Raw genomic sequence first — 93,694 nt, 5'->3', positions numbered from 1 at the left:
CGACGCTGGCGATCGCGGTCGGCTATCCGGACTTCCTTGCGGTCATGAACACCATCATCAGCAAGTCCAGCCATTCGATCGAGGGGGTCTTCATCATCCTCGGCGTCTATCTCGCCCTCAACCTGAGCCTGTCGAGCGCGGCCAATTGGTACAACCGTCGCATCGCCATCGTGGAGCGCTGAACCATGAAGGCCGTGTCTCTTCCCCTTCCGGCCGAGCCAATGCCAGGACAGATCCGCTTCGGCGCCTTGCGGCGGTCCGCCAAGCTCCTGTTCGGCACGCCGCTCAATGCCGCCCTGACGCTGTTGTTCGGCGTTCTGCTCGTCGCCACGGTACCGCCGATGCTGCGCTGGCTGGTAATCGACGCCGTGCTGTTCGATCCCAATCCAAGCGCCTGCCGGGTGACCACCGGAGCCTGCTGGAGCTTCATCTACGCCAAGTCCGGGCAGTTGCTGTTCGGCATCTATCCGCTCGACGAACGCTGGCGCCCCGCCATCGTCTGCGTGCTTATCCTGGCGCTGCTTGCCTGGTCGGTGCGGCCCGCCAGCTGGGCGCCGCGGCTGGCAGCGCTCTGGATGGCGGCGCTCGTGTTGATCTTCTGGCTGATGGCCGGCGGTTTCGGCCTAGTCGAGGTTCCGACCTCGTCCTGGGGCGGCCTGCCGGTGACACTCATCCTCACTGTCGTTGCCATCGGCGTCGCCTTCCCCGTCGGCATCCTCCTGGCGCTGGCCAGGCGCTCGACCATGCCCATGATACGCATCGGCGCTGTGGTCCTGATAGAATCGGTGCGCGGACTACCGCTCTTGTCCATCCTGTTCGTGGCATCGATCATGATGCCGCTGTTCCTGCCCGAGGCCCTCTTGCCCGACAAGTTCGTGCGTGCGCTGGTCGCCCTCACCATCTTCGCCGCGGCCTATCTCGCCGAGGTGATCCGCGGCGGCCTGCAGGCCATCCCGAATGGCCAATACGAGGCCGCGGCGGCGCTCGGCCTGCCCTTCTGGCGCACGCAATATCTCGTCATCCTGCCGCAGGCGATCCAGGTGGCGATCCCGGCGCTGGCCAACACGATCATCGTCATGATCAAGAACACCAGCCTGGTCCTGGTGGTCGGCCTGTTCGACCTGATCAGCTCCGGTAAAGCGGCGCTGGCCGACCCGGACTGGCCATCGCCAGCGGCCGAGACCTTCCTGTTTATCGGGGCGATCTTCTTCGCACTCTCCTTCTCATTCGCCCGCTTCGCCGACTTCCTGGAGCGGCGCGGCCCGACCGCTCACTAGGAAATGCCTTGATGTTATCGTCCGCCCCAACGCGCGTTCCGCCCATGACCGATCCCAGTGATCCGCCGGCAATCGAGAAGAAACTTACTTGAGTTGGGCGCGGGCATGGTCCATCGAAAGCGGCCAAGTTCGCGCGATCTATAGCTTCCCCTTGCCACCGGCACACGTTCGCGATCATCGGCGCCGATCGAAATGTCGAGCTGAGAATTCAAAGGCTGAAAACGATCGGCCCGGCGCAATCCACTGTCAGCCAGGTGCTTGCGTTCCGTGCAACGCGTCAATCTACCGGAAAACAGCCTATTCTATTGCCTCCCGGCCCGAAATTTCTTCTACGAGAATCCGGAAGAAAACGTGCGGTGTGCTGTCTGACACGGGAGGTGTGATCGGCCTGAGCGCGCCAGGCTCCCACCAGTCCGTGTGCTTGCTCAACACTGCCCATGCATGACCGCGTTGAAACTCGTGGCCGGTCCGGTCACTCAGTTCTTCAAAGCGGCCGTCGACAATGACGCTTCTCCATCCGCGTCCTTGGCCGTGTTCCTCGACCTGGGCGCACACCAAGGGATTGGCTCTCATCCACTCGATCTTCTTGCCTAGCAAGGAAAACGCGTAGAGGTGAGTGTCAGCGTAGGCGTAGTTGAAACACACGACGTAGGGTTGCCCGTCCTTCGCGCATGCCAAGTGGCCAATACGATTGGCCGCTAGCAACTTCGTACATTCCAGTGAAGACAGCGTGCGGATCAGCATCGATGCGATCTCCTGTTTTTTGTATTTCACATCCTGGCAGCCGCACTCGCAATGACGTGGATCAAACTGCTGCGTCCGCTCGGTCGGCAGGGCTCGACCGCGCCTCGGAATGTGCGCGCGCCAATGGCAGCGGCAGCTTCAGGCTTGCAATCGCGGCGAGGCCCATTGCTGCGGCAGCGGCGAAGAAGGCGGCGCCTTCCAGCCCGGGGAACCCCGAACAGCAGGCCGGCGGCCGCGGAGCCCACTAACGCCCGAGGCTGACCGCTGCCGACTCGATGCCGAGTTCCATACCTTGGCGTCGTGCACTGATGCGCGACACCCAGTAGGCGCGCAGCGGGCTGATCACGCCGGCCGAAGCCGAAACAACGGAAACCGCAAACAGCATTTCCGTGAGCCCGGCAAGTATCGGCACAACCGCCAGACCCATCGCCATCACCAGGAGGGCAGGAGCCACAAGCAGCCTCGCCGCTGCCGGGTTGACGAGCGGCGAGAAGACAAGTCCCTGGACCGCGAACATGACAACGCTACATGTTGCGAACATGAGGCCGAGCGCGGCGGGACCCATTGCGAGTTCGGCGTTTCGCAGGGTGAGCGCGACCTCGAATGCGCCAAGCCCTGCCGCAGCCACGGCGGCAAGAGCGAGCAGCCGTAACTCTCCGGGTGCGAACATTGATGACCCGGGTTTGCTCGCCTCAACACGGGGGCCGGGCAGCAGGTTTCCAGGCAGCACAGACCACACACCAAGCGCTGCCGCTACAGCGAGGCCGGACGCTAGAAGGAAGGGAACGGTCTGTGGCGGGACAGCCCGACGCCCAAATCAAGCTTCAGTCCCACCGCGAGCCTGCCAAGTGTGGGCCCGACCACGAAGCCTGCGATCGATGCCATGCTCATCCGGCCGAACGCCCTCGTGCGGCGATCGTCCCCTCCTTGGGTATCGGCAATGAACGCAAGAGCCGTTGGCCCCACGGCAGCCGCGAAGCCGCCATTCAATATCCGACCGACATAAAGAACGAGCAGACTTGCGGCCAGCGCAGAAGCGGCCAAGGTGATGGCAAAGCCGATCAGCAGATCTGCGCCCGATCAAACAAGACCACTTCCCCGAGAGGAAAGCGGCGCCCACCGGCGCGGCGATATAGGCAGCAGTCAGGAAGCCAATCTGCCGCGCATTGAATGTCGGATCTGTCGCACCGGCAAGCCGCTCGACCATCATCGGCAGGACCGGCAAGACGATTCCGTAGCCGAGCGCAACGACAAAGGCCGAGGCGAGCAGTGCGCTCAGGGTCCATTGCGACGTCGGCGGGCGAGCCTTTGCTGACCGGCACTTCGCAAAGCCGTGCCAATTCTCACGTTCGCCCACCTTTGCATTCGTGCGAAAGGGGAGTTTTGCTGTTCCGGTTGAAGACGATCGTGCCAAAGCGCCCGCTCACCGACCCTGCGCATTTGTTCGAACCATTTCGCCCGCGTCGTATCGGTGGCATCCGCGACCATGCCGAACAAGGTTTCGCGCACCGGGCTCACGCCGGCGAAACGCAGAATGCTCCGCCGCATGCCGGCAATGCCGTGACTGAGGAACCATAGCCGGTAAAGAACGGCCGGCATGCCCATCGTGACCACGACGCGAGCGGAGCGGCCGCGGAGCAGTTTCCTGGGCAAGCCGCCACCCTTGTCCGGGTAGGTAAAGGCAGTTCCCGGCCGCAGCACCTGTTCCAGAAAGGCCTTGAGCAGAGCCGGCACGGTCCCGAGCCACAGCGGAAAGACAAATACAATGTGCTCCGCCCAGACTATCGCTTCAGCGGCGTCCTTTAGGCTGTCGGGAATCGCGCCGTGCTCGAACTCCTGCACCGTCCGAAGCATTGGAAAATCGAGTGCCGCGAGGTCGACCCAGCGGACGACATGCCCCGCCAGTTCCGCTCCCTCGGCATAGGCCTTGGCGAGACTACGGCAGAGCCGGTGCGGCGATGGATCGGGATGGCCGACAACAATCAAGATACGCCGCGGCATGGGTTACCTCCGGGGCGGCTTGGCACCAACCGGACGTGCCGGAATTTCGGGGTGAGACCCTTCAAGCTGATCATGGCGTACTCCTTCGCGGAGTTTCATAAAACGGCTGTCCGGCTTGGCCCTTGATCGGCATCAAAAGAGGCCGGTTCTCGGCGCTATCAGAAGGTCGATGGCAGCAACATCGTGCCGTAGCCGGCTATTGCGGCGACGAGGGTTGCACCTGCGAGCGGCAACCAGAACCTGATTGGGCCGGCAAATGCGGCCAGCGACAGGCGGCAGATCGCGTTTGCTGCCAGTGCCGCGAGCACCGCCTGGCCAATGGTCTCGACAGGGACCGAATGCTTGACCAGGCGCAAGGCACTGAGAACCGAGACATCGACATCGAACATGCCTGCAAACGCCGAACTCGCCAGCAAGCCGCGTCCGCCGAATTGAGCAGCCAATGCAGCGCTCGCGGTCGCGACGATCGCAAACAGCAGGGCAAAGAGCAGCAACGGGCCTAGGTCGAATGGATTGCGCGCGACCGCGGGACCCTCGTGATCCCCGCTGTCCCGAGCCAGCAGCAATGCTCCGCAAGCAGCGAAGGAGAGCGCCGCGACAATTGCGGGAATGCCAACCGAAGCGAACACGATTGGCTCGACGATCAGAACCACGGCGCAGACGCGTAGCAAGGAAACCATTGCGGCCAGCGACGCCGCGCCAGCGAGCGGCAGAGGATTGCTTCCCGACACGGCGTTGCGGGCCAGCGCCACGGTTACGGCGGTGGAAGAGACGATGGCGCCGGCGAGCGAGCTGACGAGCAGGCCGCGGGTGGTCCCCAGGACGCGAACGGCGACATAGCCGGCGAACGATATCGACGCCATCAGCACCGTGAGGAACCAGACTTCCCATGGATTGAAGCCGCCCCATGGATCCATCGTCCGGTTTGGCAGCAAGGGCAGGATGATCGCGCTCATCACAGCCAGGATCAGCGCGGAACGAAGCTCGATCCAGGTCAGCCGCTTCAGGAGGCCGTGCAGGATTTCTCGACTGGCAAGGATGGCCGCGAGTGCTGTTCCTCCTGCAGAAGCGGCGCGGTGATCGCCTGCGACGGACAATGCACCGAGCGCGAACACGCAAAGGGCTGCTACTACCGCCGTAACACTGAAATCCTCATCATGGGCTGCCTCACGCGCCTTGTACCAGGCGAAGATTGCCGCAAAGGCGATGAAACCACCGACCAGCACGGACACTGCGTCGAGAGCATCGGCCAGAGCTGCGAGAATGCCGCCGAGCAGACCGGATATGCCGTAGGTTCGAATTCCGGCCGTCCGGCTACGATCGGGCGCGTCCCGCTCTCGCCAGCCGCGCTCCAGTCCGACGAGCAGGCCTATAGTCAGTGCAAGTCCGAGTCGGGCGATGAGCGGATCCACGATTAGGCGCCGGCCACAGGCAGGTGGTCGCGGATCCACCTGACGATCTGCCCCGCCGTCATTGCACCGGAAGTGCGCGCAACCTCATGTCCGCCATGGAACAGGATCATGGTCGGGATGCCGCGAATGCCGAGCCTGGCTGAAACGGCCTGCTCATTATCGGAGTTGAGCTTGATCAGCCGAACATGCGGTTCCAGTTCGTTTGCTGCGGCTTCATATGCGGGCGCCATCATCTTGCAGGGCCCGCACCATGGCGCCCAGACATCCACGACAACGGGAAGGGTGCCTCGCTTGAGCTGACGATCGAACGTTCGTGCATCGACGTCCTCGGGGTGGCCTGAGAACAGCTTTTTCCCGCACTTTCCGCATTTTGCGTTTTTGGCATCGCGCGCTGGCGGCAGTCGATTGATTCCGCCGCATTTGCTGCACACCACCAGATTTTCCTGCGCCATCGCCCTTCACCACTGGTATACATGCGCCACAGAGTGCCTATCCCCAAGCTGGCTCGGACTTCCAATGTTTTTTTGCGCGATGGACGAATTGGCGTGAAAACGGATTGCACGGCACAATCCACAGCGGCTGTGCGCCCGCGCTGTTCGGAACGGGAAGCACGCTATTCCTTTGCTTCCCGACCCGATGCCTGCTTGATAACGATCCTGAAGAAAACATGCGGAGTGCTGTCCGAAACAGGAGGCGTAACCGGCTTCAGAGCGCCAGGCTCCCACCAGTCGACGTGCTTGCTCAACACCGACCACGCATGGTCGCGCTGAACTTTGTAGCCGATCCGATCAGGCAGTTCTTCATAGACACCATCGACAACCACGCTTCTCCATGCCCGCCCTTGGCCGCGTTCGTCGACCTGGACGCACACCAGCGGATTGGCACGCATCCAGTCGACCTTTTTGCCCGACATGGAAAATGCATAGAGGTGATTGTCGGCGTGCGCATAGTAGAATGGCACGACGTAGGGATGTCCATCCTTAGCGCATGCCAAGTGGCCGACCCGGTTGGCCGTCAGCAATTTTGTACATTCCAAAGCAGAAAGCGTGCGGATCAGCATCGGCGCGATCTCCTGTTTTTCGTGACAGCACGGTGTCGCCGGTGCTCCATCGACTCTGATATTCGGCATCGCGGATCGTAGCCCTGCCGCCAGGGAGGTCATTGATCACGATCAAGGAGTCGGTCGGCCGACAGATGAATCGACAACCATGGCTAGGCCCGCCGGTGACTCGCATGGCGGCCCATGTCAGTGTCAGCGTCCATACCGGAGTGGGGATTTGGAAAATGATCCAGATCAAGGCGGGGCCTGCTGCTCCCACCCATCATAGGGGATGATGTGGAAGCCGATCTCAAGCGCTCCGTTCGATCGTGAGCTGGAACTGGCCGTCCTCGACGAGGACGGCGAACATGCGCTTGTCTTTCCTTGCATCAAGGAGCAGGAAGGCTGGAAGAACGCCGCCACCCGCGCACGCATCGACGTTCACCCGACCCACTGGCGAGACTGGGTGCCGGATGCGATCCCGGCAAACAACCACAGGTCCCTTACTGACTCGCTTTAACGTTTGGACTCCACAACCAAAGCCATGCGCACGAGATGCGACAGACTGCTCGCGGCCATCTTGCTCATGACATTGGCGCGATGGATCTCGACCGTGCGCGGGCTGATGCCGAGGTCATAGGCAATCGTCTTGTTCGGCAGGCCGGACACAAGGCCGTCCAGCACTTGTCGCTCCCGCTCCGACAGGGCCGACAGACGACCACGGATTTCCACGCCTTGTGGGTGTGTCGCCTCCGTCCGATTGCGACTGTCCAATGCGGAGCGGATCGCTTCGATCAGCACCTCGTCGTCAAACGGCTTTTCGATGAAGTCGGCGGCACCTTCCTTCATCGCCTGAACAGCGAGGGCCACATCGGCATGACCCGTCATGACGATGACCGGAAGCGTATGCCCGCGGCTCCGGAGCTGTCGCAGGAACTCGATGCCGTCAATGCCCGGCATGCGCACATCGGTCACAATGCAGCCGTCGAGATTGCCCGTGGCCGTAGCCAGAAAAGCTGTCGCCGATTCGTACAGGCGCACGGCGAAATCAGCCGTCGCCAAGAGAAAACCAAGCGATTTGCGAACGTCGACGTCGTCGTCGACCACGTGCACCAGATGGTTACCGGTCATCGGCGACCTCTTCCTTCTCCACGATGCGCAAGGTGAACCGGAACGCGGTTCCTCCAGTCGGTATTGCCTCGGCCCAGATGTGGCCACCATGCGACTCAACGATGGTACGGCAAATAGAGAGGCCGACGCCCATGCCCTGTTTCTTGGTGGTGACAAATGGCTGGAAAAGCTGGGCGGAGACTTCCGGCGCGAGACCAGTGCCGGTGTCGATCACGCTTACCTCTGCCATGCCGTCGTCACGGGCCGCGGTTATGACTTGCAACTCGCGGCGTGGCACGCCTTGCATGGCTTCTATCGCGTTGCGCATCAAGTTGAGCAGAACCTGCTGAATCTGGATGCGGTCGGTCAAGACCAGTTCGGCGGCGGGATCAAGGTTGTAGCTGACGCGGACATCTATTTCTCTTGCGCCGACCAGGGCCAGTGACGAGGCTTCCTTGATAATCGCCGGCAGCCGTTCGACCTGGCGCTCGCTCTCGCCTCTTGCGACGAAGTCTCGAAGGTGGCGAATGACGTCTCCGGCCCTCAAGGCCTGTTCCGCTGCCTTTTCGACGGCCTCCCTCAGCATCGGCGCGTTATCTTCCATGCTTTTTTCGAGAAGCCGCCGGCTGCCTTTAAGGTAGTTCGTAATGGCGGTGAGCGGCTGGTTGATCTCGTGGGCAAGTGTCGAGGCCATTTCGCCGAGCGCAGTAAACCGCGCCATGTGGAGAAGCTCCAGCTGCTGCTCCTGTATTCTTGCCTCCGCCCGGTGGCGTTCGGTCAAGTCGCGGCAGAAGCCGGTAAAGAAGCGCCCGGTTCCCGGATGCATCTCGCCGACAGAGAGTTCCATCGGAAAGGTCGAGCCGTCCTTGCGCATTCCAGTGACGATGCGACCGAGCCCGATGATCCGGCGCTCCCCTGTCGCCAAATAGCGGTGAAGATAGGCATCATGCTCTTCGCGGTAGGGCGACGGCATCAGCAGATTGACATTCTGGCCGATGACTTCGCTGGACTGGTAGCCGAACAGCGTTTCGGCAGCCGTGCTAAAGGATTGAATACGGCCTTGTTCGTCGATGACCACCATTGCATCGGGCACTGTCGCCAGGATCGAACGCAAATGATCTTCGCGCAGTCGAAGTGCGGCGTTTGCATAGGAGAGTTCGCTGACGTCGGTGCCTTCGACGAAGATCGCAGTGATGCGACCATCGTCAGCCTTGATGGGCTGATATACGAAATCGAGGATGCGTTCATCGACCGGCTCGCCGTCCTTGTTGCGAAGGGCGACCTTCACGCCTTGACCTCTGTAGGGCTTGCCCGTTTCGTATACTTGGTCCAGCAGTTCATAGAATCCTTGGCCTTCGAGCTCGGGCAGGGCCTCGCGTACCGACCTTCCTATCACTTGCCTCTGGCCAATCAGACGTTGATAGGCGGCATTGGTCAGCTCGAAGACATGACCCGGCTCACGCATCAAGGTCATGAAACCAGGGGCCTGCTCGAACATCTGGGAGAGCCGGTCGTGTTCGGCCGCGACCCGCCCTTCGGCGCGAACGCCGGTCGACAGGTCACGTGTTTGTTTGTCGTCCAAATCAAGTCCTTTGATCAGGGAACCCGCAACGCAGTCTAACTATCATTCATCGCTCTTTCTGCACACGCAAAAACCGGCGTAGTCAGAGGTTCGGGATCCGGTGAGTAGTGTCATTTGACACGCATCAAGGCGTCGAGTGCCGGCGGATGCACTTCATCATAGATCCAAACGCTCCAGCGAAAGCCGACCACAAATGTGCTACAAGTCAATTATTTAAATCTTGCCGTAGATGCACCTCCTGCAGCCATGGTGAAGTTGGGGATCGAGCCTGCGGAACGGTTCGGGGCTCACCTTATCGGCCTGGCGGCTGCAGACGTCCCGCAGCTCATCGCGGCCGGCGACGGCATGGTTGGTCCATGAAGGTGAAATCATGCAGTTTCAGCGAACGGAAATTGGAAAGCGGCTCGCCGAACTGGGTGCCGAATTCGACACTCGGCACCGGCCGGCCAGTCCTGGTCACCGCAAGCAATGTCGAACATGTCATTGCAAAAACCGTGCTGGCTGCCTGGAAAGACACCGGCAGCGCGGCGAGCGATAGCCGATGCATTCCCTTTTCTGGCCAAGGCCAAATGAAGTCCTGTCGCTACAATCGGTACTAAACGCGACGAAAGCATCTATGACAGCCTCGCGGACGTCCCCGTCTTTCTCGAGCACCACGGCATCACGCATGCGGTCATAGCCGCCTGCGGGAATAGGCGTTCGGCGGCGTCACGCGTACGCTGATCGAAGAGAGCAGCATCAACCGCTTCATGTTGTATTAGCCGCCGGTCGCATCAGGACCTTCACGCCCGTCGCTTGAGTCACGCACGATATCGCCACGAGGGAGACGCCTGTTGACCGAGATCAACGCAGCGGTCGCCGATATCGCAATGATCTGCCAGAAAACGGGAGCGAAACGACATGAGTTTTCTCGACTACTTGATTTCAGTTGACGCCAGGACCGCCTTGATGAGCCGCATGATGCAGAAGCTCGGCGTCGACAAATATTTGAAGATCGTTCCGGACCATATTGCCGTCACCAATCGAGCGGTCGACCGGTGTCGCTCCTGCGGGCACCAGGATGAATGCTCGACTTGGCTTGATGAACACCAGCAAGCTGATGATCCGCCAGACTATTGCCGTAACCGCGACCTGATCGCACGGCTGCAGCACGCAGCCGGCCAACGATAGAGCGGTCGTGCAGGCATACCGCAGATCGCGTCACCAAGGCCGCGTGCTGCAGCTCCTCGATTTCCTGGGCGGTCATTGCTCGCCCAATGTTTCGCACCTGCTGGCTGATGGCGTTCCGGCGGACACCGCCCGCGAATGCCTGCAACTCCGCTCTCATTAAACAGCCGACCGGCCCTCTAGCCACGAGCTGCCCGCCAATAAGATATATTGACAATGTTTCTTTAAGGTGCGATTCCGACCCATACCGACGAAGGTCTCCTTTGCATCAATCGTCATCGTGGACGCGACTTCACTCGGTGCGTTGCGGAGCTGTTTGAGTGGGGGAATTATTTTGAGGTCTTTGGGTCTTCGAAAACTAAGAGCATGCACATGATTGCGAATGGTCGGAGCAACAAAACGATCGTCATCGGTGGTGCCCCGTTGCCAGACGTGCTTGACCCATGATCCGTCTTGTGGTTGACGGCTTTTATGATGAGATTCGCCGCGACGACCTTCTCGGCCCCATCTTTCATAACGCTATCCATCCTGAGGCTTGGCCGCGCCATCTGGCTAAGATGTGCGACTTCTGGTCCGCTACGCTGCTCCGGTCGTCCCGTTATGAAGGCCGTCCATTACCGCCACACCTGGCGATCTCCGGCCTTGGAGTGGCGCATTTCCGGCGTTGGCTAAAGCTGTTTCGCGCAACGGTGCGCCGTGTTTGCCCACCCGAGGTTGCGGCGCTGTTCATGGACCGCGCACTGCGCATAGCTCACAGCTTCCGTCTCGCGGTCGCCTTCAGCCGTGGCGAGACTACGATGGGCATAGAACCGATCGTCGAGAAGGACCTGTGATGCGGGGTTGGATTGTAAGTGGCTCCTGTACCAGAATTGCGAAGAGGAACCGTTAGTGCGGTTGACCAATTTCTCGGACTACGCCTTGAGGATGCTAATGTACGCGGCCTCTGCCGGTGATCGCCTGATCACGATCGAGGAGGTGGCACGCACGTTCAAGGTATCCAAAACGCACCTCAACAAGGTCGCCAACACCCTGACTCGCGGCGGTTACTTGAAAGCGGTCCGCGGTCGCTCCGGTGGGCTAGCCCTCGGGCGGAGCCCCGAGATGATCCGGATCGGCGACGTGGTACGGCTGACGGAGCCAGATTTCGCGCTTGTGGAGTGCTTCGGGACCGGAAATCAGTGCGTGCTCACCGGCCGCTGCAAACTTTCAGGAATGTTCGGCGACGCGATGGCCTCCTTCCAGAACACCCTTGATCGTTACACGCTGGCCGACGTCGCATTGATGCCCCAGGACTTTGTCGGCGGGCTGCCTGCATCCGAAGCTTCGGCGTACGATAAGCATGGGTAAGGCCTCGATCGACAATTCAGCCGCAACGCCGCGCGGTTCGCGTCTGCCGGCCCGTGGAGACAAGCATGACTGACCCAGACAAAAATGACACACCGGTGGCCAACCAATTCGAGTCGGGCGTCGACCTGAACAACACGCTGCTCCCTATGCTGATCGGCGGGCTTGTTCTGATTGTCATCGGTGCAATTATGGTCATGACGTTTGTCTAGCTTTTCCTAGCCAAACGGCAATGCTCATCAAAGTTGCGAAAGCGCAAAGAAGGCGGCCTGAGAGGAATCTATTAAGACGCTTCGCAATGGCGGAGACTTCATCGTGAAGGAGCTCAGTTCGTTCAATTCCGACATGGTCGTCGACGAGATCATGAGAAAATGGCCGGCAACGGTGGCTGTCGTGCTGAGATACAGAATGCTTTGCGTCGGTTGTCCAATCGGTACCTTCCATACGGTCGCTGAGGCGTGCCGAGAGCATCAGATCAATGAGACCGCCTTCCTGGTGGATTTGGAATCGGCTGTTCGAGCGCGCAGGTGATAAATCAGCGCTTGGTTCGACTCCCTGAGAGGACCACAAGCCGGTGCGCGTCCTTGACAGTGACTTTCTGGCGTCCACTGGCAATTATCCCATTCTCTTCCCATTTGCTGAGCAGCCGGCTGACCGTGTGCAGTGTCGTCCCCGTCATTTCGGCAATGTCCTGCCTCGAAATCGGAAAATCGATTTCGATGCCGCTGTCGGTCTTCCGACCAGTCTGATTTGCCAGTCGCAGCAGCGCGTGAGCAACGCGCTGCTCCACCTGTTCAGTGGACATCTCCACAACCCGCGTCTGGGTTTCTTGCAGCCTGTTTCCGACCGTCCGGTAAGTGGTCGCCCCAAACACAGGAAACCGCTTCGCCAGTTCCGGCCATAGCGCGTTGGGCCAGGCCAACACCACGCAGTCCACCGCCGCGACTGCGCTGGCGGGGTAAGTCGTCCGGCCAAGGGCTGCGGCGACGCCAAAGATCTCGCCTTCGCTGATGTATCTAGCGATGACCTGCTGTCCATCCGGCGTGGTGCGAACCACGCGGATGTGCCCGGCGATCAGCACGAAGAAGGAATGGGCATCGGCTTCCTGCGCGAAGATCGTCGTCTCCTTGGCATAGCGAGACGACCGCGCATCTCGCAGGATCTCGCTCTGCTCGTCGGGCGTCAGTCCTTGAAAGAGCGGCAGCCGCGATATCAGCGATCGGTCCAACGCAGCCAAGCGGATTCCTCACGATCCTGTAGTTTCGCATCAGTCATGCGGAAGACCTTTCTACTCCGAGTTTGCGCCAGCGCAAATTCTGCCGGGGGTTGTCAGGCTAAAAGGCATGGAACGGCCAAATGCCGTGACGAGGAAACAAAAGGACGAACCGATGAAACTCACCATTCTCGCCGCCGCAATCTCCATCCTCGCGCTGGCCGGCGGCGCAAGCGCGGAAGAGCATGTGGTGCAAATGCTCAACAAGGGCGAAAAGGGCGCCATGGTTTTCCAGCCGGCCTTCGTCAAGGCAGCACCCGGCGACACCGTGAAGTTCGTGCCGACCGACAAGAGCCATGACGCAGAGTCGATCAAGGGCATGCTTCCGGATGGCGCTGAGCCTTTCAAGGGAAAGCCCAACGAGGAGATCACCGTCACACTGACCCAGGAGGGCGTCTACGGCGTCAAGTGCGCGCCGCACTACGGCATGGGCATGGTCGCGCTGATCGTTGTCGGCAAGCCGGTCAATCTCGATGCCGCCAAGGCGGTTAAGCATGCGGGGAAGGCAAAGACAGTGTTTGCCGACCTGTTCACCCAGATCCCGGCCAACTGACCGGCAATCGATACAGCCATGCCTGCCGCACAAGGGGCGGGCGCGGGCCGGACGAACCGAGGGCGGCGGTTCATCCGGCCCTGTTCATTGGAGACGCAGATCATGGGAATTCCACGCCAGCGGGGCTACACCGGGCCCGCATTTCTTTCCTACGGATTCAGACCTTTCTTCTTCCTAGGGTCGCTGTATGCGGCGCTCTCCATTCTGCTTTGGCTGCCGATGTATGCCGGCGAACTCAATGCCCACAGTGCGTTCGTTCCCGTCAACTGGCATATTCACGAGATGCTGTTCGGCTATCTGTCGGCGATCGTTACCGGGTTCTTGCTGACCGCCATTCCCAACTGGACCGGCCGGCTGCCTGTGCAAGGCCTGCCGCTGCTGGCGCTGGTGGTCCTGTGGCTTGCCGGCCGTGTCGCTGTCTTTGTCTCGGCGGATATCGGCTGGGAAGCAGCCGCCGTGATCGATGGCTCATTTCTGCTTGCGGTTGCTGCCGCGGCGGCCCGCGAGATCGTCGCAGGACGGAACTGGCGCAACCTGAAAGTACTGCTGCCGCTTGCCGTCCTGGCTGGCGCCAACGGCACGTTCCACATCGAGGCGCATCTTCAAGGCACATCCAACATCAGCCGCAGGCTCGGCATGGCCGCGGCGATCATGCTCATCTCGTTGATCGGCGGGCGCATCATTCCGAGCTTCACCCGCAACTGGCTCGTCCGCGAAAATCCTGGCCGGCTGCCTGCTCCGTTCGACCGTTTTGACATCGCATCGATAGCCATCTCAGCCATCGCGCTGGGAGCATGGACGTTCGCGCCCGACAACAGCGCCTCAGGAATGCTCCTGGCGGCCGCTGCAATCAGCCAGGCGTGGCGCTTGTCGCGGTGGGCCGGCGAGCGCACCTTGCGGGATCCGCTGGTGCTCGTACTCCATCTCGCATATGCCTTCGTGCCGGTCGGTCTCGCCCTTGTCTCGGTGTCGATCTTCTTCCCCGATGCCGTGCCGGCGGCGGCGGGACTCCACGCACTCGGAACTGGCGCGGTCGGCGCGATGACGCTTGCCGTGATGACCCGCGCAACGCTCGGTCACACCGGGCGAGATCTTAAGGCTGGAAAAGGCGCCTCGTTCATTTTTGGAGCCGTCCTCCTCGCAGGATCATTGAGAATCCTGGCCGCCTTCGTCCCCTATGACGTGTTGATCGATATTGCCGGCGCGGCCTGGGTGGCGGCATTTGCCGGCTTCCTCCTGGTTTACGGAATCGCATTGGTGACGCCAAAGGCGCGTTGAGGCGGCAAGCAGCCAACCGTCGAAAACGCAAATGGAGCAGCCGCGTCTGATTGTCAGGCAATGCCGAGATAGCCGACGATACGGTTCGCCCACCCCCGATGGTCCCGGACCAGCCTGAAACCCAGATTGTCGGGAGGCGTGCCAACGGCACAGCCGCCGCTTTTTCCGTCGCTGACGAAGCTCGAAATATAGGCTCTGTGAAGCCCTTCAAGGACGTGGACGCCGCAATTGTCGACCGAACTCACAACACCGCTTCCATCCGCAGCCAATGTGGTGCGGACATAACAGGTCGACGTCCACTCCCAGACGTTGCCGGAAAAGTCGGCGAGGCCCAGGGAATTGAAACCAAAAGAGCCACGGCTCTTGGGCAACGGGTCCGGTTTGCGATTGAGGTCCACCTCGGCCTTGTAGCTGGTGAGCCAACGTCTGGCGGGGTTGTTGGCGTCGTTTTCGACACCCTCAAATTCCCCTGCGAACCGCTCCGCCGCGGCAAACGCCCATTCTTCGTCGGATGGCAGGCGCCATTGGTCGCCCGTCACTTGCGAATACCACCGGGCGTAGGCATTGGCATCGAGATAGCTCACTCCAGTTACGGGAGCGTTGCTTGGGATCGCGCGCGTCTCCTGTGCCGGCTGACAGCTTCCTGCCGACACACAGTCCGCATAGTCGGCCGCGCTGATCTGGTAGGCCATGATTTCGAGAGGTCTGTTGAGTTGCCGCTTGAGGCGGGGATTGGCTTGCGGGCGTCCCTCCATCAGGAACTCCCCTGGCGTCGGATAGGTGATCGAACCCGAAAGCAAGGTAACCGTCATAGCGATGGGGTGAGGTTGTCGATCCCCGAAGACCGTCTGTATCGAGAGCCCTGCCGGAACGGCAGCGGCGACCAGGGCGACCGGAAGAACCTTGAGGATCAATGGAGACATCGCTTTGTCCATGCCCGGACAGCATCGCTGTCCGGGCAAATTGGAGTGCCGTCAGTTGGTGGCGAGGGGTGTCGGCGCCTCGACCTGCGTCATCAGGTCGTCATTCCATTCGCCCTCGACCATGAAGTGAGCGGTCGCACCGAGTTCCACGGCCTCGATCAGATTGTGATTGACATAAGCGTAGACGCCGGGCTGCAGGAACGTGTAGAGCGCCGACCCCGCGGAGCCGCCACGGATGAACCAGGTTTCCAGATCCTTGGCCGGCGGATTGGCGAATTTGCCCTGTTCCCAGACATAGTCGCCGTGGCCACCGATCAGATGCGGTCGCGTATCGCGGTTGGCCTGCGAATGGACGATCAACACGGTCTCGCCGACCTTCGCCTTCATCGCATTGTCGCCGGTCAGCGAACCGACCTTGCCATTGAACACCACATGCGTCGGGATCAGCCCGCGCATGACCTTGACGATGTCGTCGTAACCGTCGCCGGCCGATTCGTAGGTCTTGAAGTTGCCCTTCTCGTCGCGCGGAATATAGAAGTCGTTCTCGCCGATGTAGAAGATCTTGTCGTACTTTACCGGTTCGCCCTTGTCGTTCCTGAGCCCATCGCGCGGCAGGATCATGATGGCGCCGCTCATGCCGGAGACGACATGCCATGGGATCATCGCGCCACCGGGTGCGCAGTGATAGACGAACGTACCCGTTCGGGTTGCCTTGAAGCGCAAGGTCACCTGCTCGCCGGGATTGATCAGCGTCAGGGCGCCGCCGCCCAGCGCGCCGGTTGCGGCGTGGAAATCGATGTTGTGAGCGAGTGAGTTGGTGTCGGGATTGATGAGCGTCAGTTCGACATAGTCGTCCTGATGCACGACCATCAGAGGGCCAGGAATCGAGCCGTTATAGGTCATCGCATTGAGCGTCGTGCCGTCGGCATCGATGACGACGGGCTTTTCCTCGATGGTCATGGTGAACTCGACGATTTTCGGTCCACCCGTGGCGATCTGATCGTGCGGATGCACAAAGGGCGGTGCCACGAGCTCGATCTTTTCGCGGGCGAGCCCTCGAATGTCCGTCTTTGTCACCGTTGCCGAAAATGCCGGCAGTGCCGCCACGGTGGCAGCGCCAATCGCTGCTCCGAAAAGGGCGTCGCGTCGCGTGATCATGTCAGTCTCCTATCTCTCAACCGTTGCGGATGAGCAGAAGGTATCTGGCCTGACGCAGCGTTTCTTTGCGCTGGCGCAAATTGGTGGCGTTCAGTGTTAGGCAGCAACAACCCCGGAAACAGCAATCGTGCGCGGCATAGTCGCAGTGGGGAAGGGGGTGGGAGCGGTTGGCTGCACCGGCGCTGTTTGTCAGCCCTCGGCCCTGGATCAGCGCTCCAGTCTGTCTTCCCGATCGATAAGGATCCGCTCGGCAGCTCCGTCAAGATCTTCGTACTGGCCACTCCTCAAGGCCCACAGGAAGCCCCCCAGGCCAAGCGCACCAAGGAAGAGGGCGACAGGGATGAGGTAGGCAAGGGTGGTCATGAGGATTGGGCCAGTTTGCTGCTGTCGGACAGCCTGTCGCGCCGGACATCTTTCGCCGGCGAATCTGGCATAGAACCTCGCAGACGCAGCGCATTTCCGATGACAAGCAGGGAAGACGCGGACATCGCGATCGCAGCGATAAGAGGGGTGACGTGCCCCAGGATCGCGATCGGCACGGCGACGGCATTGTAGACGATGGCGATCGTGATGTTCTGGCGAATCAAGCTTCCCGCCTTGCGCGAGACGTCCAGCGCGAGGGGGATTGCCAGAAGGCTTTCGCGCAGGAATACGAAATCCGCCGCATTGCGGCCAATGTCGGCGGCCGTGGCCGGCGCGAACGAAACATGCGCCGCGCTCAGCGCAGGCGTGTCGTTCAAGCCGTCGCCAACCATCAGAACCCGGTGTCCCTCTTTCGCCAGGGTTTCGATGCATTCGACCTTGCCGGACGGCAGCAGGCACGGAACGAAATCGCCGATACCCAGCATTTTCGAGATTTCGCTGCAGGCGCCCGCGCTATCGCCCGACAGCATCTGAACCGACATCCCGGCATCGTTCAATCGCTCGATCGCCGCCCTGGCGTCGGCACGCAACGCATCCTCGAAATTGAAGGTCGCGACAACGATCCCGTCTTTCGTCAGGACCGTCCCGCCATAGCCATGTTTGCCTTCGCCGCCGGTGCGGGCCTTCCATCCAGCCCATCCGCGTCTGCCCAGCCGCCAGATACTTCCGACGTCAGTTGCTTCGATACCGAACCCCGGATGCTCGGTGACGGCATCGAATTTGTCCTGCCCGCCGCCAGCGGCAAGACCGGCCATGGCCTTTGAAAAGGGATGACGCGAATGCGCGGCCATGTCGGCCGCAATCGTCAGCATGGCAGGATCGATCGAGGCCGCATTGACGAGACGGGGCTGGCCGAGCGTGAGCGTGCCGGTCTTGTCGAACACCGCTGCATCAATCGTTGCCAGGCGCTCCATGGCCGAACCATCCTTGACCATGATGCCGTTCTCGAACAGCCGCCGCGCGGCGACCACCTGGACGATCGGCACGGCGAGCCCGAGCGCGCACGGACATGTGATGATCAAAACGGCGATGGCGATGGTTATCGCCCGATGCCAGTCGCCGGTTGCCGCCATCCAGCCAAGGAATGTCACGAAGGCGGTGAGATGAACAACTGGAGCATAGAGTGCTGAAACGCGATCGGCGATGCGGCGATAATGTGCGCGACCGCCCTCGGCGGCTTCCATCAGCCGAACCATTTCCGCCAGGAACGAATCCTTCGCGGCGGCTGTCGCCTCGATGGTCAGCGGGCCGGTAAGGTTGAGCACGCCGGCCTGGACGGCATCGTTTGGCGCCACGCATGTGGGCGTGCTCTCGCCCGAAACCAGCGAGCAGTCGACGTCCGATGTCCCACGCGTGATCTTGCCGTCGACGGGGATCCTTTCGCCGGCCGCTATCAGCAACAGCATGCCCGGTTCGATCTCGCCAACCGGCAGATAGTCGCGTGCGCTATCGTCGCGCAGCACCATGGCGCCACGCGCGGCCAGTTGTGACAGGCCTTTCACGGCGGTGCGGGCGCGTTCGCGCATCACGTGATCCAGCGTGCGGCCGATCAACAGGAAGAACAGCAGAGACACCGACGCGTCGAAATAGGCGTGGTCGCCATGGGTGATCGTCTCATAGAGGCTCATCGCATAGGCCAGCGACACGCCGACCGCGATCGGCACGTCCATGTTCATGCGGCCGTGACGCAAGGCATTCCAGGCCGACTTGAAGAAGATGCCGCCGGCGAAGGCGAGTGCGGGGATGGCGATCAGTGCCGAGACCCAGTGGAACAGGTCGCGGGTCGCGCCCTCGGCACCGGACCAGACCGAAACCGACAGCAGCATGATGTTGCCCGCCGCAAATCCGGCGACAGCGACGGCGCGGATAAGCTCCGAAAGCGTTTTGTCCTTTTCACCAATCTCGGGTTCGAACAAATGCGCCTGGTAACCCAGCCGCCCCAGCAAGGCGACGAATGGTGGGGCCTCGTCCCCGCGCCACCGGACCGAGACCCGCTTCGTTGACAGGTTGACGCGAGCGGCCTCGACGTGATCGAGTTTTGCCATCGCCGTCTCGATTGTCTGCATGCAGGCTGCGCAATGAACCGTCGGAACTGAAAGATCGGTCTGGCTAAGGCCATCGCCAAGCGACCGGCTCGCCAGCTTGATCTCTTCGCTTGACGGCAGGACGGATGTAGCGTTGCCCAGATCCAGCGCCATTTCCGCGCCCGGTGCACAGCAGCTCATTTCAGCGCTCCATCGGAGATCATGATCCTGCGCACGTCGCGGAAAGGCCTTGCCAGACCGGCATCGGCGTCGATTTCGACGATCCACACACCGTCCCTTGGCATGTGCTGCACTGCAAACTCCTGGCCCGAGGCGGCGGCGAGCGTGATGGACTCATCTTCTTTCTCGTAAGCGGGATGGCGAAACAGCACTTTGACGCCATGCAAGGGAACCGCCTTGCCGGCGTCGTCGGTGACGCCATAGCGGACTTCGCCCCATGCAATGGTCAACTTGCCGGTCCAGCCGAGGGCTGCCTGCGCGCGCCCTTCCTCGGCCTTCCTGTTGAATTGCTGGCTCGCCACATAGGTGTTTTCGACGACAAGGCCGGTCCAGCTTGTGTTGGCGAGCGTCGCCATGGTCAGGTTGACCGTGATCACCACGCCGAAAAAGGCAAGGATGATAGCCAACATGTGCCTGCCGGTGAATTCGCGGGATTTTCGCGTGGTGGCGCTCATCTGGCGGTCTCCGGTGCGTTGAAGGTGGCGGTGTATTCGCTGGACTCGAAACTCGCGTTGTCCTCGACCCGGAGTGTGAAGGTCTGCGCTACGCCATGGATCTGATCAGCAGGCAGGCGCACGAAAACCTTCAACATCTTCAGCCGGTCGGGTTCGACCGGGATCGCAAAAGAGCGATCGGCGGGGAGGTCGACACCGACGATGCTCATCTCTGCGCCTGGCAAGCCTCCAATGGTGACGATAATCGTTCTTGGTTCGGGGATCATGTTCAGCAGCTTGACGGTATAGCCATTGCGGATCGAGCCGTCGGACAGCGTCACGAATTGTGGATTGCGGTCGTGCAAAACATTGATCTCGAGCCGGTCGCGCGTCAGCAGCGAAAAGAGCAGACCCAGGCCGATCAGCGACCACATGGCCATGTAGACATAGGTGCGTGGCCGAAAGATCTTGCGGACATGGAAATGCGCCACCCTGTCCGAAAACAGGCCGTCAGCGGTCCTGACCGATGACGGATTGACCGAACAGGCGCCGCCCGCGGTCGCCAGCATCATGTTGGCATTGTAGTCGGAGAGTGTCGCGTAGGAGATCAAGCCGCGCTCCTTGCCGAGCTTGTCCATGACGCCGTCGCAGGCGTCGATGCAGAGCGCACAGGTGATGCATTCGAGCTGCTGGCCATCGCGAATGTCGATCCCCATCGGGCAGACAGCCACGCAGGCGTTACAGTCGACGCAATCGCCGACTGACTGTCCGGCGGCCTGGACCTTCTTGGTGTGACGCGTGCGCGGTTCGCCGCGCCAGTCATTGTACGTGACGGTGAGCGAACTTTCGTCGAGCATGGCCGCCTGGATGCGCGGCCATGGGCACATATAGGTGCAGACCTGCTCGCGCATCAGCCCGCCGAACGTATAGGTCGTCGCTGTGAGCACAGCGACGGTGATGTAGGCGACAGGCGCTGCCGTGCCGGTGAAGAGTTCGACGAGCAAGGTCGGCGCATCGGCGAAATAGAAGATCCAGGCGCCGCCGGTCGCTGCACCTATGATCAGCCAGATGGCGTGTTTCGACATTCTCAGCGCGAGCTTGCGGGCGGTCCAAGGCCCGGCATCGAGCTTCATGCGCGCGTTGCGGTCGCCCTCGATAGCTCGCTCGACGACTAGGAACAGATCGACCCACACGGTCTGCGGACACGTATAGCCGCACCAGGCACGACCGACAGTCGACGTAACCAGGAAAAGACCGACGCCGGCCATGACCAGAAGGCCGGCCACATAGTAGAATTCCTGCGGCCATATCTCGATGAAGAAGAAGTAGAAACGCCGGTTGGCGACATCGAGCAGCACGGCCTGGTCAGGGGCAAACGGGCCGCGGTCCCACCGCAGCCAAGGTGTCAGATAGTAGATACCAAGCGTGACCGCCATTGCCAGCCATTTGAATCGGCGAAAGCTGCCCGAGGCCCGCTTCGGGAAGATCTTCTTGCGCGCGGCATACATCGGCTGTCGCACTTTGGCCGAGTTGACCGCCTCGGCTTCGAGCCGTTCTACCTGCGTATTGTCCAGCACTGGTTTCTCCCGTCGCGCAGCTTTGATTTCGCCGGGCAAATGTCCTGACTGGATGCAGGCAGGTCAGCGAAATACAGCGTCGAGCGGATTTTGCTGCCGACTGGATGGCGCCGCGTTGATGCAGGTCAATCGCCTGGCCCACGGAAAACAAATCGAGCCCCGGCAGAGCCGGGCCTCGTCGCTTCGGCGGTGAGGGCCGGAGAACAGACCCCCGTTCCTATTCTCCACCGCCTAGCGAATGCACGTAGACCGCCAGCTCCTTGATCCTGGTTTCGCCCAGACGAGCGTCCCAGGCCGGCATCACGCCTTGTTTCGGCGCTGTGACCTGGGCGGCAATGGCCGTTTCGCCCGATCCGTAGAGCCAGATGGCATCGGTCAGATCAGGAGCGCCGAGCTCCTTGTTGCCCTTTGCGTTGTCGCCGTGACAAGCAACGCAGTTTTCCGCAAAAACCTTGGCACCGGGCGCCACCAAAGATTCGTCGCTGACGGTTTCGGACAGGCCGGCAATATAGGCGCTGACCTGTTTGATCTGGTCGGCAGTGATAATGCCGCCAAAGGCTGGCATTTCCGAAAGCCGCGTATCCGGATCGGATGCGAAGCGGATACCATGCGTGACCGTCTGCTGGATCTGATCCGCCTTGCCGCCCCACAGCCAGTCATCGTCATTGAGGTTGGGGAAGCCCTTGGAGCCCTGGGCGCCGGAGCCATGACATTGCACGCAATTGACCTTGAACGCGGCGCCACCAGCGGCGATCGCGAATTCGCGCAAACCATCGTCCGCCGCGATCTCCGAAACACTCTTCGATTCTATCGCCGCGACATATTTGCCCTTCGCCGCTTCAGCCGCCGATAGCTCGTTCTTGACTTCGTTGCGGCTCGAATAGCCGAGCACGCCCGTTGTTGCCGAATGCAGCAAAGGCCATGCCGGATAGGCGATGGTGTATCCGATTGCCCAGACAATGGTGGCGTAGAAGGTTACGACCCACCAGCGCGGAAGCGGGTTGTTCAGCTCCCGAATGCCATCCCATTCGTGGCCGGTGGTCGAAACGCCAGAGATTTCATCGATGTGCTCGTCGCTCATGATCACTCGTCCTCAAGGGGAATCCGGGCAGCTTCGTCGGCCAACTTGCGGCTGCCGGGGCGCAGGGCGAAGGCAATTGCGCCGACAAAGAAAAGCGCCATGGCGACCAGACCCCAGCTGTCGGCAAACTCCCGCATCACACTGTAATCCATAAATAAAACTCCTCAGCGGTAGCCGGCGGCTTCGTCGTAGTTCTTGAAATCGACCAGCGTGCCGAGCATCTGCAAATAGGCGACGAGGGCGTCCATTTCGGTGACCTGTTGCGGGTTGCCGTCGAAGTCGCCGATCTTGGCTTTGGGGTAGCGGGCTTCGAGGCCGGATGTGTCGGCGTTGGGATCAGCCTGCGCCATCAAGTCGGCGCTGGCGTGTGCGATCATGTCGTCGCCGTAGGGGACACCGACACGGCTGTTGGCGACCAGATGCGTCGAGAAATCCTTCACCTCGATCGGCGTGTCTTTCAGGAACGCATAGCTCGGCATGATTGATTCAGGCACCACCGAACGAGGATCCGTAAGGTGCTCGACATGCCATTGATTGGAATAGCGGTCGCCAACCCTGGCGAGGTCCGGTCCGGTGCGCTTCGATCCCCATTGGAAAGGATGATCGTACATCGACTCGGCCGCCAGACTGTAGTGACCATAGCGCTCGACCTCGTCGCGGAACGGTCTGATCATCTGGCTATGGCAGAGGTAGCAACCCTCGCGCACATAGATGTTGCGCCCGACAAGTTCGAGCGGCGAGTAAGGGCGCATGCCCTCGACCTTCTCGATCGTGTTGTCGAGATAGAAGAGCGGTGCGATCTCGACGATGCCGCCGACAGTCACCACAAGAAGAGAGCCGATGAGCAGAAGCGTGGCGTTCTTCTCGATCAGTGCGTGTTTGTCCATCAAGCCCATTGTCTGGCTCCTTATTCGGCAGGCTGCAGGGCGGGCAGGGAGCCCGGCATCGGCTCTTCCTCGCGCTGGTAGCCGAGGATGGTCATGGCGATGTTCCAGGCCATGATCAGGGCGCCGGAGAGGTACATGGCCCCGCCGATGGCGCGCATGACATAGTAGGGGTGCATGGCGGCCACGGTTTCGGCAAAGGAGTAGACCAGGAAGCCCTGCTCGTCGTATTCGCGCCACATCAGGCCCTGCATGATGCCGGACACCCACATGACGGCCGCGTAGACGACGATGCCGAGCGTCGCCAGCCAGAAGTGCCAGGTGACGAGCCGCAGCGAATAGAGACGTTGGCGGTTCCAAAGCTTCGGCACCATGTAATAGATCGCGCCGAACGAGATCATCCCAACCCAGCCGAGCGCACCGGAGTGCACGTGACCTATGGTCCAGTCGGTATAGTGCGACAGCGAATTGACCGTCTTGACCGACATCATGGGACCTTCGAAGGTCGACATGCCGTAGAAGGCGATGGCCATCACCATCATGCGGATAATCGGATCGGTGCGCAGCTTGTCCCAGGCGCCCGACAGCGTCATCAGGCCGTTGATCATGCCGCCCCATGACGGCATCCACAGCATGATCGAGAACACCATGCCGAGTGTCTGCGCCCAATCGGGCAGGGCGGTGTAGTGCAGGTGATGGGGGCCGGCCCAGATGTATAGAAAGATGATCGCCCAAAAATGGACGATCGACAGGCGGTAGGAATAGACCGGCCGGTTCGCCTGCTTGGGCACGAAGTAATACATCATGCCGAGGAAGCCGGCGGTGAGGAAAAAGCCGACGGCGTTGTGGCCGTACCACCATTGCGTCAGGGCGTCCTGGACGCCGGAAAAGGCGGAGTAGCTCTTGGAACCCAGGAATGAGGCCGGCATCGACAGGTTGTTGACCACATGCAGCATCGCGATGGTGACGATGAAGGACAGGTAAAACCAGTTGGCGACGTAGATATGCGGCTCCTTGCGCTTCAGGATCGTGCCGAGGAACAGGATGAGATAGGCGACCCAGACGATGGTCAGCCAGATGTCCACATACCATTCGGGTTCGGCGTATTCGCGGCTCTCGGTGATGCCGAGCAGGTAGCCGGTCGCGGCCATGACGATGAAGAGCTGGTAGCCCCAAAACACGAACCAACCGAGATCGCCGCCGAACAGCCGAGCGCGGCAGGTGCGCTGGACGACATACAGGGACGTGCAGAGCAGCGCATTGCCGCCGAAGGCGAAGACGACGCCCGACGTATGCAATGGCCGTAAACGGCCGAAGTTAAACCAGGGCTGAATGTTGAGATCGGGGTAGGCAAGCTGCAGCGCAATGACGACGCCGACCAGCATACCGACGACACCCCAGAACATGGTGGCGATGGCGCCATAGCGGATTGGCCCATCCATATAGGCGGACGGGTCGATCGGAGCAGCCACTTCGAAATTCGTGTTGCGGATGAGGATGGCGACAAAGCCGAGCAGCACAAAAAACAGTACCCACATATGCTGCCGGAATGGCTCGTCCACACCGAACCCGGCTGCCACAAGGGCCGCAAATGTGAACAGGCCCAAGGCGAAGATTTGCGTGCCGAACTTCATGACCTGTCCCCGACCTCGGATTGGGATGCGCGGATACCAATCCGCTTGACACCAATTCAGCAGTCGCGTCGTCGCTGCCTTGATCCATGTCAAAGCCATTTGCTTTTGGATTGGGCAGCTTCGAACTCGCAAACGATCAGGAGGCTTTCATTGGACGGGGAGAACGAGCGGAAATCGTCGCTGTTTGAAGCCCGCCGCGAGATTTCCATGCCGGTCGGACGGTTCGATCGAGAGTTCCTCCCTGGCGCTGTGATGAAACGTGCCCATGGGGAAAAGCTGCGGCTTTGTGACGCCTTGGAAAAGATCGCCGATACGTTGCCGGCCGCAGATCGCCTGAAGTGTATTGGCGTGGCCAACGCGATCGTTCCGCTGTTGCGCAACATTCACCAATACGAGGAGACGGTTATCTTTCCGGCCTACGAGGCTGCTTTGACTGGCAGCGATTCCAACCTTGCTTCAACTCGTCGATTGCGCGCAGAACACGTCGAGGACGAATGCTTTGCCGGCGAGGTGACTGAAATCCTGCTGGCGATCGGCCATGGCGAGACAGTCGAGAATGGCGAGGCTGTCGGCTTCATGCTGCGCGGCTTATTCGAAAGCTTGCGCCGGCATATCGCCTTCGAACGCGAGCACGTCTTGCCGATGATCGGGGTCGTCGATGCCGGTTAGGCGCCGGACCGTCGCTGCAGCCGGCTCATGTTCTCCACCGTCACGTGCCGGTTGTTGTCGATCCGGATTACGCTGTCTGTTCTCAGCCTGGTCAGTTGGCGGCTGACCGTCTCGATCGTCAAGCCGAGAAAATCGGCGATGTCGGCGCGCGTCAGCGGTAGGTCAAAGCTTGTCGACTGGGCCGCCGGGGCAAGCGTGGGATCGATGTTCCTGGCGATCATCAGGAGAAAGCTCGCCACCTTTTCCGCAGCACTCTTGCGCCCCAGCGTCACCATCCAGTCTCGTGCTTCGTCTAGTTCATTGAGCGTCTGCTTGAAGAGACGATGCTCTAGCTGTGGCGATTCCTTCATCATGCGTTCGATGGCGGCTTTTGGAAACGAACACAGGGAAACGGTCGTTGCGGCTTCGGCGTTGATCGCGCTTTCCAGCTTGAAGGGCCTGCCCAGGAAATCGGGGGCGAACTGGAGGCCGACAATCTGCTGGCGTCCGTCCGACAGGCTCTTTGTGAGCTTCACCACGCCGGAAAGCACGTTCGAATAACGGTCGACGGTCTCGGTGTCACCAATAGTTCTGCGCCCGGTTCAACGGTATGCTTCGATGAGGTCTTGGCGAGGCCCACCAGTTGATCGGGATCGAGCGCGCCGCAGACGCCATGGTGGCGCGCTTCGCATGATCGGCAAAGCACTGGAATGCCGGCGCTGTGAATATCCTGACGCACTGTCATCATGATCGTCCGAGGACCCAAAGTGCCGGCAAGATAGCATCGGCGGCAGGAAAATCCTTGCGGCAGTTTGTCCACCGCGGACTTTGACCGAAATCAAGGCTGCCGGCCAGTAATGTGGTCAACGTCGGGCCATGCAAAGTGGAGCGGATAGAGACGTGCGGCCAGAATTAGTTGCCAGACTTGGTGAGAACGTGCCGCGCTATACGAGCTACCCGACAGCGCCGCATTTCAATGCAAGCGTCGATGCTGCCGTTTGTCGGGGCTGGCTGCAGGCGCTCGACGAGGGCCACGAGATATCGCTCTATCTGCACATCCCGTACTGCGACAAGCTTTGCTGGTTCTGTGCCTGCCATACCAAGCAGACACGCCACTACGAACCGGTGACCACATATCTTCGCTCACTGCATGCCGAGATCGCCACCGTCGCCGGTCTTGTCGCAGGCAAGGGCCGCGTGCGTGCCGTCCATTTCGGCGGCGGTTCGCCAACGATGCTCAAACCGGAGGATCTGGTGGCGCTGGGAACCGCCCTGCGCAACAGCTTCACGTTTCTCCCCGGTGCAAAGATCAGCGTTGAGATCGAACCCAACGATATGGACGATGCCCGCCTCGACGCACTCGCCGAAATCGGCATGACCCGTGCGAGCCTCGGCGTCCAGGATTTCGACCCGAAGGTGCAGAAGGCGATCAACCGCGAGCAGAGCTTTCTGCAGACCAAGACGGTTGTTGATGGCGTTCGTTCGCGCGGCGTGGAATCCGTCAATCTCGATCTGCTCTACGGCCTGCCGCATCAGACCAGGGAGAGCGTCGCCTCCACGGTTGCACAGGCACTGACCCTGGAACCGGATCGGATCGCGCTTTTTGGCTACGCCCATGTGCCGTGGTTCAAGAAACATCAGACGATGATCGACGAGGCGTGGCTGCCAGGGCCAGAGGAGCGATTTGATCAATCGCAATTGGCGGCGCGGGCGATCGTGGACCAGGGATACGAAGCAATCGGCCTCGACCATTTCGCCAAACCGGGCGATGCGCTGGCGCTTGCGGCCCGCGCCGGGACTTTGCACCGGAACTTCCAAGGCTACACCGAGGACCGCTGCGAGACATTGATCGGCCTCGGCCCATCGTCCATCAGCCAGTTTCGCCAGGGCTATGCACAGAATATGCCTTCGACCGCCGAGTATGGACGCATGGTTGCTGATGGCGGGCTGGCCGCTGTTCGGGGTATCGCGCTTTCTGACGACGACCGTGTTCGCGGCTGGATCATCGAGCGATTGATGTGTGACTTCGCCTTCTCGGCGATTGAGCTGGTGGAGCGCTTTGGCGAAGCCGGCCAAAGACTTCTCCTCGAGGCGAGTTCCACGGCTCTTCATGGTCCTGCGCGGTTGCTTGAACTTGATGGTGACCGCTTCGTCGTGCCTGCGGAAAGCCGGCCCTTTGTCAGAAGCATCGCGGCGAAGTTCGACAAATATTTCGAAACCGGTACAGCCAGGCATTCCGTAGCGGTCTGAACGATCGCCCGTTCAGAAATGCTCGCCGGCCTTGAATGGGCCAATGCGGGTGCCGGCCGCGATCAGATAGGCGGTCGACCAGCCAATCAGAAGAAATCCGTTCACGCCCTCTAGAGCCGCGAGGACGCGCCATGCGTGAGCGGGCACAATGTCGCCGTAGCCGACGGTCGAGAAGGTGATGGTGGAAAAGTACAGCGCGGTTTCGAAGTCAGCAAAGATATCGAGCAGCCGGTATAGTCCTGCCCAGAGCCACACCTCTGCGGTCATGATGGCAAAGAGCCCCATCACCACGCTGATCATCGCAACGATGCGGCTGCGGCGCCCGTGCATGCGAAACCGGGCGACCAGGTGACCCATCACATGTGTGACCACGATCAGACCAAAGGTGTGAACCAAGACCGTAAGGCTAATGACGACGGTGCCGATGAGCAGATTGAGGATCATCTTCGGAAGGTAGAGATTGCTGCGGTGCCTTCCTTGCTCGAAATCAAACCGGCAGGTTTCGCCTATGCGGTGCAGATTGTCGACCGGGTCAGGAACCGCTTCTCCCGTCCGTTATCCAGCGAGAACATGCCACCGCGACCCGGCACCACGTCGATGATGAGATCGGTATGTTTCCAAGCCTCGAATTGCGACGCACCGATGTAGAACGGCGCGTCGCCGATGTGGCCGAGCAACACATCCTGATCGCCGACGATGAAGCCAGCACGCGGATAGCACATCGGCGAAGAGCCGTCGCAGCAGCCGCCGGATTGATGGAACAGCACCGGACCGTGCTCGGCGACAATCTCGGCGATCAGTTCAAGGGCTGCCGGTGTCGCTGTGACCTTCGCTCGCATCATGTTTTCCGATTTCCAGCCTTTGGCGCGGCCCCTCGCGGAGCCGCGCCTGTGGGTCAAAGCGGCGATCAGAAGAAGCCGAGCTTTTTCGGGCTGTAGCTGACCAGCATGTTTTTGGTCTGCTGGTAGTGGTCGAGCATCATCTTGTGCGTCTCGCGGCCGATGCCGGACTGCTTGTAGCCGCCGAAGGCCGCATGCGCGGGATAGGCGTGGTAGCAGTTGGTCCAGACGCGGCCCGCCTGGATCGCGCGGCCGAACCGGTAGGCGCGGTTGCTGTCGCGTGTCCAGATACCGGCGCCGAGGCCGTAGAGCGTATCGTTGGCTATGCTGAGCGCTTCGTCGTCGTCCTTGAAGGTCGTGACCGAGACCACCGGTCCGAAGATCTCTTCCTGGAAGATGCGCATCTTGTTGTGGCCCTTGAACACCGTCGGCTTCACGTAGTAGCCGCCGGCGAGATCGCCGGGCAGGACGTTGCGCTCGCCACCGGTCAGCAACTCGGCCCCTTCCTGGCGGCCGATGTCGATGTAGGACAGGATCTTTTCCAACTGCTCGGATGATGCCTGGGCACCGATCATCGTTGCCGGGTCGAGCGGATCGCCCTGCACGATCGCCTCGACACGCTTCAGCGCACGTTCCATGAACCTGTCGTAGATCGATTCATGAATGAGCGCGCGGCTCGGGCAGGTGCAGACTTCGCCCTGATTCAGCGCGAACATGACGAAGCCTTCGATCGCCTTGTCGAAGAAATCGTCGTCTTCGGCGACAACGTCCTTGAAGAAGATGTTGGGCGACTTGCCGCCCAGTTCCAGGGTGACGGGGATCAGGTTCTGGCTGGCATACTGCATGATCAGCCGGCCGGTCGTGGTTTCTCCGGTAAAGGCGATTTTGGCAATGCGCGGCGACGACGCGAGCGGCTTACCGGCTTCGAGGCCGAAGCCGTTGACAATGTTGAGCACACCGGGCGGCAGCAGATCGCCGATAAGATCGGCCCACAGCAAGATGGCAGCCGGGGTCTGCTCGGCAGGCTTCAGCACGACGCAGTTTCCGGCGGCAAGCGCGGGAGCAAGTTTCCAGCAGGCCATCAGCAGCGGGAAGTTCCACGGGATGATCTGGCCAACCACCCCGAGCGGCTCATGGAAATGATAGGCGACGGTATCGTCGTCGATCTGCGAAAGGCTGCCTTCCTGGCCACGCAAGGCGCCAGCGAAATAGCGGAAATGGTCGATGGCCAAAGGCAGGTCGGCGGCGGTCGTTTCGCGGATCGGTTTGCCGTTGTCCCAGGTTTCGGCGCATGCGAGGAGATCGAGTTTTTCCTCCATGCGATCGGCGATGCGATTGAGGATGAGTGAGCGCGCGGCCACGCTGGTGCGCCCCCAGGCGTCCTTGGCGGCATGGGCAGCGTCTAAAGCCGCCTCGATGTCCTGGGCATCCGAGCGCGCCACCTCGCAGAGCAGCTGACCATTTATCGGCGAGAAGTTCTCGAAGTAACGGCCCGAACGCGGTTCGGCCCATTTGCCGCCGATGAAATTGCCGTAACGCTTATCGAAGGGCGCCTTGACCGGGCGTGAGAATTCAACCTTATTCAAGTGTCTTCCTCCCAAAGCTGGCGCCGCGGAATGCGACGCTTCGGAAAGAGACTTGCGATCTCCCACCGCTATTGCCAATGCGCCGAGGACAGTGGGCGGGCGGGTGTGTCGCAGAATTGCGACAGTCATGCGACGTTTCAATAGTCAGTGGGACCTGTGGACGTCCAGGCGGTTGAGCTTGCGGTGAAGCGTGGCGCGACTGATGCCGAGCGCATGGGCCGCGGCCGAGACATTTCCGTCTGCCCGCGCCAGGGCCCGCTGCAGAACGCCGCGCTCCGCCTCGGCGAGGAGTTCGGGGCGGCTCTCGGCCCAACCGAGCAGATCGGCCGCAGGCATCGGCTTGTCGAGACACTGTTGCGTAATTCCAAGCGCCAGGCGAGCCGAACGGGTCGCGCCGACCACAAGGTCGTCCGCATCAACCGCGATCAACGCGCCGGAACCCCTGTCGGGCACCGGCGCCAGCAGAATGCGCGCCTTGGGGAATGCCATTTTGAAGTTCTCGGCCTCGATCCGACGCGCCGCGTCGACGACGGCCATGGAAATAAGGTTGGAGAAGACCTCGGTCAGATCAGCCCGGCAGGAAGACACGTCAAGGGCAGCCGCAAGGTCTCCACGGTGATCATAAATCGGAGCCGTGGTGCAGCTCAGCCCGGTGTTGCGCGTGTGAAAATGCTGATCACGGTGGATCGTCAGGACGCGCTGTTCCACCAGGCAGGTGCCGATACCGTTGGTGCCCTCGCTCTCCTCGTTCCAGACGGACCCTGTCCATAACCCCCAGGAACGAAACGTCTCGTCGTCCACAGGCGCGCCGCGCCGTTCGACCGGCACGCCGTCGCGATCGGCGAGCAGGACGCAGCATCCAACGCCGCCCACCGCAAGATAGAGCCGGTCCAGGCTTGATTGAGCAACCCGGACGAGCGGCCCGATGCGTTGCCGGGCCTCTCCCAATTCCGCCTCTGTCAGATAGCGTGGGGGGCTGCAATCGGCCGGATCGAGCCGGTGCAGACTGGAAGACCGTCGCCAGGAAGCGACCAGCGCGGACTTCGCCGCCGCGTCCGAAGCGATCGCGGCCTGAACGCGGTCGGCGTGATGACCGGATAGATCCTCACCCATGCTTGTCCTCCCAGAACCCCAGCTCTCTTCCTGTCGGCTACTAGACCACGGCTGCTTCAAGGCAAGCTAACGCTGGTGTCCTGCCAAGTTCCGCTTTCGATCACCGCACTGTCAATTCGACAGAAGAACCAGACATCCGCTATGTTTTCCTGTCAGTCAGTGACGTTGGCCAATGGGTAGTCGTCCTCGCCTGTGCCCCCACACACTCTCTCTCTCTCTCTCTCTCTCTCTCTCTCTCTCTCTCTTCCAGGCAACTGTTCGGCTGATCCCCGCAAGCCTACCGGTATGAACTGGGCATTCATTGATCCATAGCAAAGACGGCTGACCATAATCAGCTGCGGGATCGTGCGGAACAATACGGGAAGCTTTCTGATTGTGGCCTCCAAAAACCCAACAAATCAACCTTTCGGCACATCCCCCGGGCCCACCAAATTATTACATATCTATCGGCTCATCGTCCACGGGTGGCCATCGACAGCCGTTCGTTGACAGCGTACGAGCGAACGCCGATGTCGGCGATACCGAAACAGTTCAGGTGCGCGGAATGTTTCTCGGTATACGCTTGCGCGTGCTCGACGCTGTCGAACAAATAGACCCGCCCGCGACATCTCGATCGGGCGCCTCGGTCCACACTTCCAGATTAGCCCGGGCTCATTGATTCTCTGACGGCTGGTTGAAGGCGACAGTATGCTTGCATTCAGCTCAAGGCGTGGCCGGCCAATCCATAGACCCAAGGCCCATTGTCTTGCCGGTTCAGGAAGCGGCGCCCTTTGGACATGGTCGTAACGGTCTCGGCAATGCCGAGGCCGCTCTGCTGGAGAAACGCGGCAAACACGCCATCCTTCTCGCGGGTGTCGACGCGGGCGAATCGTCCTGCCAGTTCCTTCAGATGCAGGGCTGTAAGATGGACCGCGTCGAGATCGTTTCGCGCGACCATGGGGCCGATCACGTGACCACGACCGAACTCGCGACACATGGAATAGCCGACGATTTCGCCGCCGCGGCTCAAAGTGCAGATTGAGGCATCCACTGCGAGCAACGCGAGCAGCCTCTCGCGGTTTATCCCTAACGCGCGCGTATCCAGCGGCGTGATGTCCTTAAGCCTGTCGCTCGACAGCGCCTGCAATTCACCGTTCAAGGCCGGCATAGCCGGGAGTGTTTGTGGGACCTCCCCCTGGCGCTGGTATACGATCGCCTCGGTCGTGAAGCCGAGTGAAACATAGAGGGGGTAGGCAGCATGGGTCGCGTTGAGTGCCAAATTGCGATCGCCGCACTGCTCAAGGACTAGGTCCATGAGCCATCGGCCGCCTCCTTGCGTTTGTGTGCGCGGCGTTGTGATCACCAGGCCAATGGTGGCAAAGTCGTCCCCGTGGGGAAACCACATCGCGCTCCCGAAAACGCGTCCAATACCATCAACGGCAACAATGCCGCGTCCGGCACGGCGCAGAAAGTCCCAATCCTTCGGCCGGTGAGGCCAGCGGACTGAGATCGACAGCGCGTGCAGTAGCTTGACGTCGACATCATCAATGTCCCGCGCGACCAGTTCGAAGGATTTCAGGCGTACTGATCTCTGCATCTCAATCGATCCGCTCCTTCAACGAATGCGCAAGGCACGCGGTGTTGATCCTGTCATCGATCGCCATGTCGCGACATACCTCTTTTGCCGCAGCATTATACGGGAAAGCCAGCAGGTTTCGCTGGTTCGAGGTGCTTTTTCGCAATCTTCGGCCAAAGCACGACGCAATTCGGCAGGGAACACTGCTGCCTGCGGATAGGCTGGTTGCACCCGGTGATAGTGTGCAAGCAGAGCGGACCGCCATGAACGTGGAAGAAATCCTCGCGACCCTGGTTGCATTTCCCTCTGTTGTGGGCTCGCCAAACGGCGCGATCGTCGATTGGATCCGCGACTACTGTCAGGCAGCCGGAGCCGAGGTGACGGTTCTCCCCGGTCCCGAGGGCGACCGGTCCAACCTTTTCCTCACGATCGGCCGGCGCCAGGGTCGGGGCTATATCATCTCCGGGCATATGGATGTCGTCCCGGCCGGCGAGCCGGAATGGAGCTCGGACCCGTTCGTTCTGCGCCGCGAGGGCGGCAGGCTTTACGGCCGCGGCACCTCCGACATGAAGGGCTTCCTCGCCTGCGCATTGGCGGCGCTCCCAGGACTTGCGGCGATGAACCTGCGGCAGCCAGTTCATCTCGCATTCTCATATGACGAAGAGGCGGGGTGCCGTGGTGTGCCGCATCTCCTAGCCGCGTTGCCGAGCTTATGCGAGAGGCCGCTTGGCGCGATTGTCGGCGAGCCGAGCGGGATGCAGCCTGTGCGCGCGCACAAGGGGAAGGCCGCCGCGCGGCTCGAGGTGATCGGGCGATCCGGCCATTCCTCACGCCCCGATCTCGGACTCAACGCCGTGCACGCCATGGCCGGCGTCATCGCGCACGCCGTGGCCTACGGCCAATCCCTCGCCGACGGGCCGCTCGATCAAAATTTCGAGCCCCCGTATTCTTCGTTGCAGGTGGGCGTCATCGCCGGTGGACAGGCGGTCAACATCACCCCTGGCCACTGCACAGCCGATATCGAGGCGCGTGCCGTGCCCGGCGTTTCTCCAGCCTCCCTGCTTGAGCCGGTCAAGGCCCGGCTTTTCGCTCTGCGAGACAGCGGCTTCGATGTGGCGTGGCATGAGTTGAGCACCTATCCCGCCCTTGCGCCCGCCAACGGGAGCGCGCTAGCGGCCGTTCTGACGGAGCTGACGGGGCAGGAGCCGCTGACAGCTGTGAGTTACGGCACGGAGGCCGGACTTTATCAGCAGGCCGGCATCGATGCGGTCGTTTGCGGACCTGGCGACATCGGCCGTGCCCATCGTCCCGACGAATATATCGAGATTGGTGAACTCGCCGCTTGCCGGAAGATGATCGAGGGGCTCGGCGCGCGTCTTGCGGCCTGAAGGAAGGGCGGTCACCATGGCGTTTCTTTTCAATTCCGATGCGGCGCGTGCTGCGGTCTTCCGCGAGATCTTTGCGCGCCAGCTCCCAGATCTGGAATTCGTCCATTCCGGGGACGAGATGGAGCCGGAGAAGGTGCGCTATCTCATCACCTGGACGGTGCCGGACGAGATCTCGCGCTACCGCAATCTGGAAGTGCTGTTTTCCATCGGAGCGGGCGTCGACCAGTTCAAGCAGGACGTGGTGCCAAGCCATGTGAAGCTTGTGCGCATGGTCGAGGACGGCATCATACGGATGATGCAGGAATACGTCGCGCTCGGCGTGTTGGCGCTCCACCGGGAGATGCCCGCCTATCTCGAGCAGCAGAAAAGATGCCTCTGGCAACCGATTGCCGCTCGACAGGCGGCCGAACGCGGGGTTGGCTTCCTCGGCCTTGGCATGCTGGCGCAGGCGGCGATCGAGCGCTTGAAGCCCTTCCAGTTTCCGCTTGCCGGGTGGAGCCGCAGCGAAAAGCGGATAGAGGACGTCGCCTGTTTTCACGGCACGGACCAACTCGCGGGCTTTCTGAAGCAAACGGATATTCTCGTCTGCCTGCTTCCGCTCACGGAACAAACGCACGGCATGCTCGATGCAGAGTTCTTCGACTTACTGCCCGTCGGGGCGCAGTTGCTGCATGTCGGCAGGGGTCCGCAACTGGACCAGGCCGCGCTGATCAACGCGCTCGACACCGGTCACGTATCTGCGGCGATGCTTGATGTCACCGATCCAGAACCGCTCCCGGAAGACCATCCGCTGTGGTCGCATCCGAAGGTGATGATAACGCCGCACATCGCCTCGGTGACGCAACCGCATACGGCGGCACAATCCGTCGTTGACAACATCCGGCGCCACCGCGCCGGAGAAGAACTGATCGGCCTCGTCGATCGGACACTCGGCTACTAACCAGGAAACATCACATGTCACTTCTGATCACGATCGACACAGTTCCAGACTTCGCGCCGAAGGAGGCACTACCGGCTCCGGAGCGGCTCATTTCCGGCAATCCATCCTTCAAGACCTGGGCGCAGGATGCCTCGAAGGGCGAAAAGGTGCTCACCGGTGTCTGGGAGGCGACGCCCGGCGAGACGCATTCGATCAAGGGCACTATCTACGAGTTCTGCCACATAGTTTCGGGTCTCGTCGAAATCGAGGAGAAGGGCGGTGAGACCAAGACCTACCGCGCCGGCGACAGTTTCGTGATGAAGCCTGGTTTCGTCGGCGTCTGGCGCACTATCGAGACCGTGCGCAAGATCTACGTCTGCGTTTATGACTGAGTTCAGCGCTCAAAGTCCCGCCGAATAGCGCGCGGAGGCTTCAGAACAATCGGCTTTTCAAGTTCCGCCTGACGCGATTCGACGCCGTCACACGGCTCATCCTCGACGGAAAATGCGGCAGGCGGTCGACTATTCTTCCGATGACGTTAGTGCGAATGAGGACCTCCATCAATGAAGACCTACAAGATAGCGCTCATCCCCGGCGACGGCATCGGCAAGGACGTCACGCAGGCGGCATGGCAGGTGCTGCAGGCGGCGGCTAAGCGGGGCGGTTTCGCCCTTGATGACACAAGATTCCCGTGGTCGTGCGCCTACTACCTGGAGACCGGTGCAATGATGCCGTCAGACGGCATCGAGACACTTCGAAAATTCGATGCGATCTATCTCGGCGCTGTGGGTTGGTCCGCGAAAGTGCCCGACTCGGTATCGCTTCACGGACTGCTCCTGCCGATCCGGAAAGGGTTCACGCAGTACGCCAACATACGACCGCACCGGCTGTTGCCGGGCGTTCAGGGGCCCCTCCGCTCCGATGGTTTCGATATCCTGTGCATCCGCGAGAATACGGAAGGCGAATATTCCGGCGCCGGTGGGCGCGTTCATTCCGGCACGGCCGATGAGGTCGCGGTAGAGACCGCGATTTTCACGCGTACGGGTGTCGAACGGATCATCCGTTTCGGTTTCGAACAGGCGCGGGCGCGTCGCAGGAAGCTCGCATCTGTCACCAAATCCAACGCGCAGAAACACACCATGGTTTTCTGGGATGAGGTCACGCGCGAGTTGGCAAAAGACTATGCCGATGTGGAGGTCTCGCACTACCACATCGACGCCATTGCCGCCCGTATGGTCCTGGCGCCGGAAAGCCTCGACGTAATCGTCGCATCGAACCTTTTCGGCGACATCCTCACCGATATTGGAGCGGCCATTCAGGGCGGGCTGGGTTACGCCGCCTCCGCCAATATCAATCCCGATCGCAGCGCGCCTTCCATGTTCGAGCCGGTCCATGGCTCGGCGCCCGACATCGCGCATCTCGGTGTCGCCAATCCGATCGCTGCGATCTGGTCCGGTGCGATGATGCTCGAGCATCTGGGCGAGGGGCAGGCTGCGGCAGAAGCCATGTCGGCAATCGAGTCCGCAACCGCGCGGGGGATTGGCACGATCGCAGGCAAGGACAGGACTGAAACAATCACGCAGGCCGTGCTGGCAGGATTGAGCTGAAAGAGCAGAGGAAAGACCATGAATGTGATGACGAAGATTGGTATGTTCAACGATTCCGACCTTTTCCGCCAGCAGGCGCTGATTGGCGGTGTCTGGCGGGATGGCGAAACGAAGCGCGTGGTCGATGTCATTGACCCTGCCAGCCAAAGTGTTCTCGGCACCGTTCCCGCAATGGGCGAGAACGAGACGAGAGCGGCAATCGCTGCCGCGGCTGAGGCCTTCAAAAGCTGGAAGAAGAAGACCCATGCCGAGCGTGCAGGACTTCTGGAACGCTGGCACGACCTCATCCGCCAGCACGAACAGGATCTCGCGTTCCTGCTGACGCTGGAACAAGGCAAGCCACTTGCCGAGGCGGTGGCGGAAATCCGCTACGGCGCATCTTTTGTGAAATGGTTTGCGGAGGAGGCGCGCCGGATCGGTGGCTCGACCATTCCGTCACCCACGGCCGATCGCCGCATTCTGGTGCTGAAAGAACCTGTCGGCGTCTGCGCCATCATCACGCCGTGGAATTTTCCCAACGCGATGATCGCACGCAAAGTGGCACCGGCGCTGGCCGCAGGTTGTACGGTTGTCATCAAGCCGTCGGAATTTACGCCATTCTCGGCGCTGGCGCTCGGCGTTCTGGCGGAACGGGCAGGTATCCCTGCCGGCGTGATCAATATTGTGACCGGCATGCCCATCGAAATCGGCAACGAACTGATGGCCAACGAGACGGTGCGCAAGATCTCGTTCACCGGTTCGACCCGCGTCGGTGCGCTGCTCATGCGTGGCGCGGCCGATAGCATCAAGCGGCTGAGCCTGGAGCTTGGCGGCAACGCACCCTTTATCGTCTTTGACGACGCCGATCTGGATAAGGCAGTTGAAGGGGTGATCGCATCCAAGTTCCGCAATGGCGGTCAAACCTGCGTCTGCGCGAACCGGATTCTCGTGCAGGAAGGCGTTTACGATGCTTTCGCCGAAAAGCTGAGCCAGCGCGTCACACGGATGAAGGTTGGCGCGGGGACCGACGAGGGCACTGAGATCGGCCCGATGATCAACGCGGCCGCGATCGACAAGATCGAGCGTCACATCGCGGATGCACAGGCGAAAGGTGCGCAGATCATCGCTCAAAGCGAGACGGTGCCCGAGGGTAAGCAATATGCACGGCCCGTCGTGCTGGGAGGGGCTACTACCGGGATGCTCCTGGCATCGGAAGAGACGTTCGGTCCGGTGGCGCCGCTTTTTCGCTTCGAGACGGAGGAAGAGGCCATCGCCCTCGCGAACGGTACGCCGTTCGGCCTTGCCGCCTACTTCTACACCGACAACTTCAAGCGCTCATGGCGTGTTGCCGAGGCGCTGGAGTTCGGTATGGTCGGGCTCAACACAGGCATGATCTCGACCGAGGTTGCGCCTTTCGGCGGTGTCAAGCAGTCGGGAGTGGGGCGCGAAGGATCGCAGCTCGGCATCGAGGAATATCTCGAGGTCAAGGCGCTTCATGTTGGCGGGCTTAACTAGTTATCTTGCACGCAGGTGGAAACACTTGCAGCCCTAAAGCGTTGGAACCACAAGAAAGGGGCGGTGAAAACCGCCCCTTTCTCCATTGCGACCAGTGAGGCATTAACGTTTTGGGAGCGCCTCAGTCTGGTGTGACTGCGCCAGCAAACAGACGTTCAGGCGAATTCCCGAACGGGCTCCAGGCCGACGGCGCCGGCCAGACTGCCGATATCCTTGATTTCGGTATATTCGTAGAAGGGGTTCGCAGGCTCGTGACCGCGGTTCACCCAGACCTTGCTCTTGATACCGAGATCATAGGCGGTCATGAGATCATAGCGAAATGAGGACGACACGTGCGTAATGTCCTCCGGGCCGCAGCCGAGCTTCTCGAACATATATTCGAAGCCCTTCATCTGCGGCTTGTAGGCGCCGGTCTCCTCCGCCGTGATGACCATGTGGAACGGTGCGCCGAGTTTCTCCACGTTCGACATGATTAGGCTCTTCATGGAGTTCGACAGGATCACCAGCGGGATTTCCTTGGCGACCTTGGCCAGGCCCGCCGGGACATCCGGATGCGGACCCCATGTCGGCACTTCCGCATAGATGCGCTGGGCATCCTCGGGCCGGAATGCGACGCCGTTGCGCTTGCAGGCACGTTCCACGGAATTGTGCACGACCTCGCTGTACGGCTTCCAGGCGCCAAGAACCTCATCGAGGCGATAGGCCGAGAAATCCTTGCTGAACTGCGCCATCCCAGCTGGGGAGAGCTGCGCACCATATACGCGTCTCGCCGCGCCGGCCATGTCGAAGTTGGTCAGTGTACCGTAGCAGTCAAAGGTGATGTATTTCGGTCTGAACTGGGTCATGAGCGTCGATCCTTCCAATCCTGTCGGCACTGCGTGCCTTTAACAGCAAGGATCATATGAGGACCGGAGAAGACTAGTCGCCGCATTCGATGCGCCCTGAAGCAGATTGTTTTGTATTGCGTGAGAGCTTTGGCAGAGAGTTGCGCCTGAGTTCGTTTCGAGCTTCGGCGGGCGCGTGATCTCTCAGCCGTGCGTGGCATAAGATGCGGCGCCGGCGGCAAAGGAAAGTCAAAACGCCTATCGCTCAGGTTCTGGTCGGGAGGAACTGCTGCCCGCGGCAGCCTATCTTGGACCTAGAGAATTCAGGCCCGAATGAACATGACCGCGCAACAGATCACGCTGGAAAACGAGCTGAAGGACGAAACCACACCACACCGGACTTATGCTCTCGTCAGTCAGGCACTGCGCTGAATCGGAGGAAGAAATGCTGGCAAACTCACTGATCGAACTCGATCGCGCACATCTGGTTCACCCGTTTTCATGCTATCGGAGCCACGAGGACACGGGCGTGCGGGTGCTCAAATCCGCCAAAGGCGCAACCGTGACCGATGCAAGCGGGAAAACCCTGCTGGACGGATTCGCCGGTCTATGGTGTGTCAACATCGGATACGGCCAGGAAAGCGTCGTTGAGGCGGCCGCAAAGCAGCTAAGAGAGCTTCCCTATGCGACGGGATATTTCGGGCTGGGATGCGAGCCTGCCATTCGCCTTGCCGCCAGGCTTGCCGAACTGGCGCCAGGCGATTTGAACCATGTCTATTTCACGCTTGGCGGCTCCGACGCAGTCGACAGTACGATCCGCTTTATTCGCTATTACTACCATGCCAAGGGTACGCCGCAAAAAGACCAGTTCATCTCGGTTGAGTATGGCTACCATGGATCCTCGACGGCAGGGTCAGGTCTGACAGCGATCCCGGCCTTCCATGCGGGTTTCGGCGTGCCTTACGACTGGCAGCACAAGATTCCCTCGCACTACGCCTATCGCAATCCGGTCGGTTCTGACCCGCAGTCGATCATCGATGCATCGGTCGCGGCGCTGCGGTCCAAAATCGCGGAACTCGGCGCGGGCCGCGTTGCGGCCTTCTACGCCGAACCCATCCAGGGTTCGGGCGGTGTCCTCGTTCCACCGACAGGTTGGCTGAAGGCTCTGCACGCCGTGTGCAAGGAACACGACATTCTGTTCGTTGCCGACGAAGTCATCACTGCCTTTGGTCGTACCGGCCCGCTCTTCGCGTGTGAGGAAGACGAGGTCGTGCCGGATTTCATGACCACGGCGAAGGGACTGACCTCGGGCTACGTGCCGATGGGCGCCGTTTTTATGTCGGACCACGTGTACCATACGATCGCGGACGGAGCCGGCAAAGCGGCTGTCGGCCATGGCTATACTTATTCGGCCCATCCCGTGAGCGCAGCGGTCGGGCTCGAATGCCTGCGTCTCTATGAAGATGGCTTGCTCGAGAATGGGCGGAAAATGGGGAAGCGCTTGATGGAAGGCCTTCGCTCGCTCGCCGACCACCCGCTGGTTGGCGACATTCGCGGTCGCGGCATGCTCGCAGCAATCGAGTTGGTCACCGACAAGGCACGCAAGACGCCGCTGCCGGCGGCGGCCGATCCGGGGCGCCGCATCTTCGAGCGCGCGTGGGCGAACGGCCTTGTCATCCGTGCCTTCAACAGCGGCATCCTCGGCTATGCGCCGCCGCTCTGCTGCACAGACGACGATATTGATGGAATCCTCGAACGCACGCGGATGACGCTGGACCAAACCCTCCAAGATAAGGATGTGCGGGCAGCGATGAAGGGATGATCAGCGGGCGCATTGCATCGACCAGGGCCTTTTGGGACTAGCTTGGCGATCGGCTCGGCGTCACCGAGGCTTCACGTCCAATACTTGCCAAACCTGGTCAGCGGCGATTTCGCATCCCACTGATCGACTTTTGCCCTGTCACCCATCGCGCAGCAAAGATGATGGTCCGGCGATTTGTCTCCACGAATCGTCGACCTCGCATCGCCCATTCTGAAGCTCAGCGAGGTCGATCGTGACTCGTTGCACGGCGAGTTCGGGTCTCTTCGGCCTGGAGCCCGTCATTGAGACAATTCCCGCCCGCTCTAGGGCCGCCAAGGAGCGGGATACGTTCGGCTGCGGACGCGCCGCCAACCTGCACAGTTCCGTGATGCTTTGCGGTCGATACCGATGGATCAGCGCCACCAGCCGACAATTCTCAGGGGTCAACGCCCGCAGAATCTCTTCCGGCGCGCACGACTGGGCCATTGGTTCAGGGACCACCAGATGCCCCGCCGCCTGAGCCGTCGCCGCCGCCATCACTGTCGTGCGTGTTTTCCTCAGTAAGGGTGCTTTCCAAGTAAACAATGGCCTCGACGAAAGACGGAAATGCCTCTTTTACCCTGTCGAGGCTTTCCTGCACCTTGTCTGTTTTCAGGTCAAAACCGTACCGATGCCTCACCAGGTGACGGAATCCCTTTAACTCACTCAAGGACTGATAAAGCTCGGGGTCGAGCACAGCCGGCCGGATGCCTGCAATTTCCGCCGACATCTGATCGAGCACGTCCTGGTGCATCGTAGGCCCTTGGGGAACAAGGCCGTCTATGTCGTTGGAGAGGCTGAGCAGGATGTCCTCGATGCCGTTGTAGACATTGTGAACTCCCAGCGAAACTGCTGCGACCGCGCCCCATTCGCCGCGTGACAGCTCACTCCGATGAGCCGCCAGATATTCCTCGATTTGCTGCAGTTCCTTCGCAGCGCGGTCGATTTTTGGCGACAGTTTTGCGAATGCCGGATGCTTAAACGCTGTCATTAAGCAATTCCTGCACTCGTTCGGACGAAACGTCTGAGGCAAAGATCAGGTCATAAGGAATGTTCGTTCCCCGAAGCTGGTCTGCGACCAAACGCTCTACCATGGCCCGGCGCGCGGGATCAGTGCGTCCGTGCACCAGCAGATCTACGTCCGAGTGGACGCGGAAACGGTTTTTCGCGAGGGATCCGACAACAGAGATATCGACGCCGCGGGCTTTGGCGTTCCGGAGAATACGCGATACACAGGCTTGCGCGGTCTTCCGGCGATCGTCAGCTCTTCGGTGGATCAAAGTGTTAATCTTGTTCATCTTTTCGCCTGCTGCCTTGGTCCAACTGTGACTCGAGGCGAGATTGTCGCAACTCCGCAAGCTGTGCGTGCTACCTGCCTATATATCATTGCATGATATATATTCAAGCCATTTGACGAGGACAAGGCGAAAACAGGCGTTCGCTGGAAATGTCCAGATGCAGTCGAAGTTTTAGGCTAAGCGCCGTTCAGGCGAGTGGCAATGACGGCCTCCGCCGAATCGTGACACCGTCATTCGACAAATGCCGCGCGCGCAACAAGATGGAGCTTGGCACGAGCGCGGCCGCTTGAGGACCGAGCCGGAGCAGCTTTCTCATTTGTCGAAAATGATGTCGAGAGGCAAATGGGATTTCACGATCGGTGACTTCAGCACGACGAAGCTGAAATATTTGTCGATTCCGATATCCAATTCGATCATGCGCTCCATGATCGTCTGGTACTCGCTGATGCCCGCTGTGACAAACTTCACAAGATAGTCGTAGCCGCCTGAAACTAGATGGCATTCGATGACAGAATCGACTTTCTGAATTGCGGTGAGAAATCTCGCGAAGTCGTTCTGTTGATGGTGCTTGAGCGTGACTTCAGTGAAGATCGTTAGAGTCTGTCCGAGCTTGGACACATCGATCTGGGCGGAATAGCCGGTGATGAAGCCTTCCGCCTGAAGCTTCTTCACCCGCATCAGGCAAGGGCTCGGCGAAAGGTTGACCAGGTCGGCAAGCTCGACATTGGTGACCCGCCCGTTCTTTTGCAGTTGGGATAAGATCTTGATGTCGATCCTGTCGAGCTTCACTGGAAACCTGTCACACGTTCGAACCGCGGATCGCCCGACAGACGGCGTCCGTCACCTCCTGCGTGGTCGCTGTCCCTCCTAAGTCCGGCGTCAGCACGCCTTCACTCGTCACCGCTTCCACAGCGCTCATCAACCGCACGGCCGCTGCGCTCTCGCCCAGATGTTCGAGCATCTGGGCAGCGGTCCAGAAGGTGGCGACCGGGTTGGCAATACCTTTGCCGGCGATGTCGAATGCCGAGCCGTGAATTGGCTCGAACATCGAGGGATAGCGCCGCTCGGGATCAATGTTGGCGGTCGGTGCAACGCCGAGACTGCCCGCGAGCGCGCCTGCAAGGTCCGACAATATGTCGGCGTGAAGATTGGTGGCGACGATTGTATCGAGGCTCCGAGGTTTCAACGTCATACGCACTGTCATAGCATCGACTAGCATCTTGTCCCACGCGACGTCCGGGAATTCCTGCGCCACCTCGGCTGCGATTTCGTCCCACATTACCATGCCGTGACGCTGCGCGTTGGATTTCGTAACAACTGTCAGGAGCTTTCGCGGCCGTGACTGCGCCAGCCGGAATGCATAGCGCATGATGCGGGTGACGCCGACGCGCGTGAAGATCGCGACCTCGGTTCCGACCTCCTCGGGGAGTCCGCGATGGGCGCGGCCGCCGTGGCCCGAATACTCGCCCTCGGAATTCTCCCGCACGATCACCCAATCCAGATCGCCAGGGCCAACGCCCGCCAGCGGCGAAACAATCCCGGGCAATATCCTGGTCGGCCGCACGTTGGCGTACTGATCAAAGCCTTGGCAGATCGGCAGCCGGAGGCCCCAGAGCGTGATGTCGTCAGGCAGATCGGGGGCGCCCACCGCGCCAAAGAAGATGGCGTCGAAGCGCTTCAGTTGCGCCACCCCATCTTCGGGCATCATCCGACCATGGGCCTTGTAATAGTCTGAGCCCCAGTCGAAGTGCTGGACGCGGAGCTTGAAGTCGCCGCAGCGCTGCTGCAGCGCCTCAAGCGCCTGGAGACCTGCGGCAATCACCTCTGGGCCGATCCCGTCGGCAGGAATGGCGGCAATCTCATATTCGCGCATCGTCACTTCCCTGTTTTTTGGTGCTGGCCGCCTCGTGACCTCAATCTCGTGTGCGATCGATTGTATGTTGGCAAGACGGTCTTCTCAGAATTCAGCGACCTTGCCCCACGCAGCAGTCTTCAGGCGCTCGGGCCTATAAGGACGCGGATCGACGATCGGCTCGCTGCCTGTAATGATGTCGGCGATCATATGCCCCGCGCCGGGGCCAATCCCGAAGCCGTGACCGCTGAATCCGGCCGCCAGGATGAAACCCGGAATCCCCTCCACTTCGCCGACTGCGGGAATGCCATCGGGTGTACTGTCGATATAACCCGCCCACATATCGGAGATCGCGACGCGTTGGAGTTCGGGGATCAATTCGCAGGCTCTTCGATATGTCAGCCGAATCTGTCCCATGTCGGGCTTCGGGTCGAGAATGCGGTTCCGTTCCATTGGCGTGATGTCGTCGAGGGTCCATTTGCGCAGGCTTTCATGGCCCTGACGCCAGCCGTCGAAGGCGCCCGGGGCGAGATTGCGCCAGCGGCGGGCGAACATAGGTACAAACTCGCGGCTGAACCTGAACTGCTGCGGCGTTGGATCGACACGCGCCCGCCCGCTGATCGCCAGCGCGTATCCACCGTTGCTACGCCGCGTCAGAGAGACGCGCGTGGTATGCAGGGCATCCGGCAGGCTGTTTGCGCCGGGTGCCACGGCCAGAATGGACGAACGCACGGCAGCTTGCGGGAAACGCACACCAAGCTGGTTGCAGAAGGAAGAAGCCCACGCGCCCCCGGCCATGACAACGGTCTTTGTCTGGATGGTGCCGGCTTCGGTAACCACAGCGCTCACCCGGCCGGCGCTCAACTCCAGCCCGCGCGCCGCGCAGTGCTGATGTACGGTGCCGCCCGCCGCCATGATGCCGCGCGCGGCAACCGGCACTGCCTTGGAAGGGTCCGCCGTTCCGTCAGTTGGCGAGAACACGCCACCTTTCCATTTGCGGCCCGTCGCTTTGCCCCGTTCGGTGGCTTCTTCCGCGCTCAGCATGTGCGTGGTGACCCCGACCGTTCTCGCAAAATCGCGCCACTTTGCCCAGCCTGCCAGCTCATTTTCGTCCTGTGAGAGATAGAGGAGCCCGCAGCGGCGGAAGCCGGTGTCTTGGCCGGTCTCCTGTGCCACCTTCTCCCAGAGGTCGAGACTCTTGGTCGCCATCGGCAGCTCGCGCGCATCGCGGTTCTGCTGGCGGCACCAGCCCCAGTTGCGGCTGGACTGCTCGGCCGCGATGCGCCCCTTCTCGACCAGGGCGACCTTGAGGCCGCGGCGCGCCAGATAGTATGCGCTGAACACGCCCACCACGCCGCCGCCGATGACGACGACGTCCGCCTCGCGAGGGAGGGAAGGGCTGCAGTCGATGTGCATGAGCGGCGCGGGCATGGATGGGACTCCGGTAATTTGAAGCATCCTAACCTGCCGCCCGCAAATGCAGGCTGCGGAGTTTGTGCCTGGACGGAATTTCCTGCGTTTAGCAGCCCCCAGGACAGGCAATTATTGCGCGAAAAGCTCGCTGCGCGGAGCAAGCGGGAGTAAACTTCATGCAGTCGCGTCATCTGCGGCATGGGCGGCACACGGCGCAGTCGTCGACCTTGATCGGCAGCGCCTTGGCCGACATTGTGATGGGCCGCACGGTCACCAATCCGCTCGGCGGCATGGCCTGCACATGTGCCGATGTACACCGGAAAGCCTTGGTCCTATCCCTCATGGGCGCGTATTGCCGGATGAAGGATATGGTTGCCTGATCCCGGTTTCCGCGCCGAAACGCGAACAGAGTGAAATGCCGAACTGGATGTTCTTTTCAGAAGTTCCTGCCGCCCGAGGGCCAAGTTTCGAAGACTCTGCGGAAACAGAACAGTCAAACTGGCTGGAAGAACGGAGCAACCCTTCCTTATGGCAGGCAGGCTCCAGAGGACATTCGACAGGCAAGGCTTGCCCCTTCGGAGAGTTCTCCAAGAAAAAAGGGAACAGAGTCCGGTACACGGACCGGATTTCATAAGGGAGCCGCCAGGATGAGCAGAACCCGTCTCTCGCAGCCTCAGCGCGCGAAGCGCCGAGAAGGCCAGACTACGGCCGCTACAGTGAGGCGCTTCTGCTCAAAGGGCGATGAAGCGGTCCGCAACAGGGTGGACGCGCTCGGTTGAAAGGGGAGGTGATCTCGATGGTCGCAAGCATCCAGGCTGTAGCCCCCCACGATGTGGCGCTTTCGGTGCGCGACCTCACGGTGAATTTGCCGCAAGGCATGGAACGGACCCATGCTGTCAAGGACATTTCCTTCGATCTGAAACGCGGCCAGATACTCTGCATTATAGGCGAGTCCGGATCGGGTAAGTCGGTCACGGCGAACGCGATCATGGGGCTACTGCCCAAGGTGATCCGCCTCTCATCGGGAATAATCCAGCTGGAGGGGATGAACATCATCGGCATGTCGCCCGACAAGCTGCGCAACCTGCGTGGACGGGTCGTGTCGATGATCTTTCAGGACCCGCTCTCGGCGCTCAATCCCCTGATGACGGTGGGCGCGCAGATTGACGAGGTCATGGCCGCGCATGGCTTCGGCACGCCACAAATCTGTCGAAACCGCGCTATCGAGCTGCTCACTGAAGTAGGCCTGCCAGATCCCGAACTCATGTATCACCAGTACCCTTTCCGGCTTTCGGGCGGGCAGCGGCAGCGCGTCATGATCGCCATGGCCCTGGCGCTCGAGCCGACGGTGCTGATTGCGGATGAACCAACCACCGCGCTCGACGTCACCACCCAGGCTCAGATCCTGCAACTGATCCGTGACATTCAGCGGCGCAAGGGCATGAGCGTGATGTTCATCACCCACGATTTCGGCGTGGTGGCCGAGATCGCCGACAGCGTCGTCGTGATGGAAAAGGGCCATGTCGTCGAACAAGGCAGCGCCGAGCAGGTGTTGAACTCGCCCAAGCACCCTTATACCCAGCGCCTGATTGCAGCCGTACCGCATTTGACCGGCGAAGATCGCCCTCGTCCGGAGGCTGCCAGCAAGGAGCCGATCCTGAAGGTTGAGGGTCTGGTGAAGACCTATCGCGGCGGCAGCGCGCTGTTCGGCGCGCAACGAGTTGTGACAGCGGTAAACGAGGTGTCGTTCGAACTGGCGCCCGGCCGCACGCTGGGGGTCGTAGGCGAGAGCGGTTCGGGGAAATCCTCGCTGGGCCGGCTCCTGATCAAGCTGCTGGACAGTGACGGCGGCGGGATCTTGTTCGAGGGCTGTGACATAGCCAAGCTTTCCGAAGCGAAGTTCCGCCCGCTTCGACCGCGGATCCAGATGATCTTCCAGGATCCCTTCGCTTCTCTGAATCCACGCTCGACGGTCGGCCACATCATGACGGTAGGTCCGGTGGCGCACGGGATGCCTTATGCTCAAGCGCGCGATGAAGCGCGTGCACTTCTGGCACATGTCGGTCTCGATGACGGCGCTTTTGGCCGCTACCCGCACGAGTTCTCGGGTGGGCAACGCCAGCGCATCGGCATCGCTCGTGCGCTGATGTTCAAGCCGAAGCTGTTGATTGCCGACGAGGCGGTCTCCGCACTCGACGTGTCGATTCAGGCGCAGATCCTGCAGCTTCTGGACCAGATCCAGCGGGAGACCGGCGTGTCGATGGTCTTCATCACGCACGACCTGCGCGTCGCCAGCCAGATCTGCGACGAAATCGCGGTGATGCAGAAGGGCCGGATCGTCGAGCGCGGACCGCCCTCGCAAATATTCCTGAACCCGCAAGCAGCCTACACGCGCCAACTGGTAGCGGCAATTCCAGGAGAGCGGCCGGGCAATGCCCGTCCAGTAGCAGCAAACGCATAAGAAATAACAAGAGAGGAACTACCATGACCAAAAATTCATCGACTACGTCCAACTACTCGAGGCGCGAAGCGCTGCGACTGATGGCGATAGGTGGGGCTGCAGGCCTCATCGCGCCCAATCTGTTGGGCAAGCCCGCCTTCGCCAAGACCCCTCCTGCAGGCCCGGCCGGTCGCGTCATCGTCGGCCTCTCCCAAGAGCCGACCGTGTTCAATCCGCTGATGGCGCATATCGAAGTCGATGACGCGGTCCATTTCTCGGTTTTCGACGCGCTGGTCCGCATGGATCCCCAAGGTGGCCTACATCCAAACCTCGCAGCCGAGGTGCCAAGCCAAAAGAACGGCGGCATTTCGGAGGACGGTCTCAACTGGCGCATCCGGTTGCGTGACAATGCCCGCTGGCACGACGGTGAGCCCTTCACGGCCGAGGACGTGAAATTCACCCTTGAACTCATCACGAACCCGAAGTTTCGCGCTTGGCGCACGAGCGGCCATTCGCTCGTGCAGGACATCACAGTGGTTTCGCCCACCGAGATCACATGGCGGATGAACGAGGCTTTTGCGCCCTATCTTTCGTTCTTGGCCGAAACGTTCATCGTGCCCAAGCACATTCTGGAGAAAGAGGCCGATCCGAATACAGCCGCCTTCAACCAAGCGCCCGTCGGCACCGGCGCATTCAAATGGAGCCAGCGCGTCGCAGGTGATCACATCGAGCTCGTCGCCAATCCTGAGTACGCGGGCGAAGGCCCCTATGTCGAGCAGCTCATCTTCAAATACATCCCCGACATGACGGTGCTCTACACGCAATTCAAGAGCGGCGACGTGGACCTGGTCGATCAGTCGTACATCACCGCCGACCATTATACTGAAGCCCGCGAACTAGCAGACCGCGTGGTGACACTTGAGACCGGGTCATCCCTGGAGTCGATCTACCTCAATTTGGGCCGCCCGCAGTTCAAGGAGTTGGCAGTGCGCCAGGCGCTCTACGCCGCCTTGGATAGGAAAGCGATCGTCGACACGATCTATTACGGCGTGGGCACTCTCACCGAGACCTTCATGCCGAAGGAGTCCTACTACTACGACCCGAACCTGCCGGTTCAGGAGTTCAATCTGGACCGGGCGCGCCAAATCCTTGATGAGGCCGGCTGGGCGCCGGGGCCGGATGGAATCCGCGCCAAGGATGGGGTGCGGCTGTCCTTCTCCAACTCGACAACTTCTGGCAACAACCTCCGCGAGCAGACGCAGCAGTTCCTGCAGCAGACGTTTGCCGAGATCGGCGTCGAGATGACGATCTCGAATTTGCCGGCTGCAGTTATGTGGGGCGAGTTCTGGCTGAAGTCGCAATTCGACACCGCCATGGTGGGCGTCACCTATCTGATTGCCGCGGACCCCGACGCCACAAACCGGCTCCATACGAAGGCAATCGCCGCTCAAGGCGGACACGGTTCGAACACCGGGCAATATTCCAACCCTGAGGTCGATGCCCTGCTCGAAAAGGGCGCTCGCAGCTTCGATCCGGAAGAACGACGCGGGATCTATAATCGCGTGCAGGAAGTGGTGCGCCATGATCTGCCCTTCCTGCCGCTGTTCGCGTACACAATCGTCCTCGGGCGCAAGAAAGGGTTGGACGGCTTCGAGCCCAACGCCAACACCCGCACCGCGTCGTGGGATGCCGCAGCCTGGCAGTGGAAGGCCTAATCCACGCAGTTGCCGCCGCCCCGCCGATTCCGCCGCGGCGGCGGCAACAGACTAAAATCATCAACCCACAATGGAGGGACTCGAATGCGCGGCTTCCTGCTCAATCGCCTCTCGCAGAGCCTGGTGCTGCTTGTGATCGTTTCGATCATCGGCTTCGGCATTCTGAACCTCCTTCCCGGCGGCCCGCTGGCGCAATTCGGGCTCGATCCCGGAATGACCCAGCAGGATATCGAGCGTCTCAAGGGTCTGCTGGGCCTCGATCGACCCATATGGATCCAATATCTGGACTGGGCATGGCGGCTGGTGCGGGGCGACTGGGGTCACTCCTTCCGCGACGGAGCGCCGGTATTGAAGGTGATCGGCAGCCATCTCTTTGCCACGCTGCTGCTGATGGGGTCCTCAACCGCAATTGCGATCTCCATTGGCGCCTGGATTGGAATCCGAGGCGCCACGCGCCGCTACTCGCTGTTCGATTATCTTGCAACTGTCGGGGCCATGGTTGCGTTGTCGGTCCCCACCTTCTGGTTCGGACTCGTCGGCATCTACGTCTTTTCCCTGAAGTTGGGTTGGCTGCCTGCGGGTAATATGTCCGAGATCGGCGACGCCTCGATCCTGGGCTACCTCCACCATCTGATCCTGCCAAGTATCGTGCTGTCGCTGGTCCATGTCGCGATCTGGAGTCGCTACATGCGGACGGCCACTCTCGACGCCATTAGCCAGGACTTCGTCAAGACGGCTCGGGCCAAGGGGTTGAGTGAACGCCGGATTCTGATGAAGCATGTCGTCGGCAACGCACTTTTGCCGATGATTACCTTGGCCGGGATGCAGCTTCCCAGTGTCCTCACTGGCGCGCTCGTGACCGAAACCGTCTTTACCTGGCCAGGAATGGGACGGTTGTTCCTCGATAGCCTTGGTTACAGCGACTATCCGGTTGTGATGGGGCTGCTGATGTTCTCCGCCATCCTCGTTCTGCTTGGAAACCTGATCGCCGACATTGTCGTCGCTATTGTCGATCCGCGCATTCGTCTGGCTTGAGCGCGTAACTTCCCCGACAGGAGACAGCCGATATGACCGCTTTCACCGCAAATGCAGCTCCAAGCCGATGGAGAAACAACCGCGCGGCACGTCGTTTCATGCGTCATCGCTTGGCTCTGCTCGGGTTGGCGATGATCATCTTCCTGAGCCTCGCTTGCGTCCTCGGCCCCCATCTCCTGCCTTATGACTCACTGTATATCGATCTGCGGGCCCGCTTTGCCCCTCCGCTGACGGGCTACCACTTTCTAGGTACCGATCCGCTTGGCCGCGACGTGGCGGCAAGGCTTTTGATGGCGGGACGAATCTCGCTGCTGGTGGGTTTCTTTGCCATGGTTTTGTCGACACTCATCGGCACCCTGGTCGGCGTAATTGCCGGCTATCGCGGCGGCTGGGTCGGGGCCACGCTGATGCGCACGGTCGATGGATTCCTGTCATTCCCATCGATCTTTCTGCTGCTGGCGCTGGCTGCCGCACTGAAGCCCAGTCCTGTGATGATCACCGTCATTATCGCCCTCACCAGTTGGATGGAGGTTGCCCGCATAGTCGAAGCGGAAGTCCGCTCTTTACGCGAACGCGAGTTCGTCCTAGCCGGGCGAATGCTGGGATTGAGCGGCACCCACATCATGTTCCGAGAGATACTGCCCAACGCCATGGGGCCGATTATCGTCGCTTCCACCTTGACGGTCGCGCGCGCCATTCTCATGGAAGCCTACATCAGTTTCCTCGGCTACGGGATCCAGCCGCCACTGCCCAGCTGGGGCAACATGCTCAATGGCGCCCAGCAATATCTGGGCAGCGCACCTTGGCTGGCAATCATTCCCGGAGCTGCAATCACCATCGCGGTAACCAGTTTCAATTTCATCGGTGATGGGCTGCGTGATGCGCTCGACGTCCGAGACGACCACATCTGAAGTTTCACCGACCGTAGATTACCCCTGCAATGCAGCGAGAAGTCAGCCACGTGCAAGAGCCTCATATCGCCGACAAGAACACACCCTACTGGTGGGAAGCAGCGCCCGTCATGCCGCTGCCGCGGCAGCCAGTCGCAAAGAACCTTGACGTGGCAATTGTCGGCGCCGGTTATGCCGGGCTTTCGGCCGGGCTTGCGCTGGCGCGCGAGGGACGCTCGGTCGCCGCTTTTGATGCGATGAATCCGGGCGAGGGTGCTTCCACCCGCAACGGCGGGATTACGAGCGGGACCATCCGGCCGGACCATGCCACGATCACCCGGCGCTTCGGTGAAGAGAAGGCCATGGCGATCGAGGTCGAGGGCAAGATCGCACGCGAATTCCTCTACGACTTCATCAAGACCGAAGGGCTCGACTGCGACTTCCGACTGGTTGGCCAATTCAAAGGCGCATTCGGATATGAACAGTATGAGAAGATGGCGCGCGGCGCCGAGACGCTGGCGAAGAAACTGGGAATCGAGTCCTACGCGGTTCCGCATGCCGAGCAGCGAAATTATATCGGCACCGACTTCTACCGCGGCGGAACCGTTCGGATGGACATTGGCGGGCTGCACCCCGCAAAATTCCATGCTGAGCTCCTGCGGGTGGCGCTCGCATCCGGGTTGACGGTCCATTCGCATACAGTGGTCAAGTCGATCGAGAGGAACGGTTCGGGGTTCCGCGTCGCGACTTCGGCAGGGACGATGGATGCACGGCAGGTTCTGGTCTGTACCAACGGCTATACCGACGGCGCCGCTCCCTTCCTGCGCCGCCGCCTGGTTCCGGTCCGCAGCCGGATCATCGTCACCGAAGAACTTGCGCCCGATGTCATGGCGCGACTGATGCCGAAGCTGATGACGATCACCGAGAACCGGCAACTCGGTTTCTATTATCGTCCTTCGCCCGACGGAAAACGTATCCTGCTGGGGGGCCGTGACAGTTCCCGCGTCGGCGATCCGGCGGCGCCGAAACTTCTCCTTCGCAAGGGCCTGGTGAACCTTTTCCCGGAGTTGGAGAACGTGCGCCTTTCGCATTGCTGGTTCGGCAATGTGGCGATGAACCGAGACATGCTGCCCCGCATCTTCGAGAAGGACGGCGTGGTCTATGCAACTGGCTTCTGCGGTTCGGGCGTGGTCTGGGCGCCATGGATTGGCATGCGTGCGGCCCACAAGTTGATGGGGCATGGCGAGCAGTCGCGCACTGCGTTCGACTTTCGACCGCCTTCGGCCGTCCCGCTCTATCGTGGCAATCCGTGGTTCATGCCGGCGATTATCCAGGGCTATCGGTTGCAGGACCGTCTCGCCTTCTGGCGCGCCAGACGCTAGTCGCCGACATCGGGGGCGATCCGTGGTTCATGCGGGCAACCCTTTGGCGCGCCCGCGCTGACACGACTGCAGGATCGCGCGGGATCACCTTGTTGCCGGAGAGTGTCGAAAAATCCGTCGGGACTGGGGCGTGGTGCGAAACTGATCAGCGGTGGGACGCCTTTGCGCGGATCAGCGCGTCGGCCATGTAGAGGTCCTGCAGGGAGATGCCGGAACTATCGAAGACCGTGATCTCATTGTCGAAGCGGCGTCCGAGCGCACGCCTTTCAATAACGTCGCCGATTGGTGTTACCACAAGCACGCCGGCGTCGATCTCGTCGCGCACGTATTGGAACTCGCCGATCTGGACGGACTGGGAAAGCAGATCACAAAACAGACGTGCCTTGGGAAATAATTCGCTCGGCAATTCGCGTTTACCCGGAGCATCCGACCCGATGCTGACGATATGGGTTCCGGGTCCCACCCAAGCGGCATCGAACAGCGGTTCGCGTGCGGGTGTCGCCGTCACCACGATGTCGGCCGTGCGCACGGCTTCTTCCGGCAAGGCAGCGCGCGCCTTCAGTCCCCTTTCGCCGATCTGATCGACAAAAGCGTCGCGCCGCGGCGAAGGCCGGGCCACGACCAGCACGGTTTCGATTGGGCGGATGCGTGCCAGCGCCATCACTTCGAAGCTCGCCTGGTTGCCGGCCCCGAAAATCGCCAGAACCTTGGCTTGCTTGCGCGCAAGAAGATCGGCCGCAACCGCGTCGGCGGCGGCCGTCCTGTAGGCGTTGACCTTCCCGGCCTCGACTACGGCGCCGAGCCGACCTGTATGCTGATCGAGCAGCACGATGGTCGAGTTGTGGCGCGGAAGGCCACGTGCCGGGTTGCCCGACCAGAAGGAGCCAATTTTCACGCCGGTCAGCTCGCCCGACGAACCGGATTTGATTGAGAAGGTATTGGTCACCTCCTGTGTGCGCCCGAGAACAGCCGGAAAGACCCAGCTCTGCCGCGATGCTGCCGCCACGAGAGCCTCGCGCGCCGCCTCGAAAGCAAGTTCATGCGTGACGAGGGCGGCTGACTCCTCTTCGCTGATGTAGATCATCCAAAATTCCTCCTGGGCATCGCCGATCGGGCAACCACGAAGCGGCGATTCAAGGTGCCAGGTATTCCTCGCCCGATTTGCACGATTTGGCATGCCGAGGAACTGCATAAAACGAATAATCCCGCTGATTTGAAGGGGCAAAACAGCAGCGAAATCTGTCCGCCGGGCGCGACTCTAAGATCCGACTTCAATCCGACTCTGGATCAACTGACAGCGTTGCACCTTATGGCCTTTGAGCATGACAGACATATCGTCAGCGCCCCGATCGAGCTGATGAAATTGGAAACCCGCCATTTGCCGGGCGCACTGAAGCTGTCGCAGGAGATGGCCTGGGCCTACCGTCAGGAGGATTGGGAATTTGCCCTGATGGTCGGCAATGGCCTGGTCCTTGAGCGGGCAGGACAGGTGATTGGCACGGCCATGTCCTGGAATTACGGACAGTCCTATGCCTCGGTCGGGATGATCATAGTTACTGGCTCCGCGCAAGGCGGTGGCAACGGCGCCCGGCTCTTTGATGGATTGCTTGAGGCGACACACGGTCGCAACCTGCTGCTCAACTCAACCGAAGAGGGGCTGGCGCTCTACAAGCGACGCGGCTTCACTGCCTGGGGCACGGTGCTTCAGCACCAGGGCTCGCTGGCTGTCGCCGTGACGCGGAGTACCCGCGACGACATCCGTCAAGCGACAGCCTTTGACCTCGCGGCAATCCAGGCCTTCGACGAACGGGCCACGGGCATGCCCCGGCTGCCGATGGTGGCTGCGCTCGCCGATGTCGGCAACGCATTGGTCATTGAGCGCAGGGGACGGATTGCAGGCTACGCTGTCGCGAGGAGGTATGGCCGCGGCTATGTCGTCGGCCCTTGTGCAACCGAGAGCGACCACGACGCGCGGCTTCTGATCCTGGCCCAGCTTTCGAGGCTTCACAATCAATTCGTTCGCATCGACGTCTATGCCGAGGATGGATTGGGCGACTGGCTTGCGAGCCTTGGCCTGCAGCGGTCCGGCACTGCGACCGCCATGGTCAAAGGACAACGACCCGTCGCCGAGGGGCCAGCCCATATGTATGCGTTGGCAAACCAGTCGTTCACTTAGGAAACGAGACTATGAATAAGATGGCGGCAAGCCTGGCGGTGAGCGAGACGGCTAGGACGATCGACGCCTTGGTCACCCCGAAGCTGCTTCTCGACCGTGGCCGGCTCGAGCACAACATCAAGGGTCTGGCTGAGCGCGCCAGGAAGCTTGGCGTGGTGCTGCGCCCGCATATGAAGACGGCCAAGAGCATCGATGTCGCCCGATACGCGTTCCATCGCGAACGCGGTCCGATCACGGTCTCTACCATCGCCGAGGCGGAGTATTTCGCGGGCCATGGCTTTCGAGACATGACCTACGCGGTCGGCATCTCGCCGGCCTCGGCCAGGCGGGCCATGGAGCTTTGTCGCCGCACCGGCGCTGATGTGAAGCTGTTGCTCGATTCGGTCGGGCAGGCCGATGCCCTGGCCGGCGTCCGCGAAGCCACCGGTATGACCCCATCTGTTTTCATCGAACTGGACTGCGATGACCATCGCGGCGGTTTGAGGCCGGACGACCCGAAGTTGCTCGACGTGGCCGGCAGTGTCGTCGCGGCCAGTGCCAAACTCGTCGGCGTTCTCGCCCATGCAGGCGAATCCTATGGCTTGAACACGCCCGATGCGCTGGTCAAGGCAGGCGAGAACGAGCGTTCAGCCACGGTGCGCGCCGCTGAAATCCTGCGCGCCCATGGCCATGCCTGCCCGATCGTCAGCGTCGGCTCAACGCCGACAGCGCATTTCGTCGACAATCTTGAGGGGGTCACGGAGCTGCGCGCCGGGGTCTACATGTTCTTCGACCTGGTCCAGCACGGCGTTGGGGTGTGCGAACTCGACGACATCGCGATTTCCGTATTGGCCACGGTGATCGGGTCCAAGCCGGAAAAGGGGTGGGTGCTGGTCGACGCTGGATGGATGGCGCTTTCGCGCGACCGGGGAACCGCAAACCAGCAGATCGACCAGGGTTACGGCGTGGTCTGCGACGAAAAGGGGCGGGTGCTTGAAGATGTGATCGTGGCCCAGGCCAGCCAGGAACACGGTATCCTCGCCATTCGTGCCGGTTCTGGAAAGTCCATGCCCGAGCTGCCGCTCGGGACTCGGGTCCGGATTCTGCCCAACCATGCGTGTGCGATGGCCGCCCAGCATGATTTCTACAGCGTCGTCAACGGGGCCAGCCCCAAGATTGAAGCGCGTTGGGAGCGGATGCGCGGCTGGTAGGCGCGCGACTACGCTCGGATGTCGCCCCACTCAAATCAACACTGGTGGTCAAGAAAATGAAGTTTACCTCGTACTGGCTGGATACGTCTCAGCCGTTCAATGAAGGGTCGTCCAAACCGCTCGAAGGCCGCTACGACGTGGCGATTGTGGGCGGCGGCCTGACCGGCTCCTCCGCCGCGCTGGCCCTTGCCAAAAAGGGCGCCCGGGTTGCCCTGTTGGAGGCCGAAACGATCGGCAATGCCGCGTCCGGCCGCAATGGCGGCATGTGCAACAACGGCTTTGCCCAGAACTATGCAATCATGGCTGGCAAGCACGGCAAGCCGGCCGCAAATGCGCTCTACAAGGCTTTTGACGCCGGCGTCGATATGGTCGAGCGGCTGGTGCAGGAAGAGAAGATCGACTGCAGCTTCTCCCGCGTCGGCAAGCTCAAGCTTGCCGCCAAGCCCGAGCACTACGACATGCTGGCGCGCAGCCAGGAACTACTGGCTGCCAATGTCGATCCCGACACCAGGATGATCGCGCGCGAGGACCTGCGAACCGAAGTCGGCACCAACCGCTACCATGGCGGGCTGCTCTTTCCCAAGAGCGCGGGCATGCATGTCGGCCGGTTCGTCCGGGGCCTCGCGACCGCCGCTGCCCGGCGTGGCGCAGAGGTCCATGAACGCTCGCCCGTCATTGCGATGCGCAAGGTTTCAGGCGGGCATGAGGTAACGACGCCAAAGGGCAAGATTGTCGCGCGGCAGGTCCTGTTGGCAAGCGGCATTTCCCAGGTTGGCCCGCTCGGCTGGATCCGCCGGCGCATGATCCCGGTCGGCGCATTTCTGATCGTGACCGAGCCGCTGTCGCCCGACCACCTCAGGCGTCTCATGCCGACTGGGCGCATGGTCGTCGACACGCGCAATCTCGTTGTCTACTGGCGGCTCACGCCGGACAATCGCCTTCTGTTCGGCGGGAGGGCGCGCTTTGCCGTGTCCAACCCTCAATCCGACGAAAAAAGCGGCCGGATACTCAAGGCGGCGATGGTCGAGGTCTTTCCGGAACTGGCCGGCACCCGCATCGACTACTGCTGGGGCGGCATGGTCGATATGACCAGCGATCGCCTGCCGCGCGCCGGAGAGCGCGATGGCATCTATTACTCGATGGGCTATAGCGGACACGGGACCCAGATGTCGACGTTGATGGGCACCATCATGGCCGACGTCATGGACGGGCGCCCCGAGCTCAATCCCTGGAAGGATTTCGACTGGCCAGCGATCCCCGGTTATTTCGGGCGCCCCTGGTTCCTGCCGATTCTCGGCGCCTATTACCGCATGAAGGACCTTGTAGGGTGATGACGCCCCTCGAACACCTGGCCCGCAACGGCCACCTGGACAAGTTCTTCATCGACGGTCAATGGGTTGAGCCGAGCGGCACCGCGACGGGCGTCGTCGTCAATCCCGCCATAGAAGAGGTTGTGAGCCAGTTTCCGCTTGGAAATGGCGAGGACGTTGACGCGGCCGTTGCAGCGGCTCGCCGGGCATTCGCCACCTGGAGTCGGACCACGCCAGAAGACCGCGCGGGTCTACTCGATCGCCTGCAAGCGCTGCTCGAGGCGCGCGGCGAACTGCTGGCTCAATGCCTGAGCCTAGAAATGGGCGCGGCGATCGGCTATGCGCGCAGCGCCCACGTGCCGCTGGCGATCACGCATGTTAAGGTCGCTCGCGATGTGCTGACAGACTTTCGCTTCGTCAAGCAACGGGGGCAAACCGCCGTCACCCACGAACCGATCGGTGTCTGCGCCTTGATCACTCCGTGGAACTGGCCACTTTACCAGATCACCGCCAAGGTTTCGCCGGCGCTCGCTGCAGGCTGCACGATCGTGCTGAAGCCGAGTGAGCTTTCTCCCTTGGACGCTCTGCTGTTCGCCGAGGCAATCGAGGAAGCCGGCTTCCCTGCCGGGGTTTTCAACCTCCTGCAAGGTGATGGTCCAAGCGTGGGTGTGGGTCTCGCTTCCCATCCGGATGTCGACATGATCTCCATTACCGGGTCCACCCGCGCGGGCATTGCGGTGGCCCAGGCGGCGGCGACCACCGTCAAGCGTGTCGCGCAGGAGCTGGGCGGCAAGTCGCCGAACGTGATCCTGCCGGACGCAGATCTCGATCGCGCCGTTTCTCTGGGCGTAGCCGCCGCCTTCCGCAATCTCGGCCAGTCATGCAGCGCCCCGACGCGCATGATCGTGCCACGCGCGCTGCTCTCCGAGATCGAGGCAATCGCCAAAAGGGCCGCAGCCCAGATCGTCATTGGCGATCCGCTTTGCGAAGCCACAACTCATGGTGCAATCGCAAACCGTGCCCAATTCGACCGCATCCAAACCATGATCGGCGTCGGCATTTCTGAGGGCGCCAGGCTCCTCACCGGCGGACCGGGCCGTGCGCACGATCTGAACGTCGGGTTCTATGTGAGGCCGACCATCTTTTCCGACGTGCGCACGACCATGCGCATTGCCCAGGAAGAGGTCTTCGGGCCAGTTCTCTGCATCATCCCCTACGACACAATCGAGGAGGCCGTCACCATCGCCAACGACACGGTCTACGGTCTGGGGGCCCATGTGCAGGGCCAGGATGTGGACGCCGTCAGGGACGTGGCCTCGCGGATCCGCTCCGGTCAGGTGCATCTCAACTACCCGGCCTGGGATCCGCACGCCCCGTTTGGCGGTTTCAAGCAGTCCGGAAACGGACGCGAATATGGGATCGAGGGCATGTTGGAGTATCTCGAGGTAAAATCCATCCTCGGCTATTTCTAGGCGATATCTTCGCCCAGCGCAGGGGGCGCGCCCGTGGGCCGAGCCGAGCTCCTGGACCGGGCTCACATACGAACCTGGCAATTTGCCAGGGCTCCGCAGCGCGCGGGCGATCTGCTGAGAAACCTGGTCGAGGCCCGGTAGCGAGGCTTGGTCGATCTAGAATGCCGTCGGAATTAGAGATGTTTGGCCGTCGCGGTCCAGCCGGTCGAGTCTGTACGTTCCGTATATCGAATTGAACACAACCGTGGATAGATTACCATCGCCCTGGGTCGCGGACGGCGAGGGTGGATGAGTAAGGTGCAAAGGGTCAGTCCGGTAGTAGAGCAAGCAATCGCCGCAGTCCTCAATAGGGAGGATCGTGGTGACACCATCTCGATCACAGCGACATTAAACGCAGCACGGCAAGCCGCCCCTTATCTGGTCGCATCCGACGAAGAGCTAACCGAGGCGATCGTCGAGGCAGCAACTGCCCTGGGCCTGTCCGTGGCTTTCGACGGTCGGGAATAGCCGTCGGTTCCACCAGTTCTTGCTCGGTACCCTGGCGCGCTTGCTGCGAGCCCACGCGATGACGCGTGCGTGCTCGTCCGCCATAGCCGCGTCGAAGCGGCTGTCGCCACTGAAAGCCATGGCAAGTGCATTTGCGCAGAGTTCGGCGTCCCGGAAGCATCGCCGATGCCTGCGCAGTGACTGCGTCCTTGTTATAGCCAGCATCGCCAACAATCGCCCAGCCTGGCCCGTATGGCTTGCTGGGCAACGCTGCGCCAGCGAGTGGCCTCTCGCGCCTTGCTGCGCCAAGACGGTCGGCGAAGGCAGGCCATCCCGGCTCCGATCAAGAGCCCCGCGCGCCAGCCGGCCCACCAAGGTTGCCGCGATCACCCTTGATGTCGTAGAGCCTACGGTCGGCGGTTAAAATTGGTGGAGAAGAATATATGCCAGAGCACCCGAAACTCGTCTCGACTGCCAAGTCGCATGGCGGCGCCCAGCATGTTTACTCTCATCTTTCGACGAGCTGCTCGTGCGAAATGACGTTTGCCATTTTCGTGCCTCCGCAGGCACGGGAAAGCCGTTGCCCCGTGGTGTGGTACCTCTCCGGACTCAGCTGCACCCATGCGAATGTAATGGAAAAAGGCGAATACAGACGTATTGCCGCCGAACTTGGCTTGATCGTTGTCTGTCCCGACACCAGCCCGCGTGGTGCCGACATTCCGGATGAAAAGGACAATTGGCAGTTCGGCAGCGGCGCCGGTTTCTACCTCGACGCGACGCAAGAGCCGTATGCCAAGAACTATCGCATGTATTCCTATATCGTCGAGGAACTGCCAGCCGTGATCGGGCGCGAATTTCCCGCCGATATGGCGCGCCAGTCGATCTTCGGCCATTCGATGGGCGGGCATGGCGCGCTGACGATCGCACTGAACAATCCCGCGCGTTTCAGAAGTTGCTCGGCGTTTGCGCCGATCGTGCAGCCAAGCACAGCCGGCTGGTCGAAGCCGGCTTTCGAAAAATATCTCGGCCTGGATGAGGCCTCGTGGCGGCGCTACGATGCCACTTCGCTCATCGAGGATGGACATCGTTTCCCGGAATTCCTGGTCGATCACGGAACGTCAGACGGTTTCCTCCAGGAGGGCCTCAGGCCTTGGCTGCTCGAAGACGCCTGCTCCAAGGCAGGCATTCCGTTGAAATTGCGGATGCAGGACGAATACGATCACTCCTATTTTTTCATTTCGACATTCATGCATGACCATATGACGTGGCATGCCGAACGGCTTTCACTAGGGTAGGCCGTAGGAATAGTTGGCAGTCAGGCGGGCTCGGTGACGATGCCGATGCGCCGGTAGACGAATGGTTCGTCCTTCGAAGGAACCGTCGCAGCGCGCTGGGCCTCGTCGATCAGCATTGCCATGCGCGCATGGATCGGCGATTTCGCGCAAGCCGGGTCCGTCGCGGCGGCATCGCCGGCGATTGCCATCGCCTGGCAGCGACAGCCGCCCCAGTCGATCTCGCGCCGCTCACAGTTGCGGCAGGGCTCCTGCATCCAGTCCGTGCCTCGAAAGGCATTAAATGCCGGGGAATCGGTCCAGATCGCGGCCAGGCTGCGTGATCCAAAACGCTCGAAGCCGAGCGACGGTATGGTCTGGGCGGCATGGCATGGCAGTACGGTGCCGTCTGGCGTCACCATGAAGGCGTCGCGCGCCCAGCCGCCCATGCACGGCTTGGGATAGATGGCGAAATAATCTGGCGTGACGAAATCGATGTTCATGATGCCGGTGAGCCGTTCGCGCGCCGCCGCGACGATCTCCGCCTGGCGGTCGACGGCAGCACGCTCGGGCATCAGTTGATCGCGATTGGTCAGCGCCCAGCCGGCGTACTGTACGTTGGCGATCTCGAGACGCTCCGCACCCAGCGAAAGGGCCAGATCGATGAATTCCGGTACCTCCTCGATATTGTGGCGATGGATCGGCGCGTTGATGGTAAGCGGCAAGCCGGCCGCGCGAGCGCGACGTGCCGTTTCCAGCTTCTTTTCGTGGCTGCCCCTGTGATTGCCGATGCGCTCGGTGGTCGCCGGCCGTGCACCTTGAAAGCTCAGTTGCAGATGGTCGAGCCCGGCTTCGGCAAATGCCTCGATGCGGCCATCCGCAATGCCGACACCGGCGGTGATCAGGTTGGTGTAGACGCCGCGCGCCGAAAGCCCGGCGATCAATTGCTCGAGATCGCGACGCAGCGTCGGTTCACCGCCGGACAGATGCACCTGGAGAACGCCAAGATCGGCGGCCTGCGAGAATAGGTCGAGCCAGCTCTGCGTGTCGAGTTCGCGATTGGCCTTCAGCAATTCGAGCGGATTGGAGCAATAGGGGCATTGCAGCGGGCAGCGATGCGTCAGTTCCGCCAGCATGCCGATCGGGGGGAGACGGGGCTCGCTCATAGCTTCACCAGCAGCTTGTCAGACCATTCCTGCAGGAAGGCGACGACATCGGCCGCCACAGCCTCCTGTTCGGCATCGTAATCTGCGGCAAGGCCGGCAATGATGTGGCCGACCGTGGACCGCCCATCGCAACGGCGCAATATGTCGAGGCTGATCTCGTTTGGCCAGAACACCTTTTCGGGCGACAGCACGGCGAACGCCTGACGCACGGGGTCATACTGTATGCGCACGTGCTTCGGCAGCGATGGAACCGACTGCAGCGACACCATGGCCCTTTCGCGCAGTGCCATCATTGGGCTGCCTCCGGACGGAAGGCGCCCGGCGGGATATTGCCCGGCTCGCCATAGGCGTGTTGAAGCGCGTCGAGCATGGCCCAGAGTATATCGCATTTGAACACCAGTGCATCGATCACCTGCTGCTGGCGCTCCGTCGTGTCGGCATGTTCGAGCACATAGGCGAGCGCGAAGTCGGCGTCGCGCGAGGCCTGTTCGGGCCGTCGGGTGAAATAGGCCAGCGTGTCCTCGGTGATATAATCGTATCTGGCCAGCATCGCGGGCACCCGCTCGCCGATGATGAGCGGCGAGAACATCTCAGTCAGCGACGACGCGACCGCCTCCAGCAGGGTCCGGTTCGTGCAAAAGGAGAGGTAAGCGCCAACCGCAAAACGTGTCGCCGGCAGGGCCAGCCTCTCGCTCTTCACCGCGTCGGCATCGAGACCGAGCGAGGTCGCCAGGTGCAACCAGCGCGCAATACCGCCGCTCCAGCCGTCCTCGCCGTCATGATCCTCGATGCGTTTGCGCCAGGCGGCGCGAAACGCCGGATCCTCGGCATGAGCGAGGATCATGGCATCCTTGCGCGGAATGACCGCCTGATAGCAATAGCGATTCAGCGCCCAGGCCTGCATCTCGGTCCTCGACAGCGCACCGCTGGTCATCCTGTGATGGAAAGGATGGTGGTTGTGATAGCGCTCGGCACCGACCTGCCGCAGCACGGCTTCGAGCTCTCTGGAGGACAGGCCGTTGCTGGCTGCGTGGTGGAAATCACTCAAAGTTCCATCTCCATCCCGTCGCAGGCCACTTCCCAGCCAGCCGCTTCGACTGCTGCATGCTCGGCAGAATTCTCGTCCAGAACAGGATTGGTGTTGTTGATGTGGACGAAGACACGACGGCCGATCCTCACATCGGCCAAGCCGGCGATCGACCCCGCGTCTCCCGACATTGCCAGATGCCCCATGCGCGCACCGGTCTTTTGGCCGACGCCGGCAGCAATCAACTCGTCGTCGGTGAAGACCGTGCCGTCGAACAGAAGGCATGCGGCATCGGCTAGACGCGTGCGCAGGGCCGCATCGATGCGGGCGCAGCCGGGGATGTAGAAGACGGAGCCGCGACTGCCGGCACCGGCGATACGGACGCCGATCGTGTCGCCAGTGTCAGAGCTGAAATTCGCATCCGGCTGACCTCTTTCTTCGAGATAGAGGGCTATCTTCCCGGGCACGGGAAAGCTCTCGACAGCCACCCCGGTGTCGTGGCCGTCTGCGTCGCAGATCGACAGTTCTTGCGCCGGCGGCAAGATGCGTCGCGGCACGAGCGCCGGATCGAGGACATTGAAAATCGAATTCGCCTCCAGCGTCGCCAGAACCTGTGTCGTTGCATAGATAGCGAAAGGCTGCCGCTCACGCAGGCTGAGCAGGCCGGCCACATGATCGACATCGGCATTGGTCAGCACCACCGCGCGAATAGGTGTCGAGCGCAGCTGCGCATCGTGCGCGGGCTGCAATTCAGGCGTTGCCGCGATCTGCTGGCGAATGTCGGGCGAGGCGTTGAACAGAACCCAGCCGAGCCCATCCGCCGACGCGGCGACACTCGATTGGGTTCGTGAATGCACACCAGCTACCCCGGTGCGAGCCGCACGGCTCAGACGATAATTGCAGTTCCATTGCGGAAAGCCGCCGCCGGCCGCCGATCCGATGATTTTCAAGCGCATGAAAACGCCCGCCCCGCGGCTTCTCTGACCAACAGCCAATTTGCAGCCGCAAAAAACGGCCCGCCCGCTTTGCGCGCCTCAAACTCTTTCACGAAAATCCCATACGGCAAGGGGATGCGTGCCCCTGTTGCCAGGGACACGCACCTCTGCGGCCTACTTCTTGGGAGTAATTTCAGCAGGCAGATAGCGCGAAATTTCAAAGCCCGCAGCAACCTGACACATGGTCGGTTTTGTCCAGCTCTTCTTCATAACATTTCTCCTCTTCTACCAGCCCGAAGGGGCCGATCCGGTGGTTAGCCAACCATTGCAGGGCACCGAAGCAATGGCTCGTCCATCACGTTCTCAAAATGGACAAATGAAACACAAGGTTTTGAAAGGCCCGAAAAACAAACTATCGAAAGTAGCTGTAGTCTTCTTCTCTTCAATTGTTCATCGCGCAGGTTTTTCCTCCTCCTGACCCATCCCAACTATTGCGTGATCGGATTGTCGTGCTCGTCGATCAGCGGCACATTGTAACCCAGCAGGAGCTTGGTGATCTCCGGCTGGTTTTCCCTGATCACCCGGTTGAGAGTCCGCTTCCATTCCTGGTCGGACGGGCGTACACCCATGGTGATGCGGTAGGACATGCGCGAGCCGGTTTTTTCCTTCAACAGCGGAACAATGGTGACATCGGCTCCGAGTTCCTTGGCATAGTAACCTGCCATCGGCCCCCACAGGACCGCCGCGTCAATCTTGCCGGCGAGCATGTCCTTGATCATGACCTCCCCCATGGACGGAGTGACGCGCGTATCCACCGCGAGTGGATAGATCTTGGCGGTCCGCAGAAGCTTGTTGGCGGCCATGTTGGCGGTTGGCGGCGTGCTTTCGACGACGCCGATTCTCTTGCCGGAAAGTTTCGGGTCTTCGATCGTCTCGATGCCTTCCATGCCGTTGCCTTTGGGGTATACGAGCACATAGGCGGAGCGATAGTAGGCATTGGTGTTCTGCACCAGTTCATCGCCTTGGGCGTAGCCCATGATGATGTCGCATCGATTGGCCCCAAGCGTGTTGCGCACAAAGCCGGTGACAGTGGGAAACCACGTGTAAGCGACTGATTTCCGCCCCGTCTTCTTGGCAACCAGTTCAGCCAGCTTGTTTTCGAAGCCTTGGCCGTTCTTGTCGGTAAAGGGCATATTCGAGGGATCGGCGCAGACGCGCAGAATGTCGGGATCGACCAGTTCGCCCGCAGCGCCAAGCCCGGCATTTTGTGCCAGAACGTTCGACGGCAGCAAGGCGAGCGCGCCGAGGATCGGCAGAACGACGCGCAGCTTCGATGCAGTGCGGCCGGTCATATCATCCACCCATGCAGGATGCTTCGGCATCCTTGGCTGCCTGAGCCTTGTTTTCGTGCTTGGGCGGCCTGCCGCGGGGTGCCGCGCCATCTGCGCGCGCGCGCAGATAGACGTAGAGATCGTCCAGGTAACAATAGACGTTCTTGTTGTCGCCAAAGGCAGGCATGACGTTTTCCTTGCCGCCGCCGACATTCTTGCGGCCCTCGGCGACGATCGACAGGAACGTGGCGTAATCCATGTTCTTCAGGCTATTAGCCAGGGCAGGCGCATAGCTCGAACCTGTGGCGTCCTGTCCGTGACAGACATGGCAATCTGAGTGATACCGGCGGTACCCGCTGAAGGTGTACCAATCGACGGTTCCGTTTTCGATCTTGTAGGTCGGATTTCCGTCCGCATCTAAATATTTGCCTCCTTCTTGCTTCACCGCCTTGGCTTTCTCCATGCTGTCTTCGGCCCGTACCAGACTTGAGCTGGCCAGAGGCAGCAGAACCAGGGCGAGAGCGGAAACTGCAATGCGAACGATCATTCAGGCTCTTCCTTCGTTTGCCAGAAACCCTGGCTGCCGTCGTGCAGCGGCATTGATCGGAGTTGGGTGCGCGGCGCAATCGAGAGCCCGGTTCCCGGCGTCCCGGTGACCCGGGCTCTCGTTTTCGAACCTAGCCGTAAGGCTCTTCCCGGTTATCAGTCCGGGAGGCCGAACACGGTGAGCTGCCCGCCCAGTGTCGTATAGTCGGCAAGTGCCGCGTAACCGCCGACGGCACCCAGACCAGCGGTTCCAACGACCGCGGTCTGGTCGCCCTGCGCACGGCCCTGATCAACGGCGCCATGCCAGGCAGCGGCGTTGTCGGGCGAAAGCAGCCCCCCTGCCAGACCGATACCGGCCCATCCACCGACGCCGGACAGAACGGCGACGTACTGCTTGCCGTCATGCTCGTAGGTCGTGATGTTGCCGATGATGCCGGACGGGGTCTTGAACTTGTAGAGTTCCTTGCCGTCCTTATCGACCGCCTTGATGTAGCCTTCGAGGGTACCGTAGAAGACGACGTCGCCATCTGTCGCCAATGCGCCCGACCACACCGAGAACTGCTCGGGCTTCGACCAGACGATCTCACCCTTGGCTGCATCCCAGGCAATGAAGTTGCCCATGTTACCGTCACCGCCAGGCGCCGCATACATCGACACGGTGGCGCCCACATAGGGCTGACCGGCGGTGTAGCTCACTTTGTAAGGCTCATAGTCCATGCAGACATGGTTGGTCGGCACGTAGAACAACCCGGTCTTCGGCGAGTAGGCGGCCGGCTGCTGGTCCTTGGTTCCAAGCGCGGCCGGGCAGATACCGGTCGAGTTGGTGTCTTCGCCGTTCTGCTGGGTCGAATACTTGGCGACGACCTGCGGGCGGCCATACTGGTCGCTCTTGGGATCCATGTTGACTTCCGTCGCCCAGTTCACTGCCGGATCGTATTTCTTGGCGACGAGAAGTTCGCCGGTGGCTCGATCCATTGTGTAGGCAAAGCCGTTGCGGTCGAAATGCACCAGCACGTCGTGCTTGGCGCCGTTGACCTCCATGCCATCGATGAGAATCATCTCGTTGATGCCGTCATAGTCCCACTCATCATGCGGGGTCATCTGGTAGAGCCATTTGGCAACACCGGTATCCGCATCGCGAGCCATGATTGTCATGGACCAGCGATTATCGCCTGGGCGCTGGACCGGATTCCATGTCGAGGGATTGCCAGTGCCGTAATAGACCAGGTTCAGCTTGGGATCATAGGAATACCATCCCCATGTCGTGCCGCCGCCCGTCTTCCACTGTTCGCCTTCCCAGGTGTTCGTGCCGGAATCCTTTCCGACAGGCTTGCCGAGATGAGTCGTCTTCTCGGGATCGAGAAGGGTGTCTGCATCAGGACCTTCCGAATAGGCTTTCCAGGCGAGCTTGCCGTCTTTCAGATTGTAGGCGGCCAGCCAGCCGCGAACACCGAATTCAGCACCGGAGACGCCCACGAGCACCTTGTCCTTGATGACTACGGGTGCCGACGTGCCGGATTCGCCCTTTCCGCCGTCGGTCTGATCGCCGTTCTTGACAGACCAGACGACCTTGCCGGTCTTGGCATCGAGCGCGACGACGGTTGTGTCGGCCTGGTTGAGAATGATCTTGCCGTCGCCATAGGCGACACCGCGGTTGACCGTGTCGCAGCACATGATCGGAATGACGTTCGAGTCCTGCTTGGGCTCGTATTTCCACAGGATCTTGCCGTCATTCTTGAGGTCGAGAGCAAAGACGTTGTTTGGGAAAGGCGTATGGACATACATCACGTCGCCGATGATCAGCGGCCCGCCTTCGTGACCACGCAGCACGCCGGTGGAAAAGCTCCATTTGACCTGCAGGTTCTTCACATTGTCCGCAGTGATCTGGTTGAGTTTGGAATAGCGGGTGTTGGCGTAGTCACCCGTCTGCATCGCCCAGTTCTTCGCATCCGATGCGAGCTTTGCAAGGTCTTCATTGGCCGAAGCCGTATAGGCAGCGCCGAGCGATAAAAACGCCGCGGTCGTCAGTATGTAGGTAGTTTTCGCAAGTCCACGCATCCAAAATCCTCCCGGGTTCACAGTGAAGAATCGACCGTCAAGCCCCACAGGGGCCTGCCCAAGCAATTCATGTTGGGAAGTTATTTTCCGGCAGCTGTCACGACCTACCCCGAAGCAGAGGGCACCGTTACCGCCCGCCCCCCCTTGGTCTTCGAAAGACTGCCGCCGCTCCCTGATGACGGTGGCGCTCTTGAAGCCGGAAACAGGAAAAAGCTATGTCATCGTAAAAGACCAGGCAAGCAAAAACCTACAATGCGTCGTTGCGCTGCAATATCGATTATGGTGCGATGCAATATTTAGCAACAAGTAAAATAAGAATCGGGTGAAAAACTAATAAGAGGATGGCCGCCAGCTGCGACACATATAGCAGCCATATTGTTCCCGTATTCTCAAGGTGATACACATTTGACTTTATTTCGATATATTCTACGAGGCACCTCGGGGTAAGTATGCGTGCATCTCGCTGGCTGCCGATAGTGAGCGACGCATGAAATAAACGCGTGAAGGAGGGTGCGCAGGGGGTCATGAAGCTGGCTCTTGTCGGTCGATAGGGCATTCCTCCTTTGGTCGTATACGCAGGCCATGGGCGCTTGACTGGCTTTGCGGCACGTCGCCAATTGGAGCGATGATCCCGTCTGGATGCATGGTGTCCAGGCCAACTGGAGGTTCCTCATGATAAGGTCTGTTGGATCTCTCACCTTGTCGGTGGCCTTTGCGGCGACGCTGGCCTTTGCGAACTTGGCCAGCGCCGCGGGAGACTACCCGACGGCAACGATTGCCGACTACGTGCTCGGCTGCATGCAAACAAATGGCCAGACACGTCAGGCGCTTGAAAGCTGTTCCTGCTCGATCGATGTTATCGCCTCGATCCTTCCTTACGATCACTATGAGAGGGCGGAGACCTTCAAAAGCATGTCGCTGACGACAGGGGAGGCCGCAGGGTTGTTTCGCGAAAGCGCGCCAGCGAAGGCAGCGCGCACGGAACTGAAGCGCGCGCAGGCGGAAGCCGACGTACGTTGCTTTTAATCAGGCGAAACAGGCGTGCATGGCAGTGCCTCACAGTCTCGCCGTTTTATTGGCCATTGGCTGCGAAATACCTTGCAATCCGCATTCGAGCCGTAAGGCGATCAGGCCACGCCCGGAAATTTTTGCTGGAACGACAGCAAAAGGTCGCTCATCACCTGTGGGTTGCGATGTTGCCGCGGCAAGCCTACGTCGAACATGCCGAGCACATGGGCAGGGCGCTGCGCAAGCACGATGATGCGGTCCGACAGCATCAGTGCCTCGCGCAGATTGTGCGTTACCATCAAGGCGGTCGTGGGCCGCGCCGACCAGACGGTCAAAAGCAGGTGCCGAAGCCGCTCGGCGGTCTGTTCGTCGAGGGAGGCAAAGGGTTCGTCCAGGAAAAGCACCGCCGGTTCGGTGGCGAAGGCCCTGGCAAGCGCTGCCCTGCGCGCAAGGCCGAGCGAAAGCTCCGCCGGATAGAGCGAGCGCATGCCGGCGAGGCCGAGAGTGTCAAACAGCTCGTCGAGACTCTTCGCTCTTAGGCTTTTCGGCAGCGCCAGCCTGACATTCTGCTCCACCGTCCGCCATGGCAGCAAAGTAGGCTCCTGGAACACGGCGGCGATGCGGTTCGAGCCGCCTTGCGGCAGTTGGAAAGAGCCGGAAAAGTCTTTGTCCAGTCCAAGCAGGATGCGCAACGTCGTGGTCTTGCCGCAGCCCGACGGCCCAAGCAGACAAGCGAATTCGCCCTGCCGGACCTCGAAAGACAGACCCTGAAGCGCCGTGATCGAGACGCCTTGCGCGGACCGGAAGGTCTTTTCAGCGATGTCGACCCTAAGCGGGACGACCGCGCCAACGGGTTGCATGTCGTTCAACGGGCTGCACCAGGAGGAGTTCGATGACAAGCATCACCGCCACGAAAGCCAGCGTGTACGCGAGAATGGCGGCGACGTCGAAGAGCTGGAAATAGAGATAGATCTGGAAACCGACGCCATTGGAGCGGCCGAGCAGTTCGACCACCAGGACGATCTTCCATATGAGGGCGATGCCGGACCGCGAGGCCGCGGCAAAATAGGGCTGCAGTTGCGGCAGCAGGACATGGCGGATGCGCTCAAGTGGGGCGAAGCGGTAGACGGCGGCCATTTCGCCATAACGCGGATCAAACGCCCTGGCGCCTTCGCGCATCGTCACCACGACATTCGGGATCTTGTTCACGGCAACTGCGCCAATCGCCGCCGCCTCGTTGAGGCCGAACCAGATATAGGCGAGCACGATGACCACCAGCGCGGGAATGTTGAGAAACAGGACCACCCACGGACTGAAGAACCGGTCCGCACCGCGATAGCTGCCGAGGATGACGCCGATGACCGAGCCGATAATCATTGCGACGACGTACGCCGCAGCAACCCGTCCGAGCGTCGCGCCAAGGTGATAAAAAAGGTCGCCGCTCGCCGCTTCCCTGAGCAGCACCTGCCAGACCTGCCCTGGTGAGGGGAAAGCACGGCTTTGCCACAGATGGGCCGCGAGGCTCCACAGCAGGCAAAGTCCCAGCAGGGAAACCGTTACCGTCAGCGCTGGTGTCAGCGCCGTCGCAAAGCCGGATCGACCCGACTTGTCTGCCGTTGCGGTCATTTCGCGAGTTCCGGCCAGAACGTGCCGGGCGCCATCTCGGGCGCCCTGCCAACCAGCTTCTCGCCGCCTATCGCGGCCAGCACGTGATAGAGTTTGCCCGCATCGACCGCTTCTTCGGCGACCGGCCGTCTTGGGATGCCCTGGCGATAGCGGTCGCGCAGTTTTTCCAGCTCGTTGCCTTCTGCGCGAATGAGTGGCGCCAGGCGCAGCCATTCATCATCGGATTTGGCCAGCAAGTCCTTGGCCTGCTTGGATGCCTTGACGAAGCCCCGGGCGGCATCCGGATTGTCGCTCGCCCATTGGTCGTGGAAGACGTAGCCGAGTGCCGACACGGGGCCCGAGGCACCAAGCGCTTTCGTCGCGTCATCCGCACCGATCAACCGACGAAAGCCATTGGCCTCGAGCCGGGCGCAGAAATGCCAGAAATTGAGCACGGCATCGAGTTCGCCTTGCATCGCCTTTTCAGAAATCAGCGGCGGCGCGCCAAAGACGACGTCACAGGCTGTCGGCAGGTCGAGGCCGTGATCGCGTCTGGCCAGCGCCTGGACCAGTAGCCAGCTCTTGTCGAGCGGGCCGCCGGCGACACCGATTTTCTTTTCCTTGAGGTCGGCGAGCGTCCGGATCGGCGATTCCTCCTTCACCATGATTGCCCCCACGGCGGTCGAATAAGGGGCCAATGTAAGGTCGCCGCCCTCGGAGCGCTGGCGCGAGACCCACAGCCAGTCGGTCACGATCATGTCGATCGCGCCGGCCAGCAGCGCGACGTTGGTCGCATCCTCCCCGGCGAAGTAGACAATTTCCAGATCGATCCTGTTGGCCTCGTCGAGCTTGTGGCGTTTCAACGTATCGAGTTCCCAGCTCACGGTGCCGAACTTCAGGACACCAATTCGGACCTTAGCGGCCGCAAAGACGGCAACCGGCTTTGAGGCGAGGATGGCCCCCAGAGCTGCCAAGCGCAGCGTCGTGCGCCGCGAAATCATCATGGCGTCTCCTCTTTTAGGGTCGTCGACGAACCAGGAATGTCGATCAAATCGCTCGTTCCTTGCTCGGAACGGCACATTTCCAGCGCACGACCTTGAGACTCGGATGTTCCTAAGACCATTTTGCGATCTCGGCGGGCGCCAGGAACATGCATTGGAACAGAGAGCCGCGGCTCTCGAAATAGAGATGTTCATCTCGGCAATTGCCCGGATTGGCGCTAAGGCACACCGCTAATATGAGATCGACCATGTCCATTTGGCACTTATCGTCGCCTGCGCGGCGAACTCTCCAGAGTTCGTGCTTTGGAGTTGCGCGGATTCCTGAAGGTGCCCAAACAGCAAACCGGTTGGAGTGAGGCTACGCGTTCGGCCAACAGGCGTCAATGATGTGGACCGCGTGTCGCTACACACTTCCCTTCGCGCAGTCGGGAAACGAAACAGGACCTTTGTACGATTGACTTCCTTCATCGGCAGTCTAGCTTTTCGAGGCGTGCAGGTGCTGCCAGTCCGGGGAGGAAGGACGAATAGTTCGCTCTCCCGCTTTAAAACGAATGCCGGCGATCAAGGCATCGACACGCGTAAAGTGTCCCGGGCACTCACACGATCAATGAGGAAATGCCATGCGCGCAGTCGCATTTTTCGCCGCCGTGTCCGTCGCCACCTTTGTCACTACCCAGTCTCAGGCACAGGATGCCGCGGCGGGTGAGAAGGTCTTCGCCAAATGCAAGGTCTGCCACGTCGCAGACAAGGACCAGAACAAGATCGGTCCGTCCTTGAACGGCGTTATCGGCCGAACGGCCGGGACGCATCCGGGGTTCAGCTATTCCAAGGCCATGACCGAGGCCGGCAAGTCCGGCGTCAAATGGGATGAGGCCACGCTGACGACCTACCTTCGCGATCCCAAGGCGATGGTCAAAGGAACCAAGATGGCGTTTGTCGGCCTCAAGAAAGACGAGGACATCGCCAACGTCATTGCTTATCTGAAGCAATTCTCAAAATAACGCGGTACCACCGGCCGTTGGACTGCGCTCGGCCGGCGTTGGCTCGGCTTTGCGCATGGGGTCACGCAGCGTCTTGCAGCCTCTGCATCGCTGACGGCAGATCGAACAGGCTGTCGCAAACGAGGTCGGCGCAAAGCTCTTCAACGGGAATTTGGCTGTATCCGCCACGCAGCAGAATGACTGCCATGCCGGCGGCGCGGGCGGCGGCCACGTCGGCGCTGCTGTCTCCGACCATCAGCGCGTCACGAGGTTCGACCTGAAGCAGGTCGAGCGCCAGCAACAGCGCGTCTGGCGCCGGTTTCAAGTATGTCACCGCGTCTCCGCCGATGATCGCGCCGAGATATTCCGTCAGCCGAAAATGCAGCAGGATTTCGCGAGCCGCCAGCTGCGGCTTGTTGGTCACCACGGCCATGGCTATTCCGCTCAAATGCAAGTGCGTGAGAACCTCCCTGACGCCAGGCATCAGCCTCGTGCGGCCGGTCAGATGCCTGCGATAGATCGGCGCCATGACGCGGTTGGCCTCATCGAGCGCGCTGCCGAGGAGCGGCGTGCCGGAAGCCGCGAAGGCTCGTTCGACCAGTTTCCTGATGCCGCCGCCGATCATGGCCTTGACCTGATCCAGCCGCAGCGGCGGCAGATCGCGTCCGGCCAGCAATTCGTTGACGGCGGCCGCTATATCAGGCGCCGAATCGACCAGCGTGCCGTCGAGATCGAACAGGATCGCCTTGCGCGATCGAAACGGCCTGACTGCGCCGACGTTCATGCAGCATCCTTCCACTTGATCGAACAGCCGATCGAAGCGATCTGGTCCAGCGGTCCGTCGCCGGTTCGGGCAACCTGCTTCATCGCCTCGAACAGGTCGCGCCTCAGTCCGGGCGATTCGGCGTCGCGTCGCGACGCGTCAAGCCGGCCGCGATATTGCAGCGTCAACTCGTTGTTGAGCCCGAAGAAATCCGGAGTGCAAACGGCTCCGTAGGCACGCGCCACCGTCTGGTGCTCGTCATGGAGATAGGGGAAAGTGAAGCCGTTCGTCCCGGCGAAGAGCTTCATGTTGTCGAAGGAATCATCCGGATAGGCGTCGCTATCGTTGGAGTTGATCGCGACAAAGCCGATGCCTTCGGCCTTGAGGTCATTGGCATCGTGCACCATCCGTGAAATCACCGCCTTCACATAGGGGCAGTGGTTGCAGATGAAGGCCACCACCAGCCCGTTCGGGCCGGCGTGGCTTAAGATCGAATGCGATGTGCCGTCGACGCCGGGCAAAACGGCGTCGATGGCTCGCCAGCCGAAATCGCAGACAGGTGGGATTGCCGCCAAGATTTCCTCCGATGAAATGTTTGCCCTCCGATGAAACGGTTTACGCCGCTTTCCGGATCGCCCCGTCGGCCGCCTGCCTGATGGTGCCGATATTGGCGCGATAGGCCGCCTCGGTGCCGCCCTTAAAGATGGCCGAGCCGGCGACCAGCACATTGGCACCGGCCGCGGTGACAAGCGGAGCGGTTTCGGGCGTGACGCCGCCGTCGATCTCTATGTCGATCGGACGATGGCCGACCAGCGCCTTGACCCGCCTGACCTTGTCGACGACCGCCGCAATGAAGGCCTGGCCACCGAAGCCCGGATTGACCGTCATCAGAAGCACCAGATCGAGCCGGTCAAGTACATATTCGATGACGCTTTCCGGCGTTGACGGGTTTAGCGACACGCCGGCCTTCTTGCCGAGATTTCTGATTGCCTGCAGCGATCGGTCGAGATGCGGTCCGGCCTCGGCATGCACCGTAATGATGTCGCAGCCGGCATCGGCGAAGGCGCCTAGATAGGCGTCGGCCGGCGCGATCATCAGGTGGCAATCGAAGACCTTGTCCGTTCGATTGCGGATCGCCTTGACCACCGGCGGACCGAAGGTGATGTTGGGCACGAAATGGCCATCCATCACATCGAGATGGATCCAATCGGCACCCGCCCGGACGACCGCTTCGACCTCGTCGCCGAGCCGCGAGAAGTCCGCGGAAAGCACCGAGGGCGCGATGATTGTTTTGGTATCCATGGTCGTCGGCTCCCATTCTGTCGTCCGTTTCCGGTCGCTGCACACCAACCGCCGTCATCTTGTCAGCGCGCCTTCGTCTCCGGTTCGCCTTCGAGCTTACCTTCCGCGAACACGCGGCTGCCGCGAATATCGGATTCCTCGATGGTGATAAGATCGATTTTCGTCAACGCCCGGTCGCGCGATGCGAAAAGCCGGCTGGCCTGGCGAAGCCGCGCCCGGTCGAGGCTATTGCGAACGGAGCGGGCGTTGGAGAAATGCGGCAGCCGCATGCGGATCGGGAGATACTCTTCGAGCGCCTTGGCCGCCGCTTCGCTGAGACGGTAATTCTGTTCCGCCAGCATGATCTCGGCGATTGATTTGAGTTCGCTGACGCCGTAGTCCGGAAAATCGAGGTGATGGGCGATGCGCGAGCGCATGCCGGGATTGCTGTCGAAGAAGCGGTCCATCTTGTCCTTGTAGCCGGCAAGAATCACAACCAGATCGTCACGGCTGTTTTCCATGCATTGCAGCAGGATTTCGATCGATTCCTGGCCGTAGTCGCGTTCGTTCTCGGGCTTGTAGAGATAGTAGGCCTCGTCGATGAAAAGCACCCCGCCCATGGCGCGCTTGATCACTTCGCGGGTTTTGGGCGCGGTGTGGCCCACATACTGGCCGACGAGATCGTCGCGCGTCACCGCGACCATGTGCCCTTCGCGGACATAGCCAAGACGATGCAGGATTTCGGCCATTCTGAGCGCCACGGTGGTCTTTCCGGTACCGGGATTTCCAGTAAAGTTCATGTGCAGCGTTGGCGCGCCAGAGATCAGCCCGAACTTGCGGCGAAGCCGGTCGACCAGGAGCAGCGCAGCGATCTCGCGGATGCGGGTCTTGATGGGCTTCAGGCCGACGAGTTCGCGGTCGAGCTTGTCCATCACCTCGTCGATGTTGGACGCCTCGAACTCGGCCTGTAGATCAACCGATTCGCCCTGCGCGGCAGCGCTCTTTGCTATCGCGTCCAGCATGGTTCGCCTAGCTCCGTTCGCCTTCGGGCCTGTCGGTCGCATAAGGCACGATCGAATAGCCCTGACTGCGGCCGTCACGCTCTTGGCGCAGCAGCCGGAACCCGGGTTCATTGGGTGGCCGGTTGACGATGAATGACATGCGCGGTGCTTCCCAGCCCTTGGTCGAATCGAAGGCGGTGACCCGGACATACATGTTGGGCATGGCTTTCCGGCAATTGTTGACTTCAAGCAGGATGCCCGCCGGGTCCCTCAGGTCGAACATCGGGTTGCCGTACATTTCCCAATAGGTGTTTCGCGGATGTGGATCGTCCGTGTATTCGACGCTGACCGCCCAGTGGTTTTTCAGTGCGTATTTGATCTGCGCCGAAATCTGCTCATCGGTTAGCTCGGGCAGGAACGAAAACTGTCCCTGCGTGACCTTGTTTCCGGGATTGGTCATCATGGCGACGGTTCCTTTCGTCTAGAAGCTCGGCGTTGCGGTTGGCACAAAGTCGGCCGTGTCGGTCGATTCGTAGTTGAAGGTGACGTCCTTCCACGTCTCCAGGGCCGCCTTGAGCGGCGTGCACCATCTGGCCGCCTGTTCGAGGATTTTGGTCCCTTCGCGCAGATAGTCGCGGCCCTCGTTGCGGGCGAGGATCATCGCCTCCAACGCGACGCGATTGGCCGTCGCGCCGGCCTGGATGCCGTCCGGATGGCCGATCGTGCCGCCGCCGAACTGCAGGATGACGTCCTCGCCGAGATAATGGATCAACTGGTGCATCTGGCCGGCATGGATGCCACCGGAGGCGACGGGCATCACCTTGTTGAGCGAGGCCCAGTCCTGATCGAAGAACAGCCCGGTTTCGAGGTTCTGCGGCGTGCGCTCCTCGCGCAGCGTGTCATAAAACCCCTTGATCATAAGCGGGTCGCCTTCCAGCTTGCCGACCACCGTGCCGGCATGGATGTGATCGACGCCGGCCATCCGCATCCATTTGCAGATGACGCGAAAATTCATGCCGTGGTTCTTCTGGCGCGAATAGGTCGAGTTGCCGGCCCGATGCAGATGCAGGATCATGTCGTTGCGGCGTGCCCACTTGGCCATCGACTGGATTGCCGTGTAACCAATGACGAGGTCGATCATGACGATGCAGGAGCCAAGCTGTTTTGCAAATTCGGCGCGCTCGTACATCTCCTCCATCGTGCCGGCGGTGACGTTGAGATAATGGCCCTTGACTTCGCCGGTGGCGGCCGACGCCTTGTTCACTGCCTCCATGCAGTAGAGGAAACGGTCGCGCCAATGCATGAAGGGCTGTGAGTTGATGTTCTCGTCATCCTTGACGAAGTCGAGGCCACCCTTCAGCGCCTCGTAGACGACGCGGCCGTAGTTGCGGCCGGACAGGCCAAGCTTCGGCTTCGTCGTTGCGCCGAGCAGCGGCCGGCCGAACTTGTCGAGCCGCTCGCGTTCCACCACGATGCCGGTCGCCGGGCCCTGGAAGGTCTTGAGGTAAGCCACCGGGATGCGCATGTCCTCGAGCCGCAAGGCCTTGACGGCCTTGAAGCCGAACACGTTGCCGATGATCGATGCAGTCAGGTTGGCGATGGAGCCGGGCTCGAACAGGTCGAGGTCGTAGGCGATATAGGCGAAGTACTGTTGCTCGATCCTGGTGCCTGGACCTGTGTTCGGCACCGGCTCGGATTTGAATGCCTTGGCGCGGTAGAGCTCGCAGGCGGTCAGCCTGTCGGTCCACACCACGGTCCATGTCGCGGTAGAGGATTCACCGGCGATGGCGGCGGCCGCCTCCTCGTGGTCGACGCCGGGCTGCGGCGTGACCCGAAACATGGCGATCAGGTCGGTCTCCTTGGGCCGGTAGTCCGGCTCCCAGTAGCCCATCTTCTTGTAGGGGATGACGCCCGACCTGTAGCGTTCCTTGCCTTCCTTGAGCGTGCCTGCTGAGGGCATGTCGATCTTGTTCATGGGCAGGTCTCCTGTTTGCCGCTCAGGCGGCTTTCGCGGTTGCGATATGGGGGTCGAGCTTTCCTGCGGCGTAACGTTTCGCCATCTCATCCATGGCGATCACCCTGATCTTCGACGCGTGGCCTGCGGTGCCGAAGCGTTCGAAGCGATCGCGGCAAAGGTCGCGCAGGGCGTCCATGGCGGGTTTCAGGAATTTACGCGGATCGAATTCGCGCGGGTCCTCCGTCGCAACGCGGCGGAACTGCCCGGCCATGGCCATTCGGCAATCGGTGTCGATGTTGACCTTGCGCACGCCGTAGCGGATGCCGCGCTCGATTTCCTCGACCGGGACGCCAAAGGTCTGGGGCATCTCGCCGCCATAGTTGTTGATGATGTCCTGCAGTTCCTGCGACACGGAGGAAGACCCGTGCATGACCAGATGCGTGTTGGGCAGCTTTTCGTGAATCGCCTCGATCACCTGCATGGCCAGGATACCGCCGTCAGGCTTGCGGCTGAATTTATAGGCGCCGTGCGAGGTACCGCAGGCGATCGCCAGCGCGTCGACCCGGGTGGCGGTCACGAAGTCGACCGCCTGATCGGGATCGGTCAAAAGCTGGTCATGGGAAAGCGCACCTTCGGCGCCGTGCCCGTCCTCGGCCTCGCCCTGGCCGGTTTCCAGCGAGCCGAGCACGCCGAGCTCGCCTTCGACCGAAGCGCCGACCCAATGTGCCATGCGTGCGACACGTTCGGTGATGGCGACGTTGTAATCGTAGCTCGCCGGTGTCTTGGCATCCGCCATCAGCGATCCGTCCATCATCACCGAGGTGAAGCCGTGGCGGATCGCGGACAGGCAGGTGGCCTCGTTGTTGCCGTGATCCTGATGGATGCATAGCGGAACGGCCGGATGGATTTCGGTCAACGCCTCCATCATCTTGGCCAGCATGATGTCATTGGCATAGGAACGGGCGCCGCGCGAGGCCTGGATGATAACCGGCGCATCGCAGGCCCTGGCGGCCTCCATGATGGCGAGGCCCTGTTCCATGTTGTTGATGTTGAATGCCGGCACCCCGTAGCCGTGCTCGGCGGCATGGTCGAGAAGCTGGCGAAGGGTGATGCGGGCCATGGTCGTCCTCCTAGATGATGAGCTTCAGCGCCGCTGCCGCGACGGCTTCGGGCGTGATGTCGAAATGCCGGTAGAGATCCGGGGCAGGGGCGCTGGCGCCGAAACCGGCCATGCCGACGAAAGTGCCGGTGTCGCCGATCCAGCGGTCCCAGCCGAGCCGTGCTGCGGCTTCGATGGCAATGCGGGGCGCCGAGCCGAGGACGGCCTTGCGGGTGCCGGCGTCCTGCTCCTCGAAAAGCTCCCAGCACGGCATCGAGACAACCGCGGCGGCGACGCCGTGCTCGGTCTCCAGCCGTAGGGCGGCGGCAACCGCGATTTCGACCTCCGAGCCGGTGGCGATCAGCGTCACCGCGCGGTGCCCGGCTGGCTCGCGCAGGATGTAGGCGCCCCGGCTCGACCGGTTCTCGTCGCTGTGTGGCTCGTCGCTAGGTGCTTGGCGCAGCATCGGCAGGTTCTGGCGCGAGAGCACCAGCACGCTTGGCCGCTTCTCGCTCTTCAGCGCCAGTTCCCAGCACTCCGCCGTTTCGATGATGTCGGCCGGACGGAAGACGTTGAGGTTTGGCGTCGCCCGCAGCATCGCCAGGTGCTCGACCGGCTGGTGGGTCGGGCCGTCCTCGCCGAGACCAATGGAATCATGCGTCATCACATAGATGACGCGCTGGGCCATGAGCGCCGAGAGCCGCATCGCGCCGCGCGCGTAGTCGGCGAAGCACAGGAACGTGCCGCCATAAGGCACGAAGCCGCCATGCAGTGCGATGCCGTTCATGGCTGCGGCCATGCCGTGCTCGCGGATTCCATAGTGGATGTAGCGGCCGGCGTAGTCGCCCGGTGCGATGCGGTTCATACCCTTGGTGATCGTCAGGTTCGAATGCGTCAGATCGGCGGAGCCGCCGACGGTCAGTTCGGTTGCGCCATTGATCGCAGCGAGTGCCATTTCCGAGGCTTTTCGCGTTGCAACCTTGGTCGCCTTCCCGACATGCTCCTTGCGGAAAGCGCCGAGCGCTTCGAAGACCGCGTCGGGCAGGGCGCCGGCGACCGCGCTCTCGAAGGCCTGCCGCCGTGGTGAGGCGGCAAGCCGCTGCTCCCAGGCGCGGCGTGCCGCTTGACCGCGGCCGGCAATCTCGCGCCAGGCGAAAAGGATATCGTCCGGCACCTCGAACGGCGCGAAGGCCCAGCCGATGTTTTCGCGCGTCGCGGCGATCTCCGCATCGCCCAGCGGCGCGCCATGCGTCTTTTCCGAACCGCCCAGATTGGGCGCTCCCTTGCCGATCACCGTGCGGCAGGCGATCAGAGACGGCTGGTCCGATTGCTGCGCCGCTTCGATTGCCGCCGCAACGGTTTCGGTGTCGTGGCCGTTCACCGACTGGACATGCCATCCAGCGGCTTTGAACCGCGCCGGCTGGTCCATCGATGTCGACAGGGAAGTGGGCCCGTCGATCGAGATCGCATTGTCGTCCCAAAAGACGATCAGCCGGGAGAGCTTCAGGTGACCGGCAAGATCGATCGCCTCGTGGCTGATGCCTTCCTGCAGGCAGCCGTCGCCGGCGATCGCGTAGGTGAAATGGTCGACAAGATCGGCGCCGTGGCGGGCCGCAAGCATGCGCTCCGCCAGCGCCATGCCGACAGCGGTCGAAATGCCTTGTCCAAGCGGGCCGGTCGTCGTCTCGATGCCAAGCGCATGGCCATATTCCGGATGTCCGGCGGTGCGGCTGCCCAACTGGCGAAACCGCTGCAATTCTTCGATAGGCATGTCTTCAAAGCCTAGCAGGTAATGCAGCGCATACTGCAGCATCGAGCCGTGCCCGGCCGACAGCACGAAGCGGTCACGATCGGGCCAATTGGGGGCCGACGGATCGATATTGATGAAGCGGCTGAACAGCACCGTTGCGACATCGGCCATGCCCATCGGCATGCCCGGATGACCGGAATTGGCCTTTTGGACGCTGTCCATCGCCAGTGCGCGAATGGCGTTGGCCATGTCGCGCTCCGAGACGGCGGCGACGGGCTTCAGTGCTGCTGCTTGGCTGTTCATGGCGTCCTCCTCACGACACACGGTTCTTGCGTTCGATCAATTGCAGGATGAGCGGCGTCAGGATCAGCTGCATGGCAAGGTCGAGCTTGTTGCCGGGCACCACTATGGAATTCGGCCGCGACATGAACGAGTCGTGGATCATCGAAAGCAGGTAGGGGAAATCGATGCCGCGGGGATTGGCGAAGCGGATAACCAGCATCGATTCGTCGGGCGTCGGTATCCAGCGCGCAATGAATGGATTGGACGTGTCGACGATCGGCACGCGCTGGAAGTTGATGGCGGTCTGCGAAAACTGCGGGACGATGTAGCGGACATAGTCCGGCATGCGACGCAGGATCACGTCCATCACTGCCTCGGTGGAATAGCCGCGCGTTGCGCGGTCGCGATGGATCTTCTGGATCCATTCGAGATTTATGACCGGCACCACGCCGATCTTGAGATCCGCGTGCCTGGCCAGGTTGATCTTGTCGGTGACGACGCAGCCATGCAGCCCCTCGTAGAAGAGCAGGTCGCTCGGCGGAAATTCGCGCCATTCGGTGAAATGTCCCGGCGGCGTGCCGTACTGCTTCTCCTCATCCTCATCATGGATGTATGTGCGGGTCTTTCCGGTTCCCCGGCGGCCATATTCCTCGAATACCTCTTCGAGGATTGCCAGTTCATTGGCCTCGGCGTGGAAGTGGGTGAAGTTCGGATTGCCCGCCTTTTCCTCCTCGGCCACCTTCGCCTTCATCGTGGCGCGGTCGTAGCGATGGAAAGCATCGCCTTCGATGAAGGCGGCCCCGATGTTCTCGCGCCGGAAGATCAGTTCGAAGATGCGCTTGACAGAGGTGGTGCCTGCGCCCGACGACCCGGTGATGGTAATGATGGGGTGCTTTGCCGACATGGTCTTCAGGCCCTGAAAAGGCCGCGGCGGCTGAAAAGCGGCGCGCGTTCGCCGATGGCGCTCGGTTCGCTGTGGTAGCGGGTGATGCGCGCGACTTCGCGCGCCGATCCGAAAACCATGGGCACGCGCTGGTGAAGGTTCTCTGGTTCGATTTCGAGGATGCGGGTGATCGTATCGGTGGCGGCACCGCCCGCCTGTTCGACGAGATAGGCGATCGGGTTTGCCTCATAGACGAGGCGCAGTCGCCCCTGGCGGTAAGTCTTGCGCTTGTCGCCTGGATACAGGAATACGCCGCCGCGCATCAATATGCGGTAACAGTCCGCGACCAGGGAGGCGATCCAGCGCATGTTGAAGTCCTTCTCACGTGGGCCTTCGGTACCTTCGAGGCAGTCGTCGATGTAGAGCCTCACCGCCTCGTCCCAGTGCCGGTAGTTGGCGGCGTTGATGGCGAATTCCTGGGTACGCTGGGGGATGACCCGGCTCTCATAGGCCTGGACGAAGGTGCCGAGCCTGGTCGAGAGAACGAAGACATGCGTACCGCTGCCGAGCGACAGAACCAGCGCCAGCTGCGGCCCGTAGATGAAGAAACCGGCGCCCAGCTGGTTCACGCCTGCCTGCAAAAACGAGGCGGCCGGATTCCCATCCGGCGCACCAATTGCAGGGAGGAGCGAGAAGACCGTTCCGATCGACACGTTGGTGTCGATGTTGGATGAGCCGTCGAGCGGGTCGATGGCGATGGCAAGAGGCGCTTGCCTGTCGAGCAGCACCGGCTGCTCCAGTTCCTCGGAAGCGTAGAGCGCGATCGGAGCGTGGCGCATGGCGTTGAGGAAGATGTCATCGGCGAAGACATCGAGATCCTTCTGGATGTCGCCGTCAGCATTGGCGCCGCGGGTTCCCGCAAAGGCCGTGCCGAGCACCCCTTGATTGATGGTGTTGCGGATCGTGGTGGCCGCCTGCGTCAGCTGACGGATGGTCGCTACGACGGCGGAGCGCAGTTCGTCCGGCTCGCCAAGATAGGAGTTCAGAAAAGCGTCGAGCGTTGCCGCTGGCATCGTAACCTCCCGATCCAGCCGCCTCTCCTCGGGTCGGCCGGATTGGGAAAGGAGAACAAACGACGCTGGATAAGTAAAATTCAATAACTTTACTCAGGCAATAAAAAAATTTTAGTATGCCATATGAGAAACCTCACGCTCAAGCAGTTCAAGACCGTTCAGGCAATCGTCGCCCACGGGAGAATCGTCAGTGCGGCCAAAGTGTTAGGCCTGTCTCCTCCAGCGGTGACGATTCAGTTGCGGCAAGTTGAGGAAGAGTTCCAGCTGGCCTTGTTCGACCGAACGTCGGACGGCATGCGTCCCACTGCCGCAGGTCTGGCCTTCGTCGAGACGGCACAGGCCATCGAGGAGCGGCTTCGTCTGCTCGAAGACAAGATGGATGCAATCAAGGGCGTGCGCGCCGGCAGCTTGCGGCTCGGCGTCGTTTCCACGGCCAAATATTTCGCACCGCGGCTGATGGCCGCCTTCATGAAGGAACATCCCGATATCGACATGCGCCTTGCCATCGGCAACCGCGCCGAGACGATCGACAATCTGAAGAACCACGACATCGATATCGCGCTGATGGGACGCCCGGCCAAGGAAGTCCCGGTGCGTGCTTCGGTCTTCGGCGATCACCCGCTGGTCATCATCGCACCGCCCGACCACCCGCTGGCGTCGGCACGCGACATTTCCAAGGAGCGGATCGCCGAGGAGCATTTCCTCATTCGCGAGCCCGGCTCCGGAACGCGCATCTCACTGGAAATATTCCTGAGCGACGTCCCCGGCCGCATCGACGATCTCGGCGTCGAGATGGACTCGAACGAGACCATCAAGCAGGCGGTGATGGCCGGGCTCGGCATCGCGTTCATCTCTGCCCACACCATCGCTGCCGAAACCGAAGCCGGCCGGCTGGTCATCCTCGACGTCGTCGGCATGCCGATCCGCCGGCAATGGTTTTCGGTGATGCGCAGCGATCACGCGATCTCGCCGGCGATGGCGACCTTCCACGATTTTCTGATGCGCAAGGGCGCGATGTACCTGCCACTGTTCGGCAAGCTCTATCCGCACGAGGAGCCGAACACCAAACGTCGCGCGACTTAGGGCGCGGGCGGTCCAGGCGAACGCTTCAGACAAGCGGCTGATCGGCTGTGATCTCCAGACCGACATCCACGCGCCGAGGATAGGGAGGCATCGCTGGTAGCACGCATTTGCGGAGCCGAGTCGACCGCCCTCCATGCGCTGGCCCACGCGGTAGCGCCCCCGCGTTCACGGAACGGGTGGGCTTTGACTGAGCGTCTGCTAGCCTACAATTGGTTCGGCGACAGCTTCTTCGAGGCCAGCTGCCGCTTGGGCGGCAAGACCGCGGGCCGCTGCTTGTGAATCGTAAAATTCCTCAAGTGCATAGACTCTGCCCCACCGCAGGGTGAACACGTGGAGACCACGGTTGACGTACGACGCGTCGCCATTGAGCAGCGTTGCGGTGCCGTCCCACTGGGCAAACACGGTAGTATGCCACGGCCAGCCCTTCACCCAGATGTGGTTGACCGTGAGATGGAGATTGGGCAGGACGCGGCCGAGGCGCTCAAACCAGCGGCGCATGGCTTCTTTGTCGTGGCGCTCACCACCAAGCGCGTGGGCGCCGGAAACGCGGTGATGGACATGCAGCGCGAGTGCCTTCACCGCCTCATCCCAGCGATGGTTGTTGACGTGGTCGAAGCTCTCTCGGATCGATTTCTCGACAAAATAACTGTATAGCATTTGACCTCTCCCCAAACTTATTCGATGGCGTGATCGAGGCACCGTGTGGCGAGCCGAGCGGACGCGAGAGCCCACGGCCAGCAGCACGCCGGCTGCGGTCTGAATTTCGGCTCAGCGTATTGTCGCGTCGGCTCGCAGATGCATGTCAGTCTCGGTCGACACCGTCACCTCATTCCCGGACCTTGAGAACGCGTAGAGCGAGTCCTGGTGGCCCGGCATGGAAAATGCCACGGAGTCGTCGTCGGCGAGGCCCATGACGACGCGCAGCGGATCGCCCCCGGTCTTCGGCGCGAAGGTGGCGGTGACCTCCAGGAGGCCGCCGTCGACCGGGACGTAGTAGACAACCATGTCAAGGGGTCCCTCGTGCAGGCTGCCGCCCTCGATCGGGCGTCCGATGGTGGCTTCCTCGGCAAAAGCCGGGGTCGCAAGAAACAGCGCGGCCAGGAGCGATGCGCTCAGGGTTTTGCGGATCATTTCGCATCTCCTTTTTAGATTGCGTTCGAACTCTATATAGGCTATAGATTACGGACGCAATCTAAAAAAGAGGTCAACAATGCGCGTAAGTCGTACCCAGGCCGCGGAAAACCGAGAAACCGTAATCAACGTGGCAAGCCGCCTTTTTCGGGAGCGCGGCTTTGATGGTATCGGCCTTAAGGATCTGATGAAGGGTGCCGGACTGACCCAAGGCGCGTTTTACAAGCAGTTCGCATCCAAGGACGACCTGGCGGCGCAGGCGTCCAGGCGGGCGATGGAGAGCGCCACCCGTCGATGGTCGGCCGCGACTGCGGCAAACCCTGATGATCCGCTTGGCGCGGTGATCGCGTTCTACCTCAGTATGGACCATCGCGGAGAAAAGATGGACGGCTGCCCGATCGTGGCGCTCGGCTCGGATGCCGCCAGACAGGGCAAGGACGTGAAAGCGCCGTTCGAAGCCGGGATCAAGGAGCATCTCGAGATCCTCGGCCGTTTCATTGCTGAGACCAGTGGCGGGGAGTTCGATGGCAGGGCCATGGCCATTCTCTCGACGATGGTCGGTGCGCTGATGTTATCGCGCGTCATCAACGATCCTGACCTCGCGCAGGCCTTTCTGGATGCGGCGGCCAATCAAGTTCGTGAATCAGCCGGCACTTGAGCGGCGTCGCGGCGCCTGCGGCGCGCCCAAACTGACAGGAAAATAGATGCGACGGATTGTTGTTACGGGCATGGGAGCGGTTACGCCCCTTGCTGCCGATGTTGAAACGTCCTGGTCGCGTCTCCTGGCCGGCCGCTCGGGCATCCGGAGGCTTGCGGATGACGTGGTGTGCGACCTGCCGGCGAAGGTCGGCGGGGTGGTGCCCTCCACAGAAGAAGATCCGGACGCTGGTTTCGATCCGGAAGCCATCCTTCCGCCGAAGGATCAGCGCAAGGTAGACCGGTTCATTCTCTTTGCGCTGGCCGCGGCACAAGAGGCGCTCGCCCAAGCAAGATGGGCCCCCGTCTCGGAAGCGGATCGCTTGCGCACGGCCACGATCATCGCCTCGGGCGTCGGCGGGTTCCCGGCCATAACCGAGGCGGTGCGCACGGTCGACCGGCGCGGCGTCCGCCGTCTATCACCTTTTACGGTGCCGTCCTTCCTGGTGAACCTCGCGGCAGGCCACGTCTCGATCCGCTATGGCTTCAAAGGTCCGCTCGGTGCACCCGTGACGGCGTGCGCCGCCGGCATTCAGGCGATCGGCGATGCGGCTCGCCTAATCCGCGCCAACGAGGCCGATATTGCCGTGTGCGGCGGGACGGAAGCATGCATGAATCTTGTCAGCCTCGGTGGGTTTGCGGCGGCACGCTCTCTTTCGACGTCCTTTAATCACCGTCCTGATGAGGCCTCCCGACCGTTCGACAAGTCGCGGGACGGCTTCGTCATGGGCGAAGGAGCCGGCATGCTGGTCATCGAGGAATTGAGCCACGCGCTGGCGCGCGGCGCAAGACCGCTGGCCGAGCTTGTCGGCTACGGTACGACGGCGGATGCTCATCACGTCACCTCCGGTCCCGAGGACGGCGACGGTGCGCGCCGGGCCATGGAGATCGCAATCGCCCAAGCAGGGATTTCGCCCCGCGAGGTTCGTCATCTCAATGCCCATGCGACCTCCACGCCGGTGGGCGACCTGGGTGAGATCGAAGCGATCAAGAGCGTGTTCGGGCGCGATTTCGCGATAGCTGTCAGTGCAACGAAATCGGCGACCGGACACCTGCTCGGAGCCGCCGGCGGACTCGGAGCAATCTTCGCAATCCTGGCGCTCAGGGATCAGATGGCACCGCCGACCCTCAATCTGAGCGCTCCCGATCCGGCCGGCGACGGGATCGACTTCGTCGCAAACCGGGCCCGGCCGATGGCGATGGGCTATGCAATCTCCAATGGCTTCGGCTTCGGAGGCGTTAATGCCAGCGCGCTGTTCCGGCGCTGGACGGATGATCTGGCCGGCGCGAGTACCGGAGGCGCTCATGATTGACGCCTTTCGCTCCGACCTGTCGTGCTTCTCCCACGCCAATCCAAAACGAAGAAAGAAGTGACCTCCATGAACAAGACCAATCTAGGCGTCGCCCTGGTGACGGGGGCATCCAGCGGTATCGGGCACACAACGGCCAAAGCCCTGCAGAACGCGGGCTTTCGCGTGTTCGGAACCAGCCGTCGCGCGGTCGTCGACCGATCCGATGGCGTTACCATGCTGGCCTGTGACGTGACCGATGACACGTCCGTGGCGAAACTTGTCCAGGACGTGCTGGCCGAGACCGGGCGCATTGACCTGCTTGTCAATAATGCCGGCGTTGGCCTGCTTGGTGGCGCGGAGGAGTCCTCGATGGCCCAGGCCAAGTCGTTGTTTGACGTGAACGTCTTTGGCGTTATGCGAGTAACCAAAGCGGTGTTGCCGACAATGCGCCGCCAAGGCAAGGGCAGAATCGTCAATTTGAGCTCGGTGCAGGGGTTCATTCCAGCTCCCTATTTCGCGCTTTATTCGTCGACCAAGCATGCCGTTGAGGGCTATTCCGAATCGCTCGACCACGAACTGCGTACTTTCGGAATTCGCGTCGTGTTGGTGGAGCCCGCCTATACCCGCACCTCATTTGAAGAAAATCTCGCCAGGCCGGATCAGTTGCTTGACATCTATGACTCTGCGCGCGCCGGCATGAATGCAGCTGTGCGGAAAGCGATGGAAAAAGGCGATGCGCCGGAAGTGGTGGCCAGGACCGTTTTGGCGGCTGCGACCGATCCCGCTCCGAAGGGGCGCTATGCGGCTGGAAAAATGGCGCGCCAGGTCAGTTTCCTGCGCCGTTTCGTCCCCGCATCCGCTTTCGACAAGAGCCTGCGAAAGCAGAACGGACTGCCGGTCTGAGGTCGACAACAATGATATTCCTGTTTCGGTCGAGCCCATGCGAGAGCGCGTTCCAGGAGTTCACATTTTTTGGCACTGGCACAGCCGGACGCGCATCTTCGATGCGCGCGCGTCCGCGACCGAGCCCTGCGGTCATTGGCGTTAGATTAGCGCCATGTTATATTGCGGCGCGAAAGAGCGGGGGCCACGTTCCTTTCACACCCGTAAGTGATCCGTATGTGCGATCCCTGCAGACTGGTCGGTATCACGGAAACTCCCGGGCATGGGGTTCGGGAATCGATGGGGACAAGGGGTAATGCTCTACACGCTCGTTATGATGGTCTGCCTGACGGATGTGCCGCAGACCTGTGAACAACGCGAACAGATGGTGGACGGCCTGGCGATGAATCCCGGGACCGCCTTCATGCAGGCGCAATCGCTGGTAGCCCAGTGGATCGAGACGCATCCCGGTTATTTCGTTCAGCGCTGGCGCGTGCTGCCCGGCCGTGGATCGTGATATCCGCCGCGAAGATCGAATGAGGTTCTATTTCTTCGCGGCGAGCGTTTCCGAGACGGCCTTGGACAATTGATAAAGCCGCTGCTCGATTATCGTCGGCACTTCACAGACGTAGGTCAGTGATTGGACGCGTTCATTGAAAATTCGCGTTGCGAATTTCAGCTGTTCGGTTCGCCGATCGATCTCTTCGGGATCTGCATCCGGCTTTGCCCGCAATGCATCGACATCGGACGCTTCCTTGCGCAACGCGGCGGCCATTTCGAGCTGCTTGTGCGCGTAGCGGGAAATGCCGGAGATCACCTGCGAGCGCTCGGCGTCCAGGTGGTCGAACATGCCTTGCACCATCATCGCCATTTTGGGTGCAAGTTGCTCGGCCGGCAAGGAGGCCGCGAAATCCCTGATCTTCTTTTGAGCTTCCGCAATCGGCATCCGGCGAGCTGCCACGTCCTCGATCAGGGCGGAGATGGTGGGGTCCTTCGACCAGTCCTTCGCGGCTGAAGGAAGGTCCGGTCCGCTCCAGATCTGGCCGAGCGAGAGTTGCGGCACCTTGCGCTGCATGCAGGGCCAGTCTGGATCGGGGTTGGCTGCCATGGCGTTGACGCCCGGCGCGAGCATGGCGACCAGAGCCAGACCGCGAACATGGATCATTCGCGCCATCAGGCATTTCCTCCCGTGTCCTGTTTGCGGGTCATCAGGCCGCGCGAAGGGTCGTAGGCGATGATGGCGGCGGCAAGGAACAGCAGCGTGCAGCCGGCAACGACGCCCAGCGACAGCCAGTCAATCTGGCCGTAGAAGGCAAAGCGGATCAGTTCGACGGCGTAAGTAAATGGATTGGCGAGGCAGATTTTGTAGAGCAGGGGGCTAGCCTCCTGGATACGCCACAAGGGATAGAGTGCCGGAGAAGCGAAATAGCCGGGAAAGATGACGAAGTTCATGATGCCAGCGAAGTTTTCGAGCTGCTTGATCATTGAGGACAGAAGCATGCCGAGCGCGCACAGCATCATGCCTGACAGGAACAGCGCCGGCAGCACGGTGAGATAGCCAAGCGGCGGCGCCTTGACGCCCCAGAACCAGGCAACGATCAGGAACGCGTAAACCTGCGCGATCGACACGGCGACACCGGCGAGCATCTTCGAGATCAGTAAAAACCAACGCGGGAAGGGGCTGACCAGCAGGGTGCGCATGTTGCCCATTTCGCGATCATAGACCATCGACAGCGAAGACTGCATGCCCGAAAACAGCAGAATCATGCCGCACAGGCCCGGCGTGATGTAGACCTCGTAGAGCACGTAGGTCTTGTAGGGCGGGATGATCGATACGCCGAGCACCTGCCGGAATCCGGCGGCAAAAATGAACAGCCAGACGAGCGGCCGAACCAGCGAGGATATAAAGCGCTCGCGCTGATGCAGGAAGCGCAGGCACTCCCGCACGACGATCCCTTTGAGGCAAACGAGGTAGTGGTGGAGCCCAAACTGTTCGAACTTCACCGGCGTGAGGGCGGCGACTTTTGCGGGCATTGCGGGAGCGCTCATGGCGACATCTCCGCGATGCCGCTTGTTTCGATGCGGTTGAGCCTGGAAAAGGCATCGCGGATCGAACTGGCACCGCTCGTCGCAACGACATCGGCCACCTTACCCTTGGCAACCAGCTCGCCCTGCCGCAGCACGACGACATGGTCGCCGTCTTCGACCTCATCGATCAGATGCGTCGCCCACAGCACACCGATGCCCTCGGTTTCGACGAGTTTGCGGATGGTGGCCAAAATGCCCGCACGCGACTGGATGTCGAGACCGACCGTCGCCTCGTCGAGCAGCAGCAGGGAAGGGCGGTGGAGCAGCGCCCGCGCGATCTCGATGCGCCGCATTTGGCCGCCGGAAAGACTGCGTGCCTTGTCATGCTGACGGCCCTGCATGTTGACTGTATCGAGCAGCGCGGCAATGCGCTGCCGGGCTTGGTGTCCGCCAATGCCATGCAGCGAGGCGTGGTAGGAGAGGTTCTGGTGGACGCTGAGGTCGAGGTCGAGCGTGCGTGCCTGGAATACGATGCCGACACGCCTGAGCGCTTCGCCCGAAGCGCGGCTGACGTCATGGCCGAAGATGCGGATCGATCCGCGGCGGGTGCCGTAAAGATGGCTGATCAGTGAGAACAAAGTTGTCTTGCCGGCTCCATTGAGGCCGAGCAGAACGGTGAAAGTTCCCGGCGCGATCGAGAATGAGACGTCCTGGAGCGCTCGCTTCGGACCATAGGAATGGCTGATGCCGGCAACATCGAGCGCTGCCACCTCCTCTCCAGCTCCGCTTGTCCTCACATGCTGCATGCCGCTGGCTCCTTCGGGGCGCGCTGGTCATCTAGTGCACTTGCAACATCCCCGCGGCAAATATTCATCACGTCGGCCTCCCTGATCATTGCTGCGGTCTAGTAGGGCGATATGGCCACGCCCCAAGGCTGCTGGCCCACCGTAACCGATTGAACCGGCTCGTCCGTCGCCGTGTCGATGAAGGTGATGTCGTTGGAATTGCCGTTGGTGGTGATCAGCGTCTTCTGATCGGGGGTGAAGTCGAGATGCCAGACGCGCTGGCCGACCAGGATGTATTTTTCCACCTCGTAGGTTTCGGTGTTGATGACGGCGACGTGGTTCGCTGGGCCGAGCGCGACATAGGCTTTCTTGCCGTCCGCGCTGATTGCGATGCCGACCGGCTGGATGGTTTCGGGCCGCAGTCCCGCAATCGCGAACTGGATCTTCTTCACCACCTCGCGTTTGAGACTGTCGATGACGCTGACGGTACCGCCGATTTCGGCACTGACCCAGATCTGTGATCCGTCGGGCTTGAATTGCGCAAAGCGCGGACGCGTGTCGACCAGGACGTTGTCGGTCACCTCATGGCTGTCGGTGTCGATGAAATGCGCCATGCTGGTGGTTTCGGAGGTGTTGACCATGGTTTTGCCATCGGGACTGACGGCCATGCCTTCAGGCTCCACCCCAACGGGAATCTCGGTCATGACCTGCTTGCTCTCGACGTTGATCGCGGTGACGAGATTGTCGTCCTCGTTGGCGACGTAGAGCGTCTTGCCGTCGGGCGAAAGCACGAACAGTTCGGGATCGGGGCCTGATGGCAGCGTGCCAACGATCTGCAGCGTCGCGGTATCGATGATTTCGATCGTATCGTCATCGCTGGCGCACAAATAGATGAACTTGCCGTCATGCGAGATGGTGATACCGCGCGGCCTCTGGCCGACTTCGACGGTCTTCACCACTTGCATCGTCGCCGTGTCGACGACCGTTATCGTATTGTCTTTCTCGTTGGAGACATAAACGGTGTAAGCCCACGCCGGATTGGCCATGAAGCCGAGAATGGCGAGTGCGCAAGCTCGTCTCTGCACGAAAATTCCTCCCGATTGGTTCTACTTAAGGACGCATTTCGTTTCCGGCTGATCGACGCCGAGCGTATCGAGCTCGGAGATTTGGTGAAGATAACCCTCCTGTGGCGATGTCGAGACCACGGATTTGGTGTCGCCGAGCAGGATTGGCTGGCGAAGCTGATGGTTCCACTTGCGGAAGGTCAGCTTCTGTCCTTTGAAGGCGGCGACCGAGAAATCGTCCGAGCGGATATAGTCGCTGATCTTCTTCGGATCGTCGCCATTGGTCCGTGTGCTGGCTTCGCCCACCGCCCGCACCGCCGTCCAGGCCGACATATCCTTGGACAGCATTCGCCGGCCGGTCGTCCTCAGGAAACGGCTTTGCATTTGAATGCCACCCCATTGCTCGCTCGCGGGATGCCAGGACGATGCGACAAGACCGGCCGTGCCAGCGACCAGCCGCGGTGTCCAGGTGCGGTAGGGCACATAGGTTCCGAACACCTCGCTCTCATCAGCGACAAGCACCACGTCATGCTCCGGCAGATCCTGCGTGAACACGGAAATCTGCTGCTGTATCTGCGTGGCGCCGGTGTCGGTGCGGCGCGCCGTGCCAGTGTCTTTGAACTCCTTCTCGGCGACGATCTGACCGCCGAAGCGAGCCGCCGCGCGGCGCAACGCGGCCGCATAGAGATGATCCCGCTCATGCGAACCATAGAGCAGCACCCAATTCGGCCATTTCTTTATCACGAGATACTGCGCCAGCGCGTCAGCCAGCATGCTTCGTGTCGGCGCCACATGGAAAATGTTTATGCGGCAGTCTTCCTCGCGCAGGCTGTCGTCTGTGGCACCGACATTGAAGACCAGAACGCCCTTGTCGCGGGCGATGTCGGCGATCGACAGCAATTGCCTGGCCGAGAGGTCAGCGACAACATAGCGGTCACCTTTGGCAATCAGATCGTTGAACGCCTGAACCGCGTCGGCGTCCGGCTTGACCTCGGCTATGTCGAGGCTGAATTTCTGGCTGAGGAACTTTCCTGTCGTGTTGTTATCGCCGATCGCCACATTGGCGCCGGCGACACCTTCGTCGCGTGGCGGCAGGTCCAGCAGGGAAAGCGCCAGTTGCGGCGCGTAGGCCCGCAAATAACCTATTCTGATTTCGGTTATCTTTCTTTCCGGCCTGTCGGCCGCGACCGGTTGCTTGCCCGTCACTTCCTGGGCCATCACGCCTGTAACGTTGGCGGTCTGGAAAAAAAAGCACAAAAAGGCCGCGAGAGTGCCTGGCACCGCGCTCGTCATCGATAAAACTGCCCATTCTTGCACTAAAGTCCGATTGTTCCCGGACCAGCGCGAATTCAAGGTGCCCACAATGAGCTTAGCGGACGCCACAAGATTTATCAAAGCCGTGCAAGTGGACTTATGTGTCTGCTTTAGTCCTATGCCTTTTCGAGGATGAATGAGCGTGTTGCGGTCTCATCCGCAGCAATGGCGGAATGAGAAACTCTATGGGTCGTCATGGGAGGATTGCCTGATGAAAACGCGCGCCGCTGTCGCCGTCGCCGCCGGAAAGCCGCTGGAGATCATGGAGGTCGACCTCGAAGGCCCCCGTGATGGCGAGGTGCTGGTCGAGATCAAGGCAACCGGCATCTGCCACACCGACGAGTTCACGCTGTCGGGCGCCGACCCGGAAGGCCTGTTTCCGGCGATCCTCGGCCATGAGGGCGCCGGCATCGTCGTCGACGTCGGCAAGGGCGTCACCTCGGTCAGGAAGGGTGACCATGTCATCCCGCTCTACACGCCGGAATGCCGGCAGTGCCCGTCCTGCCTGTCGCGCAAGACCAA

General features: G+C 61.2%; 99 protein-coding genes and 3 pseudogenes. 39 read left to right on the top strand and 63 right to left on the bottom strand.

All coding sequences use genetic code 11. The annotated features are described in order from the left end of the window. Together NKK47_RS20550 and NKK47_RS20545 are read left to right on the top strand one after the other, a co-directional pair. Positions 1-182 (top strand): annotated as a pseudogene (locus NKK47_RS20550) (amino acid ABC transporter permease); the annotation flags it as partial. Between the two features lie 3 nt (positions 183-185). Beyond that, a complete protein-coding gene (locus tag NKK47_RS20545) occupies positions 186-1,277 on the top strand; it encodes an amino acid ABC transporter permease (RefSeq protein WP_352578074.1) in 1,092 nt (363 codons plus the stop codon). Between the two features lie 297 nt (positions 1,278-1,574). Here the strand turns inward: NKK47_RS20545 and NKK47_RS20540 are convergent, their stop codons facing one another. The 7 genes and pseudogenes from NKK47_RS20540 to NKK47_RS20510 form a co-directional block, all read right to left on the bottom strand. After that, complete coding sequence (locus NKK47_RS20540) at positions 1,575-2,021, bottom strand: pyridoxamine 5'-phosphate oxidase family protein (protein WP_352455548.1); 447 nt, start codon at positions 2,019-2,021, stop codon at positions 1,575-1,577. A gap of 244 nt (positions 2,022-2,265) precedes the next feature. Continuing rightward, positions 2,266-2,691, bottom strand: coding sequence for an MFS transporter (locus tag NKK47_RS20535; RefSeq protein WP_352578073.1), 426 nt, complete (start codon positions 2,689-2,691; stop codon positions 2,266-2,268). A 101-nt stretch (positions 2,692-2,792) separates the two neighbouring features. After that, positions 2,793-3,065 carry an MFS transporter gene (locus tag NKK47_RS20530; RefSeq protein WP_352578072.1) on the bottom strand — a complete coding sequence of 91 codons (273 nt, stop codon included), beginning with the start codon at positions 3,063-3,065 and terminating at the stop codon, positions 2,793-2,795. 372 nt (positions 3,066-3,437) lie between these two features. Continuing rightward, positions 3,438-4,022: pseudogene (locus NKK47_RS20525) on the bottom strand (NAD(P)H-dependent oxidoreductase); the annotation flags it as partial. A 158-nt stretch (positions 4,023-4,180) separates the two neighbouring features. Beyond that, complete coding sequence (locus NKK47_RS20520; protein WP_352578071.1) at positions 4,181-5,434, bottom strand: MgtC/SapB family protein; 1,254 nt, start codon at positions 5,432-5,434, stop codon at positions 4,181-4,183. A gap of 2 nt (positions 5,435-5,436) precedes the next feature. Beyond that, on the bottom strand, positions 5,437-5,886 hold the full coding sequence (trxC, locus tag NKK47_RS20515; RefSeq protein ID WP_352578070.1) for a thioredoxin TrxC: 450 nt from the start codon (positions 5,884-5,886) through the stop codon (positions 5,437-5,439). A gap of 161 nt (positions 5,887-6,047) precedes the next feature. Next, positions 6,048-6,494: a pyridoxamine 5'-phosphate oxidase family protein gene (locus NKK47_RS20510; RefSeq protein ID WP_352578069.1), complete on the bottom strand. Its 447-nt coding sequence runs from the start codon at positions 6,492-6,494 to the stop codon at positions 6,048-6,050. A gap of 271 nt (positions 6,495-6,765) precedes the next feature. On the opposite strand from NKK47_RS20510, the gene NKK47_RS20505 reads away from it, so the two are divergent. Continuing rightward, complete coding sequence (locus NKK47_RS20505) at positions 6,766-6,993, top strand: hypothetical protein (RefSeq protein ID WP_502905025.1); 228 nt, start codon at positions 6,766-6,768, stop codon at positions 6,991-6,993. On the opposite strand, the gene fixJ is transcribed toward NKK47_RS20505, so the two are convergent. The 3 genes from fixJ to NKK47_RS20490 all read right to left on the bottom strand — a co-directional run bounded on the left by fixJ (position 6,990) and on the right by NKK47_RS20490 (position 9,712). Then, positions 6,990-7,604 (bottom strand): response regulator FixJ, encoded by a 615-nt coding sequence (gene fixJ, locus NKK47_RS20500; protein WP_352578068.1) that lies wholly within the window; start codon positions 7,602-7,604, stop codon positions 6,990-6,992. The genes NKK47_RS20505 and fixJ overlap by 4 nt on opposite strands. After that, entirely contained in the window at positions 7,594-9,141 is a 1,548-nt protein-coding gene (locus NKK47_RS20495; protein WP_352578082.1) for a PAS domain S-box protein, read from the bottom strand. The genes fixJ and NKK47_RS20495 overlap by 11 nt, the downstream gene beginning before the upstream one ends. A 349-nt stretch (positions 9,142-9,490) precedes the next feature. Beyond that, on the bottom strand, positions 9,491-9,712 hold the full coding sequence (locus NKK47_RS20490; RefSeq protein ID WP_352455552.1) for a hypothetical protein: 222 nt from the start codon (positions 9,710-9,712) through the stop codon (positions 9,491-9,493). 353 nt (positions 9,713-10,065) lie between these two features. On the opposite strand from NKK47_RS20490, the gene NKK47_RS20485 reads away from it, so the two are divergent. The 5 genes from NKK47_RS20485 (at position 10,066) to NKK47_RS20460 (ending at position 12,207) form a co-directional block, all read left to right on the top strand. Next, on the top strand, positions 10,066-10,335 hold the full coding sequence (locus NKK47_RS20485) for a DUF6455 family protein (RefSeq protein WP_352455553.1): 270 nt from the start codon (positions 10,066-10,068) through the stop codon (positions 10,333-10,335). Positions 10,336-10,775: 440 nt separating this feature from the next. Next, positions 10,776-11,165, top strand: a complete 390-nt coding sequence (locus NKK47_RS20475) for a group III truncated hemoglobin (protein ID WP_352578067.1) — start codon at positions 10,776-10,778, stop codon at positions 11,163-11,165. A 55-nt stretch (positions 11,166-11,220) separates the two neighbouring features. Next, positions 11,221-11,679, top strand: coding sequence for an RrF2 family transcriptional regulator (locus NKK47_RS20470; protein ID WP_352578066.1), 459 nt, complete (start codon positions 11,221-11,223; stop codon positions 11,677-11,679). Between the two features lie 65 nt (positions 11,680-11,744). After that, on the top strand, positions 11,745-11,888 hold the full coding sequence (locus tag NKK47_RS20465; RefSeq protein WP_352455556.1) for a hypothetical protein: 144 nt from the start codon (positions 11,745-11,747) through the stop codon (positions 11,886-11,888). A gap of 133 nt (positions 11,889-12,021) precedes the next feature. Further along, positions 12,022-12,207 (top strand): DUF1858 domain-containing protein, encoded by a 186-nt coding sequence (locus NKK47_RS20460; RefSeq protein WP_352578081.1) that lies wholly within the window; start codon positions 12,022-12,024, stop codon positions 12,205-12,207. A 4-nt stretch (positions 12,208-12,211) separates the two neighbouring features. Here the strand turns inward: NKK47_RS20460 and NKK47_RS20455 are convergent, their stop codons facing one another. Next, positions 12,212-12,913 carry a Crp/Fnr family transcriptional regulator gene (locus NKK47_RS20455; RefSeq protein WP_352578065.1) on the bottom strand — a complete coding sequence of 234 codons (702 nt, stop codon included), beginning with the start codon at positions 12,911-12,913 and terminating at the stop codon, positions 12,212-12,214. 151 nt (positions 12,914-13,064) lie between these two features. Here NKK47_RS20455 and NKK47_RS20450 point away from each other — a divergent pair, with 151 nt between their 5' ends. Together NKK47_RS20450 and NKK47_RS20445 are read left to right on the top strand one after the other, a co-directional pair. Next, entirely contained in the window at positions 13,065-13,502 is a 438-nt protein-coding gene (locus tag NKK47_RS20450) for a pseudoazurin (protein WP_352578064.1), read from the top strand. A gap of 102 nt (positions 13,503-13,604) precedes the next feature. After that, positions 13,605-14,780, top strand: a complete 1,176-nt coding sequence (locus tag NKK47_RS20445; RefSeq protein ID WP_352578063.1) for an NnrS family protein — start codon at positions 13,605-13,607, stop codon at positions 14,778-14,780. 53 nt (positions 14,781-14,833) lie between these two features. On the opposite strand, the gene NKK47_RS20440 is transcribed toward NKK47_RS20445, so the two are convergent. From NKK47_RS20440 to ccoN, 10 genes are all read right to left on the bottom strand, one after another. After that, positions 14,834-15,715, bottom strand: coding sequence for an SUMF1/EgtB/PvdO family nonheme iron enzyme (locus NKK47_RS20440; protein ID WP_352578062.1), 882 nt, complete (start codon positions 15,713-15,715; stop codon positions 14,834-14,836). A 39-nt stretch (positions 15,716-15,754) separates the two neighbouring features. Continuing rightward, the gene (gene nirK / locus NKK47_RS20435; RefSeq protein WP_352578061.1) at positions 15,755-16,861 is read right to left on the bottom strand and encodes a copper-containing nitrite reductase; all 1,107 of its coding nucleotides are present in this window, start codon (positions 16,859-16,861) and stop codon (positions 15,755-15,757) included. Between the two features lie 207 nt (positions 16,862-17,068). Then, the gene (gene ccoS, locus NKK47_RS20430) at positions 17,069-17,224 is read right to left on the bottom strand and encodes a cbb3-type cytochrome oxidase assembly protein CcoS (protein WP_352455561.1); all 156 of its coding nucleotides are present in this window, start codon (positions 17,222-17,224) and stop codon (positions 17,069-17,071) included. Continuing rightward, positions 17,221-19,509: a heavy metal translocating P-type ATPase gene (locus NKK47_RS20425; protein WP_352578060.1), complete on the bottom strand. Its 2,289-nt coding sequence runs from the start codon at positions 19,507-19,509 to the stop codon at positions 17,221-17,223. Before NKK47_RS20425 ends, ccoS begins: the two co-directional genes overlap by 4 nt. After that, entirely contained in the window at positions 19,506-20,003 is a 498-nt protein-coding gene (locus NKK47_RS20420; protein ID WP_352455563.1) for a FixH family protein, read from the bottom strand. The genes NKK47_RS20425 and NKK47_RS20420 overlap by 4 nt, the downstream gene beginning before the upstream one ends. Continuing rightward, positions 20,000-21,559 carry a cytochrome c oxidase accessory protein CcoG gene (ccoG, locus tag NKK47_RS20415; protein WP_352455564.1) on the bottom strand — a complete coding sequence of 520 codons (1,560 nt, stop codon included), beginning with the start codon at positions 21,557-21,559 and terminating at the stop codon, positions 20,000-20,002. The genes NKK47_RS20420 and ccoG overlap by 4 nt, the downstream gene beginning before the upstream one ends. 217 nt (positions 21,560-21,776) lie before the next feature. Further along, the gene (gene ccoP, locus NKK47_RS20410; protein ID WP_352578059.1) at positions 21,777-22,640 is read right to left on the bottom strand and encodes a cytochrome-c oxidase, cbb3-type subunit III; all 864 of its coding nucleotides are present in this window, start codon (positions 22,638-22,640) and stop codon (positions 21,777-21,779) included. Positions 22,641-22,642: 2 nt separating this feature from the next. Next, positions 22,643-22,792 carry a cbb3-type cytochrome c oxidase subunit 3 gene (locus NKK47_RS20405; RefSeq protein WP_352455566.1) on the bottom strand — a complete coding sequence of 50 codons (150 nt, stop codon included), beginning with the start codon at positions 22,790-22,792 and terminating at the stop codon, positions 22,643-22,645. 12 nt (positions 22,793-22,804) lie between these two features. Further along, the gene (gene ccoO, locus NKK47_RS20400; RefSeq protein WP_352578058.1) at positions 22,805-23,536 is read right to left on the bottom strand and encodes a cytochrome-c oxidase, cbb3-type subunit II; all 732 of its coding nucleotides are present in this window, start codon (positions 23,534-23,536) and stop codon (positions 22,805-22,807) included. Between the two features lie 11 nt (positions 23,537-23,547). Further along, positions 23,548-25,158: a cytochrome-c oxidase, cbb3-type subunit I gene (ccoN, locus tag NKK47_RS20395; RefSeq protein ID WP_352578057.1), complete on the bottom strand. Its 1,611-nt coding sequence runs from the start codon at positions 25,156-25,158 to the stop codon at positions 23,548-23,550. A gap of 252 nt (positions 25,159-25,410) precedes the next feature. Here ccoN and NKK47_RS20390 point away from each other — a divergent pair, with 252 nt between their 5' ends. Beyond that, a complete protein-coding gene (locus tag NKK47_RS20390; protein WP_352578080.1) occupies positions 25,411-25,827 on the top strand; it encodes a hemerythrin domain-containing protein in 417 nt (138 codons plus the stop codon). Here NKK47_RS20390 and NKK47_RS20385 read toward each other — a convergent pair. Then, positions 25,824-26,551 (bottom strand): annotated as a pseudogene (locus tag NKK47_RS20385) (Crp/Fnr family transcriptional regulator). The gene NKK47_RS20390 and the pseudogene NKK47_RS20385 sit on opposite strands and share 4 nt — an antisense overlap. Before the next feature lie 155 nt (positions 26,552-26,706). Between NKK47_RS20385 and hemN the strand changes: the two are divergent. Then, a complete protein-coding gene (hemN, locus tag NKK47_RS20380; protein ID WP_352578056.1) occupies positions 26,707-28,056 on the top strand; it encodes an oxygen-independent coproporphyrinogen III oxidase in 1,350 nt (449 codons plus the stop codon). A 12-nt stretch (positions 28,057-28,068) separates the two neighbouring features. Here hemN and NKK47_RS20375 read toward each other — a convergent pair whose 3' ends face one another. The 6 genes from NKK47_RS20375 to NKK47_RS20350 form a co-directional block, all read right to left on the bottom strand. Further along, a complete protein-coding gene (locus NKK47_RS20375) occupies positions 28,069-28,500 on the bottom strand; it encodes a potassium channel family protein (protein ID WP_352455571.1) in 432 nt (143 codons plus the stop codon). 62 nt (positions 28,501-28,562) lie between these two features. After that, complete coding sequence (locus NKK47_RS20370; protein ID WP_352578079.1) at positions 28,563-28,895, bottom strand: DUF779 domain-containing protein; 333 nt, start codon at positions 28,893-28,895, stop codon at positions 28,563-28,565. 68 nt (positions 28,896-28,963) lie between these two features. Further along, a complete protein-coding gene (adh, locus tag NKK47_RS20365) occupies positions 28,964-30,481 on the bottom strand; it encodes an aldehyde dehydrogenase (RefSeq protein ID WP_352578055.1) in 1,518 nt (505 codons plus the stop codon). Positions 30,482-30,625: 144 nt separating this feature from the next. Then, on the bottom strand, positions 30,626-31,594 hold the full coding sequence (locus NKK47_RS20360) for a helix-turn-helix domain-containing protein (RefSeq protein WP_352578054.1): 969 nt from the start codon (positions 31,592-31,594) through the stop codon (positions 30,626-30,628). A 451-nt stretch (positions 31,595-32,045) separates the two neighbouring features. Next, positions 32,046-32,225, bottom strand: coding sequence for a YdhR family protein (locus NKK47_RS20355; protein WP_352455573.1), 180 nt, complete (start codon positions 32,223-32,225; stop codon positions 32,046-32,048). Between the two features lie 66 nt (positions 32,226-32,291). Further along, the gene (locus NKK47_RS20350) at positions 32,292-33,170 is read right to left on the bottom strand and encodes a GNAT family N-acetyltransferase (protein WP_352455574.1); all 879 of its coding nucleotides are present in this window, start codon (positions 33,168-33,170) and stop codon (positions 32,292-32,294) included. Positions 33,171-33,412: 242 nt separating this feature from the next. On the opposite strand from NKK47_RS20350, the gene argE reads away from it, so the two are divergent. From argE to NKK47_RS20325, 5 genes are all read left to right on the top strand, one after another. Next, entirely contained in the window at positions 33,413-34,537 is a 1,125-nt protein-coding gene (gene argE / locus NKK47_RS20345) for an acetylornithine deacetylase (protein WP_352578053.1), read from the top strand. A 16-nt stretch (positions 34,538-34,553) separates the two neighbouring features. Beyond that, a complete protein-coding gene (locus NKK47_RS20340) occupies positions 34,554-35,477 on the top strand; it encodes a 2-hydroxyacid dehydrogenase (RefSeq protein WP_352578052.1) in 924 nt (307 codons plus the stop codon). Positions 35,478-35,491: 14 nt separating this feature from the next. After that, the gene (locus NKK47_RS20335; protein WP_023678793.1) at positions 35,492-35,848 is read left to right on the top strand and encodes a cupin domain-containing protein; all 357 of its coding nucleotides are present in this window, start codon (positions 35,492-35,494) and stop codon (positions 35,846-35,848) included. A gap of 171 nt (positions 35,849-36,019) precedes the next feature. Then, positions 36,020-37,063 carry a tartrate dehydrogenase gene (locus NKK47_RS20330; protein ID WP_352578051.1) on the top strand — a complete coding sequence of 348 codons (1,044 nt, stop codon included), beginning with the start codon at positions 36,020-36,022 and terminating at the stop codon, positions 37,061-37,063. Positions 37,064-37,081: 18 nt separating this feature from the next. Continuing rightward, positions 37,082-38,557 (top strand): NAD-dependent succinate-semialdehyde dehydrogenase, encoded by a 1,476-nt coding sequence (locus tag NKK47_RS20325; RefSeq protein ID WP_352578050.1) that lies wholly within the window; start codon positions 37,082-37,084, stop codon positions 38,555-38,557. Between the two features lie 155 nt (positions 38,558-38,712). Here the strand turns inward: NKK47_RS20325 and NKK47_RS20320 are convergent, their stop codons facing one another. Then, the gene (locus NKK47_RS20320) at positions 38,713-39,402 is read right to left on the bottom strand and encodes a haloacid dehalogenase type II (RefSeq protein WP_352578049.1); all 690 of its coding nucleotides are present in this window, start codon (positions 39,400-39,402) and stop codon (positions 38,713-38,715) included. 424 nt (positions 39,403-39,826) lie between these two features. Between NKK47_RS20320 and NKK47_RS20315 the strand changes: the two genes are divergently transcribed. Next, positions 39,827-41,203 carry an aspartate aminotransferase family protein gene (locus NKK47_RS20315; RefSeq protein ID WP_352578048.1) on the top strand — a complete coding sequence of 459 codons (1,377 nt, stop codon included), beginning with the start codon at positions 39,827-39,829 and terminating at the stop codon, positions 41,201-41,203. A gap of 138 nt (positions 41,204-41,341) precedes the next feature. On the opposite strand, the gene NKK47_RS20310 is transcribed toward NKK47_RS20315, so the two are convergent. From NKK47_RS20310 to NKK47_RS20285, 6 genes are all read right to left on the bottom strand, one after another. Continuing rightward, positions 41,342-41,668 (bottom strand): HVO_A0114 family putative DNA-binding protein, encoded by a 327-nt coding sequence (locus NKK47_RS20310; protein WP_352578047.1) that lies wholly within the window; start codon positions 41,666-41,668, stop codon positions 41,342-41,344. A 4-nt stretch (positions 41,669-41,672) separates the two neighbouring features. Further along, positions 41,673-42,212, bottom strand: a complete 540-nt coding sequence (locus NKK47_RS20305) for a ribonuclease toxin HepT-like protein (protein WP_352578046.1) — start codon at positions 42,210-42,212, stop codon at positions 41,673-41,675. Beyond that, positions 42,199-42,519: a nucleotidyltransferase domain-containing protein gene (locus NKK47_RS20300; RefSeq protein WP_352578045.1), complete on the bottom strand. Its 321-nt coding sequence runs from the start codon at positions 42,517-42,519 to the stop codon at positions 42,199-42,201. The genes NKK47_RS20305 and NKK47_RS20300 overlap by 14 nt, the downstream gene beginning before the upstream one ends. Before the next feature lie 312 nt (positions 42,520-42,831). After that, complete coding sequence (locus tag NKK47_RS20295; protein ID WP_023678802.1) at positions 42,832-43,308, bottom strand: Lrp/AsnC family transcriptional regulator; 477 nt, start codon at positions 43,306-43,308, stop codon at positions 42,832-42,834. A 10-nt stretch (positions 43,309-43,318) separates the two neighbouring features. Continuing rightward, positions 43,319-44,392 carry a tartrate dehydrogenase gene (locus tag NKK47_RS20290; protein ID WP_352578044.1) on the bottom strand — a complete coding sequence of 358 codons (1,074 nt, stop codon included), beginning with the start codon at positions 44,390-44,392 and terminating at the stop codon, positions 43,319-43,321. Between the two features lie 84 nt (positions 44,393-44,476). Next, positions 44,477-45,802: an NAD(P)/FAD-dependent oxidoreductase gene (locus NKK47_RS20285; RefSeq protein WP_352578043.1), complete on the bottom strand. Its 1,326-nt coding sequence runs from the start codon at positions 45,800-45,802 to the stop codon at positions 44,477-44,479. 158 nt (positions 45,803-45,960) lie between these two features. Here NKK47_RS20285 and NKK47_RS20280 point away from each other — a divergent pair, with 158 nt between their 5' ends. The 6 genes from NKK47_RS20280 (at position 45,961) to NKK47_RS20255 (ending at position 53,246) form a co-directional block, all read left to right on the top strand. Then, on the top strand, positions 45,961-46,164 hold the full coding sequence (locus NKK47_RS20280; RefSeq protein ID WP_352578042.1) for a hypothetical protein: 204 nt from the start codon (positions 45,961-45,963) through the stop codon (positions 46,162-46,164). Positions 46,165-46,580: 416 nt separating this feature from the next. Next, entirely contained in the window at positions 46,581-48,245 is a 1,665-nt protein-coding gene (locus tag NKK47_RS20275; protein ID WP_352578078.1) for an ABC transporter ATP-binding protein, read from the top strand. 23 nt (positions 48,246-48,268) lie between these two features. After that, on the top strand, positions 48,269-49,939 hold the full coding sequence (locus NKK47_RS20270) for a peptide ABC transporter substrate-binding protein (RefSeq protein WP_352578041.1): 1,671 nt from the start codon (positions 48,269-48,271) through the stop codon (positions 49,937-49,939). Between the two features lie 84 nt (positions 49,940-50,023). Beyond that, the gene (locus NKK47_RS20265; protein WP_352578040.1) at positions 50,024-50,974 is read left to right on the top strand and encodes an ABC transporter permease; all 951 of its coding nucleotides are present in this window, start codon (positions 50,024-50,026) and stop codon (positions 50,972-50,974) included. Between the two features lie 32 nt (positions 50,975-51,006). Further along, a complete protein-coding gene (locus tag NKK47_RS20260) occupies positions 51,007-51,885 on the top strand; it encodes an ABC transporter permease (protein WP_023678809.1) in 879 nt (292 codons plus the stop codon). 29 nt (positions 51,886-51,914) lie between these two features. Further along, the gene (locus NKK47_RS20255) at positions 51,915-53,246 is read left to right on the top strand and encodes an NAD(P)/FAD-dependent oxidoreductase (protein WP_502905023.1); all 1,332 of its coding nucleotides are present in this window, start codon (positions 51,915-51,917) and stop codon (positions 53,244-53,246) included. A gap of 145 nt (positions 53,247-53,391) precedes the next feature. On the opposite strand, the gene NKK47_RS20250 is transcribed toward NKK47_RS20255, so the two are convergent. Further along, the gene (locus NKK47_RS20250; RefSeq protein WP_352578038.1) at positions 53,392-54,330 is read right to left on the bottom strand and encodes an ornithine cyclodeaminase family protein; all 939 of its coding nucleotides are present in this window, start codon (positions 54,328-54,330) and stop codon (positions 53,392-53,394) included. Positions 54,331-54,384: 54 nt separating this feature from the next. Here NKK47_RS20250 and NKK47_RS20245 point away from each other — a divergent pair, with 54 nt between their 5' ends. The 6 genes from NKK47_RS20245 (at position 54,385) to fghA (ending at position 61,175) form a co-directional block, all read left to right on the top strand. Next, positions 54,385-55,422, top strand: coding sequence for a GNAT family N-acetyltransferase (locus NKK47_RS20245; protein WP_352578037.1), 1,038 nt, complete (start codon positions 54,385-54,387; stop codon positions 55,420-55,422). Positions 55,423-55,433: 11 nt separating this feature from the next. After that, positions 55,434-56,612: an alanine racemase gene (locus tag NKK47_RS20240; RefSeq protein WP_352578036.1), complete on the top strand. Its 1,179-nt coding sequence runs from the start codon at positions 55,434-55,436 to the stop codon at positions 56,610-56,612. A 56-nt stretch (positions 56,613-56,668) separates the two neighbouring features. Next, positions 56,669-57,943, top strand: coding sequence for an NAD(P)/FAD-dependent oxidoreductase (locus tag NKK47_RS20235; protein ID WP_352578035.1), 1,275 nt, complete (start codon positions 56,669-56,671; stop codon positions 57,941-57,943). Next, positions 57,940-59,394, top strand: coding sequence for an aldehyde dehydrogenase family protein (locus tag NKK47_RS20230; protein WP_352578034.1), 1,455 nt, complete (start codon positions 57,940-57,942; stop codon positions 59,392-59,394). Before NKK47_RS20235 ends, NKK47_RS20230 begins: the two co-directional genes overlap by 4 nt. Before the next feature lie 288 nt (positions 59,395-59,682). Then, on the top strand, positions 59,683-59,901 hold the full coding sequence (locus tag NKK47_RS20225) for a hypothetical protein (RefSeq protein ID WP_352464190.1): 219 nt from the start codon (positions 59,683-59,685) through the stop codon (positions 59,899-59,901). A gap of 422 nt (positions 59,902-60,323) precedes the next feature. Beyond that, entirely contained in the window at positions 60,324-61,175 is an 852-nt protein-coding gene (gene fghA, locus NKK47_RS20220; protein ID WP_352578033.1) for an S-formylglutathione hydrolase, read from the top strand. A gap of 20 nt (positions 61,176-61,195) precedes the next feature. Here fghA and pqqE read toward each other — a convergent pair whose 3' ends face one another. Genes pqqE through pqqB form a run of 4 tightly spaced genes read right to left on the bottom strand, consistent with a single transcriptional unit; the run spans position 61,196 to position 64,300 of the window. Beyond that, entirely contained in the window at positions 61,196-62,317 is a 1,122-nt protein-coding gene (gene pqqE, locus NKK47_RS20215) for a pyrroloquinoline quinone biosynthesis protein PqqE (RefSeq protein WP_352578032.1), read from the bottom strand. Beyond that, positions 62,314-62,610: a pyrroloquinoline quinone biosynthesis peptide chaperone PqqD gene (gene pqqD, locus NKK47_RS20210; protein ID WP_352578031.1), complete on the bottom strand. Its 297-nt coding sequence runs from the start codon at positions 62,608-62,610 to the stop codon at positions 62,314-62,316. Before pqqD ends, pqqE begins: the two co-directional genes overlap by 4 nt. Further along, a complete protein-coding gene (gene pqqC / locus NKK47_RS20205; protein WP_352578030.1) occupies positions 62,607-63,365 on the bottom strand; it encodes a pyrroloquinoline-quinone synthase PqqC in 759 nt (252 codons plus the stop codon). Before pqqC ends, pqqD begins: the two co-directional genes overlap by 4 nt. Next, positions 63,362-64,300 carry a pyrroloquinoline quinone biosynthesis protein PqqB gene (gene pqqB / locus NKK47_RS20200; RefSeq protein ID WP_352578029.1) on the bottom strand — a complete coding sequence of 313 codons (939 nt, stop codon included), beginning with the start codon at positions 64,298-64,300 and terminating at the stop codon, positions 63,362-63,364. Before pqqB ends, pqqC begins: the two co-directional genes overlap by 4 nt. 220 nt (positions 64,301-64,520) lie before the next feature. On the opposite strand from pqqB, the gene NKK47_RS20195 reads away from it, so the two are divergent. Further along, on the top strand, positions 64,521-64,757 hold the full coding sequence (locus NKK47_RS20195) for a hypothetical protein (protein WP_352578028.1): 237 nt from the start codon (positions 64,521-64,523) through the stop codon (positions 64,755-64,757). Positions 64,758-64,767: 10 nt separating this feature from the next. Here NKK47_RS20195 and NKK47_RS20190 read toward each other — a convergent pair whose 3' ends face one another. The 3 genes from NKK47_RS20190 to NKK47_RS20180 all read right to left on the bottom strand — a co-directional run bounded on the left by NKK47_RS20190 (position 64,768) and on the right by NKK47_RS20180 (position 68,214). Then, positions 64,768-65,631, bottom strand: coding sequence for a substrate-binding domain-containing protein (locus NKK47_RS20190; RefSeq protein ID WP_352578027.1), 864 nt, complete (start codon positions 65,629-65,631; stop codon positions 64,768-64,770). Position 65,632: 1 nt separating this feature from the next. After that, entirely contained in the window at positions 65,633-66,157 is a 525-nt protein-coding gene (locus NKK47_RS20185; RefSeq protein ID WP_023678824.1) for a c-type cytochrome, methanol metabolism-related, read from the bottom strand. A 155-nt stretch (positions 66,158-66,312) separates the two neighbouring features. Beyond that, a complete protein-coding gene (locus NKK47_RS20180) occupies positions 66,313-68,214 on the bottom strand; it encodes a methanol/ethanol family PQQ-dependent dehydrogenase (RefSeq protein ID WP_352578026.1) in 1,902 nt (633 codons plus the stop codon). A gap of 672 nt (positions 68,215-68,886) precedes the next feature. On the opposite strand from NKK47_RS20180, the gene NKK47_RS20175 reads away from it, so the two are divergent. After that, complete coding sequence (locus tag NKK47_RS20175; RefSeq protein WP_352578025.1) at positions 68,887-69,240, top strand: hypothetical protein; 354 nt, start codon at positions 68,887-68,889, stop codon at positions 69,238-69,240. Positions 69,241-69,341: 101 nt separating this feature from the next. On the opposite strand, the gene NKK47_RS20170 is transcribed toward NKK47_RS20175, so the two are convergent. From NKK47_RS20170 to NKK47_RS20160, 3 genes are read right to left on the bottom strand one after another with little or no spacing between them, the layout of a single operon-like run. Next, the gene (locus NKK47_RS20170; RefSeq protein WP_352578077.1) at positions 69,342-70,082 is read right to left on the bottom strand and encodes an ABC transporter ATP-binding protein; all 741 of its coding nucleotides are present in this window, start codon (positions 70,080-70,082) and stop codon (positions 69,342-69,344) included. Then, positions 70,051-70,848: an ABC transporter permease gene (locus tag NKK47_RS20165; RefSeq protein ID WP_352578024.1), complete on the bottom strand. Its 798-nt coding sequence runs from the start codon at positions 70,846-70,848 to the stop codon at positions 70,051-70,053. The genes NKK47_RS20170 and NKK47_RS20165 overlap by 32 nt, the downstream gene beginning before the upstream one ends. Then, complete coding sequence (locus tag NKK47_RS20160; RefSeq protein ID WP_352578023.1) at positions 70,845-71,831, bottom strand: ABC transporter substrate-binding protein; 987 nt, start codon at positions 71,829-71,831, stop codon at positions 70,845-70,847. The genes NKK47_RS20165 and NKK47_RS20160 overlap by 4 nt, the downstream gene beginning before the upstream one ends. A gap of 617 nt (positions 71,832-72,448) precedes the next feature. Between NKK47_RS20160 and NKK47_RS20155 the strand changes: the two genes are divergently transcribed. Next, complete coding sequence (locus tag NKK47_RS20155; RefSeq protein WP_352578022.1) at positions 72,449-72,829, top strand: c-type cytochrome; 381 nt, start codon at positions 72,449-72,451, stop codon at positions 72,827-72,829. A 61-nt stretch (positions 72,830-72,890) separates the two neighbouring features. Here NKK47_RS20155 and gph read toward each other — a convergent pair whose 3' ends face one another. The 10 genes from gph to NKK47_RS20105 all read right to left on the bottom strand — a co-directional run bounded on the left by gph (position 72,891) and on the right by NKK47_RS20105 (position 82,897). Next, positions 72,891-73,592, bottom strand: coding sequence for a phosphoglycolate phosphatase (gph, locus tag NKK47_RS20150; RefSeq protein WP_352578021.1), 702 nt, complete (start codon positions 73,590-73,592; stop codon positions 72,891-72,893). Beyond that, positions 73,589-74,146 (bottom strand): thioredoxin family protein, encoded by a 558-nt coding sequence (locus NKK47_RS20145; RefSeq protein ID WP_352455609.1) that lies wholly within the window; start codon positions 74,144-74,146, stop codon positions 73,589-73,591. The genes gph and NKK47_RS20145 overlap by 4 nt, the downstream gene beginning before the upstream one ends. A gap of 40 nt (positions 74,147-74,186) precedes the next feature. Further along, positions 74,187-74,873 carry a ribulose-phosphate 3-epimerase gene (gene rpe, locus NKK47_RS20140; RefSeq protein WP_352455610.1) on the bottom strand — a complete coding sequence of 229 codons (687 nt, stop codon included), beginning with the start codon at positions 74,871-74,873 and terminating at the stop codon, positions 74,187-74,189. A gap of 62 nt (positions 74,874-74,935) precedes the next feature. Next, positions 74,936-75,874 (bottom strand): CbbX protein, encoded by a 939-nt coding sequence (cbbX, locus tag NKK47_RS20135; RefSeq protein ID WP_352578020.1) that lies wholly within the window; start codon positions 75,872-75,874, stop codon positions 74,936-74,938. Positions 75,875-75,881: 7 nt separating this feature from the next. Beyond that, positions 75,882-76,316: a ribulose bisphosphate carboxylase small subunit gene (locus NKK47_RS20130; protein ID WP_023678835.1), complete on the bottom strand. Its 435-nt coding sequence runs from the start codon at positions 76,314-76,316 to the stop codon at positions 75,882-75,884. Positions 76,317-76,334: 18 nt separating this feature from the next. After that, positions 76,335-77,828 (bottom strand): ribulose-bisphosphate carboxylase large subunit, encoded by a 1,494-nt coding sequence (locus NKK47_RS20125; protein ID WP_502905022.1) that lies wholly within the window; start codon positions 77,826-77,828, stop codon positions 76,335-76,337. Positions 77,829-77,850: 22 nt separating this feature from the next. Then, positions 77,851-78,930 carry a class II fructose-bisphosphate aldolase gene (gene fba / locus NKK47_RS20120; protein ID WP_352578019.1) on the bottom strand — a complete coding sequence of 360 codons (1,080 nt, stop codon included), beginning with the start codon at positions 78,928-78,930 and terminating at the stop codon, positions 77,851-77,853. Between the two features lie 10 nt (positions 78,931-78,940). Next, on the bottom strand, positions 78,941-80,962 hold the full coding sequence (gene tkt / locus NKK47_RS20115) for a transketolase (protein ID WP_352578018.1): 2,022 nt from the start codon (positions 80,960-80,962) through the stop codon (positions 78,941-78,943). Between the two features lie 10 nt (positions 80,963-80,972). Further along, positions 80,973-81,845 (bottom strand): phosphoribulokinase, encoded by an 873-nt coding sequence (locus tag NKK47_RS20110; RefSeq protein WP_023678839.1) that lies wholly within the window; start codon positions 81,843-81,845, stop codon positions 80,973-80,975. A 5-nt stretch (positions 81,846-81,850) separates the two neighbouring features. Beyond that, on the bottom strand, positions 81,851-82,897 hold the full coding sequence (locus NKK47_RS20105; protein WP_352578017.1) for a class 1 fructose-bisphosphatase: 1,047 nt from the start codon (positions 82,895-82,897) through the stop codon (positions 81,851-81,853). Positions 82,898-83,020: 123 nt separating this feature from the next. On the opposite strand from NKK47_RS20105, the gene NKK47_RS20100 reads away from it, so the two are divergent. Continuing rightward, complete coding sequence (locus NKK47_RS20100; protein ID WP_352578016.1) at positions 83,021-83,980, top strand: LysR family transcriptional regulator; 960 nt, start codon at positions 83,021-83,023, stop codon at positions 83,978-83,980. 198 nt (positions 83,981-84,178) lie between these two features. Here the strand turns inward: NKK47_RS20100 and NKK47_RS20095 are convergent, their stop codons facing one another. Together NKK47_RS20095 and NKK47_RS20090 are read right to left on the bottom strand one after the other, a co-directional pair. Further along, positions 84,179-84,637: a nuclear transport factor 2 family protein gene (locus tag NKK47_RS20095; RefSeq protein WP_352578015.1), complete on the bottom strand. Its 459-nt coding sequence runs from the start codon at positions 84,635-84,637 to the stop codon at positions 84,179-84,181. A gap of 111 nt (positions 84,638-84,748) precedes the next feature. Further along, positions 84,749-85,111 carry a hypothetical protein gene (locus NKK47_RS20090; protein WP_352578014.1) on the bottom strand — a complete coding sequence of 121 codons (363 nt, stop codon included), beginning with the start codon at positions 85,109-85,111 and terminating at the stop codon, positions 84,749-84,751. Positions 85,112-85,190: 79 nt separating this feature from the next. Here NKK47_RS20090 and NKK47_RS20085 point away from each other — a divergent pair, with 79 nt between their 5' ends. From NKK47_RS20085 to NKK47_RS20070, 4 genes are all read left to right on the top strand, one after another. Next, positions 85,191-85,769: a TetR/AcrR family transcriptional regulator gene (locus NKK47_RS20085; protein ID WP_352578013.1), complete on the top strand. Its 579-nt coding sequence runs from the start codon at positions 85,191-85,193 to the stop codon at positions 85,767-85,769. Between the two features lie 46 nt (positions 85,770-85,815). Further along, entirely contained in the window at positions 85,816-87,120 is a 1,305-nt protein-coding gene (gene fabF / locus NKK47_RS20080; protein ID WP_352578012.1) for a beta-ketoacyl-ACP synthase II, read from the top strand. 66 nt (positions 87,121-87,186) lie between these two features. Continuing rightward, entirely contained in the window at positions 87,187-88,002 is an 816-nt protein-coding gene (locus NKK47_RS20075; RefSeq protein ID WP_352458841.1) for an oxidoreductase, read from the top strand. 295 nt (positions 88,003-88,297) lie between these two features. Then, positions 88,298-88,498: a hypothetical protein gene (locus NKK47_RS20070; protein WP_023678847.1), complete on the top strand. Its 201-nt coding sequence runs from the start codon at positions 88,298-88,300 to the stop codon at positions 88,496-88,498. 27 nt (positions 88,499-88,525) lie between these two features. Here NKK47_RS20070 and NKK47_RS20065 read toward each other — a convergent pair whose 3' ends face one another. The 5 genes from NKK47_RS20065 to NKK47_RS20045 form a co-directional block, all read right to left on the bottom strand. Further along, complete coding sequence (locus tag NKK47_RS20065) at positions 88,526-89,155, bottom strand: hypothetical protein (protein WP_352578011.1); 630 nt, start codon at positions 89,153-89,155, stop codon at positions 88,526-88,528. After that, positions 89,155-90,015: a lanthanide ABC transporter permease protein PedC gene (locus NKK47_RS20060; protein WP_352578075.1), complete on the bottom strand. Its 861-nt coding sequence runs from the start codon at positions 90,013-90,015 to the stop codon at positions 89,155-89,157. Before NKK47_RS20060 ends, NKK47_RS20065 begins: the two co-directional genes overlap by 1 nt. A gap of 11 nt (positions 90,016-90,026) precedes the next feature. Next, on the bottom strand, positions 90,027-90,815 hold the full coding sequence (locus tag NKK47_RS20055) for a lanthanide ABC transporter ATP-binding protein PedB/LutE (RefSeq protein ID WP_352578010.1): 789 nt from the start codon (positions 90,813-90,815) through the stop codon (positions 90,027-90,029). Between the two features lie 98 nt (positions 90,816-90,913). Next, positions 90,914-91,879 carry a YVTN family beta-propeller repeat protein gene (locus NKK47_RS20050; RefSeq protein WP_352458844.1) on the bottom strand — a complete coding sequence of 322 codons (966 nt, stop codon included), beginning with the start codon at positions 91,877-91,879 and terminating at the stop codon, positions 90,914-90,916. 21 nt (positions 91,880-91,900) lie between these two features. Then, positions 91,901-93,076: a lanthanide ABC transporter ABC transporter substrate-binding protein PedA1 gene (locus tag NKK47_RS20045; protein WP_198023614.1), complete on the bottom strand. Its 1,176-nt coding sequence runs from the start codon at positions 93,074-93,076 to the stop codon at positions 91,901-91,903. Between the two features lie 307 nt (positions 93,077-93,383). Here NKK47_RS20045 and NKK47_RS20040 point away from each other — a divergent pair. After that, on the top strand, positions 93,384-93,694 hold a 311-nt coding region (locus NKK47_RS20040; protein ID WP_352578009.1), incomplete at its 3' end, for an alcohol dehydrogenase catalytic domain-containing protein.

It is taken from the genome of Mesorhizobium sp. M0019 (assembly GCF_040323975.1).
Lineage (GTDB): Bacteria > Pseudomonadota > Alphaproteobacteria > Rhizobiales > Rhizobiaceae > Mesorhizobium.
Note: the sequence above shows the minus strand (reverse complement) of the source record. Positions and strands in the feature narration are given on the sequence as shown.

Excerpts from the sequence above, each read along its gene's own strand:
- NKK47_RS20510 (WP_352578069.1), bottom strand. The coding sequence starts at position 6,494 with ATGCTGATCCGCACGCTTTCTGCTTTGGAATGTACAAAATTGCTGACG.
- NKK47_RS20290 (WP_352578044.1), bottom strand. The coding sequence starts at position 44,392 with ATGCGCGAATATGAGATTGCCGCCATTCCTGCCGACGGGATCGGCCCA.
- NKK47_RS20250 (WP_352578038.1), bottom strand. The coding sequence starts at position 54,330 with ATGATCTACATCAGCGAAGAGGAGTCAGCCGCCCTCGTCACGCATGAA.
- fghA (WP_352578033.1), top strand. The coding sequence starts at position 60,324 with ATGCCAGAGCACCCGAAACTCGTCTCGACTGCCAAGTCGCATGGCGGC.
- pqqD (WP_352578031.1), bottom strand. The coding sequence starts at position 62,610 with ATGATGGCACTGCGCGAAAGGGCCATGGTGTCGCTGCAGTCGGTTCCA.
- NKK47_RS20310 (WP_352578047.1), bottom strand. The coding sequence starts at position 41,668 with ATGGCCCAGTCGTGCGCGCCGGAAGAGATTCTGCGGGCGTTGACCCCT.
- gph (WP_352578021.1), bottom strand. The coding sequence starts at position 73,592 with ATGAACGTCGGCGCAGTCAGGCCGTTTCGATCGCGCAAGGCGATCCTG.
- trxC (WP_352578070.1), bottom strand. The coding sequence starts at position 5,886 with ATGGCGCAGGAAAATCTGGTGGTGTGCAGCAAATGCGGCGGAATCAAT.
- NKK47_RS20130 (WP_023678835.1), bottom strand. The coding sequence starts at position 76,316 with ATGATGACCAATCCCGGAAACAAGGTCACGCAGGGACAGTTTTCGTTC.
- NKK47_RS20170 (WP_352578077.1), bottom strand. The coding sequence starts at position 70,082 with ATGCAACCCGTTGGCGCGGTCGTCCCGCTTAGGGTCGACATCGCTGAA.
- NKK47_RS20055 (WP_352578010.1), bottom strand. The coding sequence starts at position 90,815 with ATGCAGCATGTGAGGACAAGCGGAGCTGGAGAGGAGGTGGCAGCGCTC.
- NKK47_RS20325 (WP_352578050.1), top strand. The coding sequence starts at position 37,082 with ATGAATGTGATGACGAAGATTGGTATGTTCAACGATTCCGACCTTTTC.
- NKK47_RS20425 (WP_352578060.1), bottom strand. The coding sequence starts at position 19,509 with ATGAGCTGCTGTGCACCGGGCGCGGAAATGGCGCTGGATCTGGGCAAC.
- NKK47_RS20300 (WP_352578045.1), bottom strand. The coding sequence starts at position 42,519 with ATGAACAAGATTAACACTTTGATCCACCGAAGAGCTGACGATCGCCGG.
- NKK47_RS20330 (WP_352578051.1), top strand. The coding sequence starts at position 36,020 with ATGAAGACCTACAAGATAGCGCTCATCCCCGGCGACGGCATCGGCAAG.
- NKK47_RS20100 (WP_352578016.1), top strand. The coding sequence starts at position 83,021 with ATGAGAAACCTCACGCTCAAGCAGTTCAAGACCGTTCAGGCAATCGTC.
- NKK47_RS20280 (WP_352578042.1), top strand. The coding sequence starts at position 45,961 with ATGCAGTCGCGTCATCTGCGGCATGGGCGGCACACGGCGCAGTCGTCG.
- argE (WP_352578053.1), top strand. The coding sequence starts at position 33,413 with ATGAACGTGGAAGAAATCCTCGCGACCCTGGTTGCATTTCCCTCTGTT.
- NKK47_RS20545 (WP_352578074.1), top strand. The coding sequence starts at position 186 with ATGAAGGCCGTGTCTCTTCCCCTTCCGGCCGAGCCAATGCCAGGACAG.
- NKK47_RS20450 (WP_352578064.1), top strand. The coding sequence starts at position 13,065 with ATGAAACTCACCATTCTCGCCGCCGCAATCTCCATCCTCGCGCTGGCC.
- NKK47_RS20165 (WP_352578024.1), bottom strand. The coding sequence starts at position 70,848 with ATGACCGCAACGGCAGACAAGTCGGGTCGATCCGGCTTTGCGACGGCG.
- NKK47_RS20375 (WP_352455571.1), bottom strand. The coding sequence starts at position 28,500 with ATGATCCTCAATCTGCTCATCGGCACCGTCGTCATTAGCCTTACGGTC.
- NKK47_RS20440 (WP_352578062.1), bottom strand. The coding sequence starts at position 15,715 with ATGGACAAAGCGATGTCTCCATTGATCCTCAAGGTTCTTCCGGTCGCC.
- NKK47_RS20190 (WP_352578027.1), bottom strand. The coding sequence starts at position 65,631 with ATGACCGGCCGCACTGCATCGAAGCTGCGCGTCGTTCTGCCGATCCTC.
- NKK47_RS20105 (WP_352578017.1), bottom strand. The coding sequence starts at position 82,897 with ATGCCAGCGGCAACGCTCGACGCTTTTCTGAACTCCTATCTTGGCGAG.
- pqqB (WP_352578029.1), bottom strand. The coding sequence starts at position 64,300 with ATGCGCTTGAAAATCATCGGATCGGCGGCCGGCGGCGGCTTTCCGCAA.
- NKK47_RS20490 (WP_352455552.1), bottom strand. The coding sequence starts at position 9,712 with ATGCATCGGCTATCGCTCGCCGCGCTGCCGGTGTCTTTCCAGGCAGCC.
- NKK47_RS20175 (WP_352578025.1), top strand. The coding sequence starts at position 68,887 with ATGATAAGGTCTGTTGGATCTCTCACCTTGTCGGTGGCCTTTGCGGCG.
- NKK47_RS20370 (WP_352578079.1), bottom strand. The coding sequence starts at position 28,895 with ATGCGAGCGAAGGTCACAGCGACACCGGCAGCCCTTGAACTGATCGCC.
- NKK47_RS20110 (WP_023678839.1), bottom strand. The coding sequence starts at position 81,845 with ATGTCGGCAAAGCACCCCATCATTACCATCACCGGGTCGTCGGGCGCA.
- NKK47_RS20090 (WP_352578014.1), bottom strand. The coding sequence starts at position 85,111 with ATGATCCGCAAAACCCTGAGCGCATCGCTCCTGGCCGCGCTGTTTCTT.
- pqqE (WP_352578032.1), bottom strand. The coding sequence starts at position 62,317 with ATGAGCGAGCCCCGTCTCCCCCCGATCGGCATGCTGGCGGAACTGACG.
- NKK47_RS20195 (WP_352578028.1), top strand. The coding sequence starts at position 64,521 with ATGGTCGGTTTTGTCCAGCTCTTCTTCATAACATTTCTCCTCTTCTAC.
- NKK47_RS20285 (WP_352578043.1), bottom strand. The coding sequence starts at position 45,802 with ATGCCCGCGCCGCTCATGCACATCGACTGCAGCCCTTCCCTCCCTCGC.
- NKK47_RS20155 (WP_352578022.1), top strand. The coding sequence starts at position 72,449 with ATGCGCGCAGTCGCATTTTTCGCCGCCGTGTCCGTCGCCACCTTTGTC.
- NKK47_RS20065 (WP_352578011.1), bottom strand. The coding sequence starts at position 89,155 with ATGGCGCGAATGATCCATGTTCGCGGTCTGGCTCTGGTCGCCATGCTC.
- NKK47_RS20340 (WP_352578052.1), top strand. The coding sequence starts at position 34,554 with ATGGCGTTTCTTTTCAATTCCGATGCGGCGCGTGCTGCGGTCTTCCGC.
- NKK47_RS20235 (WP_352578035.1), top strand. The coding sequence starts at position 56,669 with ATGAAGTTTACCTCGTACTGGCTGGATACGTCTCAGCCGTTCAATGAA.
- NKK47_RS20350 (WP_352455574.1), bottom strand. The coding sequence starts at position 33,170 with ATGCAGAGATCAGTACGCCTGAAATCCTTCGAACTGGTCGCGCGGGAC.
- NKK47_RS20060 (WP_352578075.1), bottom strand. The coding sequence starts at position 90,015 with ATGCCCGCAAAAGTCGCCGCCCTCACGCCGGTGAAGTTCGAACAGTTT.
- NKK47_RS20335 (WP_023678793.1), top strand. The coding sequence starts at position 35,492 with ATGTCACTTCTGATCACGATCGACACAGTTCCAGACTTCGCGCCGAAG.
- NKK47_RS20460 (WP_352578081.1), top strand. The coding sequence starts at position 12,022 with ATGGTCGTCGACGAGATCATGAGAAAATGGCCGGCAACGGTGGCTGTC.
- ccoN (WP_352578057.1), bottom strand. The coding sequence starts at position 25,158 with ATGAAGTTCGGCACGCAAATCTTCGCCTTGGGCCTGTTCACATTTGCG.
- cbbX (WP_352578020.1), bottom strand. The coding sequence starts at position 75,874 with ATGCTGGACGCGATAGCAAAGAGCGCTGCCGCGCAGGGCGAATCGGTT.
- ccoP (WP_352578059.1), bottom strand. The coding sequence starts at position 22,640 with ATGAGCGACGAGCACATCGATGAAATCTCTGGCGTTTCGACCACCGGC.
- NKK47_RS20225 (WP_352464190.1), top strand. The coding sequence starts at position 59,683 with ATGAGTAAGGTGCAAAGGGTCAGTCCGGTAGTAGAGCAAGCAATCGCC.
- NKK47_RS20360 (WP_352578054.1), bottom strand. The coding sequence starts at position 31,594 with ATGGGTGAGGATCTATCCGGTCATCACGCCGACCGCGTTCAGGCCGCG.
- rpe (WP_352455610.1), bottom strand. The coding sequence starts at position 74,873 with ATGGATACCAAAACAATCATCGCGCCCTCGGTGCTTTCCGCGGACTTC.
- NKK47_RS20390 (WP_352578080.1), top strand. The coding sequence starts at position 25,411 with ATGAAACGTGCCCATGGGGAAAAGCTGCGGCTTTGTGACGCCTTGGAA.
- NKK47_RS20045 (WP_198023614.1), bottom strand. The coding sequence starts at position 93,076 with ATGGCCCAGGAAGTGACGGGCAAGCAACCGGTCGCGGCCGACAGGCCG.
- NKK47_RS20265 (WP_352578040.1), top strand. The coding sequence starts at position 50,024 with ATGCGCGGCTTCCTGCTCAATCGCCTCTCGCAGAGCCTGGTGCTGCTT.
- NKK47_RS20315 (WP_352578048.1), top strand. The coding sequence starts at position 39,827 with ATGCTGGCAAACTCACTGATCGAACTCGATCGCGCACATCTGGTTCAC.
- NKK47_RS20070 (WP_023678847.1), top strand. The coding sequence starts at position 88,298 with ATGCTCTACACGCTCGTTATGATGGTCTGCCTGACGGATGTGCCGCAG.
- NKK47_RS20260 (WP_023678809.1), top strand. The coding sequence starts at position 51,007 with ATGACCGCTTTCACCGCAAATGCAGCTCCAAGCCGATGGAGAAACAAC.
- NKK47_RS20305 (WP_352578046.1), bottom strand. The coding sequence starts at position 42,212 with ATGACAGCGTTTAAGCATCCGGCATTCGCAAAACTGTCGCCAAAAATC.
- fabF (WP_352578012.1), top strand. The coding sequence starts at position 85,816 with ATGCGACGGATTGTTGTTACGGGCATGGGAGCGGTTACGCCCCTTGCT.
- NKK47_RS20095 (WP_352578015.1), bottom strand. The coding sequence starts at position 84,637 with ATGCTATACAGTTATTTTGTCGAGAAATCGATCCGAGAGAGCTTCGAC.
- fixJ (WP_352578068.1), bottom strand. The coding sequence starts at position 7,604 with ATGACCGGTAACCATCTGGTGCACGTGGTCGACGACGACGTCGACGTT.
- NKK47_RS20180 (WP_352578026.1), bottom strand. The coding sequence starts at position 68,214 with ATGCGTGGACTTGCGAAAACTACCTACATACTGACGACCGCGGCGTTT.
- NKK47_RS20485 (WP_352455553.1), top strand. The coding sequence starts at position 10,066 with ATGAGTTTTCTCGACTACTTGATTTCAGTTGACGCCAGGACCGCCTTG.
- NKK47_RS20420 (WP_352455563.1), bottom strand. The coding sequence starts at position 20,003 with ATGAGCGCCACCACGCGAAAATCCCGCGAATTCACCGGCAGGCACATG.
- NKK47_RS20085 (WP_352578013.1), top strand. The coding sequence starts at position 85,191 with ATGCGCGTAAGTCGTACCCAGGCCGCGGAAAACCGAGAAACCGTAATC.
- NKK47_RS20540 (WP_352455548.1), bottom strand. The coding sequence starts at position 2,021 with ATGCTGATCCGCACGCTGTCTTCACTGGAATGTACGAAGTTGCTAGCG.
- NKK47_RS20255 (WP_502905023.1), top strand. The coding sequence starts at position 51,915 with ATGCAGCGAGAAGTCAGCCACGTGCAAGAGCCTCATATCGCCGACAAG.
- ccoO (WP_352578058.1), bottom strand. The coding sequence starts at position 23,536 with ATGGGCTTGATGGACAAACACGCACTGATCGAGAAGAACGCCACGCTT.
- nirK (WP_352578061.1), bottom strand. The coding sequence starts at position 16,861 with ATGATCACGCGACGCGACGCCCTTTTCGGAGCAGCGATTGGCGCTGCC.
- NKK47_RS20405 (WP_352455566.1), bottom strand. The coding sequence starts at position 22,792 with ATGGATTACAGTGTGATGCGGGAGTTTGCCGACAGCTGGGGTCTGGTC.
- NKK47_RS20320 (WP_352578049.1), bottom strand. The coding sequence starts at position 39,402 with ATGACCCAGTTCAGACCGAAATACATCACCTTTGACTGCTACGGTACA.
- NKK47_RS20125 (WP_502905022.1), bottom strand. The coding sequence starts at position 77,828 with ATGAACAAGATCGACATGCCCTCAGCAGGCACGCTCAAGGAAGGCAAG.
- NKK47_RS20185 (WP_023678824.1), bottom strand. The coding sequence starts at position 66,157 with ATGATCGTTCGCATTGCAGTTTCCGCTCTCGCCCTGGTTCTGCTGCCT.
- NKK47_RS20445 (WP_352578063.1), top strand. The coding sequence starts at position 13,605 with ATGGGAATTCCACGCCAGCGGGGCTACACCGGGCCCGCATTTCTTTCC.
- fba (WP_352578019.1), bottom strand. The coding sequence starts at position 78,930 with ATGGCCCGCATCACCCTTCGCCAGCTTCTCGACCATGCCGCCGAGCAC.
- NKK47_RS20240 (WP_352578036.1), top strand. The coding sequence starts at position 55,434 with ATGAATAAGATGGCGGCAAGCCTGGCGGTGAGCGAGACGGCTAGGACG.
- NKK47_RS20160 (WP_352578023.1), bottom strand. The coding sequence starts at position 71,831 with ATGATGATTTCGCGGCGCACGACGCTGCGCTTGGCAGCTCTGGGGGCC.
- NKK47_RS20505 (WP_502905025.1), top strand. The coding sequence starts at position 6,766 with ATGATGTGGAAGCCGATCTCAAGCGCTCCGTTCGATCGTGAGCTGGAA.
- NKK47_RS20075 (WP_352458841.1), top strand. The coding sequence starts at position 87,187 with ATGAACAAGACCAATCTAGGCGTCGCCCTGGTGACGGGGGCATCCAGC.
- tkt (WP_352578018.1), bottom strand. The coding sequence starts at position 80,962 with ATGAACAGCCAAGCAGCAGCACTGAAGCCCGTCGCCGCCGTCTCGGAG.
- NKK47_RS20535 (WP_352578073.1), bottom strand. The coding sequence starts at position 2,691 with ATGTTCGCACCCGGAGAGTTACGGCTGCTCGCTCTTGCCGCCGTGGCT.
- ccoS (WP_352455561.1), bottom strand. The coding sequence starts at position 17,224 with ATGACCACCCTTGCCTACCTCATCCCTGTCGCCCTCTTCCTTGGTGCG.
- NKK47_RS20270 (WP_352578041.1), top strand. The coding sequence starts at position 48,269 with ATGACCAAAAATTCATCGACTACGTCCAACTACTCGAGGCGCGAAGCG.
- NKK47_RS20465 (WP_352455556.1), top strand. The coding sequence starts at position 11,745 with ATGACTGACCCAGACAAAAATGACACACCGGTGGCCAACCAATTCGAG.
- NKK47_RS20475 (WP_352578067.1), top strand. The coding sequence starts at position 10,776 with ATGATCCGTCTTGTGGTTGACGGCTTTTATGATGAGATTCGCCGCGAC.
- NKK47_RS20275 (WP_352578078.1), top strand. The coding sequence starts at position 46,581 with ATGGTCGCAAGCATCCAGGCTGTAGCCCCCCACGATGTGGCGCTTTCG.